Origin of the sequence: Dysgonomonas mossii, assembly GCF_004569505.1 — a bacterium.
In the GTDB taxonomy this organism is placed as follows: domain Bacteria; phylum Bacteroidota; class Bacteroidia; order Bacteroidales; family Dysgonomonadaceae; genus Dysgonomonas.
Genome location: NZ_SPPK01000002.1, coordinates 461372 through 576714, shown reverse-complemented (window position 1 = coordinate 576714; position 115343 = coordinate 461372). Strand labels below are relative to the sequence as shown.

The 115343-nt window shown below is 38.2% G+C and carries 107 protein-coding genes and 1 riboswitch (2 of these 108 running past the window's edge); of the genes, 46 read left to right on the top strand and 61 right to left on the bottom strand.

What is annotated here, in order from left to right:
• Positions 1-67, bottom strand: the beginning of a protein-coding gene (locus E4T88_RS07820) for a hypothetical protein (protein WP_135104900.1). 482 nt of this gene lie to the left of the window's left edge; 67 of the gene's 549 nt are visible here — the first part of the coding sequence; its start codon is at positions 65-67; its stop codon lies off the left edge, out of view.
• 150 nt (positions 68-217) lie between these two features.
• Positions 218-313, top strand: a riboswitch (TPP riboswitch).
• 104 nt (positions 314-417) lie between these two features.
• Here E4T88_RS07820 and E4T88_RS07815 point away from each other — a divergent pair.
• The 12 genes from E4T88_RS07815 to E4T88_RS07760 all read left to right on the top strand — a co-directional run bounded on the left by E4T88_RS07815 (position 418) and on the right by E4T88_RS07760 (position 13610).
• Entirely contained in the window at positions 418-2637 is a 2220-nt protein-coding gene (locus E4T88_RS07815; RefSeq protein WP_135104899.1) for a TonB-dependent receptor, read from the top strand.
• Between the two features lie 58 nt (positions 2638-2695).
• On the top strand, positions 2696-3289 hold the full coding sequence (gene pnuC / locus E4T88_RS07810; protein WP_135104898.1) for a nicotinamide riboside transporter PnuC: 594 nt from the start codon (positions 2696-2698) through the stop codon (positions 3287-3289).
• Between the two features lie 114 nt (positions 3290-3403).
• Positions 3404-4468, top strand: coding sequence for a glycosyltransferase (locus E4T88_RS07805; protein WP_135104897.1), 1065 nt, complete (start codon positions 3404-3406; stop codon positions 4466-4468).
• A complete protein-coding gene (locus E4T88_RS07800; protein ID WP_135104896.1) occupies positions 4465-5529 on the top strand; it encodes a glycosyltransferase family 2 protein in 1065 nt (354 codons plus the stop codon). Before E4T88_RS07805 ends, E4T88_RS07800 begins: the two co-directional genes overlap by 4 nt.
• 5 nt (positions 5530-5534) lie before the next feature.
• On the top strand, positions 5535-6809 hold the full coding sequence (locus tag E4T88_RS07795; RefSeq protein WP_228093816.1) for a hypothetical protein: 1275 nt from the start codon (positions 5535-5537) through the stop codon (positions 6807-6809).
• 27 nt (positions 6810-6836) lie between these two features.
• Positions 6837-7532 carry a nucleotidyltransferase family protein gene (locus tag E4T88_RS07790; RefSeq protein ID WP_135104895.1) on the top strand — a complete coding sequence of 232 codons (696 nt, stop codon included), beginning with the start codon at positions 6837-6839 and terminating at the stop codon, positions 7530-7532.
• A gap of 7 nt (positions 7533-7539) precedes the next feature.
• Positions 7540-8097 (top strand): D-glycero-alpha-D-manno-heptose-1,7-bisphosphate 7-phosphatase, encoded by a 558-nt coding sequence (locus tag E4T88_RS07785; protein WP_135104894.1) that lies wholly within the window; start codon positions 7540-7542, stop codon positions 8095-8097.
• An 11-nt stretch (positions 8098-8108) separates the two neighbouring features.
• Complete coding sequence (locus E4T88_RS07780; protein WP_135104893.1) at positions 8109-9137, top strand: GHMP family kinase ATP-binding protein; 1029 nt, start codon at positions 8109-8111, stop codon at positions 9135-9137.
• A 6-nt stretch (positions 9138-9143) separates the two neighbouring features.
• Positions 9144-9974, top strand: a complete 831-nt coding sequence (locus tag E4T88_RS07775; protein WP_135104892.1) for a hypothetical protein — start codon at positions 9144-9146, stop codon at positions 9972-9974.
• Positions 9975-9992: 18 nt separating this feature from the next.
• Entirely contained in the window at positions 9993-11444 is a 1452-nt protein-coding gene (locus E4T88_RS07770; protein WP_135104891.1) for an MBOAT family O-acyltransferase, read from the top strand.
• A gap of 3 nt (positions 11445-11447) precedes the next feature.
• On the top strand, positions 11448-12542 hold the full coding sequence (locus tag E4T88_RS07765) for a hypothetical protein (RefSeq protein ID WP_135104890.1): 1095 nt from the start codon (positions 11448-11450) through the stop codon (positions 12540-12542).
• A 6-nt stretch (positions 12543-12548) separates the two neighbouring features.
• Positions 12549-13610 carry a glycosyltransferase family 4 protein gene (locus E4T88_RS07760; RefSeq protein WP_135104889.1) on the top strand — a complete coding sequence of 354 codons (1062 nt, stop codon included), beginning with the start codon at positions 12549-12551 and terminating at the stop codon, positions 13608-13610.
• Here the strand turns inward: E4T88_RS07760 and E4T88_RS07755 are convergent.
• Positions 13603-13803 carry a hypothetical protein gene (locus tag E4T88_RS07755; RefSeq protein WP_006843210.1) on the bottom strand — a complete coding sequence of 67 codons (201 nt, stop codon included), beginning with the start codon at positions 13801-13803 and terminating at the stop codon, positions 13603-13605. The two genes, E4T88_RS07760 and E4T88_RS07755, sit on opposite strands and share 8 nt — an antisense overlap.
• A 617-nt stretch (positions 13804-14420) precedes the next feature.
• On the opposite strand from E4T88_RS07755, the gene E4T88_RS07750 reads away from it, so the two are divergent.
• Genes E4T88_RS07750 through E4T88_RS07730 form a run of 5 tightly spaced genes read left to right on the top strand, consistent with a single transcriptional unit; the run spans position 14421 to position 19714 of the window.
• Positions 14421-15122 carry a succinate dehydrogenase cytochrome b subunit gene (locus tag E4T88_RS07750; RefSeq protein ID WP_135104888.1) on the top strand — a complete coding sequence of 234 codons (702 nt, stop codon included), beginning with the start codon at positions 14421-14423 and terminating at the stop codon, positions 15120-15122.
• Positions 15123-15163: 41 nt separating this feature from the next.
• Entirely contained in the window at positions 15164-17122 is a 1959-nt protein-coding gene (locus tag E4T88_RS07745) for a fumarate reductase/succinate dehydrogenase flavoprotein subunit (RefSeq protein ID WP_135104887.1), read from the top strand.
• Between the two features lie 11 nt (positions 17123-17133).
• Positions 17134-17889, top strand: a complete 756-nt coding sequence (locus tag E4T88_RS07740; RefSeq protein ID WP_135104886.1) for a succinate dehydrogenase/fumarate reductase iron-sulfur subunit — start codon at positions 17134-17136, stop codon at positions 17887-17889.
• Between the two features lie 16 nt (positions 17890-17905).
• On the top strand, positions 17906-18754 hold the full coding sequence (locus E4T88_RS07735; protein WP_228093815.1) for a hypothetical protein: 849 nt from the start codon (positions 17906-17908) through the stop codon (positions 18752-18754).
• Positions 18755-18784: 30 nt separating this feature from the next.
• Positions 18785-19714: a putative 2-dehydropantoate 2-reductase gene (locus tag E4T88_RS07730; protein WP_135104885.1), complete on the top strand. Its 930-nt coding sequence runs from the start codon at positions 18785-18787 to the stop codon at positions 19712-19714.
• A 44-nt stretch (positions 19715-19758) separates the two neighbouring features.
• Here the strand turns inward: E4T88_RS07730 and E4T88_RS07725 are convergent, their stop codons facing one another.
• Complete coding sequence (locus E4T88_RS07725; RefSeq protein ID WP_135104884.1) at positions 19759-20412, bottom strand: OmpA family protein; 654 nt, start codon at positions 20410-20412, stop codon at positions 19759-19761.
• Positions 20413-20642: 230 nt separating this feature from the next.
• Between E4T88_RS07725 and E4T88_RS07720 the strand changes: the two genes are divergently transcribed.
• From E4T88_RS07720 to E4T88_RS07705, 4 genes are all read left to right on the top strand, one after another.
• Positions 20643-22103 carry an ATP-binding cassette domain-containing protein gene (locus E4T88_RS07720; RefSeq protein ID WP_135104883.1) on the top strand — a complete coding sequence of 487 codons (1461 nt, stop codon included), beginning with the start codon at positions 20643-20645 and terminating at the stop codon, positions 22101-22103.
• A 102-nt stretch (positions 22104-22205) separates the two neighbouring features.
• Entirely contained in the window at positions 22206-22757 is a 552-nt protein-coding gene (locus E4T88_RS07715; RefSeq protein WP_006843218.1) for an IS1096 element passenger TnpR family protein, read from the top strand.
• Complete coding sequence (gene miaA, locus E4T88_RS07710; protein WP_135104882.1) at positions 22757-23665, top strand: tRNA (adenosine(37)-N6)-dimethylallyltransferase MiaA; 909 nt, start codon at positions 22757-22759, stop codon at positions 23663-23665. The genes E4T88_RS07715 and miaA overlap by 1 nt, the downstream gene beginning before the upstream one ends.
• 69 nt (positions 23666-23734) lie before the next feature.
• Positions 23735-24232 carry a hypothetical protein gene (locus E4T88_RS07705; protein ID WP_135104881.1) on the top strand — a complete coding sequence of 166 codons (498 nt, stop codon included), beginning with the start codon at positions 23735-23737 and terminating at the stop codon, positions 24230-24232.
• Positions 24233-24311: 79 nt separating this feature from the next.
• Here E4T88_RS07705 and E4T88_RS07700 read toward each other — a convergent pair whose 3' ends face one another.
• Complete coding sequence (locus E4T88_RS07700; protein ID WP_167755442.1) at positions 24312-25850, bottom strand: MAC/perforin domain-containing protein; 1539 nt, start codon at positions 25848-25850, stop codon at positions 24312-24314.
• 608 nt (positions 25851-26458) lie between these two features.
• Here E4T88_RS07700 and E4T88_RS07695 point away from each other — a divergent pair.
• The 4 genes from E4T88_RS07695 to E4T88_RS07680 all read left to right on the top strand — a co-directional run bounded on the left by E4T88_RS07695 (position 26459) and on the right by E4T88_RS07680 (position 30667).
• The gene (locus E4T88_RS07695) at positions 26459-27430 is read left to right on the top strand and encodes a PorP/SprF family type IX secretion system membrane protein (protein ID WP_135104879.1); all 972 of its coding nucleotides are present in this window, start codon (positions 26459-26461) and stop codon (positions 27428-27430) included.
• A gap of 80 nt (positions 27431-27510) precedes the next feature.
• Positions 27511-28932, top strand: coding sequence for a T9SS ring complex lipoprotein PorK/GldK (gene porK, locus E4T88_RS07690; protein ID WP_135104878.1), 1422 nt, complete (start codon positions 27511-27513; stop codon positions 28930-28932).
• Positions 28933-28937: 5 nt separating this feature from the next.
• A complete protein-coding gene (porN, locus tag E4T88_RS07685) occupies positions 28938-29990 on the top strand; it encodes a type IX secretion system ring subunit PorN/GldN (RefSeq protein WP_135104877.1) in 1053 nt (350 codons plus the stop codon).
• A gap of 320 nt (positions 29991-30310) precedes the next feature.
• Positions 30311-30667: a hypothetical protein gene (locus tag E4T88_RS07680; protein ID WP_135104876.1), complete on the top strand. Its 357-nt coding sequence runs from the start codon at positions 30311-30313 to the stop codon at positions 30665-30667.
• Positions 30668-30699: 32 nt separating this feature from the next.
• On the opposite strand, the gene E4T88_RS07675 is transcribed toward E4T88_RS07680, so the two are convergent.
• The 6 genes from E4T88_RS07675 to serC all read right to left on the bottom strand — a co-directional run bounded on the left by E4T88_RS07675 (position 30700) and on the right by serC (position 38244).
• Positions 30700-31770 (bottom strand): hypothetical protein, encoded by a 1071-nt coding sequence (locus tag E4T88_RS07675; protein ID WP_228093811.1) that lies wholly within the window; start codon positions 31768-31770, stop codon positions 30700-30702.
• 15 nt (positions 31771-31785) lie between these two features.
• Positions 31786-32682 carry a type IX secretion system protein PorD gene (gene porD / locus E4T88_RS07670; protein WP_135104874.1) on the bottom strand — a complete coding sequence of 299 codons (897 nt, stop codon included), beginning with the start codon at positions 32680-32682 and terminating at the stop codon, positions 31786-31788.
• Between the two features lies 1 nt (position 32683).
• Positions 32684-34666, bottom strand: coding sequence for a PorE family type IX secretion system protein (gene porE, locus E4T88_RS07665; RefSeq protein ID WP_135104873.1), 1983 nt, complete (start codon positions 34664-34666; stop codon positions 32684-32686).
• Between the two features lie 307 nt (positions 34667-34973).
• Positions 34974-35819, bottom strand: coding sequence for a hypothetical protein (locus E4T88_RS07660; protein ID WP_135104872.1), 846 nt, complete (start codon positions 35817-35819; stop codon positions 34974-34976).
• Between the two features lie 428 nt (positions 35820-36247).
• The gene (locus E4T88_RS07655) at positions 36248-37171 is read right to left on the bottom strand and encodes an NAD(P)-dependent oxidoreductase (protein ID WP_135104871.1); all 924 of its coding nucleotides are present in this window, start codon (positions 37169-37171) and stop codon (positions 36248-36250) included.
• A complete protein-coding gene (gene serC / locus E4T88_RS07650; protein ID WP_135104870.1) occupies positions 37171-38244 on the bottom strand; it encodes a 3-phosphoserine/phosphohydroxythreonine transaminase in 1074 nt (357 codons plus the stop codon). The genes E4T88_RS07655 and serC overlap by 1 nt, the downstream gene beginning before the upstream one ends.
• A 278-nt stretch (positions 38245-38522) precedes the next feature.
• On the opposite strand from serC, the gene E4T88_RS07645 reads away from it, so the two are divergent.
• The 3 genes from E4T88_RS07645 to E4T88_RS07635 all read left to right on the top strand — a co-directional run bounded on the left by E4T88_RS07645 (position 38523) and on the right by E4T88_RS07635 (position 42145).
• Positions 38523-39767: a DUF1015 domain-containing protein gene (locus E4T88_RS07645; protein ID WP_135104869.1), complete on the top strand. Its 1245-nt coding sequence runs from the start codon at positions 38523-38525 to the stop codon at positions 39765-39767.
• A 138-nt stretch (positions 39768-39905) separates the two neighbouring features.
• Positions 39906-41069 carry a nicotinate phosphoribosyltransferase gene (gene pncB, locus E4T88_RS07640; RefSeq protein ID WP_135104868.1) on the top strand — a complete coding sequence of 388 codons (1164 nt, stop codon included), beginning with the start codon at positions 39906-39908 and terminating at the stop codon, positions 41067-41069.
• A gap of 14 nt (positions 41070-41083) precedes the next feature.
• Positions 41084-42145, top strand: a complete 1062-nt coding sequence (locus E4T88_RS07635) for an NADH:flavin oxidoreductase/NADH oxidase (RefSeq protein ID WP_135104867.1) — start codon at positions 41084-41086, stop codon at positions 42143-42145.
• A 64-nt stretch (positions 42146-42209) separates the two neighbouring features.
• Here the strand turns inward: E4T88_RS07635 and E4T88_RS07630 are convergent, their stop codons facing one another.
• The 5 genes from E4T88_RS07630 to rfbB all read right to left on the bottom strand — a co-directional run bounded on the left by E4T88_RS07630 (position 42210) and on the right by rfbB (position 47222).
• Positions 42210-42851, bottom strand: coding sequence for a DUF6891 domain-containing protein (locus E4T88_RS07630; protein WP_135104866.1), 642 nt, complete (start codon positions 42849-42851; stop codon positions 42210-42212).
• 95 nt (positions 42852-42946) lie between these two features.
• Entirely contained in the window at positions 42947-44251 is a 1305-nt protein-coding gene (gene murA / locus E4T88_RS07625; protein WP_135104865.1) for a UDP-N-acetylglucosamine 1-carboxyvinyltransferase, read from the bottom strand.
• A 21-nt stretch (positions 44252-44272) separates the two neighbouring features.
• Positions 44273-45280, bottom strand: coding sequence for a UDP-N-acetylmuramate dehydrogenase (gene murB, locus E4T88_RS07620; protein ID WP_135104864.1), 1008 nt, complete (start codon positions 45278-45280; stop codon positions 44273-44275).
• 33 nt (positions 45281-45313) lie between these two features.
• Positions 45314-46063: a DUF3784 domain-containing protein gene (locus tag E4T88_RS07615; protein WP_135104863.1), complete on the bottom strand. Its 750-nt coding sequence runs from the start codon at positions 46061-46063 to the stop codon at positions 45314-45316.
• A gap of 22 nt (positions 46064-46085) precedes the next feature.
• Positions 46086-47222, bottom strand: a complete 1137-nt coding sequence (rfbB, locus tag E4T88_RS07610) for a dTDP-glucose 4,6-dehydratase (protein ID WP_135104862.1) — start codon at positions 47220-47222, stop codon at positions 46086-46088.
• A gap of 204 nt (positions 47223-47426) precedes the next feature.
• On the opposite strand from rfbB, the gene E4T88_RS07605 reads away from it, so the two are divergent.
• The 4 genes from E4T88_RS07605 (at position 47427) to E4T88_RS07590 (ending at position 53091) form a co-directional block, all read left to right on the top strand.
• Entirely contained in the window at positions 47427-48761 is a 1335-nt protein-coding gene (locus tag E4T88_RS07605) for an NADP-specific glutamate dehydrogenase (RefSeq protein ID WP_135104861.1), read from the top strand.
• A 121-nt stretch (positions 48762-48882) separates the two neighbouring features.
• Positions 48883-49482: a nitroreductase family protein gene (locus E4T88_RS07600; protein WP_135104860.1), complete on the top strand. Its 600-nt coding sequence runs from the start codon at positions 48883-48885 to the stop codon at positions 49480-49482.
• Positions 49483-49532: 50 nt separating this feature from the next.
• Positions 49533-49877 (top strand): translation initiation factor, encoded by a 345-nt coding sequence (locus tag E4T88_RS07595; RefSeq protein WP_185146739.1) that lies wholly within the window; start codon positions 49533-49535, stop codon positions 49875-49877.
• A complete protein-coding gene (locus E4T88_RS07590; RefSeq protein WP_135104858.1) occupies positions 49855-53091 on the top strand; it encodes a UvrD-helicase domain-containing protein in 3237 nt (1078 codons plus the stop codon). The genes E4T88_RS07595 and E4T88_RS07590 overlap by 23 nt, the downstream gene beginning before the upstream one ends.
• Positions 53092-53358: 267 nt before the next feature.
• Here the strand turns inward: E4T88_RS07590 and E4T88_RS18275 are convergent, their stop codons facing one another.
• From E4T88_RS18275 to E4T88_RS07560, 6 genes are all read right to left on the bottom strand, one after another.
• Complete coding sequence (locus E4T88_RS18275; RefSeq protein ID WP_135104857.1) at positions 53359-54759, bottom strand: DUF3329 domain-containing protein; 1401 nt, start codon at positions 54757-54759, stop codon at positions 53359-53361.
• 9 nt (positions 54760-54768) lie between these two features.
• A complete protein-coding gene (gene der / locus E4T88_RS07580; RefSeq protein ID WP_135104856.1) occupies positions 54769-56082 on the bottom strand; it encodes a ribosome biogenesis GTPase Der in 1314 nt (437 codons plus the stop codon).
• Positions 56083-56193: 111 nt separating this feature from the next.
• Positions 56194-56742, bottom strand: coding sequence for a hypothetical protein (locus E4T88_RS07575; RefSeq protein ID WP_135104855.1), 549 nt, complete (start codon positions 56740-56742; stop codon positions 56194-56196).
• A 25-nt stretch (positions 56743-56767) separates the two neighbouring features.
• Positions 56768-57346 carry a hypothetical protein gene (locus E4T88_RS07570; protein WP_135104854.1) on the bottom strand — a complete coding sequence of 193 codons (579 nt, stop codon included), beginning with the start codon at positions 57344-57346 and terminating at the stop codon, positions 56768-56770.
• Positions 57347-57379: 33 nt separating this feature from the next.
• Positions 57380-59248, bottom strand: coding sequence for an alpha-L-fucosidase (locus tag E4T88_RS07565; RefSeq protein WP_135104853.1), 1869 nt, complete (start codon positions 59246-59248; stop codon positions 57380-57382).
• Between the two features lie 90 nt (positions 59249-59338).
• Positions 59339-59860, bottom strand: a complete 522-nt coding sequence (locus tag E4T88_RS07560; protein WP_135104852.1) for a hypothetical protein — start codon at positions 59858-59860, stop codon at positions 59339-59341.
• A 147-nt stretch (positions 59861-60007) separates the two neighbouring features.
• Between E4T88_RS07560 and E4T88_RS07555 the strand changes: the two genes are divergently transcribed.
• Genes E4T88_RS07555 through E4T88_RS07540 form a run of 4 tightly spaced genes read left to right on the top strand, consistent with a single transcriptional unit; the run spans position 60008 to position 63721 of the window.
• Positions 60008-60427, top strand: coding sequence for a hypothetical protein (locus E4T88_RS07555; RefSeq protein ID WP_135104851.1), 420 nt, complete (start codon positions 60008-60010; stop codon positions 60425-60427).
• A gap of 8 nt (positions 60428-60435) precedes the next feature.
• Complete coding sequence (locus E4T88_RS07550) at positions 60436-61341, top strand: FAD:protein FMN transferase (RefSeq protein WP_135104850.1); 906 nt, start codon at positions 60436-60438, stop codon at positions 61339-61341.
• A gap of 27 nt (positions 61342-61368) precedes the next feature.
• On the top strand, positions 61369-62661 hold the full coding sequence (rsxC, locus tag E4T88_RS07545; protein WP_135104849.1) for an electron transport complex subunit RsxC: 1293 nt from the start codon (positions 61369-61371) through the stop codon (positions 62659-62661).
• A complete protein-coding gene (locus tag E4T88_RS07540; protein ID WP_135104848.1) occupies positions 62648-63721 on the top strand; it encodes an RnfABCDGE type electron transport complex subunit D in 1074 nt (357 codons plus the stop codon). Before rsxC ends, E4T88_RS07540 begins: the two co-directional genes overlap by 14 nt.
• A gap of 73 nt (positions 63722-63794) precedes the next feature.
• On the opposite strand, the gene E4T88_RS07535 is transcribed toward E4T88_RS07540, so the two are convergent.
• From E4T88_RS07535 to E4T88_RS07470, 14 genes are read right to left on the bottom strand one after another with little or no spacing between them, the layout of a single operon-like run.
• Positions 63795-65186, bottom strand: coding sequence for an NADH-quinone oxidoreductase subunit N (locus E4T88_RS07535; protein WP_135104847.1), 1392 nt, complete (start codon positions 65184-65186; stop codon positions 63795-63797).
• A 17-nt stretch (positions 65187-65203) separates the two neighbouring features.
• Positions 65204-66637: a complex I subunit 4 family protein gene (locus tag E4T88_RS07530; protein WP_135104846.1), complete on the bottom strand. Its 1434-nt coding sequence runs from the start codon at positions 66635-66637 to the stop codon at positions 65204-65206.
• Between the two features lie 15 nt (positions 66638-66652).
• A complete protein-coding gene (gene nuoL / locus E4T88_RS07525) occupies positions 66653-68527 on the bottom strand; it encodes an NADH-quinone oxidoreductase subunit L (RefSeq protein WP_135104845.1) in 1875 nt (624 codons plus the stop codon).
• A 6-nt stretch (positions 68528-68533) separates the two neighbouring features.
• Entirely contained in the window at positions 68534-68857 is a 324-nt protein-coding gene (gene nuoK / locus E4T88_RS07520; protein WP_135104844.1) for an NADH-quinone oxidoreductase subunit NuoK, read from the bottom strand.
• Positions 68858-68860: 3 nt separating this feature from the next.
• On the bottom strand, positions 68861-69364 hold the full coding sequence (locus tag E4T88_RS07515) for an NADH-quinone oxidoreductase subunit J family protein (RefSeq protein ID WP_135104843.1): 504 nt from the start codon (positions 69362-69364) through the stop codon (positions 68861-68863).
• 25 nt (positions 69365-69389) lie between these two features.
• Positions 69390-69923 carry a NuoI/complex I 23 kDa subunit family protein gene (locus E4T88_RS07510; protein ID WP_006843257.1) on the bottom strand — a complete coding sequence of 178 codons (534 nt, stop codon included), beginning with the start codon at positions 69921-69923 and terminating at the stop codon, positions 69390-69392.
• 16 nt (positions 69924-69939) lie between these two features.
• On the bottom strand, positions 69940-70983 hold the full coding sequence (nuoH, locus tag E4T88_RS07505) for an NADH-quinone oxidoreductase subunit NuoH (protein ID WP_135104842.1): 1044 nt from the start codon (positions 70981-70983) through the stop codon (positions 69940-69942).
• 8 nt (positions 70984-70991) lie between these two features.
• Complete coding sequence (locus E4T88_RS07500) at positions 70992-72035, bottom strand: NADH-quinone oxidoreductase subunit G (RefSeq protein ID WP_135104841.1); 1044 nt, start codon at positions 72033-72035, stop codon at positions 70992-70994.
• A 6-nt stretch (positions 72036-72041) separates the two neighbouring features.
• Complete coding sequence (nuoF, locus tag E4T88_RS07495; protein ID WP_135104840.1) at positions 72042-73397, bottom strand: NADH-quinone oxidoreductase subunit NuoF; 1356 nt, start codon at positions 73395-73397, stop codon at positions 72042-72044.
• A 5-nt stretch (positions 73398-73402) separates the two neighbouring features.
• Positions 73403-73927, bottom strand: a complete 525-nt coding sequence (locus E4T88_RS07490; protein ID WP_135104839.1) for an NADH-quinone oxidoreductase subunit NuoE family protein — start codon at positions 73925-73927, stop codon at positions 73403-73405.
• Between the two features lie 8 nt (positions 73928-73935).
• Positions 73936-75171, bottom strand: coding sequence for an NADH dehydrogenase (quinone) subunit D (gene nuoD, locus E4T88_RS07485; protein WP_135104838.1), 1236 nt, complete (start codon positions 75169-75171; stop codon positions 73936-73938).
• Positions 75172-75183: 12 nt separating this feature from the next.
• The gene (locus E4T88_RS07480; RefSeq protein WP_006843263.1) at positions 75184-75717 is read right to left on the bottom strand and encodes an NADH-quinone oxidoreductase subunit C; all 534 of its coding nucleotides are present in this window, start codon (positions 75715-75717) and stop codon (positions 75184-75186) included.
• Positions 75717-76268 carry an NADH-quinone oxidoreductase subunit B gene (locus E4T88_RS07475; protein ID WP_006843264.1) on the bottom strand — a complete coding sequence of 184 codons (552 nt, stop codon included), beginning with the start codon at positions 76266-76268 and terminating at the stop codon, positions 75717-75719. The genes E4T88_RS07480 and E4T88_RS07475 overlap by 1 nt, the downstream gene beginning before the upstream one ends.
• A gap of 13 nt (positions 76269-76281) precedes the next feature.
• Positions 76282-76650 (bottom strand): NADH-quinone oxidoreductase subunit A, encoded by a 369-nt coding sequence (locus tag E4T88_RS07470; RefSeq protein ID WP_135104837.1) that lies wholly within the window; start codon positions 76648-76650, stop codon positions 76282-76284.
• A gap of 486 nt (positions 76651-77136) precedes the next feature.
• Between E4T88_RS07470 and E4T88_RS07465 the strand changes: the two genes are divergently transcribed.
• Both E4T88_RS07465 and E4T88_RS07460 read left to right on the top strand, forming a co-directional pair.
• Entirely contained in the window at positions 77137-79125 is a 1989-nt protein-coding gene (locus E4T88_RS07465; RefSeq protein ID WP_228093805.1) for a DUF3858 domain-containing protein, read from the top strand.
• A 15-nt stretch (positions 79126-79140) separates the two neighbouring features.
• A complete protein-coding gene (locus tag E4T88_RS07460) occupies positions 79141-81033 on the top strand; it encodes a DUF3858 domain-containing protein (RefSeq protein WP_135104835.1) in 1893 nt (630 codons plus the stop codon).
• Positions 81034-81315: 282 nt separating this feature from the next.
• Here the strand turns inward: E4T88_RS07460 and E4T88_RS07455 are convergent, their stop codons facing one another.
• From E4T88_RS07455 to pyrH, 9 genes are all read right to left on the bottom strand, one after another.
• Positions 81316-82461, bottom strand: a complete 1146-nt coding sequence (locus tag E4T88_RS07455) for an OmpA family protein (protein WP_135104834.1) — start codon at positions 82459-82461, stop codon at positions 81316-81318.
• 36 nt (positions 82462-82497) lie between these two features.
• Entirely contained in the window at positions 82498-83598 is a 1101-nt protein-coding gene (locus E4T88_RS07450; protein ID WP_185146737.1) for a GDP-L-fucose synthase family protein, read from the bottom strand.
• 19 nt (positions 83599-83617) lie between these two features.
• On the bottom strand, positions 83618-84769 hold the full coding sequence (gene gmd, locus E4T88_RS07445) for a GDP-mannose 4,6-dehydratase (protein ID WP_135104832.1): 1152 nt from the start codon (positions 84767-84769) through the stop codon (positions 83618-83620).
• Positions 84770-85114: 345 nt separating this feature from the next.
• Complete coding sequence (cls, locus tag E4T88_RS07440; protein ID WP_135104831.1) at positions 85115-86551, bottom strand: cardiolipin synthase; 1437 nt, start codon at positions 86549-86551, stop codon at positions 85115-85117.
• A 161-nt stretch (positions 86552-86712) separates the two neighbouring features.
• On the bottom strand, positions 86713-87081 hold the full coding sequence (locus E4T88_RS07435; RefSeq protein WP_135104830.1) for a ribosomal maturation YjgA family protein: 369 nt from the start codon (positions 87079-87081) through the stop codon (positions 86713-86715).
• 2 nt (positions 87082-87083) lie between these two features.
• Complete coding sequence (gene rsgA / locus E4T88_RS07430) at positions 87084-88010, bottom strand: ribosome small subunit-dependent GTPase A (RefSeq protein ID WP_135104829.1); 927 nt, start codon at positions 88008-88010, stop codon at positions 87084-87086.
• Between the two features lie 89 nt (positions 88011-88099).
• A complete protein-coding gene (frr, locus tag E4T88_RS07425; protein WP_135104828.1) occupies positions 88100-88663 on the bottom strand; it encodes a ribosome recycling factor in 564 nt (187 codons plus the stop codon).
• A 47-nt stretch (positions 88664-88710) separates the two neighbouring features.
• Complete coding sequence (locus E4T88_RS07420) at positions 88711-89052, bottom strand: hypothetical protein (RefSeq protein WP_006843275.1); 342 nt, start codon at positions 89050-89052, stop codon at positions 88711-88713.
• Complete coding sequence (gene pyrH, locus E4T88_RS07415) at positions 89039-89749, bottom strand: UMP kinase (RefSeq protein WP_135104827.1); 711 nt, start codon at positions 89747-89749, stop codon at positions 89039-89041. Before pyrH ends, E4T88_RS07420 begins: the two co-directional genes overlap by 14 nt.
• Positions 89750-89888: 139 nt before the next feature.
• On the opposite strand from pyrH, the gene E4T88_RS07410 reads away from it, so the two are divergent.
• The 3 genes from E4T88_RS07410 to E4T88_RS07400 all read left to right on the top strand — a co-directional run bounded on the left by E4T88_RS07410 (position 89889) and on the right by E4T88_RS07400 (position 92192).
• The gene (locus E4T88_RS07410; protein ID WP_135104826.1) at positions 89889-90593 is read left to right on the top strand and encodes a hypothetical protein; all 705 of its coding nucleotides are present in this window, start codon (positions 89889-89891) and stop codon (positions 90591-90593) included.
• Between the two features lie 193 nt (positions 90594-90786).
• Positions 90787-91602 (top strand): peptidylprolyl isomerase, encoded by an 816-nt coding sequence (locus tag E4T88_RS07405; protein WP_228093803.1) that lies wholly within the window; start codon positions 90787-90789, stop codon positions 91600-91602.
• Positions 91603-91631: 29 nt separating this feature from the next.
• Positions 91632-92192: an NUDIX hydrolase gene (locus E4T88_RS07400; RefSeq protein WP_135104825.1), complete on the top strand. Its 561-nt coding sequence runs from the start codon at positions 91632-91634 to the stop codon at positions 92190-92192.
• Here E4T88_RS07400 and E4T88_RS07395 read toward each other — a convergent pair.
• The 7 genes from E4T88_RS07395 to tig all read right to left on the bottom strand — a co-directional run bounded on the left by E4T88_RS07395 (position 92189) and on the right by tig (position 100754).
• Positions 92189-92692, bottom strand: a complete 504-nt coding sequence (locus E4T88_RS07395; RefSeq protein ID WP_135104824.1) for a pyridoxamine 5'-phosphate oxidase family protein — start codon at positions 92690-92692, stop codon at positions 92189-92191. The two genes, E4T88_RS07400 and E4T88_RS07395, sit on opposite strands and share 4 nt — an antisense overlap.
• A gap of 77 nt (positions 92693-92769) precedes the next feature.
• A complete protein-coding gene (locus E4T88_RS07390; protein WP_135104823.1) occupies positions 92770-94365 on the bottom strand; it encodes a S41 family peptidase in 1596 nt (531 codons plus the stop codon).
• A gap of 66 nt (positions 94366-94431) precedes the next feature.
• Positions 94432-94890 (bottom strand): pantetheine-phosphate adenylyltransferase, encoded by a 459-nt coding sequence (gene coaD / locus E4T88_RS07385; protein ID WP_135104822.1) that lies wholly within the window; start codon positions 94888-94890, stop codon positions 94432-94434.
• A 3-nt stretch (positions 94891-94893) separates the two neighbouring features.
• Positions 94894-97089 (bottom strand): DNA helicase RecQ, encoded by a 2196-nt coding sequence (gene recQ / locus E4T88_RS07380; RefSeq protein ID WP_135104821.1) that lies wholly within the window; start codon positions 97087-97089, stop codon positions 94894-94896.
• A gap of 89 nt (positions 97090-97178) precedes the next feature.
• A complete protein-coding gene (clpX, locus tag E4T88_RS07375) occupies positions 97179-98414 on the bottom strand; it encodes an ATP-dependent Clp protease ATP-binding subunit ClpX (protein WP_135104820.1) in 1236 nt (411 codons plus the stop codon).
• Positions 98415-98450: 36 nt separating this feature from the next.
• Positions 98451-99122, bottom strand: coding sequence for an ATP-dependent Clp endopeptidase proteolytic subunit ClpP (clpP, locus tag E4T88_RS07370; RefSeq protein WP_006843285.1), 672 nt, complete (start codon positions 99120-99122; stop codon positions 98451-98453).
• Positions 99123-99365: 243 nt separating this feature from the next.
• Positions 99366-100754: a trigger factor gene (gene tig / locus E4T88_RS07365; RefSeq protein WP_135104819.1), complete on the bottom strand. Its 1389-nt coding sequence runs from the start codon at positions 100752-100754 to the stop codon at positions 99366-99368.
• Between the two features lie 611 nt (positions 100755-101365).
• Between tig and E4T88_RS07360 the strand changes: the two genes are divergently transcribed.
• Both E4T88_RS07360 and E4T88_RS07355 read left to right on the top strand, forming a co-directional pair.
• A complete protein-coding gene (locus E4T88_RS07360) occupies positions 101366-102061 on the top strand; it encodes a Crp/Fnr family transcriptional regulator (RefSeq protein WP_135105280.1) in 696 nt (231 codons plus the stop codon).
• On the top strand, positions 102058-103572 hold the full coding sequence (locus E4T88_RS07355) for a GH3 auxin-responsive promoter family protein (RefSeq protein ID WP_135104818.1): 1515 nt from the start codon (positions 102058-102060) through the stop codon (positions 103570-103572). The genes E4T88_RS07360 and E4T88_RS07355 overlap by 4 nt, the downstream gene beginning before the upstream one ends.
• Before the next feature lie 126 nt (positions 103573-103698).
• Here E4T88_RS07355 and pgl read toward each other — a convergent pair whose 3' ends face one another.
• The 6 genes from pgl to rpsF all read right to left on the bottom strand — a co-directional run bounded on the left by pgl (position 103699) and on the right by rpsF (position 108431).
• Positions 103699-104424 carry a 6-phosphogluconolactonase gene (gene pgl / locus E4T88_RS07350; RefSeq protein WP_135104817.1) on the bottom strand — a complete coding sequence of 242 codons (726 nt, stop codon included), beginning with the start codon at positions 104422-104424 and terminating at the stop codon, positions 103699-103701.
• The gene (gene zwf, locus E4T88_RS07345; RefSeq protein ID WP_228093797.1) at positions 104421-105956 is read right to left on the bottom strand and encodes a glucose-6-phosphate dehydrogenase; all 1536 of its coding nucleotides are present in this window, start codon (positions 105954-105956) and stop codon (positions 104421-104423) included. The genes pgl and zwf overlap by 4 nt, the downstream gene beginning before the upstream one ends.
• An 89-nt stretch (positions 105957-106045) precedes the next feature.
• Positions 106046-106942 carry a phosphogluconate dehydrogenase (NAD(+)-dependent, decarboxylating) gene (gene gnd, locus E4T88_RS07340; RefSeq protein ID WP_135104815.1) on the bottom strand — a complete coding sequence of 299 codons (897 nt, stop codon included), beginning with the start codon at positions 106940-106942 and terminating at the stop codon, positions 106046-106048.
• Between the two features lie 401 nt (positions 106943-107343).
• Positions 107344-107787 (bottom strand): 50S ribosomal protein L9, encoded by a 444-nt coding sequence (rplI, locus tag E4T88_RS07335; RefSeq protein WP_135104814.1) that lies wholly within the window; start codon positions 107785-107787, stop codon positions 107344-107346.
• A 17-nt stretch (positions 107788-107804) separates the two neighbouring features.
• On the bottom strand, positions 107805-108071 hold the full coding sequence (rpsR, locus tag E4T88_RS07330) for a 30S ribosomal protein S18 (protein ID WP_006798740.1): 267 nt from the start codon (positions 108069-108071) through the stop codon (positions 107805-107807).
• Between the two features lie 3 nt (positions 108072-108074).
• A complete protein-coding gene (rpsF, locus tag E4T88_RS07325; RefSeq protein ID WP_006843294.1) occupies positions 108075-108431 on the bottom strand; it encodes a 30S ribosomal protein S6 in 357 nt (118 codons plus the stop codon).
• A gap of 154 nt (positions 108432-108585) precedes the next feature.
• Here rpsF and E4T88_RS07320 point away from each other — a divergent pair, with 154 nt between their 5' ends.
• Positions 108586-109059 (top strand): MarR family winged helix-turn-helix transcriptional regulator, encoded by a 474-nt coding sequence (locus E4T88_RS07320; RefSeq protein ID WP_135104813.1) that lies wholly within the window; start codon positions 108586-108588, stop codon positions 109057-109059.
• Position 109060: 1 nt separating this feature from the next.
• Here E4T88_RS07320 and E4T88_RS07315 read toward each other — a convergent pair whose 3' ends face one another.
• From E4T88_RS07315 to E4T88_RS07300, 4 genes are all read right to left on the bottom strand, one after another.
• The gene (locus tag E4T88_RS07315; RefSeq protein WP_135104812.1) at positions 109061-110008 is read right to left on the bottom strand and encodes an endonuclease/exonuclease/phosphatase family protein; all 948 of its coding nucleotides are present in this window, start codon (positions 110006-110008) and stop codon (positions 109061-109063) included.
• A gap of 70 nt (positions 110009-110078) precedes the next feature.
• Entirely contained in the window at positions 110079-111536 is a 1458-nt protein-coding gene (locus E4T88_RS07310; RefSeq protein ID WP_135104811.1) for a right-handed parallel beta-helix repeat-containing protein, read from the bottom strand.
• A 398-nt stretch (positions 111537-111934) separates the two neighbouring features.
• Positions 111935-112663 carry a DsbA family oxidoreductase gene (locus tag E4T88_RS07305; RefSeq protein ID WP_135104810.1) on the bottom strand — a complete coding sequence of 243 codons (729 nt, stop codon included), beginning with the start codon at positions 112661-112663 and terminating at the stop codon, positions 111935-111937.
• Between the two features lie 179 nt (positions 112664-112842).
• On the bottom strand, positions 112843-114300 hold the full coding sequence (locus E4T88_RS07300; RefSeq protein WP_135104809.1) for an aminoacyl-histidine dipeptidase: 1458 nt from the start codon (positions 114298-114300) through the stop codon (positions 112843-112845).
• A gap of 210 nt (positions 114301-114510) precedes the next feature.
• Between E4T88_RS07300 and E4T88_RS07295 the strand changes: the two genes are divergently transcribed.
• Both E4T88_RS07295 and E4T88_RS07290 read left to right on the top strand, forming a co-directional pair.
• The gene (locus E4T88_RS07295) at positions 114511-115128 is read left to right on the top strand and encodes an OmpH/Skp family outer membrane protein (protein ID WP_135104808.1); all 618 of its coding nucleotides are present in this window, start codon (positions 114511-114513) and stop codon (positions 115126-115128) included.
• Between the two features lie 80 nt (positions 115129-115208).
• A protein-coding gene (locus tag E4T88_RS07290; RefSeq protein ID WP_135104807.1) for a shikimate dehydrogenase family protein crosses the window boundary here: on the top strand, positions 115209-115343 show its 5' portion. It continues 612 nt past the right edge of the window; 135 of the gene's 747 nt are visible here — the first part of the coding sequence; the start codon lies at positions 115209-115211; its stop codon lies off the right edge, out of view.

The window sequence follows — 115343 nt, the reverse complement described above, 5'->3', positions numbered from 1 at the left end:
ACGAAAATCCGACTAAAATGAGGAGAGTCAATAAGATTACGCAAAGCTTGTTCATATAGTATTTCATAATTAAATAATTTAGTGACAAAGTTAAATAATTTTATCTTATATATATGACTATGAAAATGAGGTTTTGTAACATCGGGAAGAATAGTTATAGAAAACTTTTATAAGTGACTGCTTGTTATATATCAAAATAGAATATCTATCTTTGACAACGAAATCTTAGGGGTGCCTTAAAATAACGGGCTGAGATCACACCCATAAACCTGATCCGGGTAATGCCGGCGGAGGGATAGAGAAATATGCAATTGCGCACACGCATATCTTTAACATTCGGGAAATTATCTTATCAAACCCCTTTTTTGTTTAACATCAGGACATATTTACGTATGTCTGGCAAAATTTATATCTTAAATGAAAAAGGTCTTTCTTTCTCTTTCCATAATATTGATAAATGGAATGGGGATTTTCGCACAACAAAAAGCAGATAGTTTGAAAGTTATAAAACTAGATGAAGTTGTTGTGTCTGCAACACGTGTAGGTCAGGATGCTCCGGTAGCATACTCTAGTCTGACCGAAAAACAACTAAAAGGAGACAACGCCGCAAAAAACATTCCGGCTATAATGCAAACCCTCCCATCTGTAGTCTCGTATACAGAAGGAGGAACGGCAGTAGGGAACACTTCGTTTCGCATTCGTGGAACTGATGCCAACCGTATTAATATCACCCTGAATGGGATGCCGCTGAATAATCCTGAAAGTCAGGAAGTATACTGGGTCAATTTGCCGGATTTATCAAACTCATTGCAAAGTATGCAAGTCCAACGCGGAGTAGGAACATCTACCAACGGTGCGGCCTCTTTCGGGGCTAGTATTTCGATGCAAACGCTGGGAGGAAAACCCAAACCCTATGCCGACATATCTACAGCCTACGGACAATATAATACACTATTATTGTCGGGAGCAGCAGGTACAGGCATTATGAAAAGCGGATTGTCGTTAGACGCAAGATACTCTTACGTAAAGAGTGACGGGTATATCCGTAACGGAAAGGTAGACCATAAGAATATCTATGCCGCATTGTCTCACTACTCCGACAGGCAACTGATACGGCTGATTTATATGAACGGAATACAGCATACCGGCATTACATGGGAAGGTATCGATCCGAGCATGCTGGCTATAAACAGGCGATACAATCCGGCAGGGGAATATAAAGACGACAATGGCAATACACGCTATTATGATAACGAAACGGATAACTACTATTCGAATATCGGACAGCTGATCTATACCCGTTATCTGACAAATGCATTGACATTGAATGTAAACTTGAGTTATAATCATGGCTATGGGTATTACGAAAATTATAAAACAGGGCGTAAATTTTCAGAATTCGGACTCGAAAATCAGACTGTAGATGGTACTACTTACAAAAAATCAGATCTTATACGTCGCAAACTGATGATGAATCATTTGTATGTAGGAGGGGTAAATCTGAAATGGGAAAAAGAGAAGTTTGATTTTACCTTAGGGAGTATGTATAGCTATTATGATGGAACTCATTATGGTCGATTGCTCTGGGTAAAATTCAACCAGAATATACCTGCTGGTTACGAATGGTATAGAAATGATGCAGATAAACAAGACATGAATGTTTTCCTGAAAACAGAATACAAACCGATGACCAATCTGTCGATATTCGCAGAAGTACAAGAACGCTATGTAGACTATCGGATGAAAGGGATCGATGATGATCTTACAAATCTGTCAAGCAAAAACTACTACAGTTTTATTAATCCAAAAGGGGGAGTATCTTATCGCTTTGCGGATTATAACGAGATTTACGGATCGTTGGGTATATCGAACAGAGAGCCTCTGCGTGCCGACCTTAAAGAATCTCTCAAAGAAGGAGGAATCCCCATCACTTCCGAAAGATTGTACGACTATGAGCTGGGTTACAAATATGCGAATGCGACAATAGCTTTTAGTACCAATCTTTATTACATGAATTATAAAGACCAATTGGTACAGACCGGAAAATTGAACGATGTTGGTTATAAATTGCAAGAAAATGTACCCGACAGCTATCGTACAGGAATAGAACTGGCATTGTCTTATACGCCTAACTATTGGCTACAGCTAGCCGGAAACTTGACCCTGAGCCGTAACAAGATAAAGAATCACACTGTTTACTATCCTTACTACGACAATCAAACAGACTGGAATAGCTTGGGGCAGATATCAGAAACATTCAAATCTACCGACATTTCATTTTCACCAAATACTGTCGGCAGCTTTACGGTTACGTTCAAGCCATTCGAAAAAGAAGATATAAGCTTCTCTTTCATCAACAAGTACGTTGGAAGAATGTATTACGACAATACGTCAAACCCTGATAACCGCTTGTCAGATTATTTCGTTACTGACTTTGCTGCTTCGTACACCTTAGATGCCAAAAAAGTAGGGAAATTTGATTTTCAGTTTTTTATCAACAATCTGACAAATGTAAAGTATAATGCAAATGCATGGGTGGATACATATAAGTTTGCAGATGGAACAGAACAAGTTTATAAAGGGTTATTTCCTCAAGCGGGAGCTAACGTGATGGGCAAGATAAGATATCGGTTTTGATATATTTTGATTTACTTTGTGGGATGCAGTAAAACATCCCACAATTTTATATACAACAATGATAGAATATTTTATAGAAAATAATTGGGTCAGTATAGTTGGAGCCATTATCGGCCTTATTTTCCTTTACTTAGAATACAAAGCCAATGTATGGATGTGGGCTGCAAGTATCGTCATGGCAGCTTTTTATATCTATATATTCTATAGTACGCAACTATATGCCAGCATGGGTATATACATTTATTTCTTCGGGGCATCTATATATGGCTGGCTGATATGGATATTCCGCAACAGAGATGCAGAAACAGGAGATGAGATCATCTCTCACGCCACCAAAGGCTACACCCTGCCTATAATAATCGGAGTAGCACTTATAGCCATATTTATTTATGGCATCCTTATTTCGTTTAGTACCAATAACATATATATCACGATTGGAGACTCTCTCACTACCTCCCTCAACATTGTAGCATTGTGGATGATCTCCCGAAAGTGGGTAGAACAATGGCTATTGGTAATTCCTGCAAATTTAATTTCAAGTATCCTACTCTTTGCTCAACATGATATTATGTCGGGCTGTTTATTTTTTATCTTTTTCGTTGTCTCTATAATGGGATATTACAAGTGGAAAAGATTAGCGTTAGCTTCGTGATATAGTCTTGTTATTGTCATAAAACAGAGAGATGTAACACAAAAGATATAAAAAATGTTATCTTTGCATGAATGGTGATAACAGTTAGAGCAAACAATTCTACAAGATAATTACATGAAAATCTTCCAGGTTATTACGGTTTCTGAATATGGCGGCGCCCAGACTATAGTTGCAGACCTGGTAAAAAAATTCAGTTCTGAACACGAACTCTTTCTCCTATATGGAGGTAATGGCGAAGCCTGGAGTAATTTGGGAGATAATTTTACCCGCATTAAGCTAAACAATCATTGTAAAGAGGTTTCAATAAAAGATATAATGCTTTTATTGAAATTATTCTACTATCGTATCAAATACAAACCCGATGTTGTGCATCTGCACTCTTCCAAGATGGGAGCGATCGGGCGATTAGTCTTCGGTCGTAAAACAATTGTATATACTGTACATGGATTTGATTCGATAAGGACTGCTTTTCGGAAATTCTTAGTTATCGAAAAATTGTTGAAGCACAAAGCATTCCGCATCATTGGAGTGAGCCAATACGATGTGGATATGATGAAGAAGGAAAATATCTGTAAAAACGTAGGAAGGATATACAATGGCGTTGCAGATCACTATCTGACAAACAAAATTGAACAAGATCCTCTGACTGAAAAGTTAGAGAGTATAAAAAAAGATTATCCCAAAACAATCATGTGTATTTCGCGAATATCGAAACAAAAGAAATTCGATTTATTTCTGGATATAGCACATGAAATGCCTCAATATGCCTTTGTGTGGATTGGCAATAAAGAGGAAATAGAGGGACTGCCGCCCAATGTATTTTGTTTGGGTGAAATGCATTCTGCTTTTACTTATTTAAGATACGCTGATGTTTTTATATTACCATCCAACTACGAGGGGTTGCCAATGTCGATACTTGAAGCTCTGGCATTCAAAGTTCCGGTAGTTGCATCTGCTGTAGGAGGTATTACAGAAGTATTGGACGGGAAGAATGGTTTTGCGGTAGAGAATAAAGCCTCTATCTTTGAAGAAAAAATACAATATATTTTATCTGATGAAAACATCCAGAAGAGCATGTCTGAGTGTGCAAGACAATCATATCTTGCAAATTTTACGATAGAGAAAATGGTAGACAGTTATGGCGCTGTCTTTAACACAATAGTAGCAAATAAAAAATGAGCCAACCTTTAGTCTCTGTATTAATACCCTGCTATAATGTAGAAAGGTATGTGGAAGAATCGATCAATTCGATTCTAAATCAAACATATCGTAACCTTGAAGTTATAGCCATAAATGACTGTTCTACTGACAGAACAGGAGAATTATTACAGGCTATGGCAAAAAAAGATTCTCGGATAAGTGTTTTCACCAATGAAAAGAATCTGAAATTAATACAAACATTGAACAAAGGTATCTTGCTGTGCAAAGGTGATTATATAGCACGTATGGATGCTGACGATATCTCCTTGCCTACTCGCATCGAAAAGGAAGTCGCATTTTTGGAGAAACATACCGATCATGATATAGTAAGTTCACAGTTTTATGCCTTCCGATCAGAAAATCCGAGTAAAAAAGATCTGAACCATAGCCCGACACACGATCGGGAGCTGCGAGGATATATGCTTTTTCGGTCGGGAATATGCCATCCGGCGGTAATGATTCGCAAGAGAGTCTTTACCGAATTGGGATTAAAATTTGAGCCGGAGTATTTACATGTCGAAGACTATGCATTATGGTCTGAAGCTATGTACAAAACAAAGTTGGGAAATCTGAATGAGCCTTTGTTGCTGTATCGTGTGCATAAGCAACAGGTATCCTCTTTGCACGAAGAACTGCAAACAGAGAATAAGAAGAAGGTGTTTAAAATACATTGCAAGCATTTGGGCTTACCTACCAATGACGACTTTATAAATATCTATACTTCTGTAGCAGAATGTGTTCCTTTACAATCGTCATTCGACTATCTTGACAAGTGTGAAGCATTTATGGTTTCCTTACTCAAACTGAATAAAGACAAAGACTTCTGTGACGAAAATTATCTTGTGAAGCTTCTTTCGCTTACATGGTTACGTCTGTGTGCAAATTCTCGTTTAGGTCTGAAAGTAATAAAGAAGATGAAAGCCTCATCTTTATACGATGAAAGAAATTATACATCAAGAGATTTGGCTATTTTTTATACAAAGTGTACTTTTAGACTCAGATATAAAAAGTCCCTTATTTACAAACTAGTATTTAGATAAAGTGTATGCCTAAATTGAAACAGGTATTACCAATGTTGGTTCCTTTATTGGTAACGTTCTATTATATTTATCCACAGGCTTTGGATGTACGAGGCTCATCTTTCATTTCTCTATCGGGTTTGATCGGACTAGCTATCTATGCCTATCATCGTTTTCCATTTCGGGAAGTTGTATATGTGATGGTTGCCACTTTTGCTTTATTTCTGATTTTTTACACTTCGGTATGGTACAATGGAGCCGATGACGGAGGATTTAGCTTCGACTATGTAAAGAGTAGGATTGCCTGGTTCTTTACAGCATATATTATTATGTTACTTATATTTAAGATACATAAAAAACCTACCCTCAACACTGTTCTCTTATACATTATCGGAGCCATCGCATTACAGTCTCTTTGCGCATTTTTGATGTACATAAGCGATCCTGTTAAAGAATTCCTAATATCTTTACAGATGGAAGGCGGAGAGTACACTGAAGAAATCATGGAGGAGGCCGGAGGGCAACGCCTGTTGGGATATGGCATCGGGTTCTTTGGAGCGGGAGCAATCAGTGGTATTGCCCTTATCTTACTTTCCTATCTCTTTATGAGAATGAAACTTACTACCAAAGAGTTTATTATACTGGCTACATTGTACGTATTTATTTTTTATATCGGTCTGTTTATGGCTCGTACAACGATTGTAGGTATGGCGGTGGGGTTTGCTCTTATTGCGGTATTGTATCTGTGGGACAACAGGGCAGTGAAGAAACAAGCGAAGACATTTGTCATAGCTGCGGCATTCCTGATGGTTGCCGGATATACTTTTGCAATGTTTTACTTTTCGAGCTTTACTGACTGGGCTTTCGAATTGTTTACAAACCTCTTTGTACACGGGCGATTAGAAACGAAGTCTTCAAGTGGATTATCTCAGATGTTTTTGATACCGACAAAATTCTCAGAACTGATCATAGGGCAAGGAACAGCCACATTTTTTGGTACCGATGTGGGATATAGCCGGCTTCTATTCTTCTCGGGAATAATAGGAACTCTGGGATTTTTCGTATATCAGCTATATATCATAAAACTTAGCTTAACAAAAGACTGGGGTGTTAATATGGTTGCCATATCGATGTTTGTATACACCTTGGCGCTGAATGTAAAAGGACTTATCGACTTAAATCTCATATTATACATCATATTCTTCTATTTCATGTTCTATAAATATTACGTATATATGCCTAAGCTATATGCGAAGAGCAAAATAAAAATGAAGCAAAGAAGTATAAGCAATAAGATATAAAGAAGCAGTAATAGCAAAAACAGCAAAATGAAAGAATGTATTATATTAGCCGGAGGGCTGGGCACCCGTTTACAATCGGTAGTAAATGATGTTCCGAAATGCATGGCCGAAGTAGCCGGAAAACCATTTTTGAGTTACTTGTTCAACTATGCAAAAAATCAGCAATTCGATCACCTTATTCTTTCATTGGGTTATAAATCGGAAGTTGTACTACAGTGGCTCGACGGCAAATCATACCCTTTCAAGATATCTTATGTTGTAGAAGATTCACCCTTAGGAACAGGCGGGGCAATCAAGTTGGCATTCGACAAAGTAGAAACAGATAAAGCCTTTATCTTCAACGGAGATACATTCTTTGATGTAGATACTACTCTGTTAGCAGAGTTTCATAAAGAAAAGAAAGCGATAATATCCCTAGCATTGAAACCTATGACAGATTTTGACCGTTATGGTTCTGTCGATCTAAATCAAGAAGGACGCATCATTCGCTTTAACGAGAAACAGCATTGCGCAAAGGGATTAATCAATGGAGGAGTGTACGTAATAAACAAAAGTCTATTTCAGACATTAAGCCTTCCTGAAAAATTTTCTTTCGAAAAAGATGTGATGGAAAAGCATATCAACAATATTCCATTCTACGGCTGTGTGCAAGATGGTTATTTTATCGACATAGGGATTCCTTCCGACTTTGCGAAGGCAAATCAAGATTTTAAGAACTTGTAAAATTAAGATGGACAAACAAAATTTAGACAAATACAAGTATTTATTTCTTGATAGAGATGGCGTTATTAATGTAGAACGCCCCAGCGATTATGTCAAGAATATACCAGAATTTGTATTTATAGACAAAACTTTACAGGCTATCAGAATCTTATCTTCTAGATTCGAACGCATTTTCATTGTCACCAATCAGCGTGGAGTTGGCCGTGGCAAGATGAGCATATCCGACTTGGAAGAAGTACATAGCTATATGCTATCCCAGATAGAAACTTCGGGCGGACATATAGATCGAATATATTATTGTACTGATCTGACATCTGACTCTATAAACAGAAAACCCAATGTGGGAATGGCTTTTAAAGCACTTACTGATTTCCCCGAAATAGAGTTCGAAAATTCAATTATGGTAGGCAATAGCATGTCAGACATTGAATTCGGCAACAAAGTGGGAATGTACACAATACTAGTGGGTGATAAATATCCCGAAGGTCATAAAATATACGAGAACATTAACGCACATTACAAAAATCTATATAAGTTTGCAGATAGTCTGCTCAAGATATTTTAAAATATCAAGTCATGATAATAAGAAGTAAAGCCCCATTCCGATTAGGATTAGCAGGTGGAGGAACCGATGTATCTCCATACTCGGATTTGTATGGAGGATGTATATTGAATGCAACTATAAATTTGTATGCATTCGCAAATATTGAACCTCGCACCGACAACAAAATTGTATTCCGTATTCCACAAACAAATGAGGAATATATTTTCGATTCTGCGATCGAACTACCTATCGCCAACGATAAAGCCGATTTGATGAAAGGTATATACAACAGGGTAATCAAAGACTTTATAAAAAAGCCTTTATCTTTTACGCTGACCTGTGCTCTCGAAGTTCCTTTTGGCTCGGGACTAGGAACATCCTCTACCCTAGCCATTGCTATATTGGGTGCATATACCGAATGGCTCTCTTTGCCTTTGGGCGATTACGACCTGGCATATCTGGCATATCAGATAGAACGAATAGACCTAAAGCAAGCAGGAGGAAAACAAGATCAGTATGCCGCAGCATTCGGAGGGTTTAACTTTATGGAATTCTATGCAGATGACAAAGTGATTGTAAATCCTCTACGCATCCGCAACGAAATAATCAATGAGCTATCTAACAACTTGTTGCTTTGCTACACCAACTCGAGTAGAAATTCGGGAGATATCATCGAAAAGCAACAAAAGAATGTTAAAGATCATCAAGAAAGGTCAATAGAAGCAATGCATCAGATAAAAAAACAGTCTTATGAAATAAAGGAAGCTATTCTGAAAAATAATCTGGACGAAATAGGAGATGTTTTGCATCGGGGATGGACTTACAAACGAGACATGGCGGACGGAATTTCCACTCCGCTTTTCGAAGAACTATACAATACAGCCATATCCGCCGGAGCCACAGGAGGCAAAATATCGGGGGCCGGAGGTGGAGGATATGTGTTTTTCTATTGTCCGAGAAATACACGTTTTTCCGTAGCTAAAGCTTTACAAGGATTGGACGCGCAGATACAACCATACACTTTTACAAAAAAGGGATTAGAAACCTGGTATACTAAATAAAACTAGATGAAAGTAGCAATTCTGATACGTGTATATGACAGGATTGAAGATTTGAAACATAATCTTCGGATCATATCTGAGACATGGAAGGAAAATGATTATTATACAATTGTTGTCAGCAATGGCAAGAACAATGGCTATGAGGTCACTCCCGATTCGTTACCGCTCATCGACAAGCTCGTAATACTGGAGGAGAACGCAGGACATAGGCGAGGCAATTCGCAATTACTAATGGAAGGTATTAAATATATTCCATCGGACTGCAAATACACCCTTATCCTCGAAGCTGACACATGGATGTACGGTGATCGTATTATCTCTAAATATACAAGCTTACTTGACAAATCTGATTTTGCAGTTTGGGCCAGTGCCGACTGGTATGACAAATACTATGCCTTAGCTACAGATTTTGCAATTATCAAGACACAATATATTATCAAAAATTCGGGAATCTTTGATTTTGAACTTTTTCCCGAATGTCATATATCCAACTTCTTGAGAGATACAAATGCAGGTTATCTGTGGATAAAGGAAAATACACCTGTGCATGTTCCCAGTTATGTGAAATACAAATACCCTTATATACCAAACATCAAAGAGGGACGTTTTTATGTCTTTCCCAAATCAAAAACAGTTACGCATCATATTGAGTATCTGAAGGGAGGAATGGAGCAAAAGAAACGCTATTTTAATATCATTGCCAACGATGATTACTTTACCGAAACAAAAAGCAATAACAAAAGTTGGAACAGATTCAAAATGAAGTTTTGGATCGGATTAAGTAAGTTATTAGTGAAAAGAAGTTGGTATAGTGGTAAAACCTATAAAGATATATAACAGTAGAATACTTAATATATGATATTCTCTACATACAGTTTTGTATTTATTTATCTGCCGCTAGTACTCTTGCTATACTTCGGGATGGCACGTTATGTAAGCCGCAGATTCCAGCAAATATTTTTGATCGTAGCATCACTGATATTTTATGGAGCTATATTTTTTCAAGGATTCGAACATCTCTGGTATATAGCTTTGATTATGTCTTCTGTGATAGTCAACTACTCTGTTGCAATCGGCGTGCAGAATATAGCGAGGCCTCCTACACGTAAAATAGTATTTACAATAGGTGTGATATTCAATGTTGTGCTATTAGGCTATTATAAATATTCCAATTTCTTTCTGGAAAACATCAACTATGCCTTCGACACGCAGTTTGTAATAAAACATATCATGCTGCCCATCGGCATCAGCTTTTTCACATTCCAACAAATAGCTTTTCTTATCAGCGTCTTAAAACGTGAAGAAAAAGTACCAAACTTTTGGGATTATACATTGTTCATCGTATTCTTTCCTCAGTTAGTAGCGGGACCTATAGTGTTTCTTAAAGATGTGCTGCATCAATATCTGGATGAGGAAAATCGTTTTTTCAATGCAAAGAACTTTTCAGCCGGACTTTTCATCTTTGTTATCGGTCTTTTCAAGAAAGCCGTAATAGCCGATACGCTCGACAATTTTGTATTTTACTCATACCTATCGCCCGAAAAGCTTGGTTTTGCAACCTCGTGGCTGACCGCCCTGTCTTATTCGTTTCAGATATATTTCGACTTTAGCGGATATTCCGATATGGCAATAGGATTGGCCAAGATGATGAACATCAACCTTCCGGTCAACTTCTATTCTCCATACAAGTCTGTAAGTATAACTGAGTTTTGGAAACGGTGGCACATCACATTAGGTCGATCCCTGGCCGTACTGATATATTATCCGCTGGGTGGAAATCGCAAAGGTCTTGCCCGTACATGCTTCAATCTGTTTGCCGTATTTTTTGTCAGTGGTATTTGGCATGGCGCATCTTGGACTTTCATCGTATGGGGTATTGCACACGGGGTAGTACGCATATTTGAGAGGCTATTCATGAAGTATCTGGAGAAAATTCCCAACCTCATACGGATATTCTTCACATTTATGTTTGTAAATGCGGCATGGGTATTATTCCGTTCACCGACATTCGACATAGCTCTGACCGTTCTTAAAAATATGTTCGCTCCTGAGAGTTTCAGCTTCAGTGGTATAGCCCACATGGCTTACAACACGAGCATAACATATCCCGACTCTATGGCTGTGATATATGTATTGGCTATCCTGTCTATTTTGACTACATTGGTGTTTTTATACCCTAAGAACAGTATAGATAAGTACAATGAATTCAAACCGACAGTAAAAAACGCGATGGTTATTGCCTTGCTGTTCACGGTGTCGGTAATTCATTTCTCGAGAGTAGGTGCGTTTATTTATTTCAACTTCTAGCCTATGAATAAGATAGAGAATAAAAACTCATTCAAAAAATTCCTTAGTGTATTTACAATAGCCTCTATTGTAATGCTGCTAGGCGTGGGCTGTCTTACTTATATTGTTGATCCATTTTTCCAGTTCAGAGTCAATGAAGATGGACGCTATTTTCTGAGTCCATGGCTGCAAAATGGAGGACTCGCACGCAACTACGACTACAATACTGTTGTACTCGGATCATCGATGGTACAGAATTATGATATATCTATCCTCAAAAAGAATAATCCTTCTGTTAAACCTGTTAAGTTATCAAGCGGAGGAATGAACAACGAAGAGATGAAATATCTATACTCGTTAGTCAAAAAAGATAGTGTAAAATCATTCATTATAAACTTTGACATTCCTCAGTTCAATCTCGGCTTTGAAGAAGTCCGTTATCCGCGATTCCTATACGAAGACAGGCCTATCAACAAGCTACAGTATCTATATGGATATGAAGCATGCATACGCTTCTTACCCATCGACCTGATACTACCTCTATATCTGAAAAGTAAAGAACAGATACCCGTAGAATATGTGATGAAAACAGAAATAGATCAAATAGGGAACAACAGTTATTTGAACTATTATAATGCCGATCATGTAAAGAATCTTTACTTAAGTGGACAAACAGTATCGATACAGCGACTGGATGGAATGAAGGAACGCATGCACAGCAAACTTGCTTCATTACTGGAAAATATGGCTATAGACGATCATAAAGATATTCAATATACAATTGTTTTGTCTCCATACTCGGCTCTATACTGGTATCATACCAAAGAAAGTGGGTATTACGACCAGTTCATCGATTTCATATATCACCTGGAACAGTCCTTAAAAACATGCAACAATGCACGATTGATGTTCTTTTTCAACATGAATGAAATTACCGATCTGAATAACTATTCGGACGTTACACACTTCTCTCCGGCATTGACAGACAAAGTACTCGAAAATATTTATAATCCGGAATATGAACTTAACTCATCCAATATCGATGATAAGATACACCAACTGGAAAGTTTAGTGAATATATTTGTAGAACAAAACAAAGATTGGTTACCCAAAAATTGACATAATATGTTTGTAGTTAACGGAAGATACTTGACACAAAAAGCAACAGGCGTACATCGATATGCTTTCGAGATATGTAACAAACTTCATGAAATGGGTGTCGATTTTCATGTAGCTGTTCCGAATGAAATCCATCCGGATTATAAGTTCAGTTTCAAGGTGGTGAAATGTGGTTCTTTGAATACACATCTCTGGGAGCAGATATCCCTACCTCGCTATCTGAAGCGTATTGGCAGCCCATTGCTAATAAGCTTTACAGGCTGTGGTCCAATAAATTACAGCAATCAAATCATGACCATCCACGACGTATCGCATGAGCGTTACCCCGAATGGTTCTCTAAAAATTATTACCGTTTCTACCATTACATGATGCCTCGCATCGGAAAAAAAGCACATGCAGTACTTACCGTCAGTGAATTTTCGAAGAAAGAAATAGTGGATACTTTGGGTATAAATGCCGAAAAGATACATGTAGTACATAGCAACGTACCGTTTCATAATAAGCCAAGTAAGGAGGAAATATTGAGTTTCACTCGCAATCCCGAAGCGGAAAGATATATTCTGGCAGTATCATCGATGGACCCCCGCAAAAACTTTATAAGACTTGTAGAAGCCTTTGACAAAATAAAAGACAAGTCGGTGAAACTATATATTATAGGTATGTCGTTCAAAGCCTTCAATACACCTGATCTACAAAAACTAATCGGGGAAAATGTACATCTTCCGGGCTATATACCCGATGAGAAATTACAGACCATGTATCAGAATGCTTTATTATCTGTATACCCCTCGTTGTACGAAGGCTTTGGCTTGCCGCCATTAGAATCGATGACATACGGCTGTCCGGTTATCAATTCAGATATACCTGCCTTACGCGAAGTAAGCCAAGATGCAGCATTATACGTAGATCCTTACAATGTAGAAGATATTACCGAAAAAATAGAACAGTTGTTGGTTGATGAACCGCTGCGAAAAGAATTACAAGAAAAGGGTTTACTACAAATAAAAAAATATTCGTGGGACAAGTCAGCCAAACAAGTTTACGAGTTGGCTCAATTATTTATGTAAATTTTTGATTCGACTCTCTGATTTTATCCTTTACTATTTGTACCAGAGATACAACAAGAAGAATAAGAGAGGCAGCAAAACAAGCGAATCCAAGTACTTTATCCGAATCAAAATTTAGAATGCCTACTGATGTTAACAATAAAGCAGTAGGAATCAATGCGTATGACATTGTAAAAGGCCTGGAAGTTTTCATTATTGGTATTATTTGTGCTTATTTACTTATTAGATGCATAAAAAGCCAGAAAGATGCAAAAATACAGATTATTTAAACAAATTTAACAAGAATTACATCTCGTAAATTATGCTATAGTCTCCAAACAGGTCATTATCACTATAAATAAAACAAATTACGAAAGAAATAGTTCATCTGTGAATAAGGGTTTCAAGACATTCGCAAATAAAATTATTCTACAATAAGCTACTATGCCATTCTTTTATACGTTTTTTTAGAATGTTATCAATACTAAAAACATACCGACAAGAGCCATACAGAATAAAACTCATAGATTTTGGCTCTTTCTATAAAAAGACTATATTTATAAGAACAGAGTGTATTTATAGCTTTATGCTATATCAACCTTAAATACGTATAATATAGGTCAATAAATGAAATCGGATATGTTCATATAGTAATTACAGTTTTTGCTTTTTGATTAAAAAGCTCTTGCTTTTACTTTGAAAATACCTTTATTTAACCTACTTTTGCAGGGTAATAGAAAAAAGCGATTACGCATGTTTTTTTTCTATCATAGTCAACGATCAATACATCTAAAATTAACTATTCTAAATAACTAAAAACAGATTTGATTTATGAGTTGGTTACTTAAATCTTCTATTGGCAAGAAGTTGATCATGAGTATCTCAGGTATCGCTCTTGTCTTATTCTTGCTGTTTCACGCGGCGATGAATGTAACGGCGGTGTTTTCGGAAGAGGCCTACAACACCATTTGTGCCCTTCTTGGTGCTAACTGGTATGCTGTGGCAGGTACTGCCGTCTTAGGAGGACTTGTTGCAGTTCACTTCATTTATGCACTTATCTTAACCCTACAAAATCGCAAAGCTCGCGGTAATGATCGTTATGCAGTAAATGTACGCCCTAAAAACGTGCAATGGGCATCTCAGAACATGTTTGTTTTGGGAGTAATCGTAATTGGATTCCTAGTACTACATTTCAGCCAGTTCTGGTATAAAATGATGTTTGCCGAACTAATGGGACATCATCATGTAGAATTAGGCGATGCTACAGTATCTCCACAAGATGGAGCTGCTTTTATCAAATACTATTTCAGCAAAGAATGGATTGTTGCAGCGTATTTGATATGGTATGTAGCATTATGGTTTCACCTATCTCACGGATTTTGGAGTGCAGTTCATACCATCGGCTGGAACAATCGCGTATGGATGAATCGCTGGAAAGTAATTGGACAAGTAGTTGCTACTATTATTTGTCTTGCGTTTGCATTTGTAACTATTTACTTCTACGCAAGAGCTACTTTTTGCCCATTTGTTTAGGCACTGATTATTTTTGTTAATTGATTAAAAGAAAAACAGATATGAGTACTATACTAGATCCAAAAAAAGATTCAAAAATACCTGATGGGCCATTAGCAGACAAGTGGACCAACTATAAAGACCACCAGAAACTGGTGAACCCTGCTAACAAACGTCGCCTTGACGTTATTATCGTGGGTACAGGTCTTGCAGGAGCTTCAGCAGCAGCATCACTTGGTGAGGTGGGCTTCAATGTACTGAACTTCTGTATCCAGGACTCTCCTCGCCGTGCACACTCTATCGCAGCACAGGGAGGTATAAATGCAGCAAAGAATTATCAAAACGACGGCGACTCTGTATACCGTCTATTTTATGATACAATCAAAGGTGGTGACTACCGTGCTCGCGAGGCGAATGTATATCGTCTTGCTGAAGTATCGAATAGCATCATCGACCAATGCGTAGCTCAGGGAGTTCCTTTTGCTCGCGAATACGGCGGCTTACTTGACAACCGTTCATTCGGTGGAGCTCAGGTATCCCGTACTTTTTATGCTAAAGGACAAACCGGACAGCAATTGTTATTAGGTGCATACTCGGCTCTGAGCCGTCAGGTGCAAAAGGGAAGCGTGAAGCTTTATACCCGTTACGAAATGGTCGACGTTGTTATGATCGATGGCCGTGCACGTGGTATTATTGCACGCAACCTTGTAACAGGTAAACTAGAACGTTTTGCGGCACATGCTGTAGTAATAGCAACAGGTGGATACGGAAATGCATTTTTCCTTTCTACTAACGCAATGGGTTCTAACGGATCGGCAGCTATCCAAGCATACAAAAAGGGAGCATACTTCGCAAATCCTTGTTATGCTCAAATTCACCCAACATGTATTCCTGTTCATGGAGAGTTCCAGTCGAAATTGACATTGATGTCAGAATCTCTTCGTAACGACGGACGTATATGGGTACCAAAGAAAAAAGAAGATGCCGAAGCAATCCGTGCAGGTAAATTAAAACCAACTCAGATTGCAGAAGAAGACAGAGACTATTATTTGGAAAGACGTTATCCGGCTTTCGGTAACCTTGTACCACGCGACGTTGCATCTCGTGCAGCAAAAGAAAGATGTGATGCAGGATATGGAGTAGGATCTACAGGTCTTGCCGTATATCTTGACTTTAGCGATGCTATCAAACGTCTTGGCCGCAACGTAGTAGAAGCTAAATACGGTAACTTGTTCCAGATGTATGACAAAATCGTTGACGAAAACCCATACGAAACACCGATGATGATTTATCCGGCTATCCACTATACAATGGGTGGTATCTGGGTTGATTATGAGTTGATGACCTCTATCAAAGGTTTGTTTGCACTGGGAGAAGCTAACTTCTCTGACCACGGAGCAAACCGTCTTGGCGCATCAGCATTGATGCAGGGACTAGCCGATGGTTATTTCGTATTACCATATACTATTCAGAATTATCTTGCCGATCAGATTACTGTACCTCGTTTCAGCACAGACCTTCCTGAATTTGCGGAAGTAGAAAATGAAATCAAAGAGAAGATAGCTAAACTGATGGCTATAAAAGGAAAACGTTCTGTTGACTCTATCCACAAACAATTGGGTCTTATCATGTGGGATTTTGTAGGTATGGCACGTACAAAAGAATCTCTTGAGAAAGCAATCGAAGAACTGAAAGCTGTTAAAAAAGAATTCTGGTCGAATGTTCTTATACCGGGCGAAGCCAATGACCTGAATACAGAGTTGGAAAAAGCTCTACGCTTGGCAGACTTCATCGAAATCGGTTTATTAATGGCTTATGACGGATTGAATCGTAACGAATCGTGTGGTGGTCACTTCCGTGAAGAATACCAAACTCCTGAAGGGGAAGCGATGCGCGACGATGAAAATTACTCTTATGTTGCATGTTGGAAATATCAGGGCGAAGATTCAGCTCCTGAGCTTGTAAAAGAGCCACTAGACTATGAGTTTATAGTAAGACAACAACGTAATTACAAGGCATAAAATAAACGACAATGGAAAAACTAATAAATATAACATTAAAAGTTTGGCGTCAAAGAGGCCCACAAGTAAAAGGGGCTTTTGAGACATATTCACTTGATGGTATTTCAGTAGATAGTTCATTTCTTGAGATGCTTGATATTCTGAATGAAAATCTTATAAACCAAGGAAAAGAGCCGGTAGTATTTGACCACGACTGTCGTGAAGGTATTTGCGGTATGTGTAGTCTTTACGTAAACGGACATCCACACGGACCGGATGAAGACATTACAACTTGCCAGTTGCACATGCGTAAATTTAAAGATGGCGAAACTATTACTATCGAGCCATGGCGTTCAGCAGGGTTCCCTGTTATTCGCGACTTGATGGTAGATCGTAATGCTTTCGATAAAATCATTCAGGCTGGTGGATACGTAAGTGTAAATACCGGAGGTATACCTGATGCCAATGCTATTCCTATTCCTAAGGTAGATGCTGATGAAGCAATGGATTCAGCTTCTTGTATCGGATGTGGAGCTTGTGTTGCTGCTTGTAAGAACGGTTCGGCTATGCTCTTCCTTTCTGCGAAAGTGAGCCAGTTGGCACTTCTTCCTCAAGGACGTGTAGAAGGTGCTCGCCGTGCTAAAGCAATGGTGGCTAAAATGGACGAACTAGGATTCGGAAACTGTACCAATACAGGTGCATGTGAAGTAGAATGTCCTAAGAACATTTCTATTAGCAATATTGCTCGCCTCAACCGCGAATTCTTATCAGCTAAATTTAAAGACTAATAATCTTTATAAATATATGGAAAGCGACTACCTCATGGTAGTCGCTTTTTTTGTAATATTGCATGATATAAGGCCTAATATTATGACAAAATATTTTCTAATCTTATTTAGCATCACTTGCGTCCATGGATGCACACCATCAACAAGAAGTTGTCCCACCGTAATTAAAGAAATAAACAATGAAGATATTACCATACAATGGTTAAGTAACACCGGACTAAACTCGCAGAAGAACGATATTATAATAGCCAAAACAAAAAAACTCGTTGATACCATTTGTATTTCAGACAATATAGTCGATATATCATTTTATAACGGGATTTTGGGAGAATGTAATATCATTATTATTGGCTTTTTAGGTACTCCTCATAAGAATACACAACAGACAGAGATAAAAAATAAAACATTTAATTATCAAATACTAGCAGATAAAAACTACCTTGAAGTAATTTATATGAATGAGAGAAAGATTATTCATGGTGGGATAATAGATAAAGAATCATCTACTTGGCATAATTTTAATGAACAAAAAGAGCGTTACACCCCAACACTAGATGATGTAAGATATACTGAGAAAATCTTGACGGACAGCATTGTTTATATAAAGAGAAAAGAACCTGCCCATTCAGACTTTATAACAAAGAACCTAAATCGTTATTTAAGGCAATATGTAGGATTTATCAATAAAAATGGAGACAAAATCATTTGGATTAACTTTCTATATAAAAATGACCGTTTTATAAATACAGCTTATCTAAACGATGCTGTGATAACGGTAAATGACGGTGGAGAATATTATTGGTCTATTAAAGTAAATATAACAAAGAATAAATTATACGACATCTCCGTAAATGGAGAAACATAAAATTATACCTTTATAATAAAAAAGTAATATATGTCTCTAAAATATGCAGTAATAGGAACCGGAGCTATAGGCGGATATTATGGCGGAAACTTAGCTCACTCAGGGCACGAAGTACACTTCTTGTTTCATTCAGATTATGACTATGTAAAGAATCATGGACTACAGATTGATTCTACTAACGGAAGCTTTCACTTATCGAATGTTCTGGCTTATAGCAATACGAAAGACATGCCTGCGTGTGATGTTGTTTTGGTTGCATTGAAATCAACAAACAACAACCTCTTAAAAGAGCTACTCCCTCCCCTCTTACATCAAGACACAGTAGTAATATTGATACAAAATGGATTGGGGCTGGAAGCTGATCTACAAGAAGCTTTTCCTGAATTACAAATTGCAGGTGGTTTGGCTTTTATCTGCTCTAGTAAGATCGGGAGCGGGCATATAGGGCATTTTGATTATGGAAAACTCAATTTGGGATCTTACTCTTGTAGAGATTCTAATGTGTTGGAACAGGTGTGCTCCGATTTCAAACGAGCAGGAATAGAATCAAATATTCTGGAACTTGAGTTAGCACGGTGGATGAAGCTTGTTTGGAACATTCCGTATAATGGCATGACCGTTGTATTGAATACAGAAACAGATATACTGATGAATCATCCGTCAACTGCACAGCTATTGAAAGAGATGATGCTCGACGTGATACGTGGTGCTAATCACGTAGGACAAGGAAGATTTACCATACCAGAATCCTATGCCGATGAGATGCTGGTTATGACGCAACAAATGAAACCGTATTCACCAAGTATGAAACTTGATTTTGATGCTCATCGTCCTTTAGAGATCGAGTATATCTATACACGACCGATAATAGAAGTACAGAAAGCAGGATACGAGATGACCCGGGTTTCTATGTTGGAAAAACAATTGAGATTTATTCAGGATCAATACATAAAAAAATAAGCGGAAATTAAGTTTCCGCTTATTTTTCATGTTTTATATTTTATCTACGGATTTATCAAGAATAACACAGCACGGTTTTTATCGTTTTCGAGTTCGAACGGCTGCAATCCATCACCTTTCCAGTTCACTGATATTCTATTTTTGGCAATACCATATTTTGTTTCCAAAGCTTTTGCCACTTCATTAGAACGTTGTTCCGATAGCTTCATATTTATTTTAGCAGTACCTGTTTTCTTATCTGCATATCCTGTTACGACAACAGTCGAACCGGGATGCTCGTTCAAATAATTCACAGCCAACTCAATTTTAGACCATTCGGATGCATCTATCACATATTTATTTATACGGAAAAAGACAGGGTTAGGCAAAAAGAAAGGATCTTTTTTCACAGGTGCTACAACCGGGTCGGGATTTTTGATAGGTCTGGTCTCCGCCTCTATCGGAGGAGCATCTTTTACTGGCGCGCACAGTGATGGTATACTGTCCGGACAACCAAAATACTTTCTCCTATTGGTAGCAGCATTTGACAATACTACAGTTTGCCCCGGAGTATCTCCCCTCAATATTGTTACACGATCATCACTGATTAATTGCACAGCCGGATCATTCGACGTAGATGTGGTAGTTGCATTTTGAGCTTTTACGGGAAATACAAATAGCCCTAAAAGCATAAATGACAGTAGAAGTCTTAGTTTCATAATGATATACTTGGTGTTAAGGTAAATATCTATTTTGTTTGTATTAATTGACAAATTTAATATATTTCTTATATTATAGGAAATATTTTAAGAAAAGATTTATGAAATGTAAAAAATGAGATAAATTCCCTCTCTTTTTTGAATAAAATGCTTGATATTAATTCTTTATTCCGGAATACTGCAAGCACCGACATACGACTTTCATTATCTTTGTAACTTATTTCTTACTTATGGATAAAAAGATTGTAATTGAAATAAAAGGAGCGACTCCTCGCATTGATAGTTTAAGATTTAATCATCCCGTAAACTGGATGATTAAAGAAAACGAACACTGGGCAGTTATTGGTCCAAATGGCGGAGGTAAAACGCTCTTGGTAGATATATTATTGGGTAAATATGCACTTAAAGAGGGTGAAATTATTAGTGCTGATGAATCCGGGGCAAATCTATCCGTATCATCTGTTGTAAAAAGTGTTGCCTTCAGGGATATATACAGCATTATTGATACACAGAACAGCTACTACCAACAACGGTGGAATAAGGGAGATGAGCAAGAAATACCTCTAACAAAAGATTTGGTACAGAATGTCGATCAAACATGGTTGAATACATTGGTAGAGTGGTTCAGAATAGAAGATCTGATGAATAAAGAGGTTAATCTTCTATCGAGTGGTGAGCTCCGCAAATTTTTGATTGTGCGCTCTCTTTTATCGAGACCTCGCATCTTGATACTCGACAACCCGTTTATCGGACTCGATACGTCATCCCGAAAAGTTTTGAATGACCTGCTCACCCGTTTATCCGAACTCGATAATCTACAGATTGTATTGATCTTATCCAACCCTAACGATATACCGGATATGGTTACCCATATTCTGCCGATTAAAGACAAACAGATACATCAACCGATGTCTCGCATGGCTTTTGAGGAAGATAAAGAGTTTGTAACTTCATTATTCCCCTCTGTCGATATCGAAGGACTGGAGACACTTAAGAAAGCATCTAACGATGAAGAGACCAAGACTTATGAGAATACCGCTATTCTAAAAAACATTCATATCCGATACGGACAACGAACAATATTAAAAGATCTGGATTGGGAAATCAAACGAGGTGAAAAATGGGCTCTGCTTGGAGCCAATGGGGCGGGCAAATCAACCTTATTGAGCTTGATATGCGGTGATAATCCGCAAGCCTATGCAAATGACATAACGTTATTTGACCGTAAAAGGGGTACAGGTGAAAGCATCTGGGATATAAAAAAGCGGATTGGATACATATCTCCCGAGATGCATCTTTACTATCTAAAGAATGTGAGATGTCTCGATGTTGTTGGATCAGGCTTTTTCGACACTATCGGTTTATACAGAAAGTGCGACACAGAACAAGAGGTCGTAGCTCTGGAATGGATGAAGCTTTTCAGAGTGGAACATCTCAAAGATGTATCTTTTCTGAATGTATCTTCGGGAGAGCAACGCCTGATATTGTTAGCCCGGGTGTTCGTAAAAAATCCCGATCTTCTTATACTCGACGAACCGCTTCATGGACTGGATATTATTAATAAAAGAAGAGTAAAAGAAATCCTTGAAAGGTATTGTGATTCAAACAAGTCGCTAATCTATGTCACTCATTATGAAAACGAAATCCCGAGCATAGTGGACAGGCGGAAAGTTTTGATAAAAAATGAATGAAAGTTATAAAGTAATTCTACTTTCCTATCCCTGCATTTATTTTGCAGAAATGTTGTAAAAAATTATTATTTTTGAAGCAGAAATAAATAAGCATAAATTAAAATGATATTCCGTTTTTTACTTTTATCAGATGAAGTTGAAGACTTCAAGCGTGAGATTCAAATAGATGCAGATAATACTTTTCTTGATCTGCATCAGGCAATTATTAAGTCGGTAGATTATAAAGACGGTGAGATGACTTCATTCTTTATCTGCTCTGACGACTGGGAAAAAGAACAAGAAATCACCCTTGTGGAAATGGATACAAGTTCGGACGAAGATTCGTATACAATGGAAGAATCTATCCTGAACGATTTTCTGGAAGATGAAAGACAAAAATTGATGTACGTATTTGATTATATGACAGAGCGTGCATTCTTTATGGAACTACGAGAAATCATTACAGGAAAAAACCTCGAGCAGGCCATATGCACTAAATCTACAGGAAACCCTCCTACTCAGTTTGTTGACTTCGAAACAATTGCTGCAAGTTCTACATCGTTGGATACGGGTGAGACTTTCTATGGCGACGAAGGATACGACATGGACGAACTGGATGCCGAAGGCTTTGACGGATTAGACGATGTTCAGTTGCCTAGCGACGAAGAATATTAATGAAACGCCTGATAGTACTGCTTGGCCCCACAGGAGTGGGGAAAACAGCACTAAGTCTCAACTTGGCTGAGCACTATCTGTCGCCTATCATATCAGCCGATTCCCGACAATTTTTCAAAGGACTTGAAGTCGGCACAGCTGCGCCGACTACAGCTCAAAAAGATCGTGTTGTACATCACCTTGTTGGTATGCTTGATGTTACCGACTACTATAGTGCCAGCGAATTTGAGCGTGATGCCCTGACTATAATAGAAGATCTTCATAAATCGCACGATGTACTTATAGCCACTGGCGGTTCTATGATGTATATAGATGCTCTCTGCAATGGCATCGACGATGTACCCACAATAGACGAGAGTCTCCGCAAAGAGGTCTATGAATTGTACGAACGAGAAGGACTGGAACCGATACGGGCACAATTGAAAGTACTAGACCCTGATTTTTATAATGAAGTAGACCTAAAGAATTATAAGCGTGTGATTCACGCTTTGGAAGTTTGCCTGATGACGGGCAAGCCTTATTCATCATTCCGAACACAAACAAAAAAAGAACGTCCGTTCGAAATTATAAAAATAGGATTGACACGCGACAGAGCCGAATTGTACGAAAGGATAAACAATCGTGTAGATGAAATGATTTCTTCGGGGCTGCTAGAAGAAGCCGGACGTTTTTATCCACAACGGCACCTCAATGCATTAAATACGGTCGGATATAAAGAGTTGTTCAAATATCTGGATGGCGAATGGACTCTTGATTTTGCTATCGAAAAGATAAAACAAAGCACACGCATTTACTCTCGCAAACAAATCACATGGTTCAAGAGAGATAAAGAAATTCACTGGATAAACTTATCTGAAACAAGCGAAGACGATGCGTTAAAAAAAATAATATCCATTAGCGGATATTAACAAAAGGTGAGCTTTTATTGTTTAATTAAAATAGAAGCTGTATTTTTAACAATCATAAAAAACTATTATATGAGAACAAGGCTATACAAGTATTTAGTTATCTCTCTTTTGGCTGTATTTGGCATTACCGGATTAACGGGTTGTGGAGACGATATTACCGAACAATATTATGTAGGTTCGGAAGTTAAAACAAAAGATTTTAAGGTTGAAAAGAATCAATGGGGATGGAATGACGTTTACAATCGCTATGAAGCGACTATAAGCGTAAAAGAGATAGATGAGAGATTGTATGAATTTGGCACAATTGCCGCAACTGTCTTTGTAAATGAAGAAGCTCCGGATGGGAGCATTTATGAAGTACAAAAAAACTTACCTTTCGTACAAGCATATAAAGACTTAGCTACTCCGTATACCGAGTATATAGGTTTCGATATATTTTATGGAAACGGAACTAATCCTTCTGTTACCTTTTATATTCAAACATCAGATGGTTCTCCTGATACTCCTGTATTACCTGACGCTTATAACTTCAAACTTGCTTTGATATGGGATAGTAAAACTAATTAATATATTATATTAAGCGAGGTGTCTATTGAATAGACACCTCTTTCTTTAATTATATAGTTTTATTATATTCTATATACAACTATTGATAGAGAACATATCCTATAACTTCTTCATATTGCCAGCTCGAGTTCATGCGAGCATCATTGATGTTATCAGTAACATAAAATGTGTTTTTACTTTTATTCCAAAATCTATGTAATGCAACGTAGTTACGCATATCTAAAGGCTTATCATAATATCGAATACTGTATAAACGACTATCTCTTTTATATTGTGTAGGATTTGTTAATCTAGGATCCTTCGAACGAATATCAGAAGCATAATAATATCTATTAGTCTTTATGTGTATATATCGAATAAATGAACCAAATACACCTTGTCCTGCTGAGTACTCATTGCCATATGTTCTGTTTGTTGTATATCCTATAACTTTATCAAAATACCATCCCTGCTTCGATTCATATGTATTTGTCAGGTAAGCTTCTTGTGTTTTACTATTCCAATATCGATATAAAGGAAAAAGGCTGAGGTTATCTGCTTGGTTATTTTTTATAAAATTATTTACAGCTTGTTTTACCAGCTCTGCTTTTGTGTTATCAGCGATCAACATATAGATAGGATATGTTTTATTCCAGTCTAAATCGACTAAAACTGCATTTTTATCATTTATTGACGCAATCCAATTCCCCACATTTAAAGAATAACTTGTCCCTTCTGTTGGTGATATATTTATAGAAAGTCCATTCGTGTTCCCTCCGTAAGATTTTATACTACCATTCCAATTAATGTTTTTACTATTTATTTGGGTAGTTGTGGTTTGCTCCCAGCCTGCAGTTGCTCCTAATCCTATCTTTGATAAGCCAAATTTAGCTCCAACTTCAGCTGTTTGCTTTTTACTATTAGTGGTTCCATCTTCGAGTGTTAATCCTCTAAATTCAGATTTGAAAATTCCTCCTGTTGTAAATTTAAACAAAACGTGTGTTCCAAATTTTTCAACTAAATTATATGCTTGATTTAAAGTATTTACTTTTTCCAACTCTTGTTTAAAATAAGGATTTAAATATTTTTGCGCAATGGATAATTCTGTATCTAAAATAAATCTTCTATGAGTACTGAAAATTTCCGCTGTGGCACATGAATAGGCTGATGAATAAGAGACCTTACTTTTAGTTTCCTGACTTGCTTTTACATCTGCGGAAAATAGTCCTCCAGTAAGGCCTTTTGTTATACCATTAGAAGCTACTGAAGCTGAAAAATTGGTTTTAGTAGTAACTTCTTTTACATAGCTGAAATAATCTTCTCCACTATATACTCTAGTATTAGTTCCACTGTATGCTCCTTTATCAAAATATATTAAGTTAGATGGCTCTGTAGTTATTAGTTTCTCTATATCAATTACTTGATATTGACTAACTGCATCTCTATGCGCGTATGGTTTAGTGATAAAATATCCATATCCTAATACATCATATTTTTCATCTCCAGATGACTTAGTTTTAGGATCACTTTCAGAATTTACAACATTTGTATCTTCTAATAAATTTTCATAGCCTTCCGAACAAGAAAAAAATAGAAAGATAAAAAATACTGACAAGTAAATAAAATTATTCTTTTTCATGGCCATTATATTTTAGGGTTAATAATAGAGAAGTTCACGATGCGTAATATTAACGCAATTTTAAGCTAAATTATCAATAGGTCAAATTTAAAACTGTTAATATTTGCAAATAAATTATTATATTCGCTTATAGGATTAATGGTAAGATAATACTAGATGCTATTTCTGATAAAAACCAGCAGATAATAGATGCAATCATAGAGTATCAACTGCCTATTTTGTCAACACACATGAAAGTCGTTTGGGCCGAACTTATTATCCCTATTTCAGTCGTTTAATATACACCTGCTATCGCTTTTTTCCAAAGCTAAAATAAATAAGAAGTGGATGGATTTTCTTATTGCAGAATTATCTTATATTGAGTTCTTTGATGTTATTGTATAATTATCAACTTTTAGTTACTACCCAATAAGAGGAAATCTAATAAAGTGACAATAAAAACATACCGAAAAACTGTTACTTTTGTTACTTTTTGGAATTGAAATAATTTTTACCAAGTAAACATAAAAAACACAAATTATAGCTAAATACACAATTTACAAGGCTTTCGGCCGTTAATTAAAATAAAATGTACTTACTTTGCACTCCATTATCACTGACATTTGTGAATGAAACTTAACTATATAACATTATTCTTTCTGTTTTTCACTCTAGGTTCGGGTGTTGTATATGGTCAGTGGGATTCCCAGATCAGCCAATATTGGAATATGAAGAACTTTTATAATCCTTCGTTTGTTGGAGAAAGAAATGTTATAGAAAGTTCTTTGCTACATCGCCGTCAGTGGACAGGTATAGACAGAGCTCCGGTAACATCGTTGGTTTCATTAAATATGCCTATGAACTTTCTGGGCAAGGAGCATGGAGTGGGTGCGATGGTTATAACTGATAAATTCGGATTATTTACGAATACCTCCACTATGCTGCAATACGCTTATCGGTTTAAGTTTAAGAAAAACAGATACCTAAGAGTAGGCTTACAAGGAGGGATGATGAATATAGACTTCGACGCTTCCGGAATACAGAATATACCAAGCGGAGAAGGAGGAACAGGAAACGAATCTGAAGGAGAAACAGACCCTACAAACCCAACCACAGCTATAGGCGAAAAGAAGTTTGATATGGGTGTGGGTATATCGTGGATCACTCCTACTTATTACTTGGGAGCTTCTATAACGCACCTGATGCAGCCCAAGTTTGATATAGATGAACAAACCACCTCTTCTATTTCCCGTATCTATTATCTGACAGGAGGATACAATATAAAGCTCGGAAATCCGTTGATAGAATTGCAACCATCTGCTCTCTTTAAATCTGATGCTGTCACCTATCAATTGGAAGTTACAGCTAAAGCCGAATATAAAAAGATGTTCAATGGAGGAATATCTTGGAGAAAAGGGGACGGTTTTGTATTTTTGCTTGGTGTGAAAATAAAAAATATAGATGCAGGCTATTCATACGACCTTTCAACATCAGAGATATCAAAGGTCAGTCATGGAAGCCACGAATTGTTTATACGCTATAGTATGCCTTTAGAGAAGCGAAAAGACAGGCATTCGGGCAAAAGTATAAGGATATTATAATTATAAAAAAGACGAGTATACAAACTTACAAGTAGAATAAATAAAAAAGTTGACTGACAGAATCAGATCATAAAAGAAATATGAAACATTTGTTTTTTGCAATTATAACTTCACTCATCCTGTTTACATCTTGTGGTAAATCGGTAGGATCAAGCATCGGCGGTGAAGTAGTTGGCGAAAAGGGATCGTCGTGGGCCGAACCTACACCTTACGGTATGGTATTGGTATCGAGAGGTTCTATAGAAATGGGACCGGCCGAGAACGATTCCCTATGGGATATAAAAGCCAGTCCGAAAGGAGTTTCGGTAGATAATTTTTGGATGGACGAGACAGAAGTCACCAATTCCAAATATCGCCAATTTGTATATTGGGTACGCGATTCAATTATCCGTGAACGACTGGCCGACCCTGCCTACGGAGGAAACGAAGCATTCAAAATCACAGAAGACAGATACGGTGACCCGGTAAAACCTTACCTCGATTGGAGGAGACCGATACCAAAACGTCCCTTGGAAGAAGAGGAGCTGGCAATAAACAGTGTAACTTTTATACATCCGATAACAGGAGTTAGAGGATTAGACCCTCGTCAGATGAATTTCAAATATGAATGGTTCGATTATACCGAAGCAGCAAAACGCAGAAACCGTTTGATACCTCAGGAACGAACCCTCAATACAGATATTGCAATAGATGTCAATCAAGTAGTAATGATATCAAAAGATACGGCTTATATCAATGAAGAAGGACGCCCTGTAAACCAAACAATAGTCCGCCCTTTGAGCTCATTATTCGATTTTGTACATACCAAGATTGTAAACGTTTATCCCGATACTACTGTTTGGGTAAATGATTTCAACAATGCCTACAATGAGCCATATATGCGCATGTATTTTTCTCACTCGGGGTATAATGATTATCCGGTTGTAGGTGTAACTTGGGAACAAGCTACTGCTTTCTGTGAATGGAGAACCATGTTCTACAAAATGGGACAACCTAAAAATGGACGTCCGATCGAAAACTTCCGATTGCCCACAGAAGGAGAATGGGAGTTTGCCGCACGTAATGGTAAGACCGAAAATAAATATCCGTGGGATAAAGAAGGTACAATGGATGAGAAGGCTTGCTTTATGGCAAACTTCAAGCCGGGAGAAGGGAACTATACGAAAGACGGAAATCTTATCCCTGCTCGGGTAGCGTCTTATGTGCCAAATCGTTTTGGTATATATGATTTAGCCGGTAACGTTTCAGAATGGACTTCTACGGCTTATACCGAGTCGGGTACAGCAATGATGAATGATATGAACCCTCAATACAAATACGATGCTGCCAAAGAAGACCCATATGCTATAAAGAAGAAAGTAGTAAAAGGAGGATCGTGGAAAGATATAGGGCGAAACATCAGAGGAGACATGCGCGAAGGTGAGTTCCAAAACCAGCCGCGCTCGTATATCGGATTTAGATGTGTAAGAACTCAGGTAGGATTTGCAAAATCTAAGAAGTAAAGAAAATGAATAAGATATATAAAATATTGGCTGTCGTTATTTGCGGATTGAGCTTTATCTCTGTGTTGCATGCACAAGAACAGCCCGAATCGCTTCGAGACAGAATAGCCAAAAGACAACAGCAACAACAGGGTAATACCCAGCAAAACAACAACGGGCCAAAAGTTCCTCAATTGTCTGTGCGCGCAGAAATGATGAACGACACGCAGACACAGGATTTATCGAATGCTACATGGATCAGAGAGGTGTATCGCTTTTTAGACCTTACAAAGGGAAAGAATGCTGCCCTGTATTATCCGGTACAGCCTATTGGCAATCAGATGAACTTCTATACAATGATCTTTAAACTGATGGGCGATGGAAACCTTGTTGCTTATGATTGGAATAATGGCACAGATCTTTTTGTAGATAATCTGAAAATCAATTTTGGAGACGTACTCGAAAGACTCGAAATACCTTATCAAAAGAACGGTAATGCATATTCTTATGATGAATTCAGCATTCCCAGTAACGAAGCTTTGGGATATTATATCAAAGAAGCTTGGTACTTCGACCAGTCTAATTCTGTGCTAGGTGTAAAAATAGTGGCTATTTGCCCCGTACTGTTTCGTCAGCAATACGTTGATGGTATAGACTTCGGAACATCTACAAATCAAGGCCTAAAAGAACCTCAGTTTTGGATACCATACGAAAACATACGTCCTTATGCCGCTCGTATGCCTATTATGGCTTCGGACAAGAACAACGTAATGAATAAAACCATTGACGACTACTTCCGTATGCGCTTGTATGAAGGAGAAATATACAAGACTACCAATATGGAAAATAAGTTCCTCAACCAGATATATACGACTCCAGAGACATTAAAAGAGGCTCAAAACAAAATAGAGGGCGAATTGAAGGAGTTTGACAAAGAACTATGGATAGTGAACGACTCGATCAATCAAATTCAATCAGGCAATACAAAAAACACAAAAAAGAGCAATTATAAAGCACCGAAAACAAAGAAAGCTAAAAGCACCTCTGCTATCTCGTATTCGGCCAGAGACAGACGATAAATAAATAAACTGATATATCTTAAGGGAGAGGTTGTTTGGCAAAAGCAACCTCTTTTTTATTTAAGTTTGCCATATCTATATATCAAAAAGAGCACTTATAGGTTTTATATATATCACATTGAACATTAATATGACATTTTTGTGTTAAAATATTTTACTTTTCAATAAATACATTTTATCTTTGCAAAGAGTTTTAGGTTATTACTATACAAGATAATTAAACAGAGAGTACCATGATAAATAACAGGTACTCTCTGTCTTTTTTTGTCTTATAGGTTTAGGTTATTAAAGTAAAGATTGTTTATTTTAAAAAATTGGTTATGAAAAGGTTATTAATTTTAGTTGTAGCTGTGCTTGGATTAGGTGCCAGCTCTTACGCGCAAAACGATTATGATGTTCTTTGGGTATTGAACAACAAATCAACATTCGAAACTGTTGCAGAATATGTTAATGCAACTTCAAATCAGAAAGAATATATGAGAGCTATCTTCTATGATTCTACTGAAAAACTAAAAAGCGCACTGATCGACAATGATAAAGAAGCAGCAGAAAAAGCGCTATTCTTTAATTTGGCTAATGTAAGATCAGTTTTGTCTGAAAAACAGTATAGAAAGTATTTGACAATATTAAATACTACTATCAACGATCAGCAAGGCAAGTACATGGCTAGCAAATGAGAAAAACAAGATTGAAGATAGAAGGATGTTTCTTAAATAGAGACATCCTTTTTTATTTTATCCTTCTTCATCTTATCAATCATCCAAATCAGTAGCAAATAGATTGGCATAACAACAGGATATAGCAAAAAGATAAAGAATACATACCCATGCCTTCCCGAAGCATATTCTCCTATCACCACATCTATTAAAGAATATGACCACACATATAAACACAAATAAAGAATAGGTGCTAAAATACCTCCAACTATTACGACAGGGGAAAAACGTTTCGTCGGCTTCCTGATCCGATATCTCAGTGTAAGATAAACATGTACAACACCGAGTACTAGAATAAAAGCAAGCACTAACCAATGCCCAATTGCCACAAAGATATTAGCAAACCATCCTACTTGAGGTGTGTAAGTTATAACAAATTCATCTGATGGTATGTCCGAAAAATGCAAGTGTGTTACAGCATCGGTAAGACTCGTTTTTTCAGCAGGCAAATTCGTTTCGAATGTGCCGTCCAGTCCTGTTATATCTATCTCAATATCCAGTCCTCCGAATGTACGCCAAAAACGAGCCGGCGCAAGATTGTACCTCAAAGTAAACTCTCTGACAGGATTACCTACATACACATTCGCACGCACTGTATACTCCACCCTGATAGCATGCTCTCCCTCAGAAAGATCAATTTCAAAATATTTCAATCCGATCAAATTCGGAACATTCTCCTGCGAGTACAAGAGATGATTATCCAAAGAATCTATCCACGAAAGAGCCGCCTTATCCTCATATGAAGAAGGTATCTTTGATACCGCAACGTCTTTATCATCTACCCATACACGAAAGCCATCACTTTCAGACACATCAGTCATTGTATCAAACACAAGAGGAATCTGCTTCCCTACTCTATCTGATTTAGCAGTATAGATCACCGTATACTTAGCTGTATAAAAATCAATAATGCGGACATGTAAAGACTCATGCAGAATATCTATATCCTTGCTCGAATAAGCTTCACTCATCGGATTGCCACCTATCCACGGAGATGCCATATTCGCCGAAGTGGATACGCAAGCAATTATAAAAGAGAATAGAAGTGAAAATCTTTTTAGCATAGTTTTGTAAAACATTTATTTTAGGTTATTTATAAGATAACCTTTCGTAGGAAATATCTGGTTTAGCTGCTTTTTTACAGCTTGCTTCTCTTCGGCTGTAGCCTGAGAACAGATACGTACTATTTCATCCAGTTTGGTTTCACCGATAATTAATAACAATGGAGAAGATGGACGTGAATCGTACAACTTCTGCAAGTCTGCCATTGCTTCTATAATACGTATTCTTCCACGTGAAGCATTGGCTGCCATTTCGTCCAACCCATTGCGATGATAATTGTACCAGAAAGAATGAAAGGCTTTAGAGCTCTCATCGGTAAAAGCCACAGCAAGATCATACCTGTTATCATTTTTGCCGGAGAAAGGCTCCCACCCTTTTGTATTCAATGATTGAGCCATATTAGCGATTTCCATTGCCCTTGCAAAATACGGAGCACCTCCATTTAAGGAAAATGAATCAAAATCAAGCCCTATGACAACATAAGCATAAAAGGATATTACTGCTACCAAGTTATTGGAAAGTGTAATATTGCTCAAGTCGAGAGATTCTCCTGGTGTATAATTAAACTCAAATTTAGTATCTCTATAGTTGATCAGAGTAGTTATATATGTCGAATTATATACAGGACGACGTGAAGTAACCTGCATTTCTGCAACAAAACTATTATCCGAAGTCATTTCACTTATCGAAATATTCACAGAGCAATCAATACGCTCATTTATGTTGAACGAGGTATTTGTCCATGCTTGATCATTCAACAACTGATTGAGTGAGCTTTCCATTGCCGAAAACAGGTTTTGGTTTGCCGCAGGAACTTTACTGCTGTTTATAGTGAGCTTTGCATTCAACTCCTGTGCCTCTATGTCAGCAAAAGAGATTATTGCAGATATTATGAATAAAGTCAGTCTTAACATACTACTCGAGATTATATGTAATACTTAATACCTTAAACTCTGTCCGGCGGTTTACCTGATCAGCCATTTCCTGTTGCTCTGGTGTGAGCCCTTCAATAAACTCCTCATTCAGTATATCACCTTCTTTCAAAAAGTCATACTTCTTTACGATAGCTTTGGTAACCGTCTTGGGCTCACTTTTACCTTTGCCCACAGCCGTCAATCGATCTTTAGATATCCCTCCCGCTATCAGGTAATTGACCACTGATTCAGCCCTGCGTTGCGAGAGTTTGATATTATATTCGTCCGACCCTTTTCTGTCGGCATGAGCCGAAAGTTCGATTGTCACATTCGGATTGGTATTAAGCAAGTCGATCAAACCATCCAATTCTTTTTTTGATCCGGGTAGCAAGGTTGCTTTGTCGAACTCATAGAATATATTTTCCAATACCACCGGCTTATTGATCGGGGTAAGAATGAAATCGAGCAGATAGGTTGAATCCTTCTCTATCGCTATAGTTTTGAGAGACATACGTGTATTCAAGTGATCTTTGGCACTTGCCAGAAATACATAGTCTACCCCTTGCTTTACGTCCATTTTGTAAGTCCCGTCATTTTTTCCCGGAAACCTCATATTCGTTCCATCACGCCCTACCACGCGTATAGTAGCATTGGTTACAAACTCATCGTCTGTATCCACAATATATCCTTCAGCTACAGTTGTAATTACCGGATATGCAAAAGAATATATATGATCAAATCCTTTGCCATCGCCACGGTTGGAGCTAAAGAATCCACTTTCTTTGTTTCCTTCGAACGTTATACCAAAATCATCTGCCTGAGAGTTTATAGGGAACTTCATATTCTCTACCTTCCAGCCTTTAGACTTTTTATTATATTCAGCCTTATATATATCCAGACCACCCATCCCTACATGTCCGTCCGAAGAAAAATAGAGCGTAGAGTCGTTTCGCATATACGGAAACATTTCGTCTCCTGCGGTATTGATATCGGGCCCCAAGTTCTCAACAAATTCGACCAGATCGCCAACCATACTTGCCCGCCAAATATCTTTACCGCCATAGCCTCCGGGCATGTCGGACACAAAATAAATATAGTCACCCGAAGGTGTTATCGCCGGATGGGCATAAACACTGGTTGTATCACGCTTGTTTATTTCTATCTTCGTACCCTTTCCCCATGACCCCGACGAACGGTATGAGACATATATAGATGGAAAGGAAGTATTTACCGAATCGAGTTTTGTTTGTGTAAAATACATTGCCGAGCCTGTAGCCGAAAATGATGTTGTGCCTTCGTCTGATGATGTATTTATAGGTGAATCCAAGTGTTCAGGCTTCATCCAGTTTCCACTCTCGTCTTTGCGAGACATGAATATATCATTGAGCTTAGATCCTGTAATATTACTTATAGTATCTCCTATAACACCTTCTCGGTTAGATGTAAAGTACAACTGATCGTAATCGGGAGGAAGCAACATAGGACTAAACTCTCCCCGATTGGAATTAAACAAATCCATCCTCTTCACTGTATATAATGTCGGATTAGCTTTCCACTCTGGGGCTACCGTTGTACCTTCCAGCCCGTTAAGAGCAAATTTATTATCAGGGAAAAGCTTTAAGAAATCAGCGTAGTAACGAGCAGCTTGCTTATAATCTCCCACCTTCTGCAACGATCTGGCATATTGCAGATTCAAAGTACTGTCGTTCACCTTATATCTAACAGCATTAGCATACGCCGCATTCGCTCGTAGAGGGTTGTTTATCAACCTGTAACTCTCCGCCATACGCAAAGCAACTTCTCCTCTCAACTCTCTCTTCTTTACAGGGATGCTGCGGTATATCTTGCGATACATATCTGCCGCAACAAAGTATTCACCTTGTGCAAACTTACGGTCTGCATCTTCCAGTTTTACCTGTTTACAAGAATATGCAGACAATAAAAGAATAAGGATACTAAATATGTAAGATATATATCTTTTCAAACTTTTTTCAGGTTATTACAATAAGTTGTTACAGTTTACAAATATAACTCATTTCTGCTTAGAATATTGCTTCCTCCAATTGGAAACATGACAGGCTAATTATCACGCATTTATTACTTTTCGCAGAACTTTACACATACGGTCAAGAGAAATATATTTTCACAAAAAGAATTCTAAGACAAATCTAAATTGTTTTTTTTAACGTTTCATGGTTGCTTGTAGTAGGTATTGCGGCGATTAACTTTCAACGATTCAAAAAGTAACACAGGGAGAAAGGATTGTTAATTAGTGACTAGCACTTCGTGTTTTACCTTATTTTCCATTTCCTTTTTGTCATTTCTTTTATTGTTAGCCTTTTAGTCGGACGCAGTTTTGTTTTCTCTGATTCAAATTGTTGATTTGCAACTCCAATAAACCAAATACCAAAATCGCCCATATGCCCATATAAATCTCGATCTATACTATATTTATGACAGATTTCCATGACGTCTATCTTCTCAACTAATTCTATAATATTTTTGTGTCGAACTGGTGAATACCAATGAATATTCGGTTTATTATCCCATTCTGCATAGTTGATGATTAATATTTCTGCATTTTCGAAATCATTCTTAGTAGGCTTATTTTCTTGATTAATCCTTGTACTTGCAATAAGATTGTACCCATATTCTGTATCATGGACTGCTTCCAAGACAACTGCTCCTCCGTAATTTCCATTTTCGAGTTTGAAAACCAAACAATCGCCTTTTTCAAAAGCAGGCTGCCGAATTATTTTCTTTTTCCTTGCTTTCGCTTTAGGTCGCTCTTCTTGAAGGTTTAAAAGAAATCTTTGAAGAATATCCTTTCGCTTCTTAATCTCTTTTTCAGGCGCCTCAAGCCGCCTCCAGACTTCAAGGTCATTGCCTGATTCTATTATTTCCCTTATTCGGAGAAATAAATCTTTCTCTAGTTGCTTACATTCCCATTGGGCTTTGGCTAATGCAAACCAAAAATTATTACTCTCTTCAAGATCATCAATTATTTCTTGGTTTTCTCTGATTAGTTTTACTGATATTTCAGCGACTTCAAGCCCATCATTGTATAAATCAAAAAACTCACTGTAAATGTCTGCATAAGTATCATTTGATGATATTGCAACTCCCCAAGTTCCCATATTAGTTATATATTTTTTATACTTTCTAATTTTTCACTTCACTGTCCACTTAGATTGTTGATTTGTCTCTAACTTGATCGTTACCGCTATAAAATGACGTTGCCTCTTATTCTCGGGAACAGCTGACGATATGCATGAAAGCAAAGATATTGATAATAATTGTCATGAAGAATATCTTGTCCTCATTCTCTGAAAGAATATTACAGTCTAATTCTCTTGAAAGTATTGAGGCTTAGGAATAAATATTCCTAAGCTACTCTCAGAAAAAATATTAGGCAGAGCGAAGCAGAACCAATGACATGACTGTAAATGTTTTATATTCCTTAAGTAAGATAAATTCAATAAAAACAAATATATCTAAATAATAAGAAAGGGATACTCTAAGCGAGTATCCCTTTCAAAAAAAGTATAGTTAGATAGGTGTTATCTTACTTTCCATTTACTCTGAAACGTTCATTACCGTTCTTAATGAAGTCTACTATTTGATTAGCTGCAGCAATACCGGCATTGATATTTGCCTCTTCGGTTTGCGCACCCGATTTTTTAGGTGTAGAGAAATATCTTCCTGCAAATTTTTCTGTCATTTCAGCATGATTGCCGGGAAGTACATCTGTTACATATTTGAAATCTTTACGTTCTTCCATTACCTTCACTATCGAAGCTTCATCTACTACTTCTTTACGAGCTGTATTCAGTAACAATGCATTTTTAGGCATTTTGCTAATCAACGCATAGTTGATAGAACTAGCAGTTTCGTCTGTAGCAGGCATATGCAAAGATACGTACTGACATGTAGTGTATAATTCTTCAGCAGAACCAACAGCTTTTACGCCTTCTTTTTCGATAGCTTCTTTAGACAAGAACGGATCGAAAGCATAAACTTCCATACCAAAGCCTTTGGCTATACGAGCAACATTGCGTCCTACATTTCCATAAGCATGGATTCCCAGTTTTTTACCTAGAAGCTCTGTCCCCGACGTACCTTTAAAGAAATTGCGGATGGCATATACAGCAAGACCAAACACCAACTCTGCAACAGCGTTCGCATTCTGACCCGGAGTATTCATCACACATATATTGTTTGCTGTAGCAGCTTCCAAATCAATATTATCATAACCGGCTCCTGCACGTACAACAATCTTTAGATTCTTAGCAGCATCTAACACTTCCTTATCGAAAATATCGCTACGAATAATTGCAGCATCAACATCAGCTACCGCATCTAGCAATTGTTTCTTCTCTGTGTACTTTTCGAGCAAAACCAATTCAAATCCGGCTTTCTCTACAACTTCTCTTATTCCAGTTACAGCCTCAGCAGCAAAAGGTTTGTCTGTAGCAATAAGTACTTTCATTATTTAGCTATTTTCTTTTCAAATTCTTTCATTGCATCCACCAATGCCTGAACACCTTCGATAGGCATAGCATTGTAAATAGATGCACGGAAACCACCAACAGAGCGGTGTCCTTTTAGTTCACACAATCCACGTTCTTTCGCAAATTCTAAGAATGCAGCTTCATTTCCTTCATATTCGGAAGTCATCACAAAACATACATTCATCAACGAACGGTCTTCAACCTGACATGTACCTTTAAACACGGAGCTGCGATCGATTTCGTTATATAGTAATGCAGCCTTTTCTTTGTTGCGTTTATACATTGCATCAAGACCTCCATTCGCTTTCAACCATCTCAATGTTTGCATTGCAGCGTATACAGGAACAACAGGAGGTGTATTGAACATCGAACCGTTTTCGATATGCGTACGATAATCCAACATTGTTGGGATAGGGCGATTTACCTTTCCTAATATTTCATCTTTTACGATAACGAAAGTCACTCCCGATGGAGCCAGATTTTTCTGAGCACCACCATATATCAAAGCATATTTTGATATATCTACCGGACGAGAGAAAATGTCTGACGACATATCTGCAACCAACGGCACCGGAGAATCGAGATCGGTATGTATCTCTGTTCCGAAAATCGTATTATTGGTAGTGATGTGGAAATAATCCGCATCGGTAGGAATTGTATAATCTTTTGGGATATAAGTATAGTTAGCAGCCTTAGATGATGCCACTTCAACTACTTCACCAAACAGTTTAGCTTCTTTCTGAGCTTTACTTGCCCACGTCCCCGTATTCAAATATGCCGCTTTTCTTTCTAGTAAATTAAAAGGTACCATGCAAAATTGCAAACTTGCACCTCCTCCAAGGAAAAGCACCGAGTAGCCCGACGGAATTTCTAATAATTCTTTAAACAGTTCAACTGTTTCGTCCATTACAGCCTGAAAATCCTTGCTCCTGTGGCTTACCTCCATTAAAGAAAAAGAAGAACCATTAAAATCCAGAATAGCTTTTGCTGTCTCCTCCATTGTTTGTTGGGGAAGGATTGATGGCCCTGCACTAAAATTATATTTCTTCATTTTATATATTAAATTAGGGAATTAAGAACTCTTCAATATTAATTTTTGGACTTCAAAATTACTAATTATATATGAAATACTGTGATTAAGAATGACTTTTATTGATTTTAATTTCAAGAATCTAGCAAAATGCTTTTTGTATCAAGGGTATTTGTATTTTTTACATATTATGATACTTTTAGCTATTGTTTTTATATATTTGCATATAGCAAAAAGTAAGATAAGATTGCATTGCCTTAATTGATTTTTAACCTTATAATCCATTCAATTTAAACAGCATGGCCCTAATAAAACCGTTTAAAGGAATAAGACCACCCAAAAGTATTGTTGAGCAAATTGCCTCACGCCCCTACGACGTTTTAAGCTCTCTGGAAGCTCGACTCGAAGCAGAAGGAAACGAAAAATCTCTTTACCGCATCATAAAGCCGGAGATAGATTTTGAAGAAACAATCGACGAACATCACCCCGATGTATATCAACGTGCAGTACAGAATTTCAACAAGTTTCAAGAAAAGGGTTGGTTGGAGCAAGATACTGAAGAGTACTACTATGTATATGCGCAAACCATGAATGGAAAAACTCAATATGGGTTGGTAGTATGCTCTCATGTAGATGATTACATGAATGGAAAGATAAAAAAGCACGAACTCACACGCAGAGATAAGGAAGAAGACCGCATGAAGCATGTACGTGTGAATAATGCGAATATAGAACCAGTATTTTTTGCCTACCCTGACAATAAAGACTTGGATAAGATAATAACAAATACAATATCTACTCCGGCCGAATATGACTTTGAAGCAACAGACGGTGTAGGACATCATTTCTGGGTAATAAAAGATCAAGAGGATATACAACAAATAACGAATATATTTGCAACTATACCTTACCTGTATATAGCCGACGGACACCATCGCTCAGCAGCGGCAGCATTGGTAGGAGCAGAAAAAGCGAGACTAAACCCTCATCATAGGGGAGACGAAGAGTACAACTACTTTATGGCTGTTTGCTTTCCCGACAACCAGCTCAATATAATAGACTACAACCGTTTGGTAAAAGACCTGAATGGATTGAGTGTTTACGAATTTCTCAAAAAACTAGAAGCACATTTTATTGTAGAAGAGAAGGGTTCTGACATTGAAAAGCCCACCGCTTTACATAATTTCTCGATTTATCTTGACGGCAAATGCTATAGCCTGACTGCAAAAGAAGATACTTACGACGACAACGACCCTATAGGCGTCTTGGATGTGACTATCTCTTCGAAGTATATATTGGACGAAATTTTAGGCATAAAGGATTTGCGTTCCGACAAACGTATCGATTTCGTAGGAGGAATTAGAGGATTGGACGAACTGAAAAAACGTGTAGATAGCGGTGAAATGAAGCTGGCATTGGCCTTATACCCTGTCACCATGAAGCAACTGATGGACATTGCCGACTCGGGCAACATCATGCCACCAAAAACAACATGGTTTGAACCTAAACTACGGTCAGGACTTGTTATCCACAAGCTGGAATAACATATCTTTTCTTTAAAACCGAAACAAGAAAAACTAAAAATAAGCCGATGTTGCAGAACTCTACAACATCGGCGTTCTTTATTTGTTATATAAAAAGGTATATTTGTCAATTATACAATTTAACACCACCACAGAATTATGATAATAAAACATTTTACAGACAACGATCTGTACAAATTTTCTGTCATGCTAGCTATCCAAAAGCTATATCCGTGGGCATACGTCAAATATGCTTTCACGAACCGAGGGAAGACTCAATTTCCTGAAGGATTCGCCGAACGGATGAAAGAAGAAGTAGCATCTATGGCTAACTTGCAATTAACCGCCGAAGAGAAAAAATTTATAAAGGCCAAATGTTATTTCTTCGATCCTGTATTTGTAGACTTTCTTGAAGGATTCAGATATAAACCTGAGGAAGTAACCATCACTCAAGAAGGAGGAGACCTCAGCGTGGTAATAGAGGGCTATTGGTACAGAACTGTACTTTGGGAAGTTCCACTGCTGGCAATTATCTCCGAGCTTTATTTTCAGATGACAGGAGCTACCCCGCAAAATGTAGAAGAAAATGCAATAATAAAAGCAAAAGCCCTGAAAGAAATGGAAGCCGATTATTCCGAATTTGGTACTCGCAGACGTTTTTCTTTCGACGTAGAAGATAAAGTTATCGGAGCGCTTCAGGCTCATTCGGGAAAGTACTTCAAAGGGACGAGCAATGTATATTTTGCGATGAAACACAATACGATTCCGATTGGTACAATGCCGCACGAATGGTTTATGTTTCATGGCGCAATATTTGGTTATCGGTCGGCAAATATCAAGGGATTGGAAGCATGGGTAGAGGTCTACGACGGCAGTCTGGGTATTGCATTGACAGATACATACACTACCGATTCTTTTTTCAATTCGTTCAGCCTCAAACAGGCTAAACTATTTGACGGAGTACGCCACGATAGCGGAGACCCTCTTGTTTTTGCAGACAAGGCGATCTCTTTTTATCAACAAAACCGCATAGACGCCACTTCCAAAACATTAGTATTCAGCGACTCGCTAAACCTAGACACAGTTAAGGAAATAAAAGATCATGTTGCCGGACGTATACACGACACGTATGGTATCGGCACATTCTTTTCGAACGATGTAGGATCTAAAGCGTTGAATATCGTTATCAAACTGACGGATGTAAAACTACATAAGAAAGATGCGAACTTCATGAAAGCCGTAAAACTTTCGGATGTAGCAGGAAAGCATACCGGAGATCCGAGAGAAATAGATTTAAGCATAAAAACATTAGGACTGGAATAATAAACAAATAATATATGTCTAAGCTATTTAGTAATTTATCGATACGTAATCTTACTCTCAAAAATAGGATTATCATGTCTCCCATGTGTCAATATTCGGCGCATGACGGTTTCGCTACCGATTGGCACTTTGTCCATTATGCCAGTAGAGCCGTAGGCGGTGTAGCAGTTGTTATACAGGAAGCAACTGCCATTTGTCCCGAAGGTCGAATTTCGTATGGAGATTTGGGTATATGGAAAGACGAGCATATATCAAAACTCAAGGAAATAGTAACAGCAATCGAAGAAAACGGCTCTATACCGGGAATACAATTAGCTCATGCCGGGCGTAAAGCAAGCTGCGAGTTGGGATGGAAACGTGGAGAGCAAATAAAAGAAGGCGAAAATAGTTGGCAGACAGTAGCTCCCTCCCCTATCCCTTTTTATGAGACTGATAATACTCCGGCAGAATTAACAGAGGTCGAGATCGAAAAAATAATATATGATTTCGTTCTCGCTGCGCAACGTTCGATAATAGCGGGATATAAGATAATAGAGATACATGCGGCTCATGGATACCTTATCCATCAATTCTTATCTCCTCTTACCAACAAAAGAAAAGATCAATATGGTGGTACATTTGAGAATAGAATCCAGTTATTGATTAAAATAGTGGATGCTGTACGGTCATTATTGAATGAAGACCAATCATTATGGGTAAGGATATCAGCTACCGACTGGGTAGACAATGGTTGGAATCCGGAAGAGTCTACACAATTAGCATTGTTATTGAAAGATAAAGGAGTAGATGTTATCGATGTATCATCCGGAGGTAATCTACCGCACGTAAAAATACCTGTAGGAAAAAATTATCAAGTACCTTTTGCCAAAGAAATAAAAAGTCGGACAGGAATACTTACAGGAGCTGTAGGGCTTATTACTGAATCCAATCAGGCAGAGGAGATTTTACAAAAGGAGGAGGCCGATCTTATTTTTATCGGCAGAGAATTATTAAGAGACCCTTATTTTGCGCTTCATGCAGCAAAATCGTTGGGAGATGATCTAAAATGGCCTCTTCAATACGAGAGAGCAAAGTAAAAGTATAGAATTAAGCGGCTGTAATGGGAAGGATGCCCCCCCTTTTCATTACAGTCGCTTCTCTTTATTCTTCCATCAAATCGAGGACTCTATCATATCCCCATTTTTCGGCAACTTCATCATCGGAAGTGAATCTATTTTGCCATTTAAAGTCGACAACTTCGATACGCTTCGATGCAGAGCCATCCCATTCCACAGTAAAGCCCTGATTCTTGAGTTGGGCGACAATTTTGTTACCTATCAATATAGCTTCCTTGTCATTCTTCTCTTTTTCACCATAGAAGCCGACACTTAGCACTCCGGTTTGTATTACACGTTCCAAATCCTGCCCGTGATAATAACAATATCCAATAGGTTTTACCCCATTATCTTCCAGGTCTTGCCATACATCCTGCACATCATATATAGCTTCAGATTGTGTATATCCGGCATTGTGCAACGCTACAATTTTCTCTTTACAAAGATTATCGAAAACGGTATGCAGCTTATCCGTGTCAGTAGGGCGTTGCCATGTTTTACTTTCAGATTCATTTTTCGCATACTCCTTGCCAAAAATATCCCGAATCCACTCTTCAGAGATTTCGCTTTCCCAGCCTTCATCTTCTACAGCTTCAATAGCCTCTGTAATAATATCTTCTAAAGATTCAAATCCTGATTTTATACTAATAAGGAAATGATCATAGAGATACTTTTCATTTTCTGTCATAGTGTAAAAAAAATTAAGACACTTCCCATCCTTCAGAAACAAAAGAATGTGTACTTGTTTAGTTAGGTATCAATTATTTAAAGTTAATATCAATTCTAGTCCAATCTCATAATATTAGCACCCAGCTGATTAAGACGCACGTCGATATTCTGATATCCACGGTCTATCTGCTCTATATTGTGTATCGTACTTTTTCCATCGGCACACATAGCGGCAATAAGCAAAGCTATACCGGCACGGATGTCCGGTGAAGTCATCGTTGTGGCACGCATAGGACGTTTTCCTGTACCAATTACCGTTGCACGGTGCGGATCGCATAGTATGATCTGTGCTCCCATATCGATAAGTTTATCCACAAAGAACAAACGGCTCTCAAACATTTTCTGATGTATCAACACACTCCCCTTAGCCTGAGTAGCCACCACAAGTAGCACACTGATTAGGTCGGGAGTCAACCCCGGCCATGGAGCATCGGCAATAGTAAGAATCGACCCGTCGATAAATGTATCTATAGTATATTCTTTCTGTGCAGGAATATATATATCATCTCCTCTGCGCTCCAATTGGATACCCAAACGGCTGAATGTATCGGGGATGATACCCAAATCATCGTAGGCTACATCTTTTATTGTAACTTCCGATCCTGTGATAGCTGCCATACCTATAAAACTACCGATCTCGATCATATCGGGCAATATACGATGCTTTGCAGCACCCAAAGAAGTTACACCTTCGATACGCAATAGGTTAGATCCCTGCCCATCTATCTTGGCTCCCATCTTGGTAAGCAAACGGCAAAGTTGTTGTATATATGGTTCGCAGGCTGCATTATAGATTGTAGTTTCGCCTTCGGCTAATACCGCTGCCATAACAATATTGGCTGTACCGGTAACAGATGCCTCATCGAGAAGCATATATGTACCTTTCAGCTTTTCGGCTGATATATTATATATCTGCTCTGCGTCGTTGTAATTAAATTCAGCTCCTAGTTTTTGTATCCCCACAAAGTGAGTATCGAGACGACGACGACCAATTTTATCTCCTCCAGGCTTAGGCAGAATAGCCCTGCCAAAACGAGCTACAAGAGGCCCTATGATCATCACCGAGCCACGCAAAGAGGCACTTCTCTTCAAGAACTCCGGTGTTTGCAAATAGTCTATATTTACATTTTCGGCCTTGAATGACCAGGTATCTTCTGCCACCCTTTTGGTTTCGACACCCATGTCGCTCAATAGACGTATCAGGTTGTTTACATCCAGAATATCCGGAATATTTTCTATAATAACTTCCTCTGCGGTAAGTAATGTCGCACAAATAACCTGTAACGCTTCATTCTTTGCTCCTTGTGGAATAATTTCTCCACTCAAGCGACAACCTCCCTCTATTATAAATGATGCCATGTTTTTAGCTAATATAATTTTTTAATAAATTCTAACTTCGGGTTCAAGCTCGATACCAAATTTATCGTTCACTGCCCCCTGCACTTCTTTCATAAAACTGACGATGTCGTTTCCATCGGTTGTGCCATAATTGACTATAATAAGCGGCTGATTAGGATATGTTCCCACGTCGCCTATTCTTTTTCCTTTATATCCTGCTTTGTCAATAAGAAATGCGGCAGATGTTTTTACCAACCCATCTTTATATGGAAAAACAGGCAGAGTCGGATATTCCAATAGAATCTTATCTGCAGCTTCTTTTGTTATATACGGATTCTTAAAGAAACTTCCGGCATTTGGCAGTACCCTTTCATCCGGCAATTTTCTTTGACGAACACGTATAACAGCATTGCGTACATCCTCAACTGTAGGTTCTTCTATTTCCTCCAGTTCTTTATTCAGGTCTGCATATTTGGGGGTGTACACGAAAGAACGTTTCAGGTGGATAACAACGGATACTATCAAATATTTATTTGTCCTTTTGAAGATACTGTCACGATATCCGAACTCACATTCCGCGTTCGAAAACGAAACAATCTTCCCTGTCTCCATATCTATTGCAACAACTTCTCGTATCACATCTTTTACTTCAGCCCCATAAGCGCCTATGTTTTGTATAGGTGCTGCACCTACTGTACCGGGAATCAGCGAAAGATTTTCGAGCCCTACGAAACCACGTTCAACACAATAAGCGACGAGTTCATCCCAGTTTTCGGAAGCATTGACTTCCAGAAACACATCATCGTCTTCGTCATCATCGTCTGATATTTCACGAAGCCCTTTGATATGAGGATAAATCACCAGTCCATCAAAGTCTTTGGTAAAAAACAGGTTGCAACCGCCACCTATTATTAGCTTTTTTTCGTCCGGGTAATCAGATAAACACTTGCGAAGCTCTTCGATTGTAGTGGGCTTGCAAAAAATCTTTGCTTGAGCTTCTGTTTTTAATGAATTGTAATCTTTTAATTGGGTTTGCCTATAATAGTCCATTTCAGGAATTATTGATTCTACATAAATCCGGTATCAACGCTTTCGCTTCAGCCAGAAAATTAATATACCCAGTGCGACAACAATTCCAAGAACAATGAGAACTGTCTGCCAATGGGTCATGATGAATTTGATGATAAATATTAAAGCTATTACAGCAAGAATAATACCGACTATTTGCAAAACTCTGCAGATTGTCTGCTTTCTTTTTGCGGCCTTTTCCTCTTCGCTTATATCGAGGATGTCGTCCTCTTCGCTTTCACGACTTCCGTCTATATCAACATGCTCTTCGCTTTTCACATCTTCAAAAGGAACGTAACCTTTTTCAACTTCTTCCGAAATAGACTCGATCTCCTCAAAGTCTACATCTTCAGTCTGAACCAACGTTTCTTCTTCACCCTCGTATATCTCCATCGGAATATCATCAGGATTGATATAGCTATCTTCTACCGCCGACTCTTCGTTTTCATCCAACGGTAATTGATTTTCTGCACTAGTCGGCTCAACAATCTGAGGTGTAAACTTACCGGCTTGCGCCCTTTCGGTATCAGCAAGACGGATAATTGTATCTACACGTGATGAAGCCACTTTTGTGTCAAAGTCTCCGCTCTCAACCATAGATATCAACTCGTCTTCTATAGCCGGATATTTGATCATAAAAGACTTCAAAGCATTCGCGAAATCACGAAAGTGTTGTATCTTTTCTATTTTTGCCTTCACTTCTTCCCCGTTTCCTGAGGATAGGTCAAGCACTTTATCTGCCAATATAGATTTTAGGCGCTCCATAAATAATTAATCAGAAATATATTTATCTGTTTCCGTACATTTGTTCGTAATACTTCATATAGTCGCCCGAAGTAACTTCTTCAACCCAAGTTTGATTGTCGAGATACCAATATATTGTTTTCACAATACCATTATCGAAGGTCGTCTCAGGCAACCATCCCAGTTCGTTCGATATTTTAGCCGGATCAATAGCATAACGTTGGTCATGTCCCTGACGGTCTTTCACAAAAGAGATGAGATTGTCGTTGATCCAACTTATATCGATACTTCCATCAGCAGCCACGTCTTTTTTCTTCAATACGTCACAATACTTAGGCTCCTTCTCCATAATATCGTGTATTGTTTTTATTACCAGTTTAACGATCTCGATATTTTTTCGTTCGTTATGCCCTCCTATATTGTACACTTCGCCTACACGTCCTTTGTGCAGAACAATATCGATAGCCTTACAATGGTCGTCCACGTATAACCAATCTCGCACATTGCTACCATCACCATATACCGGAAGTTGCTGTCCTGCCAGAATATTGCGTATAATCAGAGGAATAAGCTTTTCAGGAAAATGGAATGGCCCGTAATTATTCGAACAGCGGGTTATATTAATCGGCATCTTATAAGTTTCGCCATAAGCTTTTACAATCAGGTCGCCACCTGTTTTTGCTGCACTATAAGGAGAACGCGGATCTAAAGGCGTTTCTTCTGTAAAGTAACCTTCTTCGCCTAACGATCCGTATACTTCATCTGTAGATACCTGCAAAAATTTCACCCCTTCGCGCCAAATCGGATAATTATTTTCATCTTTGCCTATAGTCCAAAACTTTCTTGCTGTATCCAACAAATTCTGAGTACCAAGAATATTCACCTGTAAAAATAATTGAGGATTCTCGATACTTCTATCCACATGACTCTCTGCCGCAAAGTTGACAACAAAGTCTATCTGATGATCCGAAAAAACTTTCTCTGTAATATTTTTATCACAGATATCTCCCTTTACGAATGTTACGCGGGAATCTTTCAGCTCCTCAGCCAGAGTTCCAAGATTTCCGGCGTATGTAAGTGCATCAAATATAACGAGTTTTGCTTCGGGATGTGTCGCCAACATGCGTTTCACAAAATTCGAGCCTATAAATCCAGCTCCGCCTGTGATCAAGTATGTCATTGTTTTATATTCTTATTTATTATTCATCACAAAAATAAGAAAAAAACAATATTAAAAACATTCGAGACGGTATTATATGAGGTAAATTTATTTATCTCAATCCTTCTATTTTGAAAAACTGTCACGTTTATGTTATATTTTTTAACAAATAGACATTTTTTTCATATATTTGTGGCATCCATAAATCAAAATCCATTTTTTATAATGAAGGTAGAATTAGTATTACAAGACTTAAAACGCAGATTTCCGAACGAACCTGAGTATCTTCAGGCTGTTCAGGAAGTATTAGAATCCATTGAGGAGATTTACAATCAACACCCTGAATTTGAGAAGGCAAACTTAATAGAAAGACTATGCATTCCTGATCGTATCTTTTCTTTCCGTGTAACGTGGGTTGACGACAAAGGCAACACGCATACCAACATGGGATACCGCATACAACATTGCAATGCCATAGGCCCATACAAAGGCGGCTTACGCTTACACGCCTCTGTAAATCCGTCTATATTGAAGTTCCTTGCTTTTGAGCAAACGTTTAAAAACTCGCTCACTACGCTTCCGATGGGAGGAGCAAAGGGAGGTTCAGACTTTAGTCCCAAAGGGAAATCTACCGCAGAAATCATGCGCTTCTGTCAGGCTTTTATGCTCGAACTTTGGCGCAACATTGGCCCCGACACAGACGTTCCGGCAGGAGATATAGGCGTAGGTGGTCGCGAAGTAGGTTATTTCTTCGGAATGTACCGCAAATTGGCTCGTGAATTTACAGGAACATTCACAGGTAAAGGGCTTACATTCGGTGGTTCGCTCATTCGCCCCGAGGCTACAGGTTACGGAAATGTATATTTCCTGCTCGAAATGTTGAAAACAAAAAACATTGACATAAAAGGTAAAAAATGTCTTGTTTCAGGTTCAGGAAATGTAGCGCAATATACTTGCGAAAAACTGATAGAGCTGGGAGCAATACCTGTTACATTATCAGACTCTAACGGGTACATCTACGATCCGGAAGGAATAACAACCGAAAAACTGGAGTATGTAAAAGAGTTGAAAGAGCTTTACAGAGGCCGTATCAGCGAATATGCAGAAACATACGGTTGCAAGTATGTTCCGAATGCACGCCCTTGGGGAGAAAAAGGCGATATCGCATTACCATCGGCAACACAGAATGAAATAAACGGAGAGGATGCTAAGAAACTGGTGGCAAATGGTGTTATCGCAATATCGGAAGGAGCTAATATGCCATCTACACCTGAGGCTATAGAAGTATTCCAACAAGCGAAACTACTCTATGCACCGGGTAAAGCGGCAAACGCCGGAGGTGTTTCTGTATCGGGATTGGAAATGACACAAAACTCGGAGCGCATAAGCTGGTCTGCTGAGGAAGTTGATAAGAAGCTGAAATGGATTATGCAGAATATCCACGAAAATTGCGTGAAATACGGTACAGAAAAAGACGGATATGTAAACTATGTAAAAGGTGCTAACATAGCCGGATTTATGAAAGTTGCTAAAGCCGTAATGGCTCAAGGCATCGTATAAAGCCGTTTTATGAATAAAAGAGGCTGAGTAATTACTTTTACTCAGCCTTTTCTTTTCGCTAAAATCCATAAAAATTAATTTATATCTTTGCAATACTTCAACAATAAAACATCTGCCAAATATGAATAAAAAGTATATACTTTTCGGTCTCATAACTATTTGTAGTATCTCTTTTATGAGTTGTTCTCAAAAAGATGAAAAGCAAATAACAAAAAAGGAGGCCGCCTTATCTGCAATCTATAACAGAAAAAGTGTACGCAGTTTTATCAAAGACAGACCTGTTTCGGATGAAGATGTTCAGGCACTAATAAAGGCCGGTATGTCTGCACCTTCGGGAAAAGACACCCGTCCGTGGGAATTTGTGATTATAAATGACAGGGCTATATTGGATAAAATGGCAGAAGAACTACCTACAGCCAAAATGCTATCTCAAGCGCCAATGGCAATTGTTGTTTGTGGAGATACCATCCGCTCTTCGTACTGGTATCTAGATTGTTCGGCTGCAACAGAAAATATTCTTCTAGCCGCCGAAGCGATGGAGCTCGGCGGCGTGTGGACTGCCGCTTACCCCTATCGGGACAGAATGACTACAGTGATAAAACATACGAATATGCCAGCACAAGTTCTACCACTGGTAGTAATACCAATAGGCTACCCGATGGGAAACCATTCGGTAAAAGATAAGTATGACGAAAAGAAAATACACATGAATAAGTGGTAGTTTTATACATCTACCTGAAATAATCCGTATTTTTGTAATGAACAAATACCATCGATATGAATGATTGGAAAGACCGTCTGAATGTTGTGTATTCCACAAATCCGGACTTCAAATATGATACAGACAAGGAAGAGGAGCAAGATACCCTCCCGAAAGAGAAACAGCAATTACGCATCCAGCTAGATAAGCGCAACCGAAAAGGGAAAGCGGTGACTCTGATCACAGGATTTGTAGGAACAAGCGAAGATCTGGAAGAATTGGGTAAATTCTTAAAGGTTAAATGTGGTGTTGGCGGATCGGCAAAAGACCACGAGATAATTGTACAGGGAGATCTCCGTAACAAAGTATTAGAACTACTCCAAAAAGAAGGGTATGTCAAATCACGCATCATTTGATGATGAAATAAACTTATACGTATATAAAGCCTCTGCCGGCTCGGGAAAAACACACCGACTGACAGAGAAGTATCTTAATTTGCTTTTCTCGTCCCCCTTTGCATACAGGCATATACTGGCTGTAACCTTTACCAATAAGGCTACAGACGAGATGAAAAGCCGTATAATAGAAGAGTTGGCAAATATCGCCACAGGGAAGGAATCGGATCATATAAGTTTTCTCTCGAAAGAATATAAATACAACGAAGAACAGGTAAGAAAAGAGGCTCGGGATATACTGGTGCGCATCCTACACGACTATTCGTCTTTTTCGGTAAGCACTATCGACAAGTTTTTCCAACAAACAATGCGGGCTTTTACCCGTGAAATCGGCTTAGGTGGTGGGTACAATGTAGAACTGGATACCAACAAGGTATTGGGCGAAGCTATCGACTCCATGCTGTACGATCTGGAACAGACAGACAATAAACTATTGTTAGATTGGTTAATCCGTTTTTCAGAAGAAAAAGTAGAAAACGGAGAAACCTGGAATATCCGCAACGATATACAATCCCTATCGTCTGAAATATTTAAAGAAAGCTACAAAGCATACAGCAATCAGGTGCAAACAGACATCAGTGATAAGCAGCTGATGACCGACTACAAAGATATGCTGTTTACCATTATCAGGGATTTTGAAAAAGCATCGCAGCAGATCGGAGAAAAGGCATTGAACATAATGTCTCGCTTCGGACTAAAAGGTGAAGATTTTAAAGGAGGAACCCGCTCTCCGTTTCTTAATTTCTTAAAATGGGCTAACGGAACGATTGCCGAACCAACAGATACGTTCCGCACGTTAGCGGATAACCTTAGTGGCTGGTACACCAAAACGACAGGTTCAGCAACACGGGATAAAATAGAAAGCGTATACCCTGAACTCAACATCTGTGTATGCGACATCATAAACCACTATGATAACTCACTGATCTATCAGACAGCATACGAAATAAACCGTTACTTCTTCACATTAGGGATACTGGGAGACGTAGATAAAAAAATTCGGGAATATAGTACCGAGAATAATATCATGTTGATTTCGGATACGACCGAACTGCTAAACCGTATCATAGAGGGCAATGAATCCCCGTTTATATACGAAAAGGTTGGTCAACGAATCAACAATTACATGATCGACGAGTTTCAAGACACATCGGGCATGCAGTGGCAAAACTTTCTTCCTCTGGTAAAGGATAGTCTTGGCAGCGGAAACAAAAACTACATAGTAGGTGATGTAAAGCAAAGTATTTATCGTTGGAGAAACTCAGACTGGAAACTTCTGGATGAACAACTCGATATAGATTTCCGAAGCGAGGGCATAGAACATGATACGCTGGATACCAACTGGCGCAGCTCCCGCAATGTTATTTCTTTCAACAATGCAGTATTTTCTATTGGTTCGGCGTTGCTGCAAGATACATTCAACAAATCATTGCAAGATCTTGATAATGCAAGGCTCAAGCCATTCCTCACACGGATAACAAAAGCTTATGACGAACTGTATCAGGAGATACCCGAAAGCCATAAAAACAACGAAGGGCGAGTAAGAGTAGAGTTTATTGATACTGACGAGCATATATGGCAGAATTATGTATTGGAGCAATTACCTGTCGAGATAGAACAGTTGCAGGAAAGAGGTTACAGCCTCAAAGATATTGCCATACTAGTACGCACAAAAAAAGAAGGAGCAGATGTAGCAAATTGCTTGTTGGAATATAAAAAGCTACACCCGGGTTCAAAATATCGTTATGATATTATATCCGATGAAGCGCTGTTTGTAAGCAACTCAAAGAGCATCAAACTTATAATTGCCCTACTAAAGCATTTGCACAATCCTTTGGATAAATCACTGAAGGCCTTGGCTGTTTTCGAATATTTCAAATACAGCAAGCAAATGAATGCCGAAGAGGCGCTGCTCAAATACTTCTCGGCAAAAGACGATCTGCCTCAACAGATAGAGGACAGGCTGAGCCATATACGAGAACTGCCATTGTATGAAATGACGGAAGAGATCTTCAATCTATTTCGTGAAGCTATGGAAAACGATGAGCAGGTATATATACAATCGTTTTTAGATATGGTGCTCGATTTCACGGTTCGTAATTCTTCCGATCTGGATGCATTTCTCAGATGGTGGGACGAGACGGGTACAAATAAAACTATTTTTACCCCTGATGGTCAAGATGCGATACGGATTATGACAATACATAAGTCGAAAGGGCTGGGTTTTAATGTTGTACTGATTCCCTTCTGCAACTGGGAGATAGATCATAAACTAACTACAATATTGTGGTGTCACCCACAGACAGAACCATTCAACAGACTACATCTCGTTCCTGTAAAATATTCACAAAAGCTAAAAAACACCATTTTTGCTTACGAATATTTTGATGAGCGGCTTCATGCATTTATCGACAATATCAATGTATTGTACGTGGCTTTCACTCGTGCAAAAAACGAACTGATAGCTTATGCTCCCAAGCCGAAGAAGGAAGAAGTGAGTAATATATCGTCTTTGCTATGGGCTACAATAAACAGCGGTTCTGTAGGGAATGGCAAGCAAGCTTACACAGACCTGTCTCAACACATAGATGAAGAAACTGCGACTTTTGAAATAGGTGAAAATTATATACCAATCAAAAAAGTTACACACAGATCAGTAGAAGAAATCAGTGTAGATAGCTTATCCAGCATTCCTTATGATGAAAGAGTAAAACTATTATTGAAAAACAAGTACTTTTTCACCGATACCGGACAACGAGACTATGGCACTCTGATGCACGAAATTGTGAGTAAGGTAAAAACAATTGACGACGTACAGAAAGCTGTAGAAGAATATCACATTGCAGGAGAGATTACTGCTACTGATAAGAGCAAGATAATAGGACTACTAGAAGAATACCTTTCCAATCCTCTGGTCGCCCCGTGGTATAGCGGTGAATACAAGGTATTGAACGAGATACAGATATTACAGCCCAAAGGCAAATTTGTTCGTCCCGACCGTGTGATGATAAAGGGCAAGGAGGTTATTGTAATTGACTATAAATTCGGCGAAAAGGAAGACAAAAAATATATCCGTCAAGTGAAATATTATGCCGATCAGATCCGTAAAATGGGCTACACCGACATAAAAGGATATATTTGTTACATCAGATTAGGTAAAATTGTAGAAATATAATTTGTGGAGAATCCTTTACAAAAGCCGACTTCAAAAAGCTTCGACATTCCAATTAACTAATTATTTAACTATTTTACTATTTTTAATACAGTGTAAATAAACTATTTACACATATTCTACGTTTATATTATGTGTTTTTCATAGTATTAGATTTTAAGGTTAACAATAAAGATTGGTTGTCGTGATGACAACCTTTTCTTTTTTATATAACCTCTAATACAATAAACGATTAAATAATATCAACGATAGGTATTCGACCTTCTCTTCTCAATCTGCTTTTACGACTCTTACCGACCTTACACTATAGTAGAAAGCGTATTTATTGTTCAGCCATTGATCAGGATTTGTGCTCAGGTCTTCGTAGTGAAATTTGCTATGAACAGCAACTTTGTCCGTAAACACAATATCTTGTATTCCATTAGCCACCTGCTCCTTCAAGGATGCTTCCCGAGCCTGATAGACATCCGATATTAACTTCATTGATGGGTATTTTCTATAATAATCTATACCATATAGACTAACCAATGCTATTATCGCTATCAAATTCGCATATTGGAACAACTTGTGTCTTATTTCTATATTCGCATATAGGATACCAATGGCGATAACTATAAAAACAATCTGCCCGAACATAACCCAAGCAGGGAAAACAGGTGATACAATCATTATAAAGAAAGAAAGCTGACCTGCAACAAAGAATAGTACTGCTGCAAACAAAACCTTTTTATATTGATCTTTCTCCATATTTTTTCGGCTCTTGAAAAAGAGAAATAAAAAAAATAAAAAGAGCAGCGAAACAGGAAGCATATAGGGCAAATATCGAATAGACATCATATCCGGTAAGTTTGACCAGAGAGTTTCAAATATTGATAATCCCTGCTCTCTCACATTTTGCTTAGCAACGAGTGCCGCACGAACATAATTTCCGGGTGCGAGAATCATCAGAGCAAAGCCAAAGCATAATCCAATCAAACCTGTGACTGCCCATTTAGGAAGTTTCAAGTTTTTCTTATAATAGATACAAAAAATAAATATCAATAATATAGCAACTGAGGCGGTAGACTCATTTGTCCATCCGGCTATGATTCCTGCGAAAAAAAATAATACAGTTTTATAAAGTTTATCATCCGTATGCTCATCAAAAAAGTAAGACACATAGGGATATATAAATAGTATAATGAGCAAGGTTCCCCACAGATAGTTAGCACTTCCTGTAATCCAAAACACATCGGAGGTAAACCGGGGAACAAGAAACCAGACAGATGTACTAATCAGTATCAGCAAAAAGGCGTTGGTTGACTTACCCTTATTGCAAATAAAGTACATTGAACAGATCAGCATTACATAAGCTAATGTATTTAATATATCATTGAGGGGTGTACCTATCCACAGAAGAAATTGGGCTATGAAGTGAACAACCGACCGTCCACCCCAATTGAAATAATGGGCATACTGAGATTCGAGTATATCTTTAAAGCTGGCTATCTTTTCATTGCTGGAAGGAAAACCATAATCGACCAGTACCTCTCTGAATGAATAGGCCCAATCGTCGGCATGGAGAGGGAATAAGTAGTTAAAGTAGTAAATAGTAGCACCAATACAAAAAAGTACAACTACAAAGAGAAATCTTTGTAGTTGCAAGTTTTTTGTATTTAGTTTATCTATCATACATAAATATTATTTCTCTCTGATAATGATATTGATCGGAGTACCCGACAAATCCCAATTATCACGAATACGATTTTCGAGAAAACGTTTGTATGGATCTTTTATCCATTGAGGAAGGTTACAAAAGAACACAAACGTAGGAACATGTGTATTAGGCAACTGGGTAATATACTTTATCTTGATATATTTTCCTTTATTCGCAGGAGGCGGAGTGCGCTCTATAATAGGGAGTAATATCTCATTCAGCTTATGTGTTGGAATCTTAGTTTTTCTACGACCATAAACTTCTTTAGCTGTTTCTAACACTTTCAGAATACGTTGTTTGGTCATAGCCGAAGCAAAAATGATCGGGAAATCAGTGAAAGGTGCCAATCGTTCCCGAATTGCATTTTCGAAAGTCTTTATGACAACCAGTTCCTTATTCTCTACCAAATCCCATTTGTTTACACAAACTACAAGCCCTTTACGGTTTTTCTGAATAAGAGAAAATATATTCATATCCTGACTCTCTATCCCTTGCGTAGCATCAAGCATCAGAACACAAACGTCTGAATTTTCAATCGCTTTTATGGAACGAATCACCGAGTAGTATTCCAAATCTTCGGTAACCTTTCCTTTCTTACGGATACCCGCAGTATCTACAAGATAAAAGTCCAGATTAAACTTATCGAACCGTGTATAGATCGAATCACGTGTTGTGCCGGCTATATTGGTTACAATATTACGTTCCTCATCCATCAAGGCATTTACCAAAGATGACTTCCCTGCATTAGGTCGCCCAACAATGGCAATACGTGGTATATCTTCGAGATGTTCCTCTTCTCCCTTTTTTGTAAACTTAGTTATTATCACATCCAAAAGATCTCCTGTACCCGAACCGTTGATCGCCGAAATATTAATAGGATCACCTAAGCCGAGAGCATAGAATTCTGCCGACTGAGCGTGCAAATTAAAGTTATCTGCTTTATTGGAGACAAGAAGGATTGGTTTCTTTGAGCGGCGAAGCATGTTTGCAACGCTCGAATCCAAATCTGTAAGTCCGTTCATTACATCTACCATAAACAGAATTACATCAGCTTCTTCTATAGCAATGGCTACTTGCTTATTTATTTCATTTTCAAAAACATCCTCAGAATTCACAACCCATCCGCCTGTATCCACAAGCGAAAAATCCTGACCACCCCACTCTACTTTTCCGTATTGGCGGTCACGGGTCGTACCCGAAGTTTCATCGACTATAGCCTGGCGACTTTCTGTCAATCGATTAAACAGGGTTGACTTACCCACGTTGGGGCGTCCAACTATAGCTACTAAATTTCCCATATTTGTATATTGTACTCTAAATTTTGTGCAAAGGTACGTATTTTTATTGAAAACACTTTCAACGAAAAAGGCTTGCGTATGCAAGCCTTTCATATTTTTATAACTTATATCCTATTGAAAGTGTGATACTCGTGTAATCCACATAATCGTATCGCCTACAGGCAGGCTCGTTTTGTGGGCACTTTTAAGAGCATCATCTAAAGTGAATTTTTCTGTCGGTATGCCCTCAAATAGTGAAATATTCTTATCTGTACTCTTATATCCTACATAATGCTGTCTTATCCTCAGATTTTTTTTACTACCACTTCCATAGTATTGCTCTATGCCTCCTGTAGTAATATACAACAAAGTATCGTTCTGGAAGCGATACTGGCTGCGTTCTTTGACTATATCTCCTTGATTTACATAAACAAAATCATCATCGAACAATATATATGTATCAGTAGGGTATTGTTCATAGAGACGAGTAAAGACGGTTGCGGGATCAAATCTCTTTGTTAGAACTGTATCCGGACCCGATACAGTACCTTTATAGATATTAAAATCTGTAATAGACGAGCTAATGTATCTTATATTATCCGTCTTATTTTCGTTGCTGCATGCTATCAACAAAATTGCAGATAAGACAAAAAGTATATATCGTTTTTTAGAAAAAATCATCTTACGGTCAAATTAGATTTAGGAATCATTTGAACTGATAAATTGCATTACACCATACAAGAGTATCTTTCGGGTCAGTCATCTCGCTCAGTGAAGAAAGCCCTCTCATTTCGAGCGTTTTCTCCAAGCTTACAGCCTGATTAAACGAACGTATAGTATCATTACCTCTTTCGTTACGATAACGCACCAAAGCTTTAATCCTATATAAGTTATCAGCATTACCAAGGGCCACAAATACTTTATGCCAAGTCTTGTTTATCGTATCAAGTTTATTTATAAATAGAGAATCTTTTTCGTAAGCATAGCTGGATACTATTTTTTTTTGTCCTAAAGAATCAACATAGGTCAATTTATCATTGTCAAATTGAATCCTTATATTATCATATAAATCATATTTATACGAACCTTCAAAGAAATAATTTGCCAACTCAGTTCTTCTCAATTCATTAAATTGCACTTGCTTTCCACCTGTAGCCGAACCCGCATACACGGCGAGGCTAGACAAGTCTACATTTGTTACCTGTAGTACACCATCCACTTCCTCTTCACTCGAACAGCTAACAAAAAACAGTGCGCAAAATATTATATATAATATACTTCTCATTATCCGGCTTGTTTTTCTAAAACGTAAAGATAATCAAAACAGTTTTATTCCTGCCACAAAATAGTTATCTCCTGAGTCGACAGTCTCTATCGGTTCTAATTTTATATAGCGGGCTTTTTCTGATTTCGTTGCAAACAAAGTAACATCTTGTTTCACGGGGTTATTGGCTATATTGTTGAAAATAGCATTCTTCTTAACTTGTGCCCAATTCTTGCCATCTAAACTGATATAAAAATTATATCTGAGAATATTTGATGATTGTACTTTATTGAAAGGAATATAAGTAAAACCTTTAATTAACACAGCTTCACCCAAGTCGATTACCAATGGAGTCTTTTTCTTTACTTCGAGGAAAGTATTATCATCAGTATCTGTAATTTCTGACAGATCAGCAACAGGCGATAGTAATTTCCATTTAGATGTAGAAAGGCTCTTATTATTTTCTTTATTTACTGCTTCTGTCGCCGAGAATGATTCGGGAGCATTATACAAACTTACTTTGCTGATTAGCGGACAAGCAAGAGCAGTAAAGCTTATTTTCAGTTTTTGAGTAGAGATCGCAGGGAAGCGTAAAATACGTTTGTAGCCTATTGTTGTAGCATCCGTCAAGTCTTTCCAAACTCCGTTATCCCAATATTTTACACTAAACGATGCCACTCTTTGCCCCAATGGGATATATTCTTGTAATGCCAAACGGTTAAATGTCTTCGCTTGTTTCAAATCAATTTCAATAGACGGATTTAATTCACTATCGTCTGTAGCCCAATACGTGTTATAGTTATCGTCAAGCAGGTTTGCAACAGAATATTGGGCAGCGTTGTCTCTCACATTACTTGCTTTTATTTCAGCGCCTTCAATCAAATCTTTACTAAATGATTCCTCTCTTGCTTTACGAAACTCCATCAAACGAATAGAGTCATTCGCATTAATACGCCCTGTGCGATCGGGAGGAACATTCAACAACAAGTTAGAATTACGTCCGACTGAAGTATAATATATATCCATCAATTTATCTACCGACTTTACCTTATCGTCTGTAGACGGACTATAAAACCATCCCGGACGGATAGAAACATCCGTTTCGGCAGGAACCCATGCTTCACCACCTTGTACGCCTGTATTTAAAATATCTACAGACGGTGCTCCGTGTCCCGGTTCATAGCCCTTAATATTAAGTGTAGACCAGTTAGTCTTACCTGCAACACCTTGCTCATTACCCATCCAGCGACAGCCGGGGCCTACATCACTGAATATTACAGCTTGAGGTTGATTTCTATATACTGTATTGTGAAATAAGTTCCAATCATAGACTTGTTTTTTGCCGTCTTTTCCTTCTCCGTTTGCACCATCAAACCATTGCTCAAACACTTCTCCGTATCCTGATAGCACTTCGTTCAATGTATTTGCAAAAACCTGATTATATTCAGGAGTTCCATAAGCAGGATGATTTTGATCCCAAGGAGACAAATAAACTCCAAACTTTAAACCATATTCGCGGCAAGCTTCAGAAAGCTCTTTCAACAAGTCTCCTTTTCCATCTTTCCAAAGGCTTTCTCTTACTGTATGCGTACTATATTTACTTGGCCACAAACAAAAACCATCGTGGTGCTTTGCCGTGATAATGATACCTTTCATACCTGCAGCCTTCGCTGTAGCTGCCCATTGACGACAGTCCACATGGGTAGGATTAAATACCTTCGGGTCTTCTTTTCCATTCCCCCATTCTACATCGGTAAAAGTATTAGGGCCAAAATGGGTGAACATATAGTATTCCATTTGTTGCCAGTTGACCTGATCTTGCGTTGGTATCGCTCCATAAGCCTTTAGTGGCTGATTCTGGGAATTAGCAGTTTGATATAAAAATAAAAAAAGGAAAAAGGTTAAACTCAATTTGAATTTCATGTTATCTCAGTTTATTAGAACTATAAAATAAGTTTGGTAATTCTTTTGCTTGAACGAAACAAAAGAACAAAATATTATAAACAGGTTAATTTATCTGCCAAGCGCTTCTAAATTTGCAGCCCGCAATTGTTTAGGGAAAGTACAACTTTCGTCTATTATATAAACCCATTTGGGATTTTTTATTATTTTATTCGAATTTGAACTGCCGAATGTACGATCACCATCTTCTACAGGATCAAAATATTCGGAAAAGTCCACTTGTTCGTTTTCTTTAGACGAAATAATAAATATACGATTCGTCATAATGAAATAACCATAAGTCTTTTCTCCCGGCTCATACATTTTGTTCCATTCATTATCGAGAGCTGTAATATCCAGTTTCAACACGCCTTTATCTTTCGAAAATAAAATTTTGGTTACCGGCCAAAGATATCCGTTTTTCCTGCGAAAAATAAAGTTGCTGATATCGGAAGCTAAATGTCCTATCTTTTCATTCTTCAACGAGTAACATGATAAAGTCAGTTTATTTACGTCACCGTCAGAATGTGAAATAGCAAATATCTCGGATAAAAAACAGATACAGAAAATTGTTAAGATTGCAGCTTTTTTCATAACAGTACTAATATTTCAGCGTCACAAAAATACACTATTTTTTCTCTTTTCTGTGCTTAATATTATAAATGCTATAAATAGTTAATCTTTTTTATCAGATCAGACTAATAATTTATTTTTGTATAAAGTTATAAAATAGTTAAAGGCATGAATAATATTGTTCAGATATTGAAAAAAACCGGCCTTTTTTTATTTGGAGTTCTATTAGTAATTTGGGGCTATAAAGTAAATGCCGCTAATACTGAAGAAAAAGCCAAAGAGGAAAAAGAAAAGAATACAAAAGAAGTTGAACAGCCCATCGTCTTACCCCCTGCTGACGAACCCAAAACCGAAGAGCAGCGGGTAAAAGAAGAGGTAAAGAGTTTAACTGCTCCGGCTAAAATATCAACTGAAAAGAAAAAAGCAGAAGATGTGAAGCCCAAAGCTTCTACCACACCCCAGACAAAAAAATCAGCAACAGCTGTAGAGAGTAAAAAGGAAAATCAGACGGAAGAAAAAAAGGTAGAGGAAGTCAAGCAAACCGTTATAGAAAAAGCAACACCCGAAGAGTCGTCAGGAACAGAGTAAACCTGTAAATGGAATTATTATACAAAGCCCAGACCCGATTCTTATTCCATTCGCATATAAAAATCAAGCTATCTGCTTTTTACGAAGAAAGCATATTTGATGAATTATTTGCGATTCTCGAACATGTGGATAAGAAATATAATTCGTATCAAGCAGGTTCTTATTTCGACATAATAAATAAGAACAGCGGCAGCTTTGTTGATGTTGATGAGGAAACTGTAAATATATTAAATCAGGCTATTACAATCTCAGATTTCTTTAATGGGACTTATGACATTACAGTCATGCCACTTATTAGGCTGTGGGGATTCTATAAAGATGAGCAACGGCAAATACCCTCAATCAAAGAAATAAAAGATGTAAAAAAGCTGATTGATTATAGGCACATAGAGATAAACGGAAAAAAAGTCAAGATAAAAAAAGGACAGGAAATCATTACTGGTTCGTTCATAAAAGCCTATGCTGTAGACCGTCTGACTGAAAGAATGCTTGAATTGGGTATAAATGATGCGATAATCAATGCCGGAGGCAGTACGATAATGGCAATAAATAACGAATCGCACCCACGATGGCAAGTCATGGTGAGGCATCCCCAAACGGAAGAAGTTTTATTCAAGTTAAACATTGCAAATCAGGCATATTCCACATCATCTCAGTCCAAAACTTTTGTAAGTATAGATGACAAAGAATATGGACATATACTAAATCCTATTACGGGTTTTCCGTCGGCAAACAAGCAGGTGGGAATTATCAGCGACAATTGTATGATAGGTGATATGATCTCTACGGCACTGTTTAACGAATCGGCGGAAGGATTCTTAAAAAAGATTGATCTACTATCGGAACATTACAACATAAAAGGTTTTATGCTCGATAGTGATAATAATATTATATACACTCAAGATTTCAGATAGTTATTTCAAATTAAAATAACAAAAGCTATGATAATGCACATACTTTCGATGAAAGGGAAAACCAAGAAGAAGAGTATTCAGGCTATTGAAGACGCTCCATTTCTATACATTCCCCTCGCAGAATATTTAGGCTGTGCTCCTACTCCTGTTGTCAATGTTGGCGATAAAATCAAGAAATATCAATTGATAGGAGAAGTAAAGGATAAGTTTGCGACCAAAGTACATGCGCCGGTATCGGGCGTGATTTTGGAAACAAAAGACTATCCTTTTGCAGATGGCTCTTCTGTAAAAACCATCGTTATCCAGAACGACTATAAGGACGAAGAAGTAAACGACATTTCGCACAAAGACTACAACCAATGTAGCCCCGAAGAGTTGATAGAGCGAATTAAGGATGCAGGTATAGTAGGACAAGGTGGCGCTCAATTTCCGACAGCTATAAAATATAGCGTAGGGGAACATAAGATCCATACCTTTATTGTAAACGGTGCAGAGTGCGAACCTTATCTTACGTCAGATTATTCACTGATGGCAGAACGTACCGAAGAGCTATTTAAAGGAATTGATATCATAAAAAAGATACTTAATGCCGACAATGTTATCATTGGTATAGAGCATCAGAATAGAGAACTTTTAAAAGTATTTGCTCCATATCTGCAACAAGAAGAACATAAAGGCTACAATGCAATATTATTGCCCGATCAGTACCCTCAAGGTGGCGAGCTGCAATTAATAAAGTCTGCCATAGGCATTGAACTACCAAGATCGAAGCGACCAGCCGAAGCGGGAATTATAGTGAGTAATATCGGTACTATCTACTCTGTTTATCAGGCGGTAGTAAATCACAAACCAGTTATCAGCCGAATAATAACAATCTCAGGTGAGCGATCTATTAATTATGGCAATTACGAAGTGAAAATAGGAACACCGATACGACATATCACAAAATCGCTAGGGATAGAAACTTCGAGTAATACCATCGTACAGGGAGGCCCGATGATGGGGAAGGCAATACAAGACCTGTCGATACCTGTAACCAAAGGAGCATCGGGAATACTATTCCTAAAGAAAGAAGAAATAAAACGGAGTAATTGTATCTCGTGCGGTTATTGCGTCGACGTATGCCCTATGCGGCTGATGCCAATGAAGTTTGAAGAAAACTATAGAAAGAAGAAATACTTCAATCTTGAGAAATACAGTATCAGCAGTTGCATCGAATGCGCAGCTTGCGAATACATCTGCCCAAGTAATGTGCCGCTTATAGAAAGCATAAAAGAAGGAAAAGTAAAACTTAAAGAACTAGCAAATGCAATCAGATAAAACAATATTTGCACCCTTTGTCAGAAAAAGTGACAGTACCAGCCGTGTAATGGCTGATGTTATTTTAGCATTGCTTCCATGTATAGCCATGTCGTATCTGGCATTCGGGTTTGTACCTGTCATGGTAATCTTGGTGGCAGTAGGAAGTGCGTTATTAACAGAATTTTTATTCTCCATTATCTTTTCCAAAAACACGGAATCTCTTTCTGACGGGTCAGCCATTATTTCGGGAATTCTGCTTGCATTCACAATAGCACCTTTCACTCCTCTCTATGTTGTTGCATTCGGAGGAAGCATGGCCGTTCTGTTCGGGAAATTACTCTGGGGTGGCTTAGGACGTAATATATTCAATCCTGCGCTGATCGGACGAGAGTTTATGACTGTATTCTTTCCCGCTGTAATGGCTTCACGCACTATTTGGTACGACAAGACAGCAGTGAATATAAATGAGCTCAATATATTCAACGACAGTTTTATAAACCAATTATTTTATAAAGCATCGGGAGCAATAGGCGAATATTCGATATTCTTTTTGGTGCTAGGTGGTTTGTTCTTGTTGATTAGGCAAAGAATCTCATGGCACATCCCATTTGCCTTATTAGCGGCTTTCACAACATTACTGCTAACCTTATCTAACCTGACCGAATATACAATACAATTTTCTTTGGGAGGCTTATTACTCGGCACTATATTTATGGCAACAGACATGCCCACAAGTGCAACCACCAACTATGGAAAGTTATATTATGGAGCGATGATAGGTTTAACAGCAATACTCTGCATCATCAATGATGTGAAGTATGAATACATGTCTTACTCGATACTATTGTTGAATGCCTTCGTTGTACCTATCAATTGGGTATTCCGTCCGAATGTATGGGGACAAAAATTAGATATTCTTACCCGTTTGTGGCAAGGTCTATCACTTACGGCATGTATACTAATGGCTACATTCGCTGTTATCTATCTGCATCATGCAGAATTGATAATGTATCTTGTATTTATTTATATTGCTTATTGCATCATAAGGTTCATAGCGAAAGGAATAAAAGCGGAATAACCGAGAAAAATATCAATACAAAAAAGAGCAGACCATCAGATCTGCTCTTTTCTATTTTTTATATCCTATCTAATTATAAGTTCAGACCCATAATTACAGAAGGGAAAATTCCAAGTAATAGATTCAAAGATATAGCGATTACAGCTACAGCTTTATATTCGAAAGGAACTCGTAGAGGCTCTTCTGTCTCGCTTTCTTTGGTGATCATTATATTTGCTACTCCCAGATAATAGAACACGGCTATAATCGAATTTATAATACCGAATATAACAAGAACTAAGTGGCCTGATTGTAACATCTGATCAAACACAAAGAACTTAGCAAAGAAACCTGCAAAAACAGGAATTCCACTTAATGACAACAATGCGCAAATAAATATTGCAGTCAACACCGGCTGACGTTTCACCAAACCAAAGAAGTTTGTCATATCCTCGTTGTCTTTTCCTCGGCAAACACCAAGTATTACAGCGAATGCAGCAATACCCGCCAAGCTATATGCTGCGGCATAATACAATACTGTATTTGCAGATGTGCCAATTGCAAGTAAGGTCATCATCATAAAACCGGCGTGTGATATCCCCGAATAGGCCATCATACGCTTTATGTTTTTCTGCTTCATTGCTGTTACGTTTCCTACTGTCATTGTCAATATAGACAAGACGATCAATACGATCTGATATACAGGCGTTACTGCAACAGACAATATTGTTACTACCTTAAACAATGCCCCTATTGCAGCCACCTTTACCAAGGTACTCATCAGAGCGGTAGAAAGTGTAGGTGAGCCTTCGTATACATCAGGTGCCCAAAAGTGGAACGGTACGATAGATGCTTTAAACATCAAACCGACAGTCAACATCACAAAACCTAGACTAAACCAGATAGGTAAAGATCCTGCCTGAGCAGTAGATGCAATAGCAACTGTAGCTATATCGAACGAACCAAATGCACCATATATGAGAGCAATACCGAACAGAATAAAGCTGGACGCAAATGCACCCATAATGAAATACTTCATACCGGCTTCGTTACTTCGCAAGTTCTTCGGATCGCTGGCTGCCAAAATATAAGCGGCAATAGACAATACCTCGAGTCCCACGAAAAACATAATGAAGTTTCCGAAAGAGACCATAGCCACAGCTCCGGCCACTAGAAAAACCTTCAGTGCTACATAGTCGGCAATCTTATCTATTCTGTCTTGATAAAACTTAGGACTCATCGCAAGAATCAGTACAGCAAGAATAATAAACAGGATAGAGAATCCTTGCGAAAACCCTGTTGATACCAACATATTGTACTTATCCGTACCAAGGAAAGATTGTCCTAAGTAAAACTCGGTAACAGTCAACCCCAATACAGCAATCAGTCCGATAAGTGTAACTGGTATAAGGATTTTTCTCAAATTGAATATCTCTAATAAAAGGCAGATTATACCTAATGCTGAGATGGCTATCAATGTACTCATTATATATCTGGCTATTTTTATCTGTTAATATACATTACTATCTCTGTCAGGCTTGTAGATACCAAGTCTGTAACCGGCTTCACATACACCCCGAAAAATATAAGTACTCCTATTATTAAGGCGAAAACTACCGTTTCGGTCTTCGACAAATCCCTGAACGGATTCACAGACGGTTCTCCTAACATTACCTGCTGATACATTCTCAACATAAAGAGAGCACCAAGAAACAATGCAGTTCCTATTGTAAGGGCGTACCAAAGATTTACCTGATACAATCCGAACATTATTGTAAACTCTCCGATAAAGTTAAATGTAAGCGGTATACCGATAGAAGAAAGGATGCTTATAAAAAACGCCACCGAAAACTTTGGAGCATGTTCTTTAATACCCCCCATCTTACTTATAGTCAATGTATGCATACGTGTTTGGATTACATCTGCGGAATAGAACATACCCACAATACCAAAACCATGAGCCAGGATAAGTATCACAGCTCCTTCGAGACCATCGTATGTCAAGGCATAAGAGCCCGCCGCAATAAATCCTACGTGAGACAATGATGCATACGCTAAAAATCTTTTTAAGTCATCCTGACGCAGCGCCATAATAGCTCCGTATACAACTCCAATAATACAAAGGATCACGATTATTGTTCTGAACTCGTTTGATGCGTAAGGAGTTACGGGCAACTGCCAACGAATAACGCTATATGCTCCCATCTTAGACATAATACCTGCAAGTAACATAGTACCTATTGCCGGTGCTTTCTGATACACATTTGCCTGCCAAGTATGGAAAGGGAAAATCGGTATCTTAATAGCATAAGCAAGGAAGAATGCCAAAAATATCCAGATTTGTTCTGTTTGGCTCAGACTTGCATTATAGAATGCTTCGAGCTGAAAGCTTCCCGTTTTTGTATACATGTATATAATGGCAGCAAGCATAAACAATGATCCGGCAAATGTAAAGAGGAAGAATGTCATCGCAGCCTTACGTCTTTTGACGATTTCGCCGTTACCCCACAATACGATTATAAAATAGATTGGGATAAGAGACATTTCCCAAAACACATAATACAAAAGAGCGTTGCTGCTTAAGAATGCACCTACCATAGCAAAAACCATAAACATGACTAAGCTATACAGCATCTTTTCATTCTTAAATTCGCGCGATTGCGTACCCAGTATAATTATAGGCAGCAGTATCGTAGTCATTAATATCATTGCCATCGACAAGCCGTCGGCCTTTAACGAAAACGAGATATTAGGCTTACTAATCCAATCTATGCTGAAATTTGCTCCTGCTGCTCCGTATTTAAGACATAATGCTACCGAAAAAATAGCTGCGGCAACACCGAACAACATAGCTACTTTAGAGGCAAATCTATTTCCTGATAAATAAGTAAGAATTGCACCTACCAATAATATGATTAATATAATAGTGATATTCATGTTTCTTTTTAATTTTTATACAAGAAATAAACAGATGATTAATGCACTGAATCCCAACACAAAGAAAAACAGATAAAAACCGAGACTTCCATTCTGTAGTCTTCGCGCCGGAACTGTCAATAACTCGACCAAGCCTCCGAAGCTTTTCAGTATATTTTTTAATGCTCTCTCTACTATACTTTCAAAGAAGCCGGCTAAAGCATAAAGAGGTTTTACAAATAATGCATCGTATATTTCATCAATGTAGAATTTGTTATAAGATACTTTAGCAACTCCCGAAATCTCATCATCCTCAGCAGGGACTTCAGATTTCTTTATATATTTAAAGTATGCCAATGCAATACCAACTATAGCGATGATAGTAGAAATTACCATTGTCAACACCATCTGGTCTACAGGAGCATGCTCGCCTGTAATACCCGGTAATATTGGCTCTAAGTAAGCGTTCAACCAGCTAAGCCCTCCGAAAGGAATACTGATAAGCCCTCCGAAAAATGCTAAGAAAGCCAGTACGATAAGCGGCAGAGTCATACTGCTTGGCGATTCGTGCAAATGATGTTTCTGTTCTTCTGTACCTCTAAACTCTTTGAAGAATGTAAGATATAGCAAACGGAACATATAGAATGCAGTAAGCAAAGATGCCAGTGCTGCTAGAATCCATAAGAAGATATTATGCTCGAAAGCTGTCAGCATGATTTCATCTTTGGAGAAGAAACCTGCCAAAGGAGGAATACCTGCAATTGATAACGTAGAGATCAAGAACGTATAATACGTCGTCTTCATCTTATTCTTAAGACCTCCCATCTTGCGCATATCCTGTTCACCTCCCATAGCATGGATAACTGAACCCGAGCCAAGGAATAAACAAGCCTTAAAGAATGCATGTGTAATCACATGAAATACTGCTACGTGATAAGCACCGAGCCCAAGAGCCAAGAACATCAGCCCGAGCTGCGATACGGTAGAGTATGCAAGTACTTTCTTTATATCATTTTGTGTAAGAGCTATCGTTGCAGCAAATAATGCAGTTACAGCACCTACAATAGCAATCACAGTCTGAATATCGGGAGTCAAGTCGAATATAAAATTCAATCGAGTCACCATAAATATACCCGCTGTAACCATCGTTGCAGCATGTATCAGTGCCGATACAGGAGTAGGACCTGCCATCGCATCTGGCAACCAAGTATATAAAGGTATCTGTGCACTTTTACCTGTAGCCCCTATAAACAATGCCAATGTGGCAACGCCTAACAGTGGGTCGGGACTGGTAACAAGATCTTTTAGCGAAACATAGTCCACCGTTTTGAACATATAACCCAATGTAAAAATACCGATAAGGAAACCTAAGTCTCCGATACGGTTCATCACAAAGGCTTTCTTTGCCGCATCGTTGTTTTTATGATTTCTCGACCAAAAGCCGATAAGCAGATAAGAACACAAACCTACACCTTCCCAACCGATAAACATAACGAGAAGATTGCTTCCCGAAACAAGTATCGTCATAAAGAAGATAAATAAATTCAGATATGAGAAATAACGGTCTATATTTTCATCATCGTGCATATACCCCATCGAATAGATGTGTATCAGCGTACCGATACCTGTCACAAACAACAACCATACTAGAGACAGTTGGTCGAGCGTGAAAGACAGATCAGTTGTAAACTCCCCTAATGCAATCCACTGAAACAGGTTGACATTAAAAACCTCACCTGTAGAAAGATTTTGGATGAAAAGGTATAGAGATATTACAAAACTGATAATTACAGCTGTGGTAGCAATAATTCCGGGTAATGTGCGCCCCGTTAATTTTTTACCAACCAGCAAATTGATTGAGAAACCGATAAACGGACTAAGCAAGAGTATTAATACTAATATTGTTTCCATCCAAATTTATCCTTTTAAGTTTTTCAATTCATCAATATCTATCGTGCCTATGTTTCTGTAGATGGCAACCAAAATAGCCAATCCGACAGCCACCTCTGCCGCAGCTACGGCCAATGAGAATATCACAAACACTTGTCCGCTGGGATCCTGATGATACACAGAAAAAACAGCCAACAACATATTGGCTGAAGCCAGCATCAATTCTACCGACATTAACATCACAATCGTACTCCTACGATACAATATTCCAATTGCACCTACACAAAACAATAGTATGCAGAGGTAGATGTAATTGTCAATTCCTACTTGTTCTAATATATTATTCAGCATAGCTTAAGCTTTTTTCTCTTTTTTAGAAATAAGTACTGCCCCGATCATAGCCGTTATAAGCAATATAGCAGCAAATTCAAATGGCACTAAATACTCGTCAAGCAGCACCTGACCAATAATACTTACCGACTGATAGTCTAACCCCTCGGTTTTGTATGTTTCTATCACAGGCGTAGCCTTCAAGAGCGCAGCCAACAGGACAATTCCCATCAAGCAGCTCGATATTGTAGCCGCCACACGACTGATCACTTTTTTCTTTGGCTCGTGGCTTTCACTCAGGTTCATAAGCATCAGAGTAAATAGCAATAACACCATGATAGCTCCGGCATAAACCACAATATTTATAACCGATAGAAACAAAGCATTCAACAGCAAAAAGTGCCCCGATATGGAGAAAAAACAGATAATCATATACACTGCACTATGGATAGGATTCTTAGACAATACCGTCAGAAGTCCCGTACCGAGTGTTATGGTTGCCAGAATATAAAAAATTATTGTAATCATATCATTATTTATCTCGTATATCTATTTAATCATATTTGCGTGCTTTGGCATCCTCTACCGAAATCACGAGTTTATCTTTTCCATAGATAAAGTCTTCACGTTCTAATTTCGGCTTCACCAGAAGCTTAGACTTGGTTAAGAAAATAGCTTCTTTCGGACAAGCCTCTTCGCATATTCCGCAAAATATACAGCGTAGCATATTTATTTCATATTCCGAAGCATATTTTTCTTCACGGTACAGATGTTCTTCTCCTTTTTTACGCTCAGCAGCCACCATCGTGATTGCTTCTGCCGGACAAGACAAGGCACACAACCCGCATGCCGTACAGCGTTCACGCCCCTGATCGTCACGCATCAATACATGCTGTCCACGATATACAGGGCTAAATTCGCGTTGTTGCTCAGGATACTGAACAGTCGCCTTCTTCTTGAAAAAGTGCTTAATTGTAATTATAAGCCCTTTTATCACAGCAGGAAAGTATATCTTTTCTGCGAAGGTCATGTTTTTATCAACAACCTCCGTTTTTCTTCCTGATAATGATATTTTTTCTATTGACATCGCTAATTTCTTATTTTCATTTAAAAATCAGGACAAAAATTCCTACCAAGATGATATTTACTATTGCCAACGGAAACAGCATTTTCCATCCCAGTTTCATCAGTTGGTCGTATCTGAATCTCGGTATTGTCCAGCGCACCCACATATAGAAGAAAATAAAGAATGAGGTTTTAGCTAGAAGTGATAGTACACCCAGACCACTAGCCATATTTATACCCCAGTTTTCTGTTACCCAATCTATTCCGGGATAATTGTATCCTCCAAAGAAAAGAACAGAGATAAATGCAGATGAGAAAAACATGCTCGCATATTCGGAGAACATATAGAATCCCATTCCCAACGAAGAATATTCGACATGGTGTCCGTTAACCAGCTCCGACTCACATTCTGCAAGGTCGAACGGTGTACGGTTACATTCTGCAAACGAACAAACAAGGAAAATAATAAAGGTCAATGGCTGATAAATCACATTCCATTGCATACCATGCCAGCCACTTTGCTGTTGAGTGATATCTACCAGACTCAAAGAACCTGTCATCATAATCAGCGCAATAAGAGAAAGCCCCATTGCTATTTCATACGAAATCATCTGTGCTCCGGCACGGATACTTCCCATCAGGGAATATTTATTATTTGATGCCCATCCTCCGATTACAACACCATATACGCTTGTAGATAATACAGCTACAATATATAGAATAGCTACATTTACATCTCCGATGTAAGGTTTAACCTCTCCATAGCCTGCTATAACAAATTTCTCTGCCCATGGGATCAACGCCCCCCCAAGCAAAGAGACTGTCATGGCAACAGCCGGACCTACAACAAAGAGAATCTTATTCGGCGTATTTGGCATGAGGTCTTCTTTGGCAAACAACTTTGCTCCATCGCAAAGAGGCTGTAGCAAACCAAAGATACCTGCACGGTTCGGGCCGAGACGATCTTGTAAAAAACCGGCTACCTTACGTTCTGCATAAGTAGAATACAACGCAAAAAGCATTGTGACAGCAAACACAAGAACGATAAGGATCAACTTTTCTAAAATAAGTGCAATCTCCATTATTTTATTTATTCTTTTGTTTTCTTTATAGCTTCCAACTCCTCTGCATCATAAGGAGAACCAGGCATGCTTATTTTCTTCTGATCTTCTTTACGACCTTCCAATACAAGTTCGTCTGTATTTATCTTTACTTTATGTATCGGCTCTGTATAGTTGTTTACATTGATTACAGATGGCTTCTCAAATTTGCGAGGGCCTTCTATAGTCCAGTCTTCAACATTCTTATGTTCGAAACGACACTCGTTACAGATAAATTCTTCAACTTCGTGCCATTCGTCTTTGCGGGCTGTCACACGTTGAACTTTGTCGCCAAACATCCATAGTGTTACTTTACCCGAACATTTTGTACAATGACGGTGTGCGTTGAACGGTTTGTTGAACCAAACACGAGACTTGAATCGGAATGTTTTATCGGTAAGAGCTCCTACAGGACAAACATCGATCACATTGCCCGAAAAATCGTTATCGATCGCACGTTCTATATATGTAGAAATCTGAGCATGATCGCCCCTTCCCACTACTCCATGAACACGTTCAGGAGTTAATTGATCAGCCAGTTTTACACAACGGTAGCAAAGAATACAACGATTCATGTGCAACTGTATATATGGGCCTATATTTTCGGGTTCGAATGTTCTCTTTTCTTCTATATAACGCGACTTGAAGTTATTATTACCATAAGCAAGGTTCTGCAAATCGCACTCTCCCGCCTGATCGCATACCGGACAGTCGAGAGGATGGTTGATCAACAAAAATTCGGTTACAGCCTTTCGTGCCTCCAGAGCTCTTTCGGATGTAGCGCTTTTCACTTCCATACCGTCCTGAACAGCTGTTACACATGACGGCTGAAGCTTTGGCATAGGACGAGGGTCTCTTTCACTGCCTTTGTTTATCTCCACCAAGCAACAACGACATTTGCCACCGCAGTCTTCCAGCTTAGAGTAATAGCACATTGTAGGAGGAACACTGGCTCCGCCTATCATACGTGCCGCCTGCAACACTGTGGTTCCAGGTTCGACGTCTAAAACATGTCCATCTATTGTAATTTTCATATTGCTTTACTTCAAAAGGTGACGAACTTTTTCCATAGGCTCGTCTACAAAATGATCTCTATTTTTTATCTTTTCAGGGAAGCGTACATGGTATTCGAACTCTTCACGGAAATGGCGTATTGCTGCTGCAACCGGCCATGATGCCGCATCTCCAAGAGGACAAATCGTATTACCTTCAATCTTACTTTGTATGCTCCATAGAAGGTCGATATCTTCTTCTCTACCTTGTCCTGTTTCGATGCGATGAAGGATTTTATCCATCCATCCTGTACCTTCACGACATGGAGAACATTGTCCACAACTTTCGTGATGGAAGAAACGAGAAAAATTCCATGTATTACGAACGATACATGCTGTATCATTGTACACGATGAAACCACCCGATCCGAGAGAAGAGCCGGTAACGAAACCACCGTCAGCCAATGATTCATAACTGATCAAACGATCTTCACCATTTGCTGTTTTAAATATATATTGAGGAGGTAGGATCGGAACCGAACACCCACCGGGTATTACAGCCTTTAGCGGACGATCGTCTAGCATACCACCGCAATATTCGTCTGAATTGAAAAATTCATCGACAGTCAAACCTAATTCTATTTCATATACACCCGGATTCTTAATATGACCCGAAGCCGACATCAGCTTGGTTCCTGTAGATTTACCTACACCAATTTTAGCGTATTCAGCACCGCCATTATTTATAATCCACGAAACAGTAGAAATAGACTCCACATTGTTCACCACTGTAGGCTCACCCCACAACCCGCTAACAGCAGGAAATGGCGGTTTGATACGCGGATTACCACGCTTACCTTCAAGTGATTCTATCAAGGCTGTTTCTTCTCCACAAATATATGCCCCTGCTCCGCAATGTACATACAAGTCGAGATTATAGCCTGTACCCAATATATTTTTGCCCAGCCAACCATTGGCATAAGCTTCCTTAATTGCTTTTTCCAATATCTTGAATATCCACATATATTCGCCGCGGATATAGATATATGATAAATTAGCCTCTAATGCATAACTGGAAACAATAGCACCTTCGATTAGCAAATGTGGAATATGATGCATCAAGAAGCGGTCTTTGAATGTACCGGGTTCCGATTCATCGGCATTTACAACCAAGTGGCGAGGCTTACCGGACTTCTTATCAATAAAGCTCCACTTCAAGCCCATCGGGAAACCTGCACCTCCACGACCTCTTACCCCTGAGGTTTTCACCTCTTCTACAACCTCATCGGGGGTCATAGTTTTCAGTGCTTTCTCCACAGACGCATACCCGCCATTCTTGCGATAAACTTCGTATTCCGCTATTCCCGGAATATCTAATTTCTCTAATAATACTTTTCTAGCCATCGCAATTAATATAGGTTTACTTTTCCTTGTTTACAATCTTCGATCAGTGTATCAATCTTTTCTTTGTTAAGATTTTCATGATAGTTGTCTCCCAACTGAAGCATAGGACCGTAGCCACATGCTCCAAGGCACTCTACCCCTACTACACTGAACATACCGTCAGATGTTATTTCGCCGGGTTTAACACCCAGTTTCTGACAGGTATATTCCATTAAGTTTTCACCACCACGCAAGCCACAGCAAGCAGTACGGCAAAACTCAAACATATATTTAGCTACCGGTTTCTGATTGAACATCGAATAAAATGTTACTACTTCATAAACTTCGATAGGTGTAATCTCCAATATCTCGGCTACTTTATCCATCAGTTCGAGGCTCAGCCAATTGTCATGAGCATCCTGTACGGCATGAAGCACGGGTAGTAAAGCAGATTTCTTTTTATCGGCAGGGTAATGGCTCAACAATTCATTGATACGGGCCATCAGGCTCTCCGACATATTTATTACTTGTGTATATTCTTTAGTTTCCATTGACATGATTATGCATCTAATTCTCCGGCAATAACATTAATACTTGAAAGCGTGGCAACAGCATCCGAAAACATCCCGCCTTTTATCATTTCAGGGAACGCCTGATAATAGATAAAGCATGGTCTGCGGAAGTGCACCCTGAAAGGAGCTCGTGAGCCATCGGTAATAAGATAAATACCCAATTCTCCATTAGCACCTTCTACGGCATGATATACTTCAGCTATAGGAACAGGAACTTCACCCATCACGATCTTGAAGTGTTGGATAAGCTGCTCCATCTGTGTATACACTTCTTCTTTTGGAGGAAGGTAATAGTCAGGTACATCTGCATGGAAGCTTCCATCAGGCATATTATCGCGAGCCTGACGAATTATGCTCAAGCTTTCTTTTATCTCTGCTGCACGCACACACCAACGATCGTATGTATCGCCGGATGAACCTACAGGTACTTTAAAATCAAAATCTTGGTATGAACTATATGGATTCGCTACACGCACGTCGTAATCGACACCGGCAGCACGCAGGTTAGGCCCTGTAAACCCATAGTCTATAGCCTTTTCGGCTGATATAGCACCTACACCAACGATACGATCCATAAAGATACGGTTGCGGATAAATAGTCTCTCCAACTGATCCCATGCTTTAGGGAAGCCTTCGATAAACTCATCTAACTTACGCCATGCGGCTTCGCTCCAGTCTCTTTCGAATCCGCCGATACGCCCCATGTTTGTAGTCAGACGTGCACCGCAGATTTCTTCATAGATCTCGTATGCCAACTCTCTGTATTGCATTACATACAAGAAAGGAGTATACGCACCAAGGTCGACCCCCAAGATAGAGTTACATATCAGGTGATCGGTAATACGTGCCAGCTCCATAACGATAACACGCATATATTGCGCACGTTTAGGAACTTCTACGCCAAGTGACTTTTCTACAGTCATCCACCATGCCATATTATTCAGAGGGGCAGAACAATAGTTAAGACGATCAGTCAGGGTTGTAATCTGATAGAAAGTGCGGTGTTCTGCAATCTTCTCAAATGCACGGTGAATATAACCGATAGTGGTATCCGCATCGAGAATGCGCTCACCATCCATCAGCAATATATTTTGAAACACACCATGGGTAGAAGGGTGAGTTGGCCCGAAGTTAAGAACGGACAACTCTTTATCATCCCCAAAGGCTTGTTCTTTTATCATTTTCGCAAAGCGATGTTCCGGATTTATTAGTTGATCTGACATTTCCCTACTTTGCTATTTAGTTTGTTCATAATTATTGGGAGTTCTACCAAAGAAGCGGTCATCCTTATCCGTACGCCCTGCATCCTCGAGAGGATGATCTTTACGCATCGGAAACGATACCATTCCCTCATCATTAAGTATACGCTTAAGATTAGGATGTCCTTTGAAAATTACCCCGTAAAAATCATAAGTCTCGCGTTCCATCCAATTGGCTGCGGCAAAAACATCCACTACAGATTCAACATACGGTCTGTCTCCATCAAGAAACGTTTTCACACGAACACGCACATTGTCGATCCAGTTGTGGAGCAAATAAACAACAGCAAACTGAGCCTTCTTGTCATTATCAGGATAATGCACCCCACATAAGTCTGTCAAGAAGTTGAAACGCAGGGTTTCATCATCTTTCATAAAACGGATTACTTCTTTGATTACCGCCGGAGCAGCTTCGAAAGTAAAAATATCCCGTTCCATTCTGAAATTCATCACTTCCGTTCCGAATTTCTCGCTCATCTTATTTTCAATAACTGTAGTATCGAGAGCCATTATTCAAATTTATATGATTCAAGAAGCTCCTGATATCTTTCCGAGCCTCTACGAAGAATAGATTCATGTTTTACTAACTCCTGCAATTGCATTACACCATCCAATATCTGTTCAGGACGTGGAGGGCATCCGGGAACATATACATCTACCGGAATCACCTTATCAATACCTTGCAAAACCGAATATGTATCGAAGATACCTCCCGAAGAAGCACATGCACCGACTGCAATCACCCATTTAGGTTCTGCCATTTGTTCATATACATGGCGAAGGATAGGAGCCATCTTTTTAGAAATAGTCCCCATTACCATTAACATATCTGCCTGACGTGGCGAAAAGCTGTTACGCTCTGCCCCAAAACGTCCCATATCGTACGTAGCAGCCATTGTAGCCATAAACTCAATCCCGCAACAGGATGTAGCAAATGGTAAAGGCCATAGGGAATTGGCACGAGCCAAACCTATGACGTAGTCAAATTTTGTAGCAAAAAACCCATGCCCCCTATATCCATCCGGAGCAGGTACTACATTTATATTAGAAGAATTGCTCATACTTGTTTAATTTTTATCTCTCCCAATCCAAAGCCTTACGTTTGGCTTCGTACAAGAAACCTACCACAATAATCCCGATAAAGATTCCCATCTTGCCAAATCCTTCCCAACTAAGCTCTTTAAAGTTTACAGCCCATGGGTACATAAAAACGATCTCGATGTCGAAAAGAACAAACAAGATCGCAACAAGGAAATATTTAACAGGGAACGGAGAACGAGCATCGCCTATAGGATCGAGACCACACTCAAAATTTGCATTTTTCCGTGCACTCCTACGACTTGGACCTAACATCTTAGAAATAAATACCGTAGCAAATACAAATATCGCAGAAAACGCGATTTGCATCAGAATAGGTATAAAATCATATATACTTGAATTCATATCCTTAATTTTAACACACTTTGTTTTTACAGATTACAAAGATACTCTATTTATTTCTCAAAAAAGAACAAAATGACTCATATATTTTATCAATAAGTCAATAAACAAATGGCATCAGAAGCCAAAATGCAGCATTTTGTCAAGTGCAGTTTACAATATTGTCTTTATAGAAAAACATTATTATTGTGAAAAGAATAACATCAATTTAAGAAATAAATTTTTAACATTTAAGACTATTTTAGATCTATTTTATATGTAAGTTTTCATTTGCGAAAATGATTTATTCAAAGCAACAACTCCCATTGCGCTATATACAGAGAGATTACTTCGATGAGTGCTGCGCAAAAATAGATATAGAGACAATATCAGACAGTTTTCCATAAACAAAAAAAATGTTATAAGACATAGCCATTTTTTAACATAATTAATATTTTATTTCATACATTTACATAATTTATGATCTATCAACATCTCAATAACCAAACAATGAAGACAACTTACTTATTAGCTATAATGCTATGTTTTATTTTTCTGTTTCATGTTCAGGAAAGTCATTCTCAGTCTAAGTATGGCAATGCAACTATGGATGAGCTGAATATGACCGTATACCCGGAGGACACAACAGCCTCGGCAGTTATCCTACTCAAAAAAGGGGACTTAAGGTTTATCTTTAGCGAACTGTATGGATTTCAGTTTGAATACGCCATACAAGTTAAAATAAAAATCTTGAAGACAGATGGTCTTGATTGGTGTAACCAAGAAATCTCATACTATGAAACCAATAGATCAACGAAAGAGCAAATCAATGGCTTATCGGGCACAACATATAATCTTGAAGATGGAAAAATCACAAAAACAAAACTTGCGAAGGAATTCATTACCGACGAGGACATTGACAACACATTGAAAGTAAAGAAATTTTCTATGCCTGCAGCAAAGGTGGGATCTGTGATTGAGTATAAATATACAATCGTATCCGACTACTATTATAACTTAAGAGACTTTCGATTCCAAGAGTCTATCCCTATTGCTTATGTGAACTTTGAGGCTAAAATACCGGAATACTTCCGATACAATATTAACTATCAGGGATATGCCAACTTAAAGTCTAGCAAAGAGCCGGACAATGAATCTTTCCATATAAGATATAAAGACGACTACGGACGTTTACAAGCAACGACTGTAAGATGTAATGCAGAAACATTGAAAAGCGAAGGCTTCAATATTCCGGCAATGAAGAAAGAAGCATATCTGTGGACTATAAATGATTATATAACACAAGTATCCTTTGAGCTAAAAAGCATACAGATGCCCTACAGCATGACCGAAAATAAATCTAGTTCATGGGAGTCTATAGATAAAGATATCCTTTCTAGTCCTCTTGGAAGCAACATGAAAAAAGCTGATCTGTTTAAAGAAGAAATAGCCAAAGGAGAGACGACCTTTAAACGGGCAAAAGAAATACAGGATATGGTTAAATACCGGGTGAAATGGAATGACAAGAGAGCTATCGTTCCGGGTAACCTAAAAGATGCTCTTAAAGAAGGAATAGGCAGCAGTGCTGATGTAAACTACTTACTCATAAATGCTCTAAAAGCAGGGGGATTCGACGCATTCCCTGTTATACTCAGTACCAGAACAAACGGAAGATTGCCAATATCCCATCCTAGTATAACTGCATTTAATTATGTAATTACAGCGTTGAAGATAGATTCACTTATGTATTATACCGATGCGTCTGCTAAGTATGGAGACTGGAACTTACTACCTGAAAAGTGTATGGTACCTCAGGCACGTATAATGAGTGAGAGTGGCGGTAGATGGGTTAATCTTAGCAACGTTTCGAATGGCTCGGTATTAAAAACAGCAAAATTCACATTCAATGATTCCAAATATATAGGAACCATAATAGATACCCGAAAAGGTAATGCCGCCTATGATATGAAAGTATCCTATTATAATCACAAAAACAAGGAAGACTTCATTGAATCATTAGCAAAGAGGACAAATTGTAAGATCGACAGTTTTTCTGTTTCGGCTATCGATGATACTTCAGCTCCTATAAAGATGGAATATACACAGGTTGCAGACGCCAGTTTAGGGGATGATTTCTTATATATCAATCCGATGATGGAAAAACACATTTCCGAAAATCCTTTTCAAAGAGAGAAAAGAGAATATCCTGTAGAATTCGATTATTTGACAAATTACCTCCAAGTTGTAGATATAGAAATACCTGAAGGGTATGTAGTAGACGAGTTGCCTCAGGCTGCAAAATTAGTATTAAATGATAATGATATCGTTTTGACATATCGTCTGGCTCAGACCGGAAATGCAATTAAGCTACACTATCAATTCCAATTAAAGAAATTAACGTTCTTGCCAGAAGAGTACGAGTCACTAAAAGACTTTTATGCCAAAATTGTAGCTAAAAACAGTGAGCAGATCGTTCTGAAAAAGGCCTCTGCTATTTAAAATGCTTATCTTAATATGAATATCAGATATATATTTGCATGTGTTCTCTTATTTGTTCTATCCCAAACGCAAGCCTATGGGCAATTTGTTATACAAAAGGTTGATAGTTTGCGAGAGAACGCATGCGCCATCGTAGATAATTATTCTGCAGTATTTAGTCAAACTGATTTGAATAATGCAACACTGTCAGTGAGTAAGGTTATAACTATCCTAAATGAGCAGGGAGAGGAATATGGCTACTTCAACGAAACGTATGATAAATTCAGGGAGTTGAAAGATTTCTCGGGCGTAATAAAAAATATGTCGGGGACAGTAGTCAAGAAGATAGGGAAAAAAGACTTAATATCTTCCTCCTTATCTGAACATTTGAGTACCGACGACTACTCTATGTTCTATGAATATAAGAACCCTACATACCCTTACACTATAGAGTATTCCTATCAGGAAAGATGGAAAAACGGTATTTTATACTACCCTCCTTTCATACCTATCAATGGAAGTCTGTTATCGCTAAAACAAGCTAGCTATAAGATTGAACTCCCAACAGGAATGAATCTTCGCTATTATTCTAATTATTCTTGCAATATTAAAGATGAAACTGTCGGTAATAAGCATATATATTCGCTATCACTCGAAAACATGAAAGCTATCGACAGGGAACCTTATGCTCCTCCATTTCGCGAAATTATTCCAAAAGTATTATTAATACCAAATGATTTCTGCTATGATTCAACCTGTGGCAATTTGTCTAACTGGGAAAATCACGGCAAATGGATATCAAGTTTGTTAACAGGGAAAGATATTCTTCCTGCCGATTTTGTGATTAAAATCAAAGATCTCACAAAAGATGCAAAAAACGATAGAGAAAAGGTGGCCATTCTTTATCAATATCTACAGAATAACACAAGATATGTCAGCATACAATTGGGCATAGGAGGCTATCAGCCTATCGATGCAACATCTGTAAGTAAAAGTGGATTTGGCGACTGTAAGGGCTTAACCAATTTAATGATGGCCATGCTAAAAGCCGTTGATATACCTTCCAATTACAGCATAGTAAGTATGAGAGAGAAGGATATACTACCTGATTTCCCTAACTTTAATCAGTTTGACCATGTTATTCTGCTGGTCCCTTTCAAGAACGACAGTATCTGGCTGGAATGTACAAGCCAAAAGCTTCCTTTTGGATATATACATGATAAAATTGCAGGCCATAATAGTCTTATTATAACGAATGAAGGAGGCAAAATGTGCCGTTTACCCGAATATAAAGACGATCAAAACTATCAGGTATCAAAGCTAGATATAGATATATCCGAAAACGGAATGGCAAAAGGCAAAATGCAGTTTACTGAACATTTACATTTGTACGACAAGTTTTTTTATTGGATGACATCTAAAGACAGAGAAAAAGAGATGAACTACATCAATACGAATGTGAATATGCCAAAAGTAAAGATTTCACAAATCGAAGTCTCTGAAGACAGGTCGTCGCTACCATCATGTACATTGTCTGCAAATTTCGAAGCTGAAGACTTTGTGAATAAAACCGGAATGCGATTATTTGCATCTGTATGCCCTTTGAGAAAAGGTAATTATAATATATTTACATCTTCTACACGGAAACAGGATATCGTAATAGAAAATGGATATTCTGACTCTGATTCTATCACATTCAATATCCCTGAAACATACGCTATTGAATCATTACCTAAAGATATTTCAATAGAAACTCCGTTTGGGAAGTTAAAGACACAATGCAAGGTGGAAGATCGTAAAATTATATATATACAGAATATAGATATTTTTACAGGAAAGTATGACAAATCGAGCTACAACGAAATCAAATCTTTTTTCTCTGAAATAAATTCAGCAATAAAGAGAAAAGTCGTATTAAAGAAGATCTGATAAAATAAGAATAAGTTAATTCTAAAAAATAAAGCCGGAAGTTATTAGATAGCTTCCGGCTTTATCTTTTAATAACACATTTTAGCACACCGATTCTGTTTAACAAATGCTCTATACTTGCCTAGGGTAGAGAATATATGGCAATATCAAATCAGCCAACATATCTTAGGGATATCATTATCTAAAATCGTCCTTTTATCGTGTATTGCATCAATACGAAACAAAAAAAAGAGTGGAGATATACTCCACTCTTTCCTATTCTTATATTTTCATTAGCCGAAATTATTCAGCAAAGAAGATAGCAACACGGTTCCATGCATTTTCTGCATATGGTTGTTCTGTGTCACCTTTCCATTCAACTTTAACGCGGTTGCTGTTGATGTTGTATTTGTTGATCAACGCATTAGCAACATTCTTAGCACGTTTTTCAGAAAGTTTCATGTTGATAGAAGCTGTACCAGTTTTCTTATCAGCATAACCTACAATCTTAACATTTTTGCTAGGATTATCTTGTAGATATTTAGCTGTGTTGTAGATGCTAACTTCTTGGTTTTTGTCAATAACTGCACTACCAAGACGGAAGAATACTACGTTAGAAACAAAGTTTTTAACCTCAGCTGGTTTAACTTCTGGACATTTTGGACAATCTGGACATTTTGGAGCTTCAACTTTTCTGTTTTTCAAAGCTTCATTTTCTTGACGCAGTTTGTTGATTTGACCGTTTAGATCATCAAGAAGACCTTGATCCATCAACAAAGCTTCAGAGAAGTCATTTCTTTTACCAATTTTGAAGTTAAATCCTACGAATGCAGATAGCATGCCATCCCATTCCCAGTCTCCACCACCCATACGGTCGAAAGACTCTTGAACCATATTTCCAGCTATTTCTACGAATAGAGAAGCTCTGTTAGACAGACGGAAATTGTTGATAATACCGGCATTCCATGTAGCAGAGTTGTTCTTGATAGATTTCCAATCTTCGTCAAATCCATGAACAAATCCTATACCAACATAAGGTATAAAGCTGTAGAAGCGATTTTCGTTATAATGTCCCAAATAGTTAGAAACATTGAACAATAGGTCAACGTTAGCACCTAAATAATGAGGGTGATTCATAACTGTTGCTCCTTGATTAAATGTGTGGTAACCACCACCATTAAATTTCAAACGTGCTCCGAAATAAGGATTATACCATTTACCTACGAAAACAGTTGGAGCTAGGTTAAGGCGGTTAGTGAATTTAGCATCATTTGCGTTATCATTAAGATACATTGTTGCTCCACCACCAATTCCTACAAACCAGTTATCCCAAAAACCGTTACGCGCAAAAGTTGCATTGCGACCAACTTTAGTACTAAATCCGCTATCTTGAGCAGAAATAGCCATAGCCGCAAAAACTAAAACTAAAAGTAAACTTACTTTTTTCATAATCAATCTTTTAAATTATAATTAAACACTCTTTTTTTAATTTAATATATTATACTCAGTATACCAAGCATACATCAACTTCAAGCCATCTTCTATTTCAACTTGATGTTGCCAGCCCAAAGAATTAAGTTTTGATACATCTGATAATTTTCTCATCGTTCCATCTGGCTTATCTGTATTAAACCACAAACTTCCGGAGAATTCGACTATTTCTTTTACAAGGTTTGCAACATCTTTTATAGATATTTCAATACCGGTTCCAATATTAATGTGTGTGTTCTTTATCTCCCTTCCATGTATAACATCAACTAAGTCAAAAAAGTTTACAGACTCCATCACAAAAACAGTGGCATCTCCCATTTCCTGACTCCACAGGAATTCTCTCATCGGTTTTCCTGACCCCCAAAGTTCGACCTGAACAACATCTCCAACTTTTCTTATACCATACTTAGCTAGTATTTCTAGTATTTCTGTTTTAGATGAAGTTCCGGATACTCCCTCTATCGGCCTAACATTCAAGTCCTGCTCTATAATATCCCAAGCATTATTTTCTAAGCATTTCCCCAAATGTACTTTTCTTAGAATTGCTGGCAATACATGAGATGTTTCAAGATTAAAATTATCATTCAAACCATATAGGTTTGTTGGCATTACCGCTATAAAATTCGTTCCATACTGTATATTATAGCTCTCACACATCTTTAAACCGGCGATTTTAGCTATTGCATACGGTTCATTTGTGTATTCCAAAGGGCCTGTCAACAGTGTATCTTCCGTCATTGGCTGAGGTGCTTCTTTGGGATAAATACAAGAACTACCTAAAAACACTAATTTTTTAACATTATTCAGATATGATTGATGAATTACATTGTTCTGGATCATCAAATTTTCATAAATGAATTGCCCCCGATATGTATTATTGGCAATAATGCCTCCTACTTTAGCCGCCGCTAAAAAAACATATTCAGGCTTTTCCTTTGTAAAAAATTCGGATACAGCTTTTTGATCTGTAAGATCTAATTCTTGATGCGTTCTTAAGACAAAATTTGTGTATCCTTTGCTTACAAGACTTTTAAGAATTGCAGAACCAACCAAGCCTCTATGGCCGGCTACATATATTTTAGCATTCTTTTCTATCATCTATATTTTCTTACTTTTATTCAAAGTAATTCAAAATTCTATATCCTCCATTTTTGAGGTACTCTTCTTTCTTCATCAGCTCAACATCATGAACAACCATATCCTGACATAAAGCTTTAAGATCGTATGTAGGCTCCCAGCCTAATTTAGTCCTGGCCTTTGTATTGTCACCAATAAGAATATCAACTTCTGTCGGACGAAAATAAGCAGGATCGACACCTACAACAGATTGTCCTATTCTCTTAATGAAGCCTTCTAAATATTCGGCTCCAACTATTTTAGAGAATTTATTCTCATCAACACCTACAATATAGCCTTCTTCCTTTTCATCTTCACCTCTAAACTCAACATCTACTCCGACCTCTAAAAATGACATTTTGATAAAGTCACGAATAGTAGTTGTGACGCCTGTAGAGATTACATAATCGTCAGCAGTATCTTGTTGAAGAATAAGATACATAGCCTTTATATAATCTTTGGCATGTCCCCAATCTCGTTTACTGGAAAGATTTCCCATATAAACTTTATCTTGAAGCCCTAAGACTATACGCGCAACTGCACGAGTCACCTTTCTTGTAACAAACGTTTCACCTCTTAATGGAGATTCATGATTAAACAAGATACCATTGCTGGCATGCATACCATAAGCCTCTCTATAATTAACCGTAATCCAATATGCATACATTTTAGCGACAGCATACGGACTTCTCGGATAAAATGGTGTTGTTTCTTTTTGAGGTATCTCTTGCACCAAACCATAAAGCTCGGATGTTGAAGCCTGATATATCCTTGTTTTATTTACCAAATTAAGAAGACGAACAGCCTCTAATATACGAAGAGTACCTATTCCGTCTGCATTTGCTGTATATTCAGGGATATCAAAACTAACCTTAACATGGCTCATTGCCGCAAGATTATATATTTCATCGGGCTTTACGTCGCCGATTAGTCGTGTCAGATTCATGCTATCTGTCATATCGCCATAATGAAGAATCATATTTCTATCTTCAAGATGAGGATCTTGATATAAATGGTCTATACGATCTGTGTTAAACATGGAAGATCTTCTTTTAAGTCCATGTACTGTATAGCCCTTTTTTATCAAGTATTCTGACAAATAAGCTCCATCTTGTCCTGTAACGCCTGTGATGAGTGCTACTTTACCCATATAGTTTACTTAATAAAAAATCTTTATTAAGATTTATGTTAATGATCAATTTTATACTTAACCTTTCCTAATTATTGCATCTTTTAACCAATACGAATAATCAGTTCAAGCAACAAAGATATATTTTTTTTAACTAAAACAAATAAAAAAGTCCTTAAATTAGAGATTATACATTGATTTTCTCTCATTTTTTGACGTATAAGTCTCTAATCCTGAAATTTGCAAAAAACATTTTTTTAACTATTTTATTTATCATACACTCCAATCCTTCCGATCGGCAGGTATTTCAACAATACTCTTGAGTATAATATAGTTATATAATTGTATCTTGTATCAACTTTACTATTATAATAATGGAGAGAACAAGCGCATGACAGACTCTTTAAATTTTTCAATCCGTGACCTTTGATCCCATTCTTCCACAAGCAACTGTGTTGAGCTCTCCATATCTTTCAAGAATATCTCTTGGGCTTTGCGGCAAGTCTCTTCGCTATATATAAAAGCATCAATTTCGAAATTATGTTCGAAACTACGCATATCCATATTGGCCGAACCTGTTATAGTAAGAGAGTTGTCTACCGTCATTAGCTTGGAGTGAAGAAATCCGGCTTCAAAAAAATAGACACTCACTTTGGCATCCAAAACTTCTTTCAGGAAAGACATGGACGCAATATGCACAAATGTAGTATCGGAATGGCGGGGCAACATCAAGCGCACATCCACACCACGCATCGCCGCCATTTGTATAACCTGCATTAATGAGTCGGTAGGAATAAAATAAGGGGTCTGTATATAAACACTTTCTTTAGCATTGGAAATGGCTTGCAGAACACCTAAGTGTATATCTTTAAATTGCCCTACGGGTCCACTTGTAACCAGCTGAATCATGTTATCTCCCTGACTATCAAGTATAGGATAATAAGTATCTGATGCTAGAAATTCTTTACGCGACGAATACCAGTCGATAAGAAATGATGTCTGTAATCCTGCCACAGCTTTTCCTTCTATCTTGACATGACTATCTCGCCAAATTCCACTTCCTACACCGTTGATATATCGATCTGCAACATTCATTCCACCAACAAAACCAACTTTACCATCAATAACTACAATTTTTCTGTGATTCCGATAATTCACTCTACTTGTCAAAAACTTGAATGCCACCTTCAAAAAAGGTTGAACTTCAACGCCTCCGGCTTGCATATCTTTAAAGAAGCTACGCTTTGCTTTCCAAGAGCCAACATCATCATAAATAAGACGCACTTCAACGCCATCCGCTGCTTTACGAAGCAATATTTCTCGGGTTTTACACCCTATCTCATCATCTAAGAAGATATAGTATTGGATATGTATATGCTTTTCCGCTTTCTCAAGCTCCTCAAACAAAGCCTCAAACTTTTCGGGTCCTGAAGAATAAAAAGTAACGCTACTACCGCCATATAAGGGTGTACCTTTCAATCGGTTCAATAAGTTTACTAACCCTTTATACTCTACAGGTGGATTCAGCGTTTCCAACAACTCTCGCCTACCAATAGACCGACGATTGAGTTTCTTATACATCTTATGGGATATCAGACGCTGCTTACGATTATCTTCGCCGAAGAAATAGTATATGATAAGACCTACCAAAGGAAGCAACAATAGAATAAGCACCCAAGAAATCGTTTTCAAGGGGTTCCTATTCTCCGAGATAATCACAACCATCGTACCCAAAGCCGTAACCACATAAAGTATCTGGAAAAGAAGGATAAGATGATCTGTTGCTTGCGCTGCTACATCCATACGCAAATAATATACATTTTTTTCAAAGTTATAACAAATTTAAACTCAAGCTCTTTTTTTATCAAATAATTCGAAAGACTTACCTCCACTATCTGATATTTTCTTGAAAAAGCTCTTGTATGAATGATTGTAAAGATGTCATTTGTGTTATTATCGAATATCTATTTTTCTTTTCTGTCGATAAGATAACAGATAATAGCTCCAACAGTATAGCATAAAATATCGCCCCAGGAAAATGATGTCCCTAAAACAATCCTCATTACTTTATAATCTTGAAGTCCCAGTACTTCTACCATCTTGAAGTATTGACCGACCTCTACCATATAGGCGAAAAAGAGCACACCCAAAGCTAAATACAAGGGCTTTATCCGGACAAATGACTTTACAAAATAATAGATCAATATAACAACTAAGATATCACCTCCATAAGGACGAATAAAAGCATCATCTAAAAATTTAGCGATAACGACTTCTACAAAAAAGAGAACAATAGATATCAAGAATGACGATCGATCAAACCTCCACCTCATATCTATTTCCTATATTTTTCTTCAATATCCTCTTGCATCATGCTCATGTATGACTTGTAGCGGCTCTCGCTTATATAGTGATTTTCTACAGCATCACGCACTGCACATCCGGGCTCATTTATATGAATGCAGTTATTGTAACGACAATCTTTAGACGCCTTAAAGATCTCGGGAAAGAAGTGAAATATTTCATTCTTCTCCATATCCACAGTACCAAAGCCTTTGATACCAGGAGTATCTATAATAAATCCTCCCTGTGGCAATTCTATCATTTCCGAAAAAGTGGTTGTATGCATTCCTTTGCCATGATAACCGGATATTGCACCCGTCTTTAGGTGAACATCAGGTACAAGCGCGTTGATAAGTGTAGACTTTCCGACGCCCGAGTGACCCGAAAACAAGGTAGTTTTGTCCTTTATTCTCTCTTGTAAAATTTCTAATCCTGTATTATGTAAAGCTGATATCTTGATGCTTGGGTAACCAATATAATCATAAAGACTAATCAAAGCATCCATATATTCTATCTCCTCTTCTGCGTATAGATCTGTCTTGTTGAAAATAAGATTCACCGGCACGCGATACGCTTCGGCTGCAGCCAGAAAGCGGTCAATAAAAACAGTAGAGGTTACCGGATGATTAACGGTTACAATCAAAAAACACAGATCGATATTAGCGGCCAAAATGTGCGATTGCTTCGATAAATTAGACGAACGGCGTATAATATAATTCTTACGGTCTTCGATCTCCGTTATCAGAGCAGTGCCTTCATTGTTTGGTACAATGGTTACTCTGTCTCCTACAGCAATGGGATTGGTGCTACGTATATCTTTAAGACGAAAGTTTCCTTTTACCTTACATTCAACGTCGCTGCCGTCATCGGTACGAACCAAATACCAACTACCCGTATTTTTTATTACAAGACCATTCATCAATCAATCCTTTAAAATGCAAATGTGCCAATGTGCCGATACTGTAAAGCGATCAGCATATTGGCATATTCTATTTTCGGTATATTTCGTTATACAGTTAAAATCTCTTTTTCTTTAAGAGCAAACAGATCGTCTATCTTTTTGATATACTTATCATGAAGCTTTTGCATTTCGTTCTCGCCATCTTTGGCTACGTCTTCCGCCAAGCCTTCCTTCACTGATTTTTTGATCGTATCAATTGCATCACGACGAGCGTTACGCACACTCACTTTAGCATCCTCGGCTTCCTGTTTCGCTTGTTTTACCAAGAGTTTACGACGCTCTTCTGTCAACGGAGGGATAGAAAGACGTATCACCTCGCCATTATTATCGGGTGTGATACCTACATCAGAGTTCAGGATGGCTTTTTCTACCTCTTTCAACATTTGTTTTTCCCATGGTTGGACGATGATAGTTCTAGCATCAGGTGTATTGATAGCCGCCACACCACTTAGCGGGGTTATTGATCCGTAATACTCAAGTTTTATACCATCAAGAATATGCGGATTGGCTTTTCCGGCACGAATACGAGATAACGTTTCGTCCAGAAACTCTACAGAGGCCGACATCTTAGCTTCCGCCTTTTGTTCGATTTGTTTTAGGTCTGCTGCCATAAATATATATTTTTTGTTTTCAATATTTTAAGATTAAATAAATCTACTTACACTCTACTCGGCAATTGGGTAAGACCAATAATAAGCTGTCCTATCCCTGCCAAAATAAGTAAAGAAGTAAGCAAGGTATGTGCAGTAATGGTAATAAACGCACCTACAGCACAAACCAAACAGCCCATAAAAATATTTCTTCGTGCTGTTTTCATATGTTCTTTATCTACCTGATGTATAATTTGGTCGAGTAAGATATAAGCATCTTCTTCGTTTAGCCCTCGTTCGATTAGAAAGATCTTAACCTTTTCGGGATTTTCTCTTTTTCTAATCAAATATACAGCCTGATTATACAACTGATCTTCAACGACTACTTTCTCTCTGTTATGCATGTACATATGTACCTATTTTTTCACCTTTAATTAGCTTCTCTAAATTGCCCGGAGTATCCATATCAAAAACAACGATAGGCAAATTATTCTCCTTACACATCACCGTCGCAGTCATATCCATAACTTTCAGTCCTCGCTTGTAAACCTCATCGTAAGAGATGGAATCAAACTTAACGGCAGTAGGGTCTTTTTCGGGATCGGCAGTATAAACTCCGTCTACACGTGTACCTTTTAGCATCACGTCGGCTTCTATTTCTATTCCCCTGAGTGAAGAACCGGTATCTGTCGTAAAAAACGGATTGCCTGTTCCGCAAGAAAGGATAACAACTTCACTATTTTCCATAGCCTCTATTGCTTTCCATTTGCTGTAGATTTCTCCTATAGGTTCCATCCTGATAGCTGTAAGTACTCTCGATTTCTGCCCTATTGCAGTAAGAGCCGAACTAAGAGCCAAACTGTTTATCACAGTGGCCAACATACCCATCTGGTCTCCTTTTACCCTGTCGAATCCTTCGGAAGCTCCGCTCAGACCTCGAAAAATATTTCCTCCTCCAATAACAATACTTATCTGTACACCCATATCGGCTACAGCCTTTATTTGCGTGGCATATTCATTCAGTCGGTTTACATCTATGCCATATTGCTGTTCTCCCATGAGGGATTCACCGCTCAGTTTTAGGAGGATTCTGTTATATTTTACCATTTCTGCTTTTATATTAGTGCAAATCTAGTATAATTTGTGAAATTATAAAAGTCAAACTTTACGAATTGATTTTTATTATAATTTAAAAGTACTGATATAACAGCATTTAGTTATTTTTACACATCTAAACAAATTTATTATGATCACTCAAAGCTGGCTCTTATTTGTCCTCGCACTATTACTTGGATTCATTACGCTCGTAATCATATTATGGACTATTATCAAATGGAAACATAGCAAGGATCGGAACATAGGCTGCGGACTAACATTTTTATTCTCTATGTTAACTATAATCTGTACTGTTATAGTAATAGTAAAAGTTGTGGAAACGATTAGGGTAATTGTTCCTAATAAAATTGAAGAAGGGGTTGATATATTCGCCAACAGTTTATCTTCAAGAAATACAGAAACTCCTTTTATGGAGAGCCTGAAATCTATGCAACCGACCGACAGTATAATACCGAATAGTTATTTCTCTTACGCGGGACTTCGCGATTATTTCCGTATGCCCCTGATATATCCGTATTCGATAACTGCTATTGATGTTCTCGAAAAAGGGACTTTACAAGACGAAAAAGGGATAAAGTGCATAGCTGCAGATCACAATGAAAACGAGCCTATTCTTCATGATATTACTTACTTCACCTTTGACAGAAATATTCTGTTAGCAAAAACGGAATCCTCTTCTTCGCTGAACTCTATCAGATTCTATATTTTTAATCTAAGCACAAGACAATTAGAGGAATTCAATACCGAAAAAGAGATGAAAATACAAGCTGCGAAATTTGGCTTTGATACAATAAAACCAATGATAACCATACAAGAATATTTTGATAATTTCTGAATGTAAGAAACTCTGTGATACTCTTTTTATTCTGTGGTAAAAATAAATACATAAGAGCGAATGTGGCAGTAGTTATTCATTATTTAGAGCCTTATTGTAAAAAGATTCTGAAATATGAATTCGAAGCTTCTATTATTTCAAAATAAGTGCTCAAAAAACATTATCTTTGTCTGACTTCATACAGAAAAATGATATGAGAAATATATGTATCGCCTGTCTAATCTTTTTATTCACCATGTGTAATAATAAACCAAAAGAACCCATAGTCGTTATACAAACAAGCTATGGCAATATAAAAGTTAAGCTCTATAATGAGACTCCGGGGCACAGAGATAATTTTCTGAAATTAGCAGAAGAAGGATTTTATAAGAACCTCACGTTTCACCGTGTTATCAATGATTTTATGATACAGGGTGGAGACCCTCAAACAAGGAATATTGCAGATTCTGCAGCTTTGAAAGAAGAAAAAACGCTGGGTGACACAATCCCTGCCGAAATAAAGTTTCCTCAGCTATACCACAAACGTGGAGTATTGGCGGCTGCACGATGGGGTGATGCCGAAAATCCAACAAAAGCCTCTGATGCATCTCAGTTTTATATTGTTACTGGTGAGTTATGCTTCGACGATAAATTATCAGAGATAGAAAAACAACGTTTCGAACGTTTTAAGCAAAAGATATATAAGGAAATACAATCGGCACACCTTGATGATCTGAAAGCATTACTAAAGAGCGGCGATAGTATATCTGCATCTGCAATGCGTGCTGATTGGCTGAAACAAGCGGATGAGCAAGCCAAAGCTCGAAAGGCTGAGGTATCATATACAGACGAGCAGCGGGAATACTACAAAACAAGGGGTGGCACTCCTTTTCTGGACAATGAATACACCGTTTTCGGCGAGGTAATAGAAGGAATGGACGTTGTGGATAAAATACAAAGAGTAAGAACCAACGAAAAAGACAAGCCTCTTAAAAATATCTTGATGAACGTAGTGGTTCTGGAGAAATAAAAATTCTAATAGGGTATTAACAGCAAAAAATGAGCGATACAGATAATAAAAAGTGGAAGGTATTAAATAGTGAATATCTTTCACAAGAGCCTTGGTTTACCGTACGCAAAGATCATGTAGAATTACCGAACGGAAACCAAATTCAAAATTATTATGTATACGAATATCCCGACTGGGTATGCACCATAGCAATAACCAAAAACAAACAGTTTGTGATGGTACGCCAATACAGGCACGGACTGCAATGCACCTCACCGGAGCTATGTGCAGGTGTATGCGAAGAGGAAGACCCTAGCGCAGAAATTTCCGCAAGAAGGGAACTCCTCGAAGAAACGGGCTACGGAAACGGAAAATGGGAGTTATTTATGACTACTTCAGCAAATCCCGGCACACACACCAACACGACTTACTGTTTTCTGGCTACCGATGTGGAAAAAATATCGGAACAGCATTTAGAAGATACCGAAGACATTTCTGTTCATCTGCTATCTATCGACGAATTGGTAGAGCTATTGAAAAAAGATGAGATCAGGCAATCTATGCACGCCGCCGCATTGTGGAAATATCTGGCAACGAATCATCTTATCTAAAATTCGAGCTGATCTTTGTAATTTCGTGAATTTGGATGAGGAACACCAAATACTTTTGAAGAAATAGAATCGATCTCTACTTTCCAAATTTTTACGTTATTTACAGCAGGCTTAGAATAAGTGAATGCCCTTGTTGTGTATTTCTTCATCATTATGTCCAAAGCCTTCACTTTATTATCGTAATCTTCTTCAAATACGACCTTACCCCTGCAAATAACACTACTTCCTTTCATACGATAACTACATGCTACCTCTTCATTCTGATAAGTTAATGACGACTCACCACAGAAAGTAATACATACATTCGGGTTTATATGAAGAGATTCGATACTCTTGCCCTCCTGTGCCGAATGTAGGTAAATAACATCATCTTGATAACCGAAATTCATAGGGATAACATACGGGAAACCGCCCTTATCTATCATGCCGACATAGCATATGGTGTTTTTCGAAATTATCTCTTCTATCAAATGACGTTCTTCAATATTAATCGTTATCATAAGGCTGTATATATTCTTTTATTCCTATTAATCAAAAGAGCTGCATTTTGAATACAGCTCTTTTTTTATTTTATTTCTTATTTACCTTTGAGCAATCCGTTATACATTTTCTCATTCCGTATAATCTCGTATGCTTTCTTAAAGGTTTCGCTATCTTCGTTGAATACCCTCACCATCGTCTCCGTATCATATACATCACGTGCTATATATGCTTTTATCTGACGCTTGAGTGTTTCTTTCGACTTCTCATATCCATCCTCATCGAAGTCCACTTTTTCATCTTTTCCTGCTGCTATAAGCTTATTCATAATCTCGTCCGAAACTTGATATTGCTTGTAGAAATCAGTAGCTGTAGGATATTTTTGTAAAATCTCAGTCCTGTGATTATCCACTTCATTATAAGCTATGCGCAGCGTTATGCCTTTATTCCAAATTTTTCGGTAATATTCAGATGCAAAAGTTGTATCGGCAGGCACGAAATAGTCGGGCATGATACCTCCTCCGCCATATACCGTACGATGATTCAGCAAAGTTGTATATTTCAATGAGTCAGGGAAATGTATACTATCAGCATGCATCATCTCGCCTTTATTATAGCGTTCTATTACATCCAGATTGTATGACATAATATCTCCCTTTGTATACGGTTTTTGTATAGAGCGTCCAGTAGGAGTATAATAACGGGCAACAGTGAGCCTTATCATCGATTCGTCAGGAAGCGGTATTTGTCGTTGAACAAGCCCTTTCCCGAAACTGCGACGACCGACAATCACACCTCTATCCCAATCCTGTACGGCTCCCGACAAGATTTCACTAGCCGAAGCAGAACCTTCATTGATAAGTACGACAAGACGTCCTTTCTCGAATGCGCCTTTAGCTGTGGAAACTTCATCTCTTCTCGGCTGGCGTAAGCCTTCGGTATATACAACCAACTTGCCTGCATCCAGAAAATCATCAGCTATTTCAGTAGCCGGAGCCATGTATCCGCCGCCATTATATTCCAGGTCGAGAATAAGATTCTCCATACCCTTTTCTTTAAGCTTCTGAAGCGCTTTTCTGAATTCTTCGGTAGTGGTTGCTCCAAATCTTATAATACGTATATATCCGGTCGTTTTATCCACCATGTAAGTGGCATCGATACTATAGATCGGAATTTTGTCGCGAATAATCTTAAAGCTTAGTAAATCAGCTATTCCCTTGCGTTGTACTTTTAGGTTTACAGATGTTCCTTTCGGCCCTTTAAGACGAGACATAACGTCCTTGGTAGACATTTTAACTCCGGCGATAAGCGTATCATCTACATACAATATCTTATCTCCTGCCCTAAGACCTACCTTCTCGGATGGTCCTCCGGGAAGCGCTTCGATAACATACAGTGTATCTGTAAGCATATTGAAAGAGATGCCTATACCATCGAAATTACCTTCCAGCGGCTCGTTCATATCTTTTACCTCATCGGCACTGATATATGTAGAGTGAGGATCTAGTTTTTCTAACAAAGCTTTCACTGCATCTTCGGCCAATTTGCCGTCGTCTACCTTATCTACATACATATTCTCAATAACAGCAATTGTTGTAGCTACTTTCTTAGATCCTTCGCTCATCTTAAACTGAGCAGAGGCGGCCAAAACAATGACAAAAAAACCGAGAACCGACATTAGAACTCTTTTCATACTAGAATTACATTTTGGATAATCGCGGTTAACGCTGATTAAATCTGATTTTTAACTAATCACTATTCAGTCCAGACTCATACCTTTGGGTATAAACTGACTGACATCGTGTCCGAATCGCAACAGTTCGCGTACAATAGTAGAACTGATATGTGTTAGTTCCGGTTCTGTAAAGAGTACGATTGTTTCTATTCCCGATATATTCCTGTTCATATCGGCAATCGTTTTTTCGTATTCAAAATCATTTACAGAACGGATTCCACGTATTATGAAATTTGATCCTGTTTCTTTGGCATAGTCTACAGTAAGGCTATCATAAGTACCTACCACTATGCGATTGTCGTCTGTATACAAAGAACGGATCATATCGATGCGCTTGTCGAGCGAAAAGTAAGTTTTCTTGGTATCATTCACTCCAATAGCAATAACGATCTCATCTACCAATTCGAGAGATCGTTTCACTAATGAGTAATGTCCTATTGTAAAGGGATCGAATGTCCCCGGAAAAATTGCTTTTCTCTTCATTCTTTAGTTAGCCATATCGGAGATAAACTTGATCCTGACAAGGCGTATTTCATCTTCAGAATACTCGCCAAGTTCATTGATCGCAGCTTCTAAATCTTCCGATTCTGCTTCTTGAAAATATTCAAATATATCGTCGAGATGGTCTTCATCTATAACCTCTCTGAGGAAATAATCTATATTTATTTTTGTTCCTGAGAATACGATAGCTTCTACTTCGCTCAGCAATTCAGCAAAATCAATCCCTTTCGATTCGGCCAAGTCGTCTAATGCTACTTTGCGGTCGATAGCCTGTACGATGGCTACTTTTAGTTTCGATTTGTTTGCTACTGTTTTTACACGTAAATCTTCAGGTCGTTCTATTTCATTTTCTTCAACGTGCTTCTTTATTATTTCAAGAAACTCTGTCCCGTATCTCTTTGCTTTACCTGCTCCTACCCCCGGAATATTTTGCAATTCCTCCATTGTTATCGGGTAGATTGTAGCCATAGCCTCCAGAGAGGGGTCTTGAAATATCACGTATGGGGGAACATTGTTGTGTTTTGCCATCTTTTTGCGAAGATCTTTCATGATAGAAAACAAAACCGGATCTACTGCCGATCCGCCACCGCCGCCTTTCACCACTACATCATCTATGTTCTCATCATCAGACAAGTCTTCTTCGTCTGCTGTGGTAATCTTGAACGATGCCGGTTTTTTCAAGAAATCTTTTCCTTTTTTGGTTACTCTCAGTAAGCCGTAATTTTCGATATCCTTATCGAAATACCCGGCTATTAATGCCTGACGTATAACGGCGTTCCATGTTTCATCATCGGTATCATCACCTGATCCAAATACATCTAAATCCTGATGCCCGTACGTTTCTATCTCTGAGGTTTCTTTACCTCTCAAGATATTGATAACGTAATCAGTTTTAAACTTTTCTTTTAATGCAATTACAGCTTCAATAGCCGTCAATAATAAATCTTTAGCTTCCACTTGTTTTTTAGGATTTACACAATTGTCACAGTTCCCACAATTTTTCTCTTTATATTCTTCTCCAAAGTAATGAAGAAGTACTTTCTTCCGGCATAATGCAGTTTCGGCGTATGCTGCGGTCTCAAGGAGTAGCTGTTTTCCTATTTCCTGTTCAGCAACGGGCTTACCCTGCATAAATTTCTCCAGTTTCTGTAAGTCTTTGAATGAATAAAACGCTATACATTTTCCTTCACCGCCATCGCGTCCGGCCCTACCTGTTTCCTGATAGTATCCTTCAAGGCTCTTTGGCATATCGTAGTGAATCACATATCTCACATCGGGCTTATCGATCCCCATACCAAATGCAATGGTAGCAACAATTACATTCACTTTTTCCATCAGAAAAGCATCCTGATTGGCAGAGCGTGTACTTGGGTCTAGTCCAGCATGGTACGGCAGTGCATTGATATTATTTGTTTGTAATATTTCGGCAAACTCTTCCACCTTCTTTCTACTCAAACAATATATAATTCCAGACTTTGTGCCTTGCGATTTAATGTATTTTATTATATCCTTATCTACTTTATCCGTTTTTGAACGAACTTCGTAATATAGATTTTCCCTGTTGAATGATGATTTAAACACATCTGCTTCCACCATTCCAAGGTTCTTCTGTATATCCATTTGCACTTTTGGCGTTGCCGTAGCAGTAAGTGCAATGATAGGATGCTTGCCTATTTCGTTTACAATGGGACGTATACGTCTGTATTCAGGACGGAAGTCGTGCCCCCACTCCGAAATACAATGTGCCTCATCGATAGCATAAAACGATATTTTTATCTGACGCAGAAAGTCTATATTCTCTTCTTTTGTAAGAGATTCGGGTGCTACATATAATAGTTTTGTCTTTCCCGAAAGTATATCACCTTTTACTTGTTCTATCGCAGCTTTGTTTAGTGACGAATTCATGAAGTGCGCTACGCCGTCCTCTTCACTAAAATTTCGCATGGCATCCACCTGATTTTTCATCAGGGCTATCAGGGGAGAAATAATTACTGCTGTTCCCTCCATCAAGAGTGCCGGTAGCTGATAGCAGAGGGACTTTCCGCCGCCCGTAGGCATCAACACAAAGGTATCTCTTCCATCCAGCAAGTTTTGTATTATTGCCTTCTGGTTACCTTTAAAATTGTCAAAGCCAAAATGCTTTTTCAATGAACACGTCAATATATCCTCTATATCCGGCATATAAATAGGCTATTAATTATTACGAAGATAAACCCCTAAATTTAATTCTCCAATATAAAATAGGCTATTTTTTGTAAAAAAAACAAACTTTATAATGAATTTCTTAGTTTTACGACTTGTGAGTTCTCCAATTGCTCTACAGCGTACTCTTTAGTAACATGCAGTTGAGCCTGCTTTGTGGAAGGGATATTAAACATAGCATCCATCATAATGGTTTCGACTATGGATCTCAATCCTCTTGCTCCCAATTTATATTCCACTGCCTTATCTACAATGTATTCATATACATCATCTTCGAAGGTAAGATCAACGCCATCCATTTTGAACAATTTGACATACTGCTTAATGATAGAGTTTTTCGGCTCGGTAAGTATTCGGCGAAGAGCACTCCTATCCAGAGCGTCAAGATATGTCAAAATAGGCAGACGTCCTATAATCTCAGGGATCAATCCGAAAGACTTCAAATCCTGAGGTGCTACATATTGCAACAGATTGTTACGGTCTACCTGCGCGTTGCTTTTAGACGAAGCATAACCCACAACCATTGTATTCAATCGTTGCGCTATCTTCCTTTCGATACCGTCGAAAGCTCCACCACAAACAAACAATATGTTTTTGGTATCTACGGCAATCATCTTCTGGTCAGGATGCTTACGTCCTCCTTGAGGCGGAACGTTTACAATCGAACCTTCCAGCAATTTAAGTAAGCCCTGTTGCACACCCTCACCGCTAACATCACGGGTGATTGATGGATTGTCGCTCTTACGGGCTATTTTGTCAATTTCATCGATAAAAACAATCCCTCTTTCTGCTGCTGCCACATCATAGTCTGAGGCTTGCAACAGTCGGGTAAGAATGCTTTCTATATCTTCGCCTACGTATCCGGCTTCGGTAAGCACGGTTGCGTCTACGATTGCGAAAGGGACATGCAGTAGTTTGGCGATGGTACGTGCCAACAATGTTTTTCCTGTACCTGTAGGGCCAACCATAATGATATTCGACTTTTCTATTTCTATATCATCTTCTTTCCCTTGTAGTATACGTTTGTAATGGTTATACACAGCCACAGACAGATAGCGCTTGGCATTCTCCTGACCGATAATATACCCGTCAAGATATTCTTTTATCGTCTTTGGGTCGGGCAATTGTGTTTTATCAATACCCAAAGATGTTTTCTTTGCCTCTACACTTTCTTTTACAATCTGATATGCTTGTTCAGCACAGCTATCACAGATGTCAGCCGACATACCGGAGATAAGCATATTTACATCCTTATCGCTTCTGCCACAGAAACTGCAATAGCCGTTAGTATCTTTTTTTGCCATTTATCCTTTTGTGAGTAAATGAATCTGATTTTTGAATTATTGTTTATTTTTCATCAAAACATCATCTACCATTCCATAGTCTTTAGCCTCAGCCGAAGTCATCCAGTAGTCACGGTCCGAATCTAGTGCCACTTTGTCAAATGGTTGTCCCGAGTGGTCTGAAATAATAGTATAAAGTTCTTTTTTCACCTTACCAATCTCACGAGCGGTGATCTCGATATCTGAAGCTTGTCCCTGAGCACCACCCAACGGCTGGTGAATCATAACGCGTGAATGCTTCAACGCAAATCGTTTTCCTTTCTCTCCGGCAACAAGCAATACGGCTGCCATAGATGCTGCAATACCTGTACAGATTGTAGACACATCGCTGTTGATAAACTGCATAGTGTCATAAACTCCATATCCTGCATACACCGATCCTCCGGGAGAATTTATATAAATAGATATATCTTTGCCCGAATCGGCAGAATCAAGATATAGCAATTGAGCCTGTATCACATTGGCTGTATAGTCGTCGATCTGAGTTCCCAAAAAGATAATACGATCCATCATCAAACGAGAGAATACATCCATCTGAGCAACATTCAACTGACGTTCTTCGATAATAGTAGGTGATATATAACTGCTTGTTATATCGATATATTTATCAAGAGCTAGCCCATTCAAGCCTAGATGCTTCGTTGCATACTTTCTAAATTCATTGTTCATAACATTTTCTTTTTTTATTAAATAATGTTTTACCATTATTACTATAAACAATTATCATGCCACTCGTACAGGCATAAAAAAGAGGCTAATAGCACAGCCTCATTTCTTATAAACAAAGTTATAAATAAAAAATTGAAAAGCTGGAATAATAATGTATGTATTTTCCTTATTTATAATGTTAAAGACAAACGGACAGAAAGAAAACACTATCCCTCCTGTCCGTTATTTTTATCTTTTTTTCATTTACGCTTCAGTTTCTGCTTCAGCGGCTTCTTCTTTCTCAAAGAACTTGCGGAACTCGTCAAGCGAGATTACTGTTTCTTCGAGTCCTAGTTTTGATTTCAATACGTCGATGATCTTATTTTCCATTGCGCGATCGAGCAGATTGCGTGCATTGTCTTTGTTTTTCAACATATCATTTGCATAATTCTCAACCATTTCGTCAGGAAGATTCATCATTCCATATTGAGCAAACTGAGCTCTTGCCGCTTGCATAGCAATGATTTTCATATCTTCGTTTTCGATCTTGATATCGTTATCTTTTGCTATTTGCTCTTTTATCAGGTGGAATTTAAGATCTGCTATGATTTTCGGATAATCTGCGTCTACAGATTCAGCAGTTCTTTCTTCGCCCGAAGCAATAAGCCATCTTTTAAGGAATGCATCAGGGAATTGCAAATCTCCTGTTTTCTTTTCAAGAAGCTCTTTCGCATCCAACAGGAATTTGTAGTCACTATCCGGTGCAAACTGCTCTGCGATAGTTTCTTTTACTTTTGCTTTGAAGTCAGCTTCGGTAGTCACATTGCCTGCACCAAAAACCTTATCAAATAGGTCTTGATCAAGTTCTGCTTCCTGATAACGAGTGATCTCGGTGATAGCAAACTGAAACTCAGCAGCTATTGTTTCTACCGCATCCTTTTCGATATGAAGCATAGATGCTATTTCTGTTTCGTTACCATTGTAAGCTTTACCCGGATTGAATACAATCACATCTCCGGCTTTTGCACCTACAAATTTAGCTTGCTCTGCTTCGTCTTTCATATACGAAGGCATTACAATGCCTGCTTCTACAAAGATGCCACCTTCTTTTACCTTACCATCTCCCAATTCAGAGATTGTACCTCTGATAAGGTCTGTTTCTTTTGCACCTTCTTCTATTTTTTCATATTTGCCATAGTTAGCTTTGTACGAAGCGATTTGTTTATCAACAAGCTCTTCGTCTACCTCAATAGCATAATATTTTACTTTATCTTTCTTTGTCAGTGATAATTTTATTTCCGGAGCAAGAGCCACGTCGAAATAAAATTCATAGTCACCTTCGAGTGAGAAATCTATTGGTTGTTGCTTCTCTTCGTTCGGAAGAGGCTCGCCCAATACATTTAGTTTGTTGTCTTGTATATATTTATATAGATTTTCGCCAACAAGCTTGTTTACTTCTTCTGCCAAAATCGATTTACCATACATTTTTTTCACCATACCCATAGGTACAGTTCCCGGACGGAATCCCGGTATGTTAGCTTTTTTTCGGAATGTCTTAAGTGCGTTATCAAGCTTTTCTTGATAATCCTCTTTCGTTACATTTATTTGTAATATAGCGTTTACACTATCTACATTTGTTAGAGATACATTCATCTTAACGAGTTTATTTAGTTATTGTTACAAATTTCAATCGAAATACAAATGGAGTAAAAACACCACTCTATTTTTTGGTGGTGCAAAAATAGTCTTATTATTGTAATATTCAAAGTGAAATATAAAAACTTTATTTGTTTAACATACTAAAACATTAGATAGTTTATTAACAAACTAACTTTTACACAATTCATACTTTCTGAATTATTTAGGTATATCAGTGCAAAAAACTTAACAAAACAAGAGAGAGCTTAGCTGTAAATTATAAAATTGGAGATGTTATTTTTTTAATATCAGATTATCTAATCTTAGAAATATTTGCCATCATCAACCGAAAGCGAAAAGTAACAGTTAAAAAGATTAGAAACCTGTTACTTTTGTTACTTTTTACAGACGAAACATTTTCGCAAGTATAAATCCAAGCAAAAGAAAAATATCAAGCCACCTACTCTACACATTACGTGATATTTGAGTATACAAAAGACCTTTCAAGTACAAAAAAATTATATAAAAAAGAGGGGCATGCGTTAAAAAGATGTTTTGCAACATGTTTTATAATATTTTTTGATTAACTTTGCTTATAACATATTTTACATTATCAGTTTTGAATGATGACAGATAGTAATGCTGTTAGCTTGTCGGAAAGTATTCCTGAAATATGGAATCTGTTGAATGACAAAGAACAAACTATAATTGCCGCTAATGCGAGAATTATGGACTTCAAGAAAAATGAAGTGATATACAGGGAAGAAGAAATTCCAATGGAATTGATGTGCCTGTGTAGAGGGAAAGTAAAAATATACAAAGACGGTGTTGGCGGACGTAGCCAGATTATCAGAATGATAAGACCTACTCAGTATTTTGGATACCGCGCCTTTTTTGCCAACCAACCTTATGTCACGGCTGCTTCGGCTTTCGAACCCTCGACCATCTGTTTCATACCAATGAAACTTATCAACGAGATAGTCGCTTCAAATTCTAAATTAGGCAGTTTCTTTATAAAAGAATTGGCTATAGACCTTGGAATAGCAGACGAGCGGGTTGTAAACCTTACTCAGAAGCATATCCGTGGACGCTTGGCCGAATCGTTGATATTCCTTATCGAGAATTACGGACTTGAAGAAGACGGTGCTACAATAAGCATCTACCTTTCAAGGGAAGACTTGGCTAACTTATCAAATATGACTACATCGAATGCCATCCGCACTCTGTCAACGTTTGTTGACGAACATATCATTACACTGGATGGTCGCAAAATAAAAATTATAGACGAAGAAAAGCTCCGAAAAATAAGTAAAATCGGATGATTACCCGAATCGCTCACAAGTATCTGGATTACCGATACAAAGAGATTGATAGCTTTATCAACAAACCTATCGAAACGCAAGAGAAGATATTGGAATATCTGCTCCGCAACGGTGAGCAAACATTCTTTGGGCAGCAGTTCAATTTTTCGGCTATAAAAAACAAAGACGATTTCAGAAAACAGGTTCCAATCTTCCACTACGAAGATTTGCGCCCCTATCTGGATCGGATCATTGTAAATAAAGAACAAAATGTACTTTGGAACAAGCCTGTACATTGGTTTGCCATGTCGTCGGGCACTACCGAGGACAAGAGTAAATATATACCCGTAACTCACGAATCGCTCACCAAAGGGCATTACAAGTGCGGAGAGCAAATGCTTGCTATCTATGCACAAGCCAATAAGGATGCTAAATTCTTTTTTGGCAAAACACTAGTATTAGGCGGCAGCAAGCAAATAAACAACATAGGTGACGGCATCTTCACAGGAGATATCTCTGCTATCCTTATAAAGAATTTATATTTCTGGGCAAAGTTTAGCCGTACACCTGAAAGCATCTCCTTATTACCCGATTGGGAGACGAAGTTGCAGGCACTGACCGATTATGCTATAAAGAACGATGTGAGGGCTTTTATGGGCGTACCTTCATGGCTACTCGTCTTATTGAAAAAGATAAAAACGGATACCGGGCGCGACCTCACTGATATATGGCCTAATCTGGAAGTTTTCTTTCATGGCGGAGTGAGCTTTACTCCATTCGAAGAGCAATACAAGAAACTGATACAAAAGCCCGATATGTACTATTGGGAAACGTATAATGCATCTGAAGGTTTCTTTGGGGTACAGTTCTCCGATAATTCTAAAGAAATGCTGTTAATGTTGGATAGCGGCATTTACTACGAATTTGTCCCGATGAGTGAATGGGACAAAGAAAATCCCAAAACATTAACAATGGATGAAGTAGAAACCGGACAGAATTACGCTATAATTATTTCAACAAACGGAGGGCTTTGGAGATATATGATAGGCGATACAATAGAGTTTTCGTCCACTAGTCCTTATCTGTTCCATATAACAGGACGCACCAAGAACTTCATCAATGCTTTCGGCGAAGAACTGATAATAGACAATGCCGAAAAAGCTCTGGCAGAAGCATGCAAGATTACAGGCGCACAAATAAGCGAATATACAGCCGCCCCCGTTTACTTCGGGGATAACAACAACGGAGCACATGAATGGCTGATAGAATTTACCGTAGATCCCAATAGCCTCGAAGATTTCACCCATTTATTAGACAGCGAACTAAAAAAGGTAAACTCCGACTACGAAGCTAAACGTTCGTACAACCTATCGCTGAATATGCCAATTGTAAGAAGCCTCCCAAAAGGTACTTTTAACGAATGGCTAAAATATATTGGCAAACTTGGAGGTCAGAACAAAATTCCGCGATTGTCGAACAACAGGGATTATCTGGAAAAAGTAATCGCATTTTGCGACACAATGAATTCATAGCCGGATATAAATCAAAAGAAGAAATATAAGACTATCCAATAGGCCATCTCACCTATCTTTAACATATAAAAAAGAAGCTACCTCTATGTGAGATAACTTCTTACTATCTATATTTTGATGCTTCGTTTATAACAAACTTGCTGCTTCCTCATCTAAGAACCAATAGAGATACCCTTTCTTCGGATTTACTTTAGCAGCCGGATATTTATCCAAAAACTGCTCTCTGTTTTTAATGACATCCCTTACCTTCTCAGCTTTGTTCTTTCCTGTAGCAAGAAAAACTACATACTGTGCATTATTCACTACCTGACCGCTAAGGCTTACACGTTTCATTTTGCTTTCAGGATGCTCACCTATCACACAGAAGTCTTTACTATCCCACAATGATATCTGATCAGGGAAAATAGAGACAGTATGTCCATCGTCACCCAAACCAAGCATTACAATTTCGAAGCAAGGAGCATTACGGCGCTGCATAACTTTTGTTTCCAAAATTTTGCTATACCATTCAGCCTCTTCTTCTGGTTCATTCTCGCCATGAATACGGAAAATGTTATTATTCGGAATTTTGGGAACTTTGTCAAACAAATGATCCTTTGTCATTCCGTAATTATTCATGACATTTTCGGGAGGAACACAGCGTTCGTCACCCCAAAAGAAAAACAGTCGCTGCCAGTCGATCGAATCTTTACAGTTTTCTGCCCAATAGTCAAAAATCACTTTTGGGGTAGTTCCACCAGACAATGCAAGGTTTACACGCGGATATACATCCATTAACTTTTGCAAAAATGCCGTAAAACCCTCACTCAGGGCTTTCGCATCCGAATAAATGTTAATCTCTTCTTTTATCATAATTCACAATATATTCCATCATCAGACAGGTTCTTACAAGGATATCTCCATGTGAGGTTTTTACCCTCAATCAGCTCATCGGCACAATTTGGTCCCCACGAGCCGGAAGGATAGCCATGCAAGGGTGCATCGGGGTTCTTCTCCCAGAAGTCGAGTAACGGTTGTACAAATTTCCATGTAGCCTCTAAAGCATCCCCACGGATATACAGCGTAGAATCGCCAACCATACAATCGAGCAAAAGACGTTCGTAAGCCTCAGGCAGATAAGTATCTTGTAGTTGTGAATAATGAAAGTCCATATTCACATTCTTAACCTGATAGCCACTTCCGGGTACTTTCATCTTTGTTTTCAACAAAAGACCTTCATCCGGCTGAATACGTATCACCAATTGGTTTTCGTCGTTACTCATATCTGCACTTTCGGGAAATAATTTCTGAGGTGCAGGTTTGAAGTGAATAACAACTTCAGAGACACGAGTCGGCAAACGTTTACCTGTGCGTATATAGAAAGGAACTCCGCCCCAGCGCCAGTTGTCGATAAAGAGCTTCATAGCCACATAGGTCTCGGTACGGGAATCGGCATCCACATCCTTTTCCTCGCGGTATCCCTTGGCATATTTTCCTTTAACGTTAGCTGCTGTGTACTGCCCACGAATAACATTCTTAAACAAGTCGTCGTTCGACATAGGGCGTAGAGCCTGAAAAACTTTCAATTTCTCGTTGCGAATCGAAACAGAGTCTATAGACATTGGGGGCTCCATAGCCACCAAAGCCAGCAACTGCAATAAGTGGTTTTGCACCATATCACGGAGTGCTCCCGAATGATCGTAATAGCCACCTCTATTTTCTACGCCGATGCTCTCGGCAGCAGTTATTTCCACATGGCTTATATAATTTCGGTTCCAAAGGGGTTCGTAAATACCATTCGCAAAACGTGTTACCAACATATTTTGCACAGTCTCTTTACCCAGATAATGGTCTATACGGTATATCTGGTCTTCATCATAACTTTCCTGAAGCGAAACATTCAGCTCCACAGCAGATTTAAGATCAATACCAAAAGGCTTTTCGATAATAATCCGTCTAAAATTACCATTCTCCTGATTCAACCCTTGCTCTGCCAAAAACTTAGGTATAAGCGGATAGAGCGAAGGTGGCGTTGACAAGTAAAATATATAATTCCCTGCTGTACCCTCTTCCTTATCGAGAGCTTCGAGCCGTACCTTCAACTTAGAATATTCGGTTCCGTCATCTGTATTGATTGACAGATAATGCAACTTCTGGCAAAACTGCTCTATTTCTTCATCCAAAGCATCTTTTGCCAATGCAAACTGCTTGATACCATCCTTCATCTTATCGCGGAAGGTATCGTCTGTAAACTGACTACGAGCCACACCAAGTACAGCAAAATTCTTCGGTAGTGAATTTTGTTTATGCAAGTCAAATATAGCCGGTATCAGCTTTCGGTATGTTAAATCACCAGAAGCTCCGAAAATAATCAGAGCTTGGTCTTGTATTGATTTTGATTTCATTAGCCCCTCCATTCTCCCCCTAAAGGGAAGTTTTTAAGTTAGCATTTCGTTATATTCTTTTCAATATTTCCTCGGAGATACTGCGGGGCTTAGTCTTTTTTGATTTCGTGACCACCAAACTGATTACGCATGGCAGCAAGAAGTTTCATTGCATACGAAGTTTCTTGTCGTGACTCGAAACGAGTGAAAAGCGAAGCTGTAATAACATGAGCAGGAACATCAAAGTCCATTGCTGTTTGTACTGTCCAGCGACCTTCACCACTATCGGCTACATAATCCTTGATTCCTTCAAGATTTTCGTTACCTTCTAATGCATTACCGATCAGCTCGAGCAACCATGAACGAACGACTGAACCTTCCATCCACACACGTGATACTTTTTCCAAGTCTACCCCGTATGGTGAGTTCTTCATTATCTCAAAGCCTTCGGCATAAGCCTGCATCATACCATATTCGATGCCATTATGCACCATTTTCACCATGTGGCCTGCACCACTTTCTCCACAACGCATATATCCGTTTTCGGGAGCTAAGCTTTTAAATATAGGCTCTGCAAAATCACAAGCCTCTTTGTCTCCGCCATACATTAGACAGTAGCCATTCTGCAATCCCCATACACCACCACTGGTACCACAGTCGAGGTAATGAACTCCTTTTTCTTTTATTTTCTTTCCTCTCTCTACAGTTTCTCTCCAGTAGCTGTTTCCTCCGTCTACGATTATATCATTCGGGCTAAGTAGCGTCAATAGTTCTGCAATGTTTTCATCCACAGGTTTTCCTGCCGGAACCATCAGCCACACAAGCTTGCGTCCTTCCAGTTTATTTACTAAATCCTTTATGCTTGTAGCCGGAATAGCACCCTTAGAGGCTGCCTCATCAACTTCTTTCTGAGTAAGGTTATAAACTACGACTTCATGTCCATGATTCAAAAGGCGTTCTACCATTTTGCCGCCCATCTTACCTAATCCAACGAATCCAATTTTCATCTTATTCTTATATTATCGTTTGTTATTTTATATAATTAAACAAGCAAATGCCTGAAAAGTTAATTTTCAAATCCTTGCTAAGTTACAATTTTTATAAATAACATCATAAACAACATGCTATTATAATATTCATAGATATGTATTAATACTATAAATCAATACTTTAAACTCAAATTATACAATATAGAATTCTTCTATATCACAGAAACCATAATATAGTACACCTATTAATATAATATTCTTAAATACAGTGATAATTTGATGTTACAAGAAATAATGTAGCAATGCAGGTCTAAAATAATGATAAAAACTATAAAACCTACTGCTAAAAAGCTTGTACAATAAAAACGAAAGAGGCGATTATTTTTAATAACCGCCTCCCTGCTATATAATTTCGATAATTATTCAGAAACTACTTCGAAAGGTATTTCTACAGAAACTTCTTTGTGAAGTTTAGCGATAGCTTTGTAGCTACCTACTTCTTTCACAGCTTCTTTGATAAGAATAATTTTTCTATCTACATTGTAGCCTAATTTTTCAAGAGCTTCTGCTATTTGAATATTAGTTACAGAACCGAAGATAGTACCTGTAGAACTTGTTTTTGCACCAATAGTAAGTGAAATTCCTTCCAACTTAGCAGCCAAATCCTGAGCATCTTGTTTGATTTTCTCAAGTTTGTGAGCGCGTTGTCTTAGGTTTTCAGCTAATACTTTCTTTGCAGACTCTGATGCTATCACAGCTTTACCTTGGGGAATAAGGTAGTTACGTCCATAACCGTCTTTTACAGTTACGACTTCATCTTTATATCCTAAGTTAAGGATGTCTTCTTTTAATATAACTTGCATTTCTTACTCCTCCTTATTTATTTCATTAAGTCTGTTACGTAAGGAAGCAAAGCCAAATGGCGAGCTCTCTTTACAGCTTGTGCAACACGACGTTGGAATTTCAATGATGTACCTGTAATACGACGAGGAAGAATTTTTCCTTGTTCGTTAAGGAATTTCTTTAAAAACTCAGGGTCTTTGTAGTCGATGTATTTAATACCATTCTTTTTGAAACGGCAATATTTCTTTTTCTTCACATCAACTGAAGGCGGAGTCAAATATCTGATTTCTGATTGTTGTGCCATAGCTTAATTCTCCTTTACTTCTTCTTTTTTAGATGATTTTAAACTTCTTCTCTTCAATGCATACTCGTGAGAGAACTTATCTTGACGGAAAGTCAAGAAACGGATCACACGCTCGTCGCGACGGAAGTTAATTTCAAGTTTAGCGATAACAGACGGATCAGCTTCGAACTCTAACATCGCATAAAAACCGGTTGATTTCTTCTGAATTGGATAAGCCAATTTGCGAAGTCCCCAGTTTTCTTCACTTACTATTTTGGCCCCTTCATTGACCAAAAGAGTCTTGAATTTTTCTACCGCTTCCTTCATCTGAACATCAGACAAAACGGGAGTTAAAATGAAAACGGTTTCGTAATTGTTCATAAATTAATTAATTATAAATTAAACATACATTTTTACAAATGAGGTGCAAAGATAGGCTTTTTTATCAAAACAACAAATGCTAAACTGTCAAAAATTGTTGTACTTACCAACTTCTTATCTTATTTTTGTGATGAAAATCAGAAAACGAACATGCATGAAGACCGAGGAAACATTGAACTTAGATCAGGATTTGGACCTGATATTTCCCATTATTAACGGTAAAGTATCGATGGCCATAAACAGGATGATGTACAGGAACTTCAAAAAAGAAGGACTGGATATCACTCCCGAACAATGGACTGTCCTTGCTTTTCTGTGGCGCGAAGACGGGGTTACACAACAGACGTTATGTAATTCAACATTCAAGGATAAGCCTAGTATGACACGCCTGCTAGATAATCTTACAAAACAAAATCTGGTGTATCGCAATGCTTCGGTTAGCGATCGTCGATCCAACCTTATCTATCTCACCGATTTAGGCAAGTCGATCAAGGAAAAAGCCGGAAAAGCTGTTTACACCACCATGGAAGCCGCACTCGACGGCATAGACGAGGAAGGGCTAAAACAGGTAAGAGTACTGCTTGCCGCGGTGTTCGGCAACGTAAGTCAAGCCTTGGACGACAAATAAATCAGGGACTGATAAGCAGATCCATATAAATAGGTAAATGATCACTATATCCACCAAGATATTTGAAGCCTGAGTAGGTCCTGAACGGTTTTTGTCCACCATACTTTTTATTGTCTGCCTCTAACAAGAATTCAGCCGAAAAAACGTGTACGGTTTTATCTTTTACAAATACCTTTCCTCCTTTTTCTAACAGGTTTCCATTGACAACTATTTGATCAATAAAACCCCATTTACCCTTATACTTGTAAGAGCCTGCTCCCTTTTTGTCAATCCTGTCGTAAAGAAGGTTATACAAACCTTTAGTTGAGATATCGGATTCGATCCTTTTTCCTCCGAGCACTTCGGACATACTTATATCATTCGGGTAGTCGTTAAAGTCTCCCATAATGATAACGTTAGCCCCTTTACGAAGGTGCAAGACACTGTCTACTTTATGTTTCAACAGTTGGGCGCACTTTATACGGTGCGGTCTGGTCTTGCGGATACCTTCACGACGTGATGGGAAGTGACAAACAAAAACATCTAACAATGTGCCATTAACTACCTTGCCCGTAACATGCAATATATCTCTTGTAGAGCGTACCGAGTCTCCCAAATCGGGCGTATATGATTTCCGGCTCAGTATCTTTATCTGATCACGTTGATAAAGAAGGGCAACATTTGAACCCCTCAAGTCTTTCGACCGAGTGATCACGTATTCATATTTATGTTTCTGTAATGCGGTTCGCTTTGTAAGATGATAAAGAACAGAGTCGTTCTCCACTTCGCACAACCCCACTATCGCCGGAGGATATCCCTCCCCTACCGAAGACACTGCTTTGCTTATGTTATGCAACTTCTGCCAATAGCGATAATTAGTCCAATGCAACTGTCCGCCGGGAGTGAATTCATCATCATTTGTAGCCGGATTATCTTTTGTGTCGTACAGGTTTTCAACGTTATAGAACATAACCCGAAACTTTTCCTGCGCCGTCAAAAAGAAGACGAAGGCACACAAAAGAACCAAGAGCAATAGCCTTTTACTCACTCCGTTCATAGCAACCAATATCAGGATCGGTATCTGCAAGCCTCGAACGTCCTTTTAGATCATAAGGTAGTAGCAACGAGTAAGATCTGTCTGCCTTACCGATAGCAGGTGATGTGGCTTGCAGTTCGAAATTATATGAATAATCCTTATTATTATTTATATTTACAAACAATGGATCTGCGTTCCACACAGTATTTACAAAGTGCTCATCCTTTTGTTCAATGGCTTTAATCAGGCAGTTCTGAAATTTATAGTTGTATGCAACTGTACTAACTCCACTTAGCAGCAGTTCACCCGAAGCTGAGCCGGATATAATAGAGTTGATAAAATCGCATTTATCCAAATCATAAGCCTTTCCCTCATACACATTCCCGATAGCCAGACACTCCTTTTGACGCATCGACCATCTATAATAATTAGCCAGCGTGCAATGTAAGAAACTATATTTCCCGCCGATCAACGAAATAGCCGCACCTTTTGAATTGGCAAACAAGCAATTCTGAAAGTTTATATAACAGTTTGTCGCCAACAAGCCATACTCTGATGTATTCTGTACAATTGTGTTTGCAAATTCAGCTTTCTTGTATTGGGTATCTGCCGCCGAAAATGTTACTCCCCGTACTGCATTTTTTACAATTACATTATTGAGGACATTGCCATAACTCTCGGCATGGAAAGTTATCCCGCTCCATTGTCCGGGAGTATTATCGTATGGTATATTTCCGTCTATATTATCAAAGCGGCTTCCCCTGAAAACAATCGGTTCTTGTACCGTTCCTTGCGCTATGACACTACCATATATATCTACAGAAGCATTGTTCCGCAAGAAGAAAGTTGTTCCTTTTTGTACATCCAGAGTCACACCTTTATTTATGGTAAGCGAATTGTATATAAGCAGTGGTTTATCACCTGTTATCACCGAGTCGGTTGTCACCACTTTGTCTTTCCAGATATATACATCTTGTCCTACGGCCTCCAACTGCACATATTGTATGTTGCCGTTCACAACAAGGCGAATCGAATCCCTTATCAGCAGCGGGTTCTTTGTATTGGTGGGATCTACCGTTACCTCAACAAATCCGTACAGACTATCCTTTTTGAGTATATCCACATTGGTGAGCTTGGTTCCTTTTTCGCCGTCGATGTTCATACGGAAACCGCTTTTTGAAGCGTTCACCAATTCGATGGATTGTATGGTTAGAGAGTTATTGTTTCTGTTGTATATTTTAAACTGTTTTGTAGCCGAGCCCAAGGTTGTAAAAACGGTATCGAAACGAATTGTATCATTAGAGAATGAGAGTGTGATTTCTTCGCTATCCGAAAAGTCATTACCCTCCTGACAACTATTAAATAACATAAGAAACAAGACTAGCACAACAGAAGCTCCGATGGACTTCATAAATGAAGAAAAGATATTAATCTTAGCTAGCTCTACTACTCTATATTTCATTTGTTACAGTTATTAAGTTTGGTGTTACTTTTTGATTATTTCGTATTCGACTGTTATACAACAACTTTAATTTAACTGATTGTTAAAAAGTAACAAAAGTAACACTTTTTCTATTATTTTTATCTGTCACCTTTTACATTCGGAAACTAAGCCTCTTCTACTAGATAATTATAAATATAAAAAATTGTGCGTTAAACAATTAGCATTATCCGACGACAATATTATACAAAAAGTCTTAGTATCACAAGAAAAGAGGCTGTCTTATAGTTTTTCTCATCAGTGCTTCTTTGTCATTATCTTCACTTTCCTCTCCCGATATCCAATTCAAGATGTTCAAGATATCCAAATGACAAAAAACAGTAAAAACTACCAGACAGCCTCTTTTATATATCAGATCTCTACAAGCTGCATACTCCGTCTATCGAGCACGATTGCCCGCTTATGACTTCTCCTTTTTCGGACGAAACTCCGCTGCCTTCCCACTCGGCATAAGCCTCATTCAGCACTTTGAGATAGTCTTCCACAGGGATAGAGCCTTGCACCACTTGCTTATTATTAAACAAATAGAAAGGAATATATTCCAATCCAAGCTCATTCTCGCTGTATTCTATATCCTTCTTTATCTCCGAAAGATATTTATCACTATCGAGCATAGCCAAGATTTCAGTTTCTTGCAGACCGATGCTTGTACCTAACTGTACCAACACAGCAGGGTCGCTTATATTCCGACCTTTGACAAAATAAGCATCAAACAAAACTTCTTCGGCCTCAGTTCCCAAACTAGATTCCTTTGCCAGTTTCACCAATCTCAAAGCATCGGATGTGCTAACCACAACGAGATTATCAAAGTCATAGTCCAACCCAACTCCCTTAGCCATCTGGGCCACTTTGGCCTGCGTACGGCGAGCCTCATCTTCGGACATAGCAAACTTCTTGGCAAAATAGCTGTAAATGGATTGTGTTCCGGCTTTCTTCGGTAAGCTAGGATCTAACTCATAGCTGTGCCAAACAAGTTCTACATTCTTACGATGCGGAAATTGCTCCAAAGCTTTTTCGAGTCTACGTTTTCCAATATAGCAATGCGGACAAGCTATATCCGACCATATATCTATTTTCATTTTATCCATAATTCAATTGATTTAATTAATACGTAAGTAATAAAAACAATATACAACTGGATTTGTTACTTGACTACTTAAAAAAAAGAGAAAAAAAGATATGAGCGTGTGTCAAAAGTAAATCTTTACGATCAAAGTCACTTTTTACACACACCCATACTCGTATTCTTAAAACCGGCTTTTCGCTATTATTTAGCCGGAATATTCTTCAACACTTCCAATAAGAAAGGCCACCATTTGGCAACAGAAGGAATTTCTATCTGTTCCTCGGGAGAGTGCGCATTACGAATTGTCGGACCACATGAAATCATATCCAAATGCGGATATTTCTCCAAGAACAGACCACATTCCAATCCGGCATGTATAGCCATTATTTCAGGCTCTTTGCCATACAGGCTTTCGTATGCCTTCTTAGCTACCGCCAATACTTTAGAATCTGGATTTGGCTTCCATCCGGGATATCCTGCCGAATGCACAACCTCAGCTTTAGCCAATGTAAATACTGCATTTACAATATTACCCGCATCATCTTTCAACGAATTTGTAGAGCTTCTTTGGCTTGTTGTTATCACAATTGTATTACCCTCCTTCATTTTTATAGAAGCCAGATTTGTAGAAGTTTCTACCAAATCGGGTATTTCATGACTCATCGCCAATACGCCATGAGGACAAGCATAAATTGCGTTCAGCAAATTGCCGGTTGTTTCCTTATCGAGTACAAAAGCAGGTGTATCTGTCGAAGACACCGTCATTTTTACATTCGGGTCTACAACCTTCAGTTCGCCCTCAATTTGTGGAACCAGTGTATTCAATTCTACGATTACATCTTCCTTCTTGCTGTATGGCACTCCGGCAATAGCGTAAGCCTCGCGGGCAATAGCATTGTGAAGATTTCCTCCGTCGATCTCGGCAAGCACCAAATCTTGTTTTTTATTGAGCTCCCACAAGTAGCGGTTCAATATTTTATTGGCATTACCCAATCCTTTATGGATTTCTGCTCCGGAATGCCCTCCGTTCAATCCATTCACTTGTACTTTGAACCAGAAATAATTGGCAGGCACTTCTTCTTTCTTATATGTAAATGTAACAGTGGTAATCTTACCTCCGGCACATCCTATATATATTTCACCTTCTTCTTCTGTATCCAGATTGATAAGCACATCTCCGGTAAGGAAATCCTTTCCTAAAGCATACGCTCCTGTCAAACCTGTCTCTTCGTCTACAGTAAACAAACATTCAAGCTTGCCATGCTCTATTGTATCCGAAGCCAAGATAGTCAAAGCAGCAGCAACTCCCATACCATTATCAGCACCCAGAGTTGTTCCTTTGGCTTTGAGCCAATCTCCATCTATATAGGTTTCTATCGGATCGTTGTCGAAATCGTGCTTGGTTCCGCTATTTTTCTCGCACACCATATCTACATGCCCTTGAAGTATTACGGTCGGAAGATTTTCTTTACCCTTGGTTGCCGGTTTTGTTATCAAAACGTTGCCTGTATCGTCTTTTTTGGCTTGCAGGTTATGTTTTTTTGCGAATTCTAATAGGTAAGCGATTATTTTTTCTTCTTTTTTAGAAGGTCTCGGAATTTGAGTTATTTCGTGGAAATAATTCCATATACCACTCGGTTTTAAATCTTTAATTGTCATATTAATATTTTAATTATTACTTACACTTTCATAATAACATATAAAATTAAAGAGATATACCTTAAAATGCAATTTTTTTACAACTTTTAAAGGTTTAAAATTGATGTTGTTTTAACATAAAGATATATCTTTGCCAAGTCGTTAAAAAACACAGGCATAATTGCGCCTTGTTTTTTGCTACAGGATAAGATTAACTAAATGTTTTTATAAATGAAAAATATCTCTTACATTATTAATGGCGTTTTTGCTGTTGCAATAATCGTCCTTTTCATTTTATTTTTCACATCTAATAAGGGAAACACAGGAACTGAAGACTCATCTCTCACATTCACAAAAGGAGACTCTACCGGCATGCTTCCTATAGCTTATGTAAATGTAGATTCACTTTTGATAAACTACAATTATGCTAAAGATGCGAATGATGCGTTGATGAAAAAGTACAATAGTTCAAATGCTACTCTTACCCAAAAGCAAAGACAACTAGAAGCCGAAGGCGCAGAATTTCAGAGAAAAGTTCAAAACAATGCATTCTTAAGTCAAGAAAGAGCACAACAAGAAGCTGCACGTATCCAAAAATTGGAAAGCGACCTGCATGCAATGGCTCAAAAATTGCAAGAAGATTATCTGAGAGAACAGCAAAAAGTAAATACGCAGATGGCCGATTCTGTTCGCCTGATATTGAAGGAGATGAACAAAACAGCCAACTACCAAATGATATTTAGCAATACAGGTTTGGATAATGTTCTGTTAGCCAAAGATGGTTATGATATTACACAGAAGGTGATAACCCTGTTGAATAGCCGCTACAAACCTGAAGCTTCTAAGTAATAGGTAAATGATTTAAAAATAGGGTAACACCAAATTGGAGTTATCCTATTTTTTTGCAGTATAGAGAAAAAATTAGCATTATGGACACGTATGGACTAATCGGATACCCTCTGAAACACTCATTTTCCAAGAAATTCTTTACCGAGAAATTCGAAAAGGAGGGAATTGATGCAGAGTACCTCAATTTTGAGATTGAAGATATCTCTCAATTTACT

Coding starts and splice junctions, on each gene's coding strand:
- E4T88_RS07815 (WP_135104899.1), top strand. CDS start 418: ATGAAAAAGGTCTTTCTTTCTCTTTCCATAATATTGATAAATGGAATG.
- pnuC (WP_135104898.1), top strand. CDS start 2,696: ATGATAGAATATTTTATAGAAAATAATTGGGTCAGTATAGTTGGAGCC.
- E4T88_RS07805 (WP_135104897.1), top strand. CDS start 3,404: ATGAAAATCTTCCAGGTTATTACGGTTTCTGAATATGGCGGCGCCCAG.
- E4T88_RS07800 (WP_135104896.1), top strand. CDS start 4,465: ATGAGCCAACCTTTAGTCTCTGTATTAATACCCTGCTATAATGTAGAA.
- E4T88_RS07795 (WP_228093816.1), top strand. CDS start 5,535: ATGCCTAAATTGAAACAGGTATTACCAATGTTGGTTCCTTTATTGGTA.
- E4T88_RS07790 (WP_135104895.1), top strand. CDS start 6,837: ATGAAAGAATGTATTATATTAGCCGGAGGGCTGGGCACCCGTTTACAA.
- E4T88_RS07785 (WP_135104894.1), top strand. CDS start 7,540: ATGGACAAACAAAATTTAGACAAATACAAGTATTTATTTCTTGATAGA.
- E4T88_RS07780 (WP_135104893.1), top strand. CDS start 8,109: ATGATAATAAGAAGTAAAGCCCCATTCCGATTAGGATTAGCAGGTGGA.
- E4T88_RS07775 (WP_135104892.1), top strand. CDS start 9,144: ATGAAAGTAGCAATTCTGATACGTGTATATGACAGGATTGAAGATTTG.
- E4T88_RS07770 (WP_135104891.1), top strand. CDS start 9,993: ATGATATTCTCTACATACAGTTTTGTATTTATTTATCTGCCGCTAGTA.
- E4T88_RS07765 (WP_135104890.1), top strand. CDS start 11,448: ATGAATAAGATAGAGAATAAAAACTCATTCAAAAAATTCCTTAGTGTA.
- E4T88_RS07760 (WP_135104889.1), top strand. CDS start 12,549: ATGTTTGTAGTTAACGGAAGATACTTGACACAAAAAGCAACAGGCGTA.
- E4T88_RS07755 (WP_006843210.1), bottom strand. CDS start 13,803: ATGAAAACTTCCAGGCCTTTTACAATGTCATACGCATTGATTCCTACT.
- E4T88_RS07750 (WP_135104888.1), top strand. CDS start 14,421: ATGAGTTGGTTACTTAAATCTTCTATTGGCAAGAAGTTGATCATGAGT.
- E4T88_RS07745 (WP_135104887.1), top strand. CDS start 15,164: ATGAGTACTATACTAGATCCAAAAAAAGATTCAAAAATACCTGATGGG.
- E4T88_RS07740 (WP_135104886.1), top strand. CDS start 17,134: ATGGAAAAACTAATAAATATAACATTAAAAGTTTGGCGTCAAAGAGGC.
- E4T88_RS07735 (WP_228093815.1), top strand. CDS start 17,906: ATGGAAAGCGACTACCTCATGGTAGTCGCTTTTTTTGTAATATTGCAT.
- E4T88_RS07730 (WP_135104885.1), top strand. CDS start 18,785: ATGTCTCTAAAATATGCAGTAATAGGAACCGGAGCTATAGGCGGATAT.
- E4T88_RS07725 (WP_135104884.1), bottom strand. CDS start 20,412: ATGAAACTAAGACTTCTACTGTCATTTATGCTTTTAGGGCTATTTGTA.
- E4T88_RS07720 (WP_135104883.1), top strand. CDS start 20,643: ATGGATAAAAAGATTGTAATTGAAATAAAAGGAGCGACTCCTCGCATT.
- E4T88_RS07715 (WP_006843218.1), top strand. CDS start 22,206: ATGATATTCCGTTTTTTACTTTTATCAGATGAAGTTGAAGACTTCAAG.
- miaA (WP_135104882.1), top strand. CDS start 22,757: ATGAAACGCCTGATAGTACTGCTTGGCCCCACAGGAGTGGGGAAAACA.
- E4T88_RS07705 (WP_135104881.1), top strand. CDS start 23,735: ATGAGAACAAGGCTATACAAGTATTTAGTTATCTCTCTTTTGGCTGTA.
- E4T88_RS07700 (WP_167755442.1), bottom strand. CDS start 25,850: ATGAAAAAGAATAATTTTATTTACTTGTCAGTATTTTTTATCTTTCTA.
- E4T88_RS07695 (WP_135104879.1), top strand. CDS start 26,459: ATGAAACTTAACTATATAACATTATTCTTTCTGTTTTTCACTCTAGGT.
- porK (WP_135104878.1), top strand. CDS start 27,511: ATGAAACATTTGTTTTTTGCAATTATAACTTCACTCATCCTGTTTACA.
- porN (WP_135104877.1), top strand. CDS start 28,938: ATGAATAAGATATATAAAATATTGGCTGTCGTTATTTGCGGATTGAGC.
- E4T88_RS07680 (WP_135104876.1), top strand. CDS start 30,311: ATGAAAAGGTTATTAATTTTAGTTGTAGCTGTGCTTGGATTAGGTGCC.
- E4T88_RS07675 (WP_228093811.1), bottom strand. CDS start 31,770: ATGCTAAAAAGATTTTCACTTCTATTCTCTTTTATAATTGCTTGCGTA.
- porD (WP_135104874.1), bottom strand. CDS start 32,682: ATGTTAAGACTGACTTTATTCATAATATCTGCAATAATCTCTTTTGCT.
- E4T88_RS07660 (WP_135104872.1), bottom strand. CDS start 35,819: ATGGGAACTTGGGGAGTTGCAATATCATCAAATGATACTTATGCAGAC.
- E4T88_RS07655 (WP_135104871.1), bottom strand. CDS start 37,171: ATGAAAGTACTTATTGCTACAGACAAACCTTTTGCTGCTGAGGCTGTA.
- serC (WP_135104870.1), bottom strand. CDS start 38,244: ATGAAGAAATATAATTTTAGTGCAGGGCCATCAATCCTTCCCCAACAA.
- E4T88_RS07645 (WP_135104869.1), top strand. CDS start 38,523: ATGGCCCTAATAAAACCGTTTAAAGGAATAAGACCACCCAAAAGTATT.
- pncB (WP_135104868.1), top strand. CDS start 39,906: ATGATAATAAAACATTTTACAGACAACGATCTGTACAAATTTTCTGTC.
- E4T88_RS07635 (WP_135104867.1), top strand. CDS start 41,084: ATGTCTAAGCTATTTAGTAATTTATCGATACGTAATCTTACTCTCAAA.
- E4T88_RS07630 (WP_135104866.1), bottom strand. CDS start 42,851: ATGACAGAAAATGAAAAGTATCTCTATGATCATTTCCTTATTAGTATA.
- murA (WP_135104865.1), bottom strand. CDS start 44,251: ATGGCATCATTTATAATAGAGGGAGGTTGTCGCTTGAGTGGAGAAATT.
- murB (WP_135104864.1), bottom strand. CDS start 45,280: ATGGACTATTATAGGCAAACCCAATTAAAAGATTACAATTCATTAAAA.
- E4T88_RS07615 (WP_135104863.1), bottom strand. CDS start 46,063: ATGGAGCGCCTAAAATCTATATTGGCAGATAAAGTGCTTGACCTATCC.
- rfbB (WP_135104862.1), bottom strand. CDS start 47,222: ATGACATACTTGATCACAGGCGGAGCTGGATTTATAGGCTCGAATTTT.
- E4T88_RS07605 (WP_135104861.1), top strand. CDS start 47,427: ATGAAGGTAGAATTAGTATTACAAGACTTAAAACGCAGATTTCCGAAC.
- E4T88_RS07600 (WP_135104860.1), top strand. CDS start 48,883: ATGAATAAAAAGTATATACTTTTCGGTCTCATAACTATTTGTAGTATC.
- E4T88_RS07590 (WP_135104858.1), top strand. CDS start 49,855: ATGTCAAATCACGCATCATTTGATGATGAAATAAACTTATACGTATAT.
- E4T88_RS18275 (WP_135104857.1), bottom strand. CDS start 54,759: ATGATAGATAAACTAAATACAAAAAACTTGCAACTACAAAGATTTCTC.
- der (WP_135104856.1), bottom strand. CDS start 56,082: ATGGGAAATTTAGTAGCTATAGTTGGACGCCCCAACGTGGGTAAGTCA.
- E4T88_RS07575 (WP_135104855.1), bottom strand. CDS start 56,742: ATGATTTTTTCTAAAAAACGATATATACTTTTTGTCTTATCTGCAATT.
- E4T88_RS07570 (WP_135104854.1), bottom strand. CDS start 57,346: ATGAGAAGTATATTATATATAATATTTTGCGCACTGTTTTTTGTTAGC.
- E4T88_RS07565 (WP_135104853.1), bottom strand. CDS start 59,248: ATGAAATTCAAATTGAGTTTAACCTTTTTCCTTTTTTTATTTTTATAT.
- E4T88_RS07560 (WP_135104852.1), bottom strand. CDS start 59,860: ATGAAAAAAGCTGCAATCTTAACAATTTTCTGTATCTGTTTTTTATCC.
- E4T88_RS07555 (WP_135104851.1), top strand. CDS start 60,008: ATGAATAATATTGTTCAGATATTGAAAAAAACCGGCCTTTTTTTATTT.
- E4T88_RS07550 (WP_135104850.1), top strand. CDS start 60,436: ATGGAATTATTATACAAAGCCCAGACCCGATTCTTATTCCATTCGCAT.
- rsxC (WP_135104849.1), top strand. CDS start 61,369: ATGATAATGCACATACTTTCGATGAAAGGGAAAACCAAGAAGAAGAGT.
- E4T88_RS07540 (WP_135104848.1), top strand. CDS start 62,648: ATGCAATCAGATAAAACAATATTTGCACCCTTTGTCAGAAAAAGTGAC.
- E4T88_RS07535 (WP_135104847.1), bottom strand. CDS start 65,186: ATGAGTACATTGATAGCCATCTCAGCATTAGGTATAATCTGCCTTTTA.
- E4T88_RS07530 (WP_135104846.1), bottom strand. CDS start 66,637: ATGAATATCACTATTATATTAATCATATTATTGGTAGGTGCAATTCTT.
- nuoL (WP_135104845.1), bottom strand. CDS start 68,527: ATGGAAACAATATTAGTATTAATACTCTTGCTTAGTCCGTTTATCGGT.
- nuoK (WP_135104844.1), bottom strand. CDS start 68,857: ATGCTGAATAATATATTAGAACAAGTAGGAATTGACAATTACATCTAC.
- E4T88_RS07515 (WP_135104843.1), bottom strand. CDS start 69,364: ATGATTACAATAATTTTTTATATTCTGGCAACCATAACACTCGGTACG.
- E4T88_RS07510 (WP_006843257.1), bottom strand. CDS start 69,923: ATGTCAATAGAAAAAATATCATTATCAGGAAGAAAAACGGAGGTTGTT.
- nuoH (WP_135104842.1), bottom strand. CDS start 70,983: ATGGAGATTGCACTTATTTTAGAAAAGTTGATCCTTATCGTTCTTGTG.
- E4T88_RS07500 (WP_135104841.1), bottom strand. CDS start 72,035: ATGAAAATTACAATAGATGGACATGTTTTAGACGTCGAACCTGGAACC.
- nuoF (WP_135104840.1), bottom strand. CDS start 73,397: ATGGCTAGAAAAGTATTATTAGAGAAATTAGATATTCCGGGAATAGCG.
- E4T88_RS07490 (WP_135104839.1), bottom strand. CDS start 73,927: ATGGAAACTAAAGAATATACACAAGTAATAAATATGTCGGAGAGCCTG.
- nuoD (WP_135104838.1), bottom strand. CDS start 75,171: ATGTCAGATCAACTAATAAATCCGGAACATCGCTTTGCGAAAATGATA.
- E4T88_RS07480 (WP_006843263.1), bottom strand. CDS start 75,717: ATGGCTCTCGATACTACAGTTATTGAAAATAAGATGAGCGAGAAATTC.
- E4T88_RS07475 (WP_006843264.1), bottom strand. CDS start 76,268: ATGAGCAATTCTTCTAATATAAATGTAGTACCTGCTCCGGATGGATAT.
- E4T88_RS07470 (WP_135104837.1), bottom strand. CDS start 76,650: ATGAATTCAAGTATATATGATTTTATACCTATTCTGATGCAAATCGCG.
- E4T88_RS07465 (WP_228093805.1), top strand. CDS start 77,137: ATGAAGACAACTTACTTATTAGCTATAATGCTATGTTTTATTTTTCTG.
- E4T88_RS07460 (WP_135104835.1), top strand. CDS start 79,141: ATGAATATCAGATATATATTTGCATGTGTTCTCTTATTTGTTCTATCC.
- E4T88_RS07455 (WP_135104834.1), bottom strand. CDS start 82,461: ATGAAAAAAGTAAGTTTACTTTTAGTTTTAGTTTTTGCGGCTATGGCT.
- gmd (WP_135104832.1), bottom strand. CDS start 84,769: ATGGGTAAAGTAGCACTCATCACAGGCGTTACAGGACAAGATGGAGCT.
- cls (WP_135104831.1), bottom strand. CDS start 86,551: ATGGATGTAGCAGCGCAAGCAACAGATCATCTTATCCTTCTTTTCCAG.
- E4T88_RS07435 (WP_135104830.1), bottom strand. CDS start 87,081: ATGAGGTGGAGGTTTGATCGATCGTCATTCTTGATATCTATTGTTCTC.
- rsgA (WP_135104829.1), bottom strand. CDS start 88,010: ATGAATGGTCTTGTAATAAAAAATACGGGTAGTTGGTATTTGGTTCGT.
- frr (WP_135104828.1), bottom strand. CDS start 88,663: ATGGCAGCAGACCTAAAACAAATCGAACAAAAGGCGGAAGCTAAGATG.
- E4T88_RS07420 (WP_006843275.1), bottom strand. CDS start 89,052: ATGTACATGCATAACAGAGAGAAAGTAGTCGTTGAAGATCAGTTGTAT.
- pyrH (WP_135104827.1), bottom strand. CDS start 89,749: ATGGTAAAATATAACAGAATCCTCCTAAAACTGAGCGGTGAATCCCTC.
- E4T88_RS07410 (WP_135104826.1), top strand. CDS start 89,889: ATGATCACTCAAAGCTGGCTCTTATTTGTCCTCGCACTATTACTTGGA.
- E4T88_RS07405 (WP_228093803.1), top strand. CDS start 90,787: ATGAGAAATATATGTATCGCCTGTCTAATCTTTTTATTCACCATGTGT.
- E4T88_RS07400 (WP_135104825.1), top strand. CDS start 91,632: ATGAGCGATACAGATAATAAAAAGTGGAAGGTATTAAATAGTGAATAT.
- E4T88_RS07395 (WP_135104824.1), bottom strand. CDS start 92,692: ATGATAACGATTAATATTGAAGAACGTCATTTGATAGAAGAGATAATT.
- E4T88_RS07390 (WP_135104823.1), bottom strand. CDS start 94,365: ATGAAAAGAGTTCTAATGTCGGTTCTCGGTTTTTTTGTCATTGTTTTG.
- coaD (WP_135104822.1), bottom strand. CDS start 94,890: ATGAAGAGAAAAGCAATTTTTCCGGGGACATTCGATCCCTTTACAATA.
- recQ (WP_135104821.1), bottom strand. CDS start 97,089: ATGCCGGATATAGAGGATATATTGACGTGTTCATTGAAAAAGCATTTT.
- clpX (WP_135104820.1), bottom strand. CDS start 98,414: ATGGCAAAAAAAGATACTAACGGCTATTGCAGTTTCTGTGGCAGAAGC.
- clpP (WP_006843285.1), bottom strand. CDS start 99,122: ATGAACAATGAATTTAGAAAGTATGCAACGAAGCATCTAGGCTTGAAT.
- tig (WP_135104819.1), bottom strand. CDS start 100,754: ATGAATGTATCTCTAACAAATGTAGATAGTGTAAACGCTATATTACAA.
- E4T88_RS07360 (WP_135105280.1), top strand. CDS start 101,366: ATGACAGATAGTAATGCTGTTAGCTTGTCGGAAAGTATTCCTGAAATA.
- E4T88_RS07355 (WP_135104818.1), top strand. CDS start 102,058: ATGATTACCCGAATCGCTCACAAGTATCTGGATTACCGATACAAAGAG.
- pgl (WP_135104817.1), bottom strand. CDS start 104,424: ATGATAAAAGAAGAGATTAACATTTATTCGGATGCGAAAGCCCTGAGT.
- zwf (WP_228093797.1), bottom strand. CDS start 105,956: ATGAAATCAAAATCAATACAAGACCAAGCTCTGATTATTTTCGGAGCT.
- gnd (WP_135104815.1), bottom strand. CDS start 106,942: ATGAAAATTGGATTCGTTGGATTAGGTAAGATGGGCGGCAAAATGGTA.
- rplI (WP_135104814.1), bottom strand. CDS start 107,787: ATGCAAGTTATATTAAAAGAAGACATCCTTAACTTAGGATATAAAGAT.
- rpsR (WP_006798740.1), bottom strand. CDS start 108,071: ATGGCACAACAATCAGAAATCAGATATTTGACTCCGCCTTCAGTTGAT.
- rpsF (WP_006843294.1), bottom strand. CDS start 108,431: ATGAACAATTACGAAACCGTTTTCATTTTAACTCCCGTTTTGTCTGAT.
- E4T88_RS07320 (WP_135104813.1), top strand. CDS start 108,586: ATGAAGACCGAGGAAACATTGAACTTAGATCAGGATTTGGACCTGATA.
- E4T88_RS07315 (WP_135104812.1), bottom strand. CDS start 110,008: ATGTTCTATAACGTTGAAAACCTGTACGACACAAAAGATAATCCGGCT.
- E4T88_RS07310 (WP_135104811.1), bottom strand. CDS start 111,536: ATGAAATATAGAGTAGTAGAGCTAGCTAAGATTAATATCTTTTCTTCA.
- E4T88_RS07305 (WP_135104810.1), bottom strand. CDS start 112,663: ATGGATAAAATGAAAATAGATATATGGTCGGATATAGCTTGTCCGCAT.
- E4T88_RS07300 (WP_135104809.1), bottom strand. CDS start 114,300: ATGACAATTAAAGATTTAAAACCGAGTGGTATATGGAATTATTTCCAC.
- E4T88_RS07295 (WP_135104808.1), top strand. CDS start 114,511: ATGAAAAATATCTCTTACATTATTAATGGCGTTTTTGCTGTTGCAATA.